General features: G+C 60.5%; 99 protein-coding genes and 2 pseudogenes (1 of these 101 only partly in view). 41 read left to right on the top strand and 60 right to left on the bottom strand.

The features are described 5' to 3' along the window. Nucleotides 1-196: 196 nt before the first annotated feature. Together ACZ0A4_RS27120 and ACZ0A4_RS27125 are read right to left on the bottom strand one after the other, a co-directional pair. Nucleotides 197-829 (bottom strand): TetR family transcriptional regulator, encoded by a 633-nt coding sequence (locus ACZ0A4_RS27120; protein WP_077570695.1) that lies wholly within the window; start codon nucleotides 827-829, stop codon nucleotides 197-199. Between the two features lie 155 nt (nucleotides 830-984). Further along, nucleotides 985-1,452, bottom strand: coding sequence for a hypothetical protein (locus tag ACZ0A4_RS27125; RefSeq protein WP_463577004.1), 468 nt, complete (start codon nucleotides 1,450-1,452; stop codon nucleotides 985-987). 383 nt (nucleotides 1,453-1,835) lie between these two features. Here ACZ0A4_RS27125 and ACZ0A4_RS27130 point away from each other — a divergent pair, with 383 nt between their 5' ends. After that, nucleotides 1,836-3,911, top strand: a complete 2,076-nt coding sequence (locus ACZ0A4_RS27130; RefSeq protein ID WP_463577005.1) for an AsmA family protein — start codon at nucleotides 1,836-1,838, stop codon at nucleotides 3,909-3,911. Between the two features lie 117 nt (nucleotides 3,912-4,028). Here the strand turns inward: ACZ0A4_RS27130 and ACZ0A4_RS27135 are convergent, their stop codons facing one another. Together ACZ0A4_RS27135 and ACZ0A4_RS27140 are read right to left on the bottom strand one after the other, a co-directional pair. Beyond that, nucleotides 4,029-4,562 (bottom strand): ferritin-like domain-containing protein, encoded by a 534-nt coding sequence (locus tag ACZ0A4_RS27135; protein ID WP_122606555.1) that lies wholly within the window; start codon nucleotides 4,560-4,562, stop codon nucleotides 4,029-4,031. Nucleotides 4,563-4,660: 98 nt separating this feature from the next. Then, nucleotides 4,661-5,608, bottom strand: a complete 948-nt coding sequence (locus tag ACZ0A4_RS27140) for a LysR substrate-binding domain-containing protein (RefSeq protein WP_463577007.1) — start codon at nucleotides 5,606-5,608, stop codon at nucleotides 4,661-4,663. A 108-nt stretch (nucleotides 5,609-5,716) separates the two neighbouring features. On the opposite strand from ACZ0A4_RS27140, the gene ACZ0A4_RS27145 reads away from it, so the two are divergent. The 3 genes from ACZ0A4_RS27145 (at nucleotide 5,717) to ACZ0A4_RS27155 (ending at nucleotide 7,631) form a co-directional block, all read left to right on the top strand. Beyond that, nucleotides 5,717-6,355, top strand: coding sequence for an FMN-dependent NADH-azoreductase (locus ACZ0A4_RS27145; protein ID WP_463577008.1), 639 nt, complete (start codon nucleotides 5,717-5,719; stop codon nucleotides 6,353-6,355). Then, nucleotides 6,356-6,661 (top strand): DMT family transporter, encoded by a 306-nt coding sequence (locus ACZ0A4_RS27150; protein WP_093430208.1) that lies wholly within the window; start codon nucleotides 6,356-6,358, stop codon nucleotides 6,659-6,661. It begins immediately after the preceding gene. 91 nt (nucleotides 6,662-6,752) lie between these two features. Then, nucleotides 6,753-7,631 (top strand): alpha/beta fold hydrolase, encoded by an 879-nt coding sequence (locus ACZ0A4_RS27155; RefSeq protein WP_463577009.1) that lies wholly within the window; start codon nucleotides 6,753-6,755, stop codon nucleotides 7,629-7,631. Nucleotides 7,632-7,751: 120 nt separating this feature from the next. Here the strand turns inward: ACZ0A4_RS27155 and ACZ0A4_RS27160 are convergent, their stop codons facing one another. After that, nucleotides 7,752-8,639 (bottom strand): DMT family transporter, encoded by an 888-nt coding sequence (locus ACZ0A4_RS27160; RefSeq protein WP_463577011.1) that lies wholly within the window; start codon nucleotides 8,637-8,639, stop codon nucleotides 7,752-7,754. A gap of 96 nt (nucleotides 8,640-8,735) precedes the next feature. Between ACZ0A4_RS27160 and ACZ0A4_RS27165 the strand changes: the two genes are divergently transcribed. The 3 genes from ACZ0A4_RS27165 (at nucleotide 8,736) to ACZ0A4_RS27175 (ending at nucleotide 11,220) form a co-directional block, all read left to right on the top strand. Continuing rightward, entirely contained in the window at nucleotides 8,736-9,530 is a 795-nt protein-coding gene (locus ACZ0A4_RS27165; protein WP_463577013.1) for an AraC family transcriptional regulator, read from the top strand. Between the two features lie 63 nt (nucleotides 9,531-9,593). Then, nucleotides 9,594-9,899, top strand: coding sequence for a PsiF family protein (locus ACZ0A4_RS27170; RefSeq protein ID WP_064388692.1), 306 nt, complete (start codon nucleotides 9,594-9,596; stop codon nucleotides 9,897-9,899). Between the two features lie 307 nt (nucleotides 9,900-10,206). Then, complete coding sequence (locus ACZ0A4_RS27175; protein WP_016984798.1) at nucleotides 10,207-11,220, top strand: AI-2E family transporter; 1,014 nt, start codon at nucleotides 10,207-10,209, stop codon at nucleotides 11,218-11,220. A gap of 132 nt (nucleotides 11,221-11,352) precedes the next feature. Here ACZ0A4_RS27175 and ACZ0A4_RS27180 read toward each other — a convergent pair whose 3' ends face one another. After that, on the bottom strand, nucleotides 11,353-12,627 hold the full coding sequence (locus ACZ0A4_RS27180) for an Hsp70 family protein (protein WP_158830431.1): 1,275 nt from the start codon (nucleotides 12,625-12,627) through the stop codon (nucleotides 11,353-11,355). Nucleotides 12,628-12,918: 291 nt separating this feature from the next. Here ACZ0A4_RS27180 and ACZ0A4_RS27185 point away from each other — a divergent pair, with 291 nt between their 5' ends. Beyond that, nucleotides 12,919-13,869 (top strand): DnaJ C-terminal domain-containing protein, encoded by a 951-nt coding sequence (locus ACZ0A4_RS27185; protein ID WP_236431967.1) that lies wholly within the window; start codon nucleotides 12,919-12,921, stop codon nucleotides 13,867-13,869. Nucleotides 13,870-13,892: 23 nt separating this feature from the next. Further along, complete coding sequence (locus ACZ0A4_RS27190) at nucleotides 13,893-14,198, top strand: chaperone modulator CbpM (protein WP_016984795.1); 306 nt, start codon at nucleotides 13,893-13,895, stop codon at nucleotides 14,196-14,198. A 180-nt stretch (nucleotides 14,199-14,378) separates the two neighbouring features. On the opposite strand, the gene ureC is transcribed toward ACZ0A4_RS27190, so the two are convergent. The 20 genes from ureC to cbiE all read right to left on the bottom strand — a co-directional run bounded on the left by ureC (nucleotide 14,379) and on the right by cbiE (nucleotide 34,006). Beyond that, entirely contained in the window at nucleotides 14,379-16,079 is a 1,701-nt protein-coding gene (ureC, locus tag ACZ0A4_RS27195) for an urease subunit alpha (protein ID WP_463577016.1), read from the bottom strand. A gap of 139 nt (nucleotides 16,080-16,218) precedes the next feature. Then, nucleotides 16,219-16,524 (bottom strand): urease subunit beta, encoded by a 306-nt coding sequence (locus ACZ0A4_RS27200; protein WP_127925651.1) that lies wholly within the window; start codon nucleotides 16,522-16,524, stop codon nucleotides 16,219-16,221. Next, nucleotides 16,524-17,057, bottom strand: a complete 534-nt coding sequence (locus ACZ0A4_RS27205) for a GNAT family N-acetyltransferase (RefSeq protein WP_463577018.1) — start codon at nucleotides 17,055-17,057, stop codon at nucleotides 16,524-16,526. The genes ACZ0A4_RS27200 and ACZ0A4_RS27205 overlap by 1 nt, the downstream gene beginning before the upstream one ends. Nucleotides 17,058-17,062: 5 nt before the next feature. After that, nucleotides 17,063-17,596, bottom strand: a complete 534-nt coding sequence (locus tag ACZ0A4_RS27210) for a GNAT family N-acetyltransferase (RefSeq protein WP_463577020.1) — start codon at nucleotides 17,594-17,596, stop codon at nucleotides 17,063-17,065. Between the two features lie 9 nt (nucleotides 17,597-17,605). Continuing rightward, a complete protein-coding gene (ureA, locus tag ACZ0A4_RS27215) occupies nucleotides 17,606-17,908 on the bottom strand; it encodes an urease subunit gamma (RefSeq protein WP_016984788.1) in 303 nt (100 codons plus the stop codon). A 223-nt stretch (nucleotides 17,909-18,131) separates the two neighbouring features. After that, a complete protein-coding gene (locus ACZ0A4_RS27220) occupies nucleotides 18,132-18,971 on the bottom strand; it encodes an urease accessory protein UreD (protein WP_463577022.1) in 840 nt (279 codons plus the stop codon). 43 nt (nucleotides 18,972-19,014) lie between these two features. After that, nucleotides 19,015-19,713 (bottom strand): urea ABC transporter ATP-binding subunit UrtE, encoded by a 699-nt coding sequence (urtE, locus tag ACZ0A4_RS27225; RefSeq protein WP_077570731.1) that lies wholly within the window; start codon nucleotides 19,711-19,713, stop codon nucleotides 19,015-19,017. Nucleotides 19,714-19,855: 142 nt separating this feature from the next. After that, nucleotides 19,856-20,725, bottom strand: a complete 870-nt coding sequence (gene urtD, locus ACZ0A4_RS27230; protein ID WP_463577024.1) for an urea ABC transporter ATP-binding protein UrtD — start codon at nucleotides 20,723-20,725, stop codon at nucleotides 19,856-19,858. Then, nucleotides 20,722-21,801 carry an urea ABC transporter permease subunit UrtC gene (urtC, locus tag ACZ0A4_RS27235; RefSeq protein WP_463577026.1) on the bottom strand — a complete coding sequence of 360 codons (1,080 nt, stop codon included), beginning with the start codon at nucleotides 21,799-21,801 and terminating at the stop codon, nucleotides 20,722-20,724. Before urtC ends, urtD begins: the two co-directional genes overlap by 4 nt. Next, a complete protein-coding gene (gene urtB / locus ACZ0A4_RS27240; RefSeq protein ID WP_463577028.1) occupies nucleotides 21,801-23,303 on the bottom strand; it encodes an urea ABC transporter permease subunit UrtB in 1,503 nt (500 codons plus the stop codon). The genes urtC and urtB overlap by 1 nt, the downstream gene beginning before the upstream one ends. Nucleotides 23,304-23,639: 336 nt before the next feature. Continuing rightward, nucleotides 23,640-24,905 carry an urea ABC transporter substrate-binding protein gene (gene urtA, locus ACZ0A4_RS27245; RefSeq protein WP_463577030.1) on the bottom strand — a complete coding sequence of 422 codons (1,266 nt, stop codon included), beginning with the start codon at nucleotides 24,903-24,905 and terminating at the stop codon, nucleotides 23,640-23,642. A 254-nt stretch (nucleotides 24,906-25,159) separates the two neighbouring features. Beyond that, a complete protein-coding gene (locus ACZ0A4_RS27250) occupies nucleotides 25,160-26,533 on the bottom strand; it encodes a PepSY-associated TM helix domain-containing protein (RefSeq protein ID WP_463577032.1) in 1,374 nt (457 codons plus the stop codon). A gap of 146 nt (nucleotides 26,534-26,679) precedes the next feature. Continuing rightward, nucleotides 26,680-28,800 (bottom strand): TonB-dependent copper receptor, encoded by a 2,121-nt coding sequence (locus ACZ0A4_RS27255; protein ID WP_463577034.1) that lies wholly within the window; start codon nucleotides 28,798-28,800, stop codon nucleotides 26,680-26,682. An 84-nt stretch (nucleotides 28,801-28,884) separates the two neighbouring features. Next, nucleotides 28,885-29,331, bottom strand: a complete 447-nt coding sequence (locus ACZ0A4_RS27260; protein WP_463577035.1) for a DUF2946 domain-containing protein — start codon at nucleotides 29,329-29,331, stop codon at nucleotides 28,885-28,887. A 21-nt stretch (nucleotides 29,332-29,352) separates the two neighbouring features. Continuing rightward, nucleotides 29,353-29,832 (bottom strand): copper chaperone PCu(A)C, encoded by a 480-nt coding sequence (locus ACZ0A4_RS27265; protein ID WP_463577037.1) that lies wholly within the window; start codon nucleotides 29,830-29,832, stop codon nucleotides 29,353-29,355. A gap of 48 nt (nucleotides 29,833-29,880) precedes the next feature. Further along, complete coding sequence (locus tag ACZ0A4_RS27270) at nucleotides 29,881-30,279, bottom strand: DUF2946 domain-containing protein (RefSeq protein ID WP_430947230.1); 399 nt, start codon at nucleotides 30,277-30,279, stop codon at nucleotides 29,881-29,883. A 47-nt stretch (nucleotides 30,280-30,326) separates the two neighbouring features. Then, nucleotides 30,327-30,638, bottom strand: a complete 312-nt coding sequence (locus ACZ0A4_RS27275; RefSeq protein ID WP_463577039.1) for a hypothetical protein — start codon at nucleotides 30,636-30,638, stop codon at nucleotides 30,327-30,329. Nucleotides 30,639-30,979: 341 nt separating this feature from the next. Next, nucleotides 30,980-31,708 (bottom strand): cobalt-precorrin-6A reductase, encoded by a 729-nt coding sequence (locus tag ACZ0A4_RS27280; RefSeq protein WP_463577041.1) that lies wholly within the window; start codon nucleotides 31,706-31,708, stop codon nucleotides 30,980-30,982. After that, nucleotides 31,705-32,802, bottom strand: a complete 1,098-nt coding sequence (locus ACZ0A4_RS27285) for a cobalt-precorrin-5B (C(1))-methyltransferase (RefSeq protein WP_463577043.1) — start codon at nucleotides 32,800-32,802, stop codon at nucleotides 31,705-31,707. The genes ACZ0A4_RS27280 and ACZ0A4_RS27285 overlap by 4 nt, the downstream gene beginning before the upstream one ends. Then, a complete protein-coding gene (cbiE, locus tag ACZ0A4_RS27290; protein WP_463577044.1) occupies nucleotides 32,795-34,006 on the bottom strand; it encodes a precorrin-6y C5,15-methyltransferase (decarboxylating) subunit CbiE in 1,212 nt (403 codons plus the stop codon). Before cbiE ends, ACZ0A4_RS27285 begins: the two co-directional genes overlap by 8 nt. 228 nt (nucleotides 34,007-34,234) lie before the next feature. On the opposite strand from cbiE, the gene ACZ0A4_RS27295 reads away from it, so the two are divergent. The 8 genes from ACZ0A4_RS27295 (at nucleotide 34,235) to ACZ0A4_RS27330 (ending at nucleotide 48,516) form a co-directional block, all read left to right on the top strand. Continuing rightward, nucleotides 34,235-34,900 (top strand): hypothetical protein, encoded by a 666-nt coding sequence (locus ACZ0A4_RS27295; protein ID WP_463577045.1) that lies wholly within the window; start codon nucleotides 34,235-34,237, stop codon nucleotides 34,898-34,900. 129 nt (nucleotides 34,901-35,029) lie between these two features. Next, nucleotides 35,030-35,848: a hypothetical protein gene (locus ACZ0A4_RS27300; RefSeq protein ID WP_463577047.1), complete on the top strand. Its 819-nt coding sequence runs from the start codon at nucleotides 35,030-35,032 to the stop codon at nucleotides 35,846-35,848. Nucleotides 35,849-35,898: 50 nt separating this feature from the next. Next, nucleotides 35,899-36,555, top strand: a complete 657-nt coding sequence (locus tag ACZ0A4_RS27305) for a hypothetical protein (RefSeq protein ID WP_463577049.1) — start codon at nucleotides 35,899-35,901, stop codon at nucleotides 36,553-36,555. Between the two features lie 162 nt (nucleotides 36,556-36,717). Further along, on the top strand, nucleotides 36,718-38,013 hold the full coding sequence (cobG, locus tag ACZ0A4_RS27310) for a precorrin-3B synthase (RefSeq protein ID WP_463577051.1): 1,296 nt from the start codon (nucleotides 36,718-36,720) through the stop codon (nucleotides 38,011-38,013). Continuing rightward, on the top strand, nucleotides 38,006-38,632 hold the full coding sequence (locus tag ACZ0A4_RS27315; protein WP_115985456.1) for a precorrin-8X methylmutase: 627 nt from the start codon (nucleotides 38,006-38,008) through the stop codon (nucleotides 38,630-38,632). The genes cobG and ACZ0A4_RS27315 overlap by 8 nt, the downstream gene beginning before the upstream one ends. Next, nucleotides 38,629-39,363, top strand: a complete 735-nt coding sequence (locus ACZ0A4_RS27320; protein WP_370872600.1) for a precorrin-2 C(20)-methyltransferase — start codon at nucleotides 38,629-38,631, stop codon at nucleotides 39,361-39,363. Before ACZ0A4_RS27315 ends, ACZ0A4_RS27320 begins: the two co-directional genes overlap by 4 nt. Next, nucleotides 39,363-41,063, top strand: a complete 1,701-nt coding sequence (gene cobJ, locus ACZ0A4_RS27325) for a precorrin-3B C(17)-methyltransferase (protein ID WP_463577052.1) — start codon at nucleotides 39,363-39,365, stop codon at nucleotides 41,061-41,063. Before ACZ0A4_RS27320 ends, cobJ begins: the two co-directional genes overlap by 1 nt. Nucleotides 41,064-41,652: 589 nt before the next feature. Beyond that, nucleotides 41,653-48,516, top strand: a complete 6,864-nt coding sequence (locus ACZ0A4_RS27330) for a TcdA/TcdB pore-forming domain-containing protein (RefSeq protein WP_463577053.1) — start codon at nucleotides 41,653-41,655, stop codon at nucleotides 48,514-48,516. 82 nt (nucleotides 48,517-48,598) lie between these two features. On the opposite strand, the gene ACZ0A4_RS27335 is transcribed toward ACZ0A4_RS27330, so the two are convergent. From ACZ0A4_RS27335 to gcbA, 13 genes are all read right to left on the bottom strand, one after another. Beyond that, complete coding sequence (locus ACZ0A4_RS27335; protein WP_463577055.1) at nucleotides 48,599-49,195, bottom strand: MarC family protein; 597 nt, start codon at nucleotides 49,193-49,195, stop codon at nucleotides 48,599-48,601. Between the two features lie 64 nt (nucleotides 49,196-49,259). Continuing rightward, nucleotides 49,260-52,037, bottom strand: coding sequence for a hybrid sensor histidine kinase/response regulator (locus ACZ0A4_RS27340; RefSeq protein WP_463577056.1), 2,778 nt, complete (start codon nucleotides 52,035-52,037; stop codon nucleotides 49,260-49,262). Between the two features lie 99 nt (nucleotides 52,038-52,136). Continuing rightward, complete coding sequence (gene purD, locus ACZ0A4_RS27345) at nucleotides 52,137-53,432, bottom strand: phosphoribosylamine--glycine ligase (protein ID WP_122599660.1); 1,296 nt, start codon at nucleotides 53,430-53,432, stop codon at nucleotides 52,137-52,139. Nucleotides 53,433-53,481: 49 nt separating this feature from the next. Continuing rightward, nucleotides 53,482-55,089: a bifunctional phosphoribosylaminoimidazolecarboxamide formyltransferase/IMP cyclohydrolase gene (gene purH / locus ACZ0A4_RS27350; RefSeq protein WP_463577057.1), complete on the bottom strand. Its 1,608-nt coding sequence runs from the start codon at nucleotides 55,087-55,089 to the stop codon at nucleotides 53,482-53,484. Between the two features lie 83 nt (nucleotides 55,090-55,172). Next, nucleotides 55,173-55,493, bottom strand: coding sequence for a DNA-binding transcriptional regulator Fis (gene fis / locus ACZ0A4_RS27355; protein WP_002555375.1), 321 nt, complete (start codon nucleotides 55,491-55,493; stop codon nucleotides 55,173-55,175). Beyond that, nucleotides 55,490-56,500 carry a tRNA dihydrouridine synthase DusB gene (dusB, locus tag ACZ0A4_RS27360; protein ID WP_129388513.1) on the bottom strand — a complete coding sequence of 337 codons (1,011 nt, stop codon included), beginning with the start codon at nucleotides 56,498-56,500 and terminating at the stop codon, nucleotides 55,490-55,492. Before dusB ends, fis begins: the two co-directional genes overlap by 4 nt. A gap of 185 nt (nucleotides 56,501-56,685) precedes the next feature. Continuing rightward, a complete protein-coding gene (locus ACZ0A4_RS27365) occupies nucleotides 56,686-57,966 on the bottom strand; it encodes a DUF3426 domain-containing protein (RefSeq protein WP_463577059.1) in 1,281 nt (426 codons plus the stop codon). 30 nt (nucleotides 57,967-57,996) lie between these two features. After that, nucleotides 57,997-58,875, bottom strand: coding sequence for a 50S ribosomal protein L11 methyltransferase (gene prmA / locus ACZ0A4_RS27370; RefSeq protein ID WP_463577060.1), 879 nt, complete (start codon nucleotides 58,873-58,875; stop codon nucleotides 57,997-57,999). Nucleotides 58,876-59,157: 282 nt separating this feature from the next. After that, nucleotides 59,158-60,516 carry an acetyl-CoA carboxylase biotin carboxylase subunit gene (accC, locus tag ACZ0A4_RS27375; RefSeq protein ID WP_102899385.1) on the bottom strand — a complete coding sequence of 453 codons (1,359 nt, stop codon included), beginning with the start codon at nucleotides 60,514-60,516 and terminating at the stop codon, nucleotides 59,158-59,160. Between the two features lie 17 nt (nucleotides 60,517-60,533). Continuing rightward, nucleotides 60,534-60,992: an acetyl-CoA carboxylase biotin carboxyl carrier protein gene (accB, locus tag ACZ0A4_RS27380; protein WP_141125794.1), complete on the bottom strand. Its 459-nt coding sequence runs from the start codon at nucleotides 60,990-60,992 to the stop codon at nucleotides 60,534-60,536. A gap of 48 nt (nucleotides 60,993-61,040) precedes the next feature. Further along, nucleotides 61,041-61,493 (bottom strand): type II 3-dehydroquinate dehydratase, encoded by a 453-nt coding sequence (gene aroQ / locus ACZ0A4_RS27385; protein ID WP_007914604.1) that lies wholly within the window; start codon nucleotides 61,491-61,493, stop codon nucleotides 61,041-61,043. A 240-nt stretch (nucleotides 61,494-61,733) separates the two neighbouring features. Then, complete coding sequence (locus ACZ0A4_RS27390; RefSeq protein ID WP_463577061.1) at nucleotides 61,734-63,680, bottom strand: methyl-accepting chemotaxis protein; 1,947 nt, start codon at nucleotides 63,678-63,680, stop codon at nucleotides 61,734-61,736. 51 nt (nucleotides 63,681-63,731) lie between these two features. Next, nucleotides 63,732-65,402 carry a diguanylate cyclase GcbA gene (gcbA, locus tag ACZ0A4_RS27395; RefSeq protein WP_463577063.1) on the bottom strand — a complete coding sequence of 557 codons (1,671 nt, stop codon included), beginning with the start codon at nucleotides 65,400-65,402 and terminating at the stop codon, nucleotides 63,732-63,734. 433 nt (nucleotides 65,403-65,835) lie between these two features. On the opposite strand from gcbA, the gene ACZ0A4_RS27400 reads away from it, so the two are divergent. The 7 genes from ACZ0A4_RS27400 to ACZ0A4_RS27430 all read left to right on the top strand — a co-directional run bounded on the left by ACZ0A4_RS27400 (nucleotide 65,836) and on the right by ACZ0A4_RS27430 (nucleotide 73,406). Further along, complete coding sequence (locus ACZ0A4_RS27400; RefSeq protein WP_141125796.1) at nucleotides 65,836-66,903, top strand: DUF2333 family protein; 1,068 nt, start codon at nucleotides 65,836-65,838, stop codon at nucleotides 66,901-66,903. A gap of 3 nt (nucleotides 66,904-66,906) precedes the next feature. After that, entirely contained in the window at nucleotides 66,907-67,464 is a 558-nt protein-coding gene (locus tag ACZ0A4_RS27405) for an NUDIX hydrolase (RefSeq protein WP_463577065.1), read from the top strand. 188 nt (nucleotides 67,465-67,652) lie between these two features. Continuing rightward, on the top strand, nucleotides 67,653-68,024 hold the full coding sequence (locus ACZ0A4_RS27410; protein WP_007914613.1) for a translation initiation factor Sui1: 372 nt from the start codon (nucleotides 67,653-67,655) through the stop codon (nucleotides 68,022-68,024). A 219-nt stretch (nucleotides 68,025-68,243) separates the two neighbouring features. After that, complete coding sequence (gene speA, locus ACZ0A4_RS27415; protein ID WP_034151560.1) at nucleotides 68,244-70,157, top strand: arginine decarboxylase; 1,914 nt, start codon at nucleotides 68,244-68,246, stop codon at nucleotides 70,155-70,157. Nucleotides 70,158-70,390: 233 nt separating this feature from the next. Next, a complete protein-coding gene (locus ACZ0A4_RS27420; RefSeq protein WP_463577066.1) occupies nucleotides 70,391-71,722 on the top strand; it encodes a type VI secretion system Vgr family protein in 1,332 nt (443 codons plus the stop codon). Then, a complete protein-coding gene (locus ACZ0A4_RS27425) occupies nucleotides 71,719-72,513 on the top strand; it encodes a DUF4123 domain-containing protein (protein ID WP_463577067.1) in 795 nt (264 codons plus the stop codon). The genes ACZ0A4_RS27420 and ACZ0A4_RS27425 overlap by 4 nt, the downstream gene beginning before the upstream one ends. 17 nt (nucleotides 72,514-72,530) lie before the next feature. After that, on the top strand, nucleotides 72,531-73,406 hold the full coding sequence (locus ACZ0A4_RS27430) for an alpha/beta hydrolase (protein ID WP_463577069.1): 876 nt from the start codon (nucleotides 72,531-72,533) through the stop codon (nucleotides 73,404-73,406). On the opposite strand, the gene ACZ0A4_RS27435 is transcribed toward ACZ0A4_RS27430, so the two are convergent. Together ACZ0A4_RS27435 and ACZ0A4_RS27440 are read right to left on the bottom strand one after the other, a co-directional pair. Further along, complete coding sequence (locus tag ACZ0A4_RS27435; RefSeq protein WP_463577070.1) at nucleotides 73,400-74,749, bottom strand: MATE family efflux transporter; 1,350 nt, start codon at nucleotides 74,747-74,749, stop codon at nucleotides 73,400-73,402. The genes ACZ0A4_RS27430 and ACZ0A4_RS27435 overlap by 7 nt on opposite strands. Before the next feature lie 201 nt (nucleotides 74,750-74,950). Then, complete coding sequence (locus ACZ0A4_RS27440) at nucleotides 74,951-75,244, bottom strand: hypothetical protein (RefSeq protein ID WP_007914623.1); 294 nt, start codon at nucleotides 75,242-75,244, stop codon at nucleotides 74,951-74,953. A 245-nt stretch (nucleotides 75,245-75,489) separates the two neighbouring features. Here ACZ0A4_RS27440 and ACZ0A4_RS27445 point away from each other — a divergent pair, with 245 nt between their 5' ends. The 5 genes from ACZ0A4_RS27445 (at nucleotide 75,490) to ACZ0A4_RS27465 (ending at nucleotide 80,007) form a co-directional block, all read left to right on the top strand. Next, nucleotides 75,490-75,792 (top strand): MazG-like family protein, encoded by a 303-nt coding sequence (locus ACZ0A4_RS27445; RefSeq protein ID WP_463577072.1) that lies wholly within the window; start codon nucleotides 75,490-75,492, stop codon nucleotides 75,790-75,792. After that, nucleotides 75,792-76,541 carry a methyltransferase gene (locus ACZ0A4_RS27450; protein WP_064117277.1) on the top strand — a complete coding sequence of 250 codons (750 nt, stop codon included), beginning with the start codon at nucleotides 75,792-75,794 and terminating at the stop codon, nucleotides 76,539-76,541. The genes ACZ0A4_RS27445 and ACZ0A4_RS27450 overlap by 1 nt, the downstream gene beginning before the upstream one ends. Before the next feature lie 12 nt (nucleotides 76,542-76,553). Then, on the top strand, nucleotides 76,554-77,168 hold the full coding sequence (locus ACZ0A4_RS27455; RefSeq protein WP_141125803.1) for a DUF4136 domain-containing protein: 615 nt from the start codon (nucleotides 76,554-76,556) through the stop codon (nucleotides 77,166-77,168). 54 nt (nucleotides 77,169-77,222) lie between these two features. Then, entirely contained in the window at nucleotides 77,223-77,780 is a 558-nt protein-coding gene (locus ACZ0A4_RS27460) for a DUF4136 domain-containing protein (RefSeq protein WP_463577074.1), read from the top strand. Between the two features lie 238 nt (nucleotides 77,781-78,018). Next, a complete protein-coding gene (locus tag ACZ0A4_RS27465) occupies nucleotides 78,019-80,007 on the top strand; it encodes a pilus assembly protein TadG-related protein (protein ID WP_463577076.1) in 1,989 nt (662 codons plus the stop codon). Here ACZ0A4_RS27465 and ACZ0A4_RS27470 read toward each other — a convergent pair. Both ACZ0A4_RS27470 and ACZ0A4_RS27475 read right to left on the bottom strand, forming a co-directional pair. After that, entirely contained in the window at nucleotides 80,004-82,757 is a 2,754-nt protein-coding gene (locus ACZ0A4_RS27470) for a PAS domain-containing sensor histidine kinase (protein ID WP_463577078.1), read from the bottom strand. The two genes, ACZ0A4_RS27465 and ACZ0A4_RS27470, sit on opposite strands and share 4 nt — an antisense overlap. Next, nucleotides 82,754-83,197, bottom strand: a complete 444-nt coding sequence (locus tag ACZ0A4_RS27475; protein ID WP_463577079.1) for a TadE/TadG family type IV pilus assembly protein — start codon at nucleotides 83,195-83,197, stop codon at nucleotides 82,754-82,756. Before ACZ0A4_RS27475 ends, ACZ0A4_RS27470 begins: the two co-directional genes overlap by 4 nt. Nucleotides 83,198-83,272: 75 nt before the next feature. On the opposite strand from ACZ0A4_RS27475, the gene ACZ0A4_RS27480 reads away from it, so the two are divergent. The 3 genes from ACZ0A4_RS27480 (at nucleotide 83,273) to ACZ0A4_RS27490 (ending at nucleotide 86,393) form a co-directional block, all read left to right on the top strand. Further along, nucleotides 83,273-83,743, top strand: coding sequence for an A24 family peptidase (locus ACZ0A4_RS27480; protein ID WP_463577080.1), 471 nt, complete (start codon nucleotides 83,273-83,275; stop codon nucleotides 83,741-83,743). 126 nt (nucleotides 83,744-83,869) lie between these two features. Continuing rightward, nucleotides 83,870-84,658, top strand: a complete 789-nt coding sequence (locus ACZ0A4_RS27485; RefSeq protein ID WP_463577082.1) for a response regulator transcription factor — start codon at nucleotides 83,870-83,872, stop codon at nucleotides 84,656-84,658. 1,372 nt (nucleotides 84,659-86,030) lie between these two features. After that, entirely contained in the window at nucleotides 86,031-86,393 is a 363-nt protein-coding gene (locus tag ACZ0A4_RS27490; protein WP_463577084.1) for a DUF6124 family protein, read from the top strand. A gap of 118 nt (nucleotides 86,394-86,511) precedes the next feature. Here the strand turns inward: ACZ0A4_RS27490 and ACZ0A4_RS27495 are convergent, their stop codons facing one another. The 8 genes from ACZ0A4_RS27495 to cpaB are packed head-to-tail and all read right to left on the bottom strand — an operon-like array spanning nucleotide 86,512 to nucleotide 93,960. Continuing rightward, a complete protein-coding gene (locus ACZ0A4_RS27495; protein WP_463577086.1) occupies nucleotides 86,512-86,784 on the bottom strand; it encodes a DUF3613 domain-containing protein in 273 nt (90 codons plus the stop codon). A 10-nt stretch (nucleotides 86,785-86,794) separates the two neighbouring features. Then, a complete protein-coding gene (locus ACZ0A4_RS27500) occupies nucleotides 86,795-87,517 on the bottom strand; it encodes a hypothetical protein (protein WP_463577088.1) in 723 nt (240 codons plus the stop codon). Nucleotides 87,518-87,539: 22 nt separating this feature from the next. Then, nucleotides 87,540-88,424: a type II secretion system F family protein gene (locus ACZ0A4_RS27505; protein WP_463577090.1), complete on the bottom strand. Its 885-nt coding sequence runs from the start codon at nucleotides 88,422-88,424 to the stop codon at nucleotides 87,540-87,542. Nucleotide 88,425: 1 nt separating this feature from the next. Next, nucleotides 88,426-89,310, bottom strand: a complete 885-nt coding sequence (locus ACZ0A4_RS27510) for a type II secretion system F family protein (protein ID WP_463577092.1) — start codon at nucleotides 89,308-89,310, stop codon at nucleotides 88,426-88,428. An 18-nt stretch (nucleotides 89,311-89,328) separates the two neighbouring features. Next, nucleotides 89,329-90,597 carry a CpaF family protein gene (locus ACZ0A4_RS27515; RefSeq protein ID WP_463577094.1) on the bottom strand — a complete coding sequence of 423 codons (1,269 nt, stop codon included), beginning with the start codon at nucleotides 90,595-90,597 and terminating at the stop codon, nucleotides 89,329-89,331. Beyond that, nucleotides 90,594-91,784, bottom strand: coding sequence for a pilus assembly protein (locus ACZ0A4_RS27520; protein ID WP_463577095.1), 1,191 nt, complete (start codon nucleotides 91,782-91,784; stop codon nucleotides 90,594-90,596). Before ACZ0A4_RS27520 ends, ACZ0A4_RS27515 begins: the two co-directional genes overlap by 4 nt. Next, complete coding sequence (locus ACZ0A4_RS27525; protein ID WP_463577097.1) at nucleotides 91,781-92,998, bottom strand: type II and III secretion system protein family protein; 1,218 nt, start codon at nucleotides 92,996-92,998, stop codon at nucleotides 91,781-91,783. Before ACZ0A4_RS27525 ends, ACZ0A4_RS27520 begins: the two co-directional genes overlap by 4 nt. A 20-nt stretch (nucleotides 92,999-93,018) precedes the next feature. Next, complete coding sequence (gene cpaB / locus ACZ0A4_RS27530) at nucleotides 93,019-93,960, bottom strand: Flp pilus assembly protein CpaB (protein ID WP_463577098.1); 942 nt, start codon at nucleotides 93,958-93,960, stop codon at nucleotides 93,019-93,021. A 331-nt stretch (nucleotides 93,961-94,291) separates the two neighbouring features. On the opposite strand from cpaB, the gene ACZ0A4_RS27535 reads away from it, so the two are divergent. From ACZ0A4_RS27535 to ACZ0A4_RS27545, 3 genes are all read left to right on the top strand, one after another. Further along, a complete protein-coding gene (locus ACZ0A4_RS27535) occupies nucleotides 94,292-94,501 on the top strand; it encodes a Flp family type IVb pilin (protein ID WP_108227240.1) in 210 nt (69 codons plus the stop codon). A gap of 18 nt (nucleotides 94,502-94,519) precedes the next feature. Continuing rightward, nucleotides 94,520-94,735 (top strand): Flp family type IVb pilin, encoded by a 216-nt coding sequence (locus tag ACZ0A4_RS27540; RefSeq protein ID WP_123596029.1) that lies wholly within the window; start codon nucleotides 94,520-94,522, stop codon nucleotides 94,733-94,735. Between the two features lie 72 nt (nucleotides 94,736-94,807). Further along, on the top strand, nucleotides 94,808-95,215 hold the full coding sequence (locus tag ACZ0A4_RS27545) for a response regulator (protein ID WP_093430277.1): 408 nt from the start codon (nucleotides 94,808-94,810) through the stop codon (nucleotides 95,213-95,215). Nucleotides 95,216-95,823: 608 nt separating this feature from the next. Here the strand turns inward: ACZ0A4_RS27545 and ACZ0A4_RS27550 are convergent. The 4 genes from ACZ0A4_RS27550 to ACZ0A4_RS27565 form a co-directional block, all read right to left on the bottom strand. After that, on the bottom strand, nucleotides 95,824-97,494 hold the full coding sequence (locus ACZ0A4_RS27550) for a ShlB/FhaC/HecB family hemolysin secretion/activation protein (RefSeq protein WP_463577102.1): 1,671 nt from the start codon (nucleotides 97,492-97,494) through the stop codon (nucleotides 95,824-95,826). A 134-nt stretch (nucleotides 97,495-97,628) separates the two neighbouring features. Then, nucleotides 97,629-99,173: a collagen-like triple helix repeat-containing protein gene (locus ACZ0A4_RS27555; protein WP_463577103.1), complete on the bottom strand. Its 1,545-nt coding sequence runs from the start codon at nucleotides 99,171-99,173 to the stop codon at nucleotides 97,629-97,631. 298 nt (nucleotides 99,174-99,471) lie between these two features. After that, nucleotides 99,472-100,326, bottom strand: a complete 855-nt coding sequence (locus ACZ0A4_RS27560) for a MaoC family dehydratase (protein ID WP_463577104.1) — start codon at nucleotides 100,324-100,326, stop codon at nucleotides 99,472-99,474. A gap of 2 nt (nucleotides 100,327-100,328) precedes the next feature. Next, nucleotides 100,329-101,681, bottom strand: a complete 1,353-nt coding sequence (locus ACZ0A4_RS27565) for a 3-oxoacyl-ACP reductase (protein ID WP_463577106.1) — start codon at nucleotides 101,679-101,681, stop codon at nucleotides 100,329-100,331. Nucleotides 101,682-101,934: 253 nt separating this feature from the next. On the opposite strand from ACZ0A4_RS27565, the gene ACZ0A4_RS27570 reads away from it, so the two are divergent. Beyond that, nucleotides 101,935-103,212, top strand: coding sequence for an acetyl-CoA C-acetyltransferase (locus ACZ0A4_RS27570; protein ID WP_463577107.1), 1,278 nt, complete (start codon nucleotides 101,935-101,937; stop codon nucleotides 103,210-103,212). A 259-nt stretch (nucleotides 103,213-103,471) separates the two neighbouring features. Here the strand turns inward: ACZ0A4_RS27570 and ACZ0A4_RS27575 are convergent, their stop codons facing one another. Further along, nucleotides 103,472-104,239: a methyl-accepting chemotaxis protein gene (locus ACZ0A4_RS27575; protein WP_416221716.1), complete on the bottom strand. Its 768-nt coding sequence runs from the start codon at nucleotides 104,237-104,239 to the stop codon at nucleotides 103,472-103,474. Nucleotides 104,240-104,329: 90 nt separating this feature from the next. After that, nucleotides 104,330-105,418 (bottom strand): annotated as a pseudogene (locus ACZ0A4_RS27580) (cache domain-containing protein); the annotation flags it as partial. Between the two features lie 447 nt (nucleotides 105,419-105,865). Between ACZ0A4_RS27580 and ACZ0A4_RS27585 the strand changes: the two are divergent. Then, nucleotides 105,866-106,762, top strand: coding sequence for a PA4780 family RIO1-like protein kinase (locus tag ACZ0A4_RS27585; protein WP_007914672.1), 897 nt, complete (start codon nucleotides 105,866-105,868; stop codon nucleotides 106,760-106,762). A 334-nt stretch (nucleotides 106,763-107,096) separates the two neighbouring features. After that, nucleotides 107,097-108,305 (top strand): MFS transporter, encoded by a 1,209-nt coding sequence (locus tag ACZ0A4_RS27590; RefSeq protein WP_463577108.1) that lies wholly within the window; start codon nucleotides 107,097-107,099, stop codon nucleotides 108,303-108,305. Here the strand turns inward: ACZ0A4_RS27590 and cueR are convergent. Together cueR and ACZ0A4_RS27600 are read right to left on the bottom strand one after the other, a co-directional pair. After that, a complete protein-coding gene (gene cueR / locus ACZ0A4_RS27595; RefSeq protein WP_025111722.1) occupies nucleotides 108,259-108,672 on the bottom strand; it encodes a Cu(I)-responsive transcriptional regulator in 414 nt (137 codons plus the stop codon). The genes ACZ0A4_RS27590 and cueR overlap by 47 nt on opposite strands. Further along, entirely contained in the window at nucleotides 108,669-111,062 is a 2,394-nt protein-coding gene (locus tag ACZ0A4_RS27600) for a heavy metal translocating P-type ATPase (protein ID WP_463577110.1), read from the bottom strand. The genes cueR and ACZ0A4_RS27600 overlap by 4 nt, the downstream gene beginning before the upstream one ends. A gap of 93 nt (nucleotides 111,063-111,155) precedes the next feature. Here ACZ0A4_RS27600 and ACZ0A4_RS27605 point away from each other — a divergent pair. After that, nucleotides 111,156-111,248: pseudogene (locus ACZ0A4_RS27605) on the top strand (metal ABC transporter ATP-binding protein); the annotation flags it as partial. Between the two features lie 9 nt (nucleotides 111,249-111,257). On the opposite strand, the gene ACZ0A4_RS27610 reads toward ACZ0A4_RS27605, so the two are convergent. Next, entirely contained in the window at nucleotides 111,258-111,641 is a 384-nt protein-coding gene (locus ACZ0A4_RS27610) for a hypothetical protein (protein ID WP_122606389.1), read from the bottom strand. Nucleotides 111,642-111,788: 147 nt separating this feature from the next. On the opposite strand from ACZ0A4_RS27610, the gene ACZ0A4_RS27615 reads away from it, so the two are divergent. Together ACZ0A4_RS27615 and ACZ0A4_RS27620 are read left to right on the top strand one after the other, a co-directional pair. After that, nucleotides 111,789-111,986: a cation transporter gene (locus tag ACZ0A4_RS27615; RefSeq protein WP_463577112.1), complete on the top strand. Its 198-nt coding sequence runs from the start codon at nucleotides 111,789-111,791 to the stop codon at nucleotides 111,984-111,986. Between the two features lie 89 nt (nucleotides 111,987-112,075). Further along, nucleotides 112,076-113,122, top strand: the 5' portion of a protein-coding gene (locus ACZ0A4_RS27620; protein WP_463577113.1) for a multidrug effflux MFS transporter. The gene runs 156 nt beyond the window's last position; 1,047 of the gene's 1,203 nt are visible here — the first part of the coding sequence; its start codon is at nucleotides 112,076-112,078; the stop codon falls past the right edge of the window.

The following is a 113,122-nucleotide window of genomic DNA, read 5'->3' on the forward strand; positions in this document are numbered from 1 at the left end:
GTTGCGGGAATATGGAAGGTTTTGGTGCGTGAAGATTTTTTTATGCACCAAATGGAGGCCGATGCGCCGAACCAAGTGTGGGAGCGAGCTTGCTCGCGAATGCAGAGGGTCAGAGATATAGATGTTGACTGACACGACGCCTTCGCGAGCAAGCTCGCTCCCACAGGGAATCTGGTGTGCCAGTCATAAAAGGTAGTTACTCGGTACTGCCTAGCCCTTGCCAGTGCTTGAGGCCGATAAAGATGAAGCGCAGTTGCTGGGTGATCTTCGCCTGTGGCGTCAGATGTTCCGGCAAGGCTTCGGCGGGCGGGTCGATGATGTCGGGGAGGGTGGCAAACACCGATTTGACGATCAGATCTGCCATCACGCTCAGGCCCTCGGCGTCCAGATGCTGAAGCTTGGGCATCATCGTCAAGTCAGCCGCGAGGTCGGAACTGATGTTCTCGCGCAACCGGCCGATTGCCTGACGCACCGGCAGCGAACCGCCGTATTGCTCACGGGCAAGAAACAGGAATTGCGAGCGATTGGCGCTGACCACGTCGAGGAAGATCCGCACCGAAGCATCGATGATGCCGCCCATGACGAATTCGTTGTGCCGTACCAAGCGGATGGTCTCGCGGAAGGTCTGGCCGACTTCGCTGACCAGTACCAGGCCCAGCTCATCCATATCGGCAAAATGCCGGTAGAAACCGGTGGGCACGATCCCGGCGGTTTTGGTCACTTCGCGCAGGCTCAGGCTGCCGAATCCTCGGCCGCTTTCCATAAGGTGGCGGGCAGCGTCCATCAAGGCGTTGCGGGTCTGTTGTTTCTGTTCGGCGCGGGGCAGCATCGCAGGGTGTGTTCTTTGGCAGGACAAGCGCCGCACTCTAGCAAATCGGCTTTGTCGGCGTCGAACGGGAGGGCATGCAGCGAAAGATTTTATCGAGCCGGAAAAGTCAAAAGCCCAATCCGGTGATTGGGCTTTTTTTCGAGGCCGCCATGGGCTTAGCTCAAGGCGCTGTTGCGTTCGATTACACGGTCACCACCACCTTCGGCAAGGGTTTGGCCTTGTGGAGTGCGGTCGCCGCCATCAGAAGCCAGGGTTTGGCCTTGTGGAGTGCGGTCGCCGCCATCAGAAGCCAGGGTTTGACCTTGTGGAGTGCGGTCGCCGCCATCGGAAGCCAGGGTTTGGCCTTGTGGGGTGCGGTCGCCGCCATCAGATGCCAGGGTCTGACCTTGTGGAGTCTTGTCGTAGCCGTCTTGCACCAGACCTTTCTCTTCCAGACGATCACGGCCGCCTTCAGCCAGGGTCTGGCCTTGTGGCGTGCGGTCGCCACCATCAGCGGCTACGGTTTGGCTGAATACCGAGTGGCTGGATTTCACTTGCGGGGTAGCCTGATCGGCAGCGGGCAGGGCGAAAGCAGTGCTGGCTAGCATCGACAGGGTAAGGCTGAGCAGTAATTGGCGTTTCATGATGGGTTGCTCCTTGGGAGGGCGATAAAGTGGGTACGAGGGCAATGCTACTCTCGATAAGTCGATATAAAAGTTCATAAACGCAATGGTAATAATCAACAGAATTGATTGTTCTGTCGGGAGGCTCTAGATAGGGCCTTTCAGAGCAACGGTTTTGCACCGAGGTGGGTATTTCCGACCCACTCGCGCCTCGCAAAAGTGCGGGCGCGGTAACACTGTTCGACTGATCGGTCAGATTCGCGCGACTTTTTGCGCGGTAATCGACCTTTCGATTAAACCTGCGGCGGGTTTGCCAGTCGTAGATTTCATGAGGGCCGCTTTGGCCCGTCGTTTCAGCCGTACGCCGCAGTCTTTGCGTGCGGTCGTGATCAGGAGCTTTGTGCATGACGCGCACTGGAAAAATCTTCAGCTGGACTTTCGCCATCCTCGTGCTGCTACTGGCCGTGCTGGTATTGATCATCGTGTTCTTCGACTGGAACCGGATCAAACCGCCGCTCAACGCCAAAGTCTCGGAAGAACTGCACCGACCGTTTGCCATCAATGGCAACCTCGCGGTGATCTGGCAGCGCGAGCCGGACGAGGGCGGCTGGCGTGCGTGGGTGCCGTGGCCGCACGTGGTCGCCGAGGACTTGAGCCTGGGCAACCCGGACTGGTCGAAGAAAGCGCAGATGGTCACGCTCAAGCGCGTCGAGTTGCGTATTTCTCCATTGGCGCTGCTGGCACAACGGGTGGTGATTCCACGCATCGACCTGACCGAACCGAATGCCGAGTTGCAGCGCCTGGCCGACGGCCGCGCCAACTGGACGTTCAAGTTCGATCCGAAAGACCCGAATGCAGAGCCCTCGAACTGGGTGGTCGACATCGGTGCCATCGGTTTCGACAAGGGCCATGTCACCCTCGACGATCAAACGCTCAAGACCAATCTTGATGTGCTGATCGACCCACTGGGCAAGCCGATTCCCTACAGCGACATCGTTGGCGCCAAAGCCGCAAAATCCGCACAGGACAAGGGCGGCGCACCGCAGGATTATGCGTTTGCCTTGAAGGTCAAAGGCCAATACCACGGCCAGAACCTCACCGGCCAAGGCAAGATCGGCGGCCTGCTCGCCTTGCAGGACGCGAGCAAGCCCTTTCCGTTGCAAGCCCAGGCGAAGATCGGCGACACCAGCATCGAACTGGCCGGCACGCTGACCGATCCGCTGAATCTCGGCGCTCTCGATCTGCGCCTGAAACTGGCCGGCGCCAGCCTCGGCAATCTTTATCCGCTGACTGGGGTGACTCTGCCGGACACGCCGCCGTATGCCACCGACGGCCATTTGATCGCCAAGCTGCATGACGCGGTCGGGGCGAAATTCACTTATGAGCAGTTCAACGGCAAAATCGGCAGCAGTGATATTCATGGCGACCTGACTTACGTCGCCAGCCAGCCACGGCCGAAACTCAGTGGCGCATTGCTCTCCAATCAACTGCTGTTCGCCGACCTTGCGCCACTGATCGGCGCCGATTCCAATGACAAGCAAAAGGCCCGCGGCGGCGAGAGCAAGCAACCGGCCGATAAAGTCCTGCCGGTGGAGGAGTTCAAGACCGATCGCTGGCGCGCGATGGACGCCGACGTCGAGTTCACCGGCAAGCGCATCGTTCACAGCGAGAAACTGCCGTTCAACGACCTCTATACCCACCTGAAACTCAACGACGGCGAGCTCAGCCTTGAGCCGCTGCGCTTCGGCGTGGCGGGCGGCAATCTTGATGCACAGATCCGCCTCAACGGCCGCACCGAGCCGCTCGAAGGCCGGGCGAAACTGACCGCCCGTGGCTTCAAGCTCAAAGAGTTGTTCCCGACCTTTGAACCGATGAAAACCAGTTTCGGTGAGCTCAACGGCGACGCCGATATCAGCGGTCGCGGCAACTCGGTGGCCAAGCTGCTCGGCGGGGCCAACGGCAAATTGAAGATGTTGATCAACGACGGCGCGATCAGTCGTGAGTTGATGGAGCTGGCCGGGCTCAACGTCGGTAACTACGTGGTCGGCAAGATCTTTGGCGACAAGGAAGTGAAGATCAATTGCGCAGCGGCGGATTTCGACATCAAGACCGGTCTGGCCACCACGCAGTTGTTTGTCTTCGATACCGAGAACGCGATCATTTATATCGACGGCACGGCGAACATGGCCACCGAGCAGCTCGACCTGACGGTGACACCGGAATCCAAGGGCTGGCGTTTGATTTCTCTGCGTTCACCGCTGTATGTGCGGGGCAAGTTCATCAAGCCGGATGCCGGCGTGAAGGCCGTGCCGCTGATGTTGCGCGGGGCGGGGATGGTTGCGCTGGGCGTGATCGCCGCGCCGGCGGCGGGGCTGTTGGCGCTGGTGGCGCCGAGTGGTGGTGAGCCGAATCAGTGTGCGCCGTTGCTGGAGCAAATGAAGGCGGGCAAGGCGCCGGTCACCGTTAAACCGACTAAATAGTCGGTGCCCGTAAGGGCCCTTTCGCGAGCAAGCTCGCTCCCCCACGGGACCGCATTCCTTCAGATGGATGCGGTCGAGTGTGGGAGCGAGCTTGCTCGCGAAGGCGGTTTAGAAAGTTTACAGGTCGTTCAGGATGTCAGCCATGTCATCGGCATGCTCTTCTTCCTGCGCCAGAATATCTTCGAAGATACGCCGCGTAGTCGGGTCTTTCTCGCCGATGTACTGAATGATCTCGCGATAGCTGTCGATGGCGATGCGCTCGGCAACGAGGTCTTCGTAGACCATCTCTTTGAGGGTGTTACCGGCCACGTATTGCGCGTGGGACATTTTCGACAGCATGTCGGGGTTGAACTCCGGCTCGCCGCCCAATTGCACAATGCGCTCGGCCAGGCGGTCAGCGTGCTGGGCTTCCTGGGTGGCGTGTTCGAGAAACTCTTCGGCGGCCACATGGGCTTTTACGCCATTGGCCATGAAGTAGTGACGCTTGTAGCGCAAGACGCAGACCAGTTCAGTGGCCAGCGATTCATTGAGCAAGCGCAGTACCTCTTCACGGTCGGCGCTGTAGCCCTCGGTGACGGCGCCGTTTTCGACGTGTTGGCGCGCACGATCGCGCAAGGTTTGAACATCTGACAGATGCAGGTCGTCGCTCATTTCGATCTCCTGGAGGCTAATCCGATGGGCGCCACGTTCTACAGACGCGGTCGCTACCTAAGCTGTGAGTCATGAGCGTTGCAAAAAGTTTTATCGGTTTACGCAACCCCTGTAGGAGCTGCCGAAGGCTGCGCTTTTGGCGCCAGCCCGGACAAAACTGCTTCCTCGCGCAACCAGGCAAAAAACGCCCGCACCGGCGGATGCCGCTCCCGCCCCGGAACACACAACGCGCTGTACCCGGCACCATCGACTTGGACCTGGCCCATGAACGGCAGCAGCAAACCACTGGCGACGCTTTCCGAGACCAGAATATTGCTCGCCAGCACCAGCCCTTGCCCGGCGATCGCCGCTTGCAGGGCGTAATGCTCTTCATCGTATTCGCGGACTGCCGGTTGCAGGTTCAGCCAGTTTGCGCTGGCCTTCGCGCACCACGCTTCCCAGCCATGGGCATACAGTTTCGAGTTGTGCCAACGCACGCTGATCAACGTCGGCGTGCGCCGAGCGGCCAGCGCCACTTGCTCGGGCGAGCCGTACACGCCGAAAGATTCATCGAACAGGCACAAACCGTAGAGGTTCGGGTAATCGTCGAGGCTGTAACGCAACACCAGATCGACGCTGGCGTCCTGATGCAGATCGATGACTTCGCAGTGGGTGTCGAGGCGCACGTTGATGTTCGGATGCTGCGCATAAAAGCGGCCGAGACGCGGCACCAGCCACAGCGCGGCAAACGCGGCGGTGGTCGATAGCGTCAGCGTGCTGGCGTTGCGCTGCGGGCGCAGGGTGTCGACGCTTTGCGCCACTTCCAGCAGCGCGCCATGCAGGCTGCGAAACAGGCGTTCGCCACCCTCGGTCAGGCGCACCTGACGGGGCAGGCGTTCGAACAGCGCAACGCCGAGCCAGTCTTCCAGCGAACGAATCTGGTGCGAAATCGCCGTCGGCGTGACCGACAGTTCTTCGGCGGCAGCCTTGAAGCTGAGCAGTCGTGATGCCGATTCAAAGGCGCGCAGGGCGGTGAGTGGCAGCGAGGCAAACATTGAAATCTCCATGGATGAAATCAATTCATCCAGACTGACTTTTGCTCATTTGAGGCTTTGGCGTGGCGCCTGCAATCTGCAGCGACACAGCAATCAAAGTCTAGTCTCAAGGAGTTTAAGATGAGCAAAATTCTTGCGATCCATGCCAGCCCACGTGGCGACCGTTCGCACTCGCGGCGGCTGGCGGAAAGTTTTCTCAGCGCCTGGCAGGTGCGTCATCCACAAGCGCAGGTGACTCGACGTGAAGTCGGTCGTGCGCCGATTCCGCCGGTCAACGAAGCCTTTGTCGCCGCCGCTTTTTATCCACAGCCTGAAGCACGCCCACTGTCGATGCAGGCCGATCTGGCCCTGAGCGATCAATTGGTCGGCGAGTTGTTCGATCACGAGCTGCTGCTGATTTCCACGCCGATGTACAACTTCAACGTGCCCAGCGGCCTCAAGGCCTGGGTCGATCAGATCGTGCGGCTGGGTCTGACCTTCGATCACACGCTGGACAATGGCGTCGCCCAATACACCCCGCTGTTGCAGGGCAAAAAGGCGCTGATCGTCACCAGTCGCGGCGGCTTCGGCTTCGGCCCGGGTGGCGAGCTGGAAGCCTTGAACCACGCCGATCCATGGCTGCGCACGGCGCTGGGTTTTATCGGCATCAACGACGTCACCGTGGTTGCGGCTGAGGGTGAAGAATCCGCCGAACGCACCTTCGCGGTGTCGGTGGCCGAGGCGGAGCAGCGTTTGTTCACCCTCGCCCGGGAGTTCTAGGTGGCCTGGCTGTTCCTGCTGATCGCCGCCGGGTTTGAAGTGACCTTCGCCATGGGCATGAAGTACGCCGAGGGCTTCACCCGGCTCTGGCCGTCGTTGATTACGGTGATTGCGGCGATTGGCGGCATCTACTTTCTCACGCTGGCGATGCGCGAGTTGCCAGTGAGCATTGCCTACCCGATCTGGACGGCGATTGGCTCACTGGGCACGGTGTTTCTCGGTTTCGCCTTGCTGGGCGAGAGCCTGACTCTGGTCAAACTGCTTTCGGTAGGGCTGATTGTGGCGGGGGTGGTGGGCCTGAAGTAGGCTGGTGGTTGAGTTGTCATCATCAGGGAGGATGCTTGGCGGGCGTTTTGCACGCCTTGCATCCACTCACCGACCACAAGGATGTTTGCCCATGTCGACGCGTTATCCACTGGTGCTGGTGCCCGGCATGCTCGGGTTTATCCGGCTGATCCTCTATCCGTATTGGTACGGCATCATCAAGGCATTGCGCCGGGGTGGTGCGAAGGTGATTGCGGTGCAGGTGTCTCCGCTCCATTCGACGGAGGTGCGTGGCGAGCAGTTGCTCTCGCGCATTGATGAAATTTTGCGTGAGACCGGGGCGCAAAAGGTCAACCTGTTCGGCCACAGTCAGGGCTCGCTGACGGCTCGCTATGCGGCGGCGAAACGGCCGGATCTGGTGGCTTCAGTGACGTCGGTGGCCGGACCGAATCATGGCTCGGAACTGGCTGATTACCTGGCAAAACATTACCCGGCGAACAGTGCCAAAGGGCGGATCCTTGAGGCGTTGTTGCGTTTTGTCGGTTGGCTGATGGCGTTACTGGAGACCGGTTATCACGGGCCGAAACTGCCGGTGGATATTCACGCCTCGCACCAATCGCTGACGACTGAGGGTGTGGCGCTGTTCAACCAGCGTTATCCACAGGGCCTGCCGGAAACGTGGGGCGGGCACGGGCCGGAAGAAGTTAACGGCGTGCGCTACTACTCGTGGTCGGGGACGTTGCAGCCGGGCAAGACCGACCGTGGCGGTAATCTGTTTGACGGGACCAATCGCAGTTGTCGCTTGTTCGCGAAAACCTTTGTGCGTGAGCCGGGGCAGTGCGACGGGATGGTCGGGCGCTACAGCTCGCATCTGGGCACGGTGATTGGTGATGACTATCCGCTGGATCACTTCGACATTGTTAACCAGTCGCTGGGGCTGGTCGGCAAGGGCGCGGATCCGGTGCGGCTGTTTGTCGAGCATGCGGCGCGGCTTGAGGCTGCCGGGGTTTAACCGTCAGACCGCGTTATCGTTCATCGCTGGCAAGCCAGCCCCCACAGGGTTGGGATCGAACACAAATCTTGTGAACGCCCAAATCACTGTGGGAGCTGGCTTGCCAGCGATGGGGCCCTATCAGGCAACGCTGATCCGGCGGCCCAACACGGTGGTCCAGCGCTCGGAAAGAATTACCCCGCCCAAGGTCAACAATCCGCCGACCAAGTGATACATCGCCAACTGCTCCTTCAACACCACCGCCGCAATCAGCGCGGTAATCAACGGCAACAAGTTGAAGAACAACGTCGTCCGGCTCGGCCCCAGGCGTTGCACCGCCTGCATCCACGCCAACGGCGCAACCATCGACGCCAGCAAGCACGCATACAACACCAGCGGAATGTTCTGCAGGGTCAAACCGGTTTTCGGCGACGCCGCATACAGCGGAAACAACACGACAATCGCCACCAGCACCTGCAAATACAGCAACACCAGCGGCGGCAAGCGCAGCTGCCATTTCTTCAGCAGAGTGCTGTAAATCGCGTAAGCCAGCGTCGCGATCAACATCATCGCATCGCCCATGTTCAGGCCGTGCTGCAACAACGCGCCAAGGCTGCCCGACGACACCACTACCAGCACGCCAGCAAACGACAGCACAGCGCCGACCAGCGCACCGGCGGTCAGACGTTGACCGAGGCTGATGATTGCCATGGCCAGCGACATCAACGGCATCAGCGACAAAATGATGCCCATATTGGTCGCGGTGGTCAGGGTCGCCGCGAAGTAAGCGAGGCTCTGATACACCGCCATGCCGAGCACGCCGAGGACGAAAATCTTGCCGAGGTTCGGGCGAATCTGCGGCCAGTGCGCGATCACCGCTTTGAGCATGAATGGCGTGAACAACAACCCGGCGAGTAGCCAGCGATAGAAACCGATCTCGGCGGGGAAAATTGCCCCGACCGCGAGTTTGTTTATCACGGTATTGCCGGCCCAGATAAAAATCGCCAGCAGCGGAAACGCGTATTGCATGAGTTGAAACCAGTACGTTGATGAGCGGCAATTATCCCTTGTCTGGATGCAGGCCTATACTTCGAACCGGACAACCTGCCTCTGAAACCGGACAGCATGAACAGCAAACACATCGATCTGCTGGAATTCAGCGAACTGCCATCGGCGGTGTACTTCCGCTATGCCGACTTCAACGCCCATGAATTCGCCGCGCCGCACCGCCATCCGTGGGGCACTCTGGAATACGCGGCCCATGGTGTGTTGCACATGGACGTCGACGGCAACCGCTTTATGTCGCCGCCGCAGTACGCGGTGTGGGTGCCGCCGCAGGTCGAGCACAGTTTCTACAGCCATCAACCGGTCAACTATCGTGCGGTGTGCCTTGACCCCAAGGTCTGCGCCGAACTGCCGACACGCGCCTGTACTCTGGCGATCAGCGACATCCTCAAGGCGATTCTCAAGGACTTCGCCGCCCGCGACGTGAAGATTCCCGAGCTCGATGCCGATCAGCGCCTGGCCCAGGTGTTGGTCGATCAATTGCAACAGGCGCCGGTGCATGAGTGTTATCTGCCCTACGCCAGTAGTCCGGGATTGCTGGCAATCCTCGAAACCTTGCAGGCCGAGCCGGGCAACAATCAGCCGCTGGCGCATTGGGCACTGCAAGTGCATGTCAGCGAACGCACGCTGGCGCGGCAATTTGTTCGTGAGCTGGGGATGAGTTTTGGCGAGTGGCGTCAGCGCTTGCGTTACCTCGCTGCGATCGAGGCGCTGGAAACTTCGCGCAGTGTGCAGGAAATTGCCTTCGACCTCGGTTACAGCAGCGGCTCGGCATTTATCGCCATGTTCGCCCGTCAGGCCGGTTGCACGCCGGAGCAGTATCGCCGTAGCCATCTCGAAGGCAGGAAGGTGTAACAAGATTTGGCTACACTCCAGCAGAGGCCGCCCCCATCGGTGCGGCGACAAGGAGAAAACTCCATGAAGATGTTGCGTGTGCCGTTGTTGATGATTGGTTTGCTCCTGTGTTCACAAGGTTTCGCCGCCACGGCGCAACAGAACAAAATGACCACCTGCAATGCCGATGCGACCGCCAAGAGTCTGAAAGGCGATGAGCGCAAAACCTTCATGAGCACCTGCCTCAAGGCAGCGCCGGCGGCCAACGATGCCAAGGCCCTGACCCCGCAGCAGCAGAAAATGACCACCTGCAACGCCGATGCGAAAACCAAGGCGCTGACCGGCGATGCGCGCAAGGCGTTCATGAGTGATTGCCTGAAGAAAAAATAACTTGATTCGGTGGGGTAACTGGTCGACGCGTCCGCTTGAGATTTGCCCTCACCCTAACCCTCTCCCAGAGGGAGAGGGGACTGACCGCGTCGTTTTCAGATATTCATCGACCTGAACTATCTGGCCGATTCTGAATTCAATACAGCACTGGCAGGGTCGCCGGATTTCTTCGCCATTCCTCGATCGGTTCCCTCTCCCTCTGGGAGAGGGCTAGGGTGAGGGGGGTTGAAGCACCGCATATTTCTAGTGCTCACCCCGGAACGCTGGCAGACTGCCAATCCTTTTACGCCGTTCGTTTTGAGGCTGTATGCCAACGTTTTCTGAGCGTCATGTAGTGTTCTGGGTCAGTTGCATCATCATTTTCGGCGGTTTGCTGCTGGTGCTGCCGCTGCGCTTGTTGCCCAGTCTGTTGGCCGGTTTGTTGGTCTATGAACTGGTCAACATGCTCACCCCGCAACTGCAACGGCTGATCGAAGGCCGTCGCGCACGCTGGCTGGCGGTGGCTTTGCTCGGCACGCTAGTGGTAAGTGTGTTGGCGCTGATCTTCGCCGGCGCTATCAGTTTTCTTCTGCACGAAGCGGAAAATCCCGGCGCTTCCCTCGACAAATTCATGGGCGTGGTTGATCGCGCACGCGGGCAATTGCCGCCGTTCATCGACGCCTATCTGCCGGCCAGTGCTGCCGAGTTTCGTGTGGCGATTGGCGAGTGGATGAGCAAACACCTGTCCGACCTGCAACTGGTCGGCAAGGACGCCGCGCACATGTTCGTGACGTTGCTGATTGGCATGGTGCTCGGCGCAATCATCGCCTTGCAGCGCATCCCCGACGTTACTAAACGCAAACCGCTGGCCGCCGCGCTGTTCGACCGTTTGCACCTGTTGGTGCAGGCGTTCCGCAACATCGTCTTTGCGCAGATCAAGATTTCCCTGCTCAATACCTTCTTCACCGGGATCTTCCTCGCGGTGATCCTGCCGATGTTCGGCATCAAACTGCCGCTGACCAAAACCCTGATCGTACTGACCTTCCTGCTCGGCCTGCTGCCGGTGATCGGCAATCTGATGTCGAACACCCTGATCACCATCGTCGGCCTGTCACTGTCGATCTGGGTGGCATTGGCGGCGCTGGGTTATCTGATCTTTATCCACAAGCTCGAGTACTTCCTCAACGCGCGGATTGTCGGCGGGCAGATCAGTGCCAAGTCGTGGGAGTTGCTGCTGGCGATGCTGGTGTTCGAGGCCGCGTTCGGCCTGCCGGGGGTGGTGGCGGGGCCGATTTATTATGCGTACCTGAAGAGTGAGTTGAAGCTGGGCGGGATGGTTTGATCCGATAACTGTATTGCCTTAGCTGACGCCATCGCTGGCAAGCCAGCTCCCACAGGATTGATACCGCTTTCGAAAGCGGCGCAGAACCTGTGGGAGCTGGCTTGCCAGCGATGGGCGCAACGCGGTCTTGGATCAGTTCATGGCGCCATAGCGTTTCATGGCTTCAATCGCCAAACCGCTACCAATGCTGCCGAAGATATTCCCTTCAACATGCCGTGCATTCGGCAGCATCGCCGAGACGCTGTTGCGCAGCGCCGGAATCCCGCTCGAACCACCGGTGAAGAACACGGTATCGACCTGATCCACTGCGACACCGGCATCGTTCAACAGCTGCGTAACACTGCCGCGCACGCGCTCCAGCAGCGCATCGATTGCCGATTCAAACAGCGCCCGGCTCAGTTCCACACTCAAACCGGCTTCGATTCGATCCAGCGGCACATGGCGGCTGTCGGTGTGGGTCAGCTGGATCTTGGTTTCTTCGACTTCCATCGCCAGCCAGTGCCCGGCGCGCTGTTCGATCAACTTGAACAAGCGATCGATGCCGCCGGTGTCTTCGATGTCGTAGCGCATGCTGCCCAGCGCCAGGCTGGATTTCTGCGAGTACACCGAGTTGATGGTGTGCCAGGTCGCGAGGTTCATGTGGTGGCTGGTCGGCATGTAGGCGCCGCTCTTCATGCGGCTGCCGTAACCGAACAGCGGCATCAAGCCTTGCAGGCTCAATTGCTTGTCGAAGTCGGTCCCGCCGATGTGCACACCGCCAGTGGCGAGGATGTCGTCGTGACGGTTGTCGTAACCACGACGCTCCGGCGACAGGCGCACCAGCGAGAAGTCGGACGTACCACCGCCGATGTCGACGATCAGTACCAGCTCTTCTTTCTCGATGGTCGACTCGTAGTCGAAGGCTGCCGCAATCGGTTCGTACTGGAACGAGACCTCTTTGAAGCCGATCTTCTTCGCCACATCGACCAGGGTGTCTTCAGCTTCCTGGTCCGCCAGCGGATCGTCATCGACAAAGAACACCGGGCGACCGAGCACCACTTGCTCGAATTCCCGACCAGCGGCGGTTTCCGCACGGCTCTTCAACTGGCCGATGAACAGACCGAGCAAGTCCTTGAACGGCATTGCGGTGCCGAGAACGCTGGTGTCGTGCTTGATCAGCTTGGAACCGAGCAGGCTTTTCAGCGAGCGCATCAGCCGGCCTTCATAGCCTTCCAGGTACTCGTGCAGCGCCAGACGACCGTAAACCGGGCGGCGTTCCTCGATGTTGAAGAAGACCACCGACGGCAGAGTGATCTTGTCGTCTTCCAGCGCGATCATCGTTTCCATGCCGGGGCGCAGCCAGCCGACGGTGGAGTTGGACGTGCCGAAGTCGATGCCGCAGGCACGGGCTGGAGAGGCGTCTTTCATGTCTTTCGGTTCCGGTCAAAAAAACGGCCGCGCAGTGTATGTCAGTGCGCGCCAGAATCGAAGGCCGGTCATCTGCTATTTCACGACTAAACTGGTTGAAAATCGCAGCTTCGCCCCAAACTTGCTGGCATGGGCCGGCAGAACCACCGGCGGTCGCAAGAACCGTCGTCCACTGCCGATAAACTTCTGCTGCGCCACCCGGTCACAACCTTGAGATCGGTCAACCTGGCACGCGCGAATCAGCGCATGCTGGCATCGGCGCGAAATCGATAACGGATGGTGATTCCTTCAATGGACTTCAAAGACTATTACAAGATACTCGGCGTGGAGCCGACAGCAGACGACAAGGCAATCAAGGCTGCCTATCGCAAGCTGGCGCGCAAATACCACCCCGATGTCAGCAAGGAAAAGGACGCCGAGGCCAAATTCAAAGACGCCTCGGAAGCCTATGAAGCGCTGAAAAGCGCCGACAAACGCGCCGAATACGACGAGCTGCGCCGCTATGGCCAGCACGGTCAGCCGTTCCAGGGGCCACCGGGCTGGCAGAGCCGTGGCGGCTTTGGTGGCGGCGGTGGCGACACCGGCGACTTTTCGGACTTCTTCAGTTCGATCTTCGGCAATCGCGGTCCCGGTTTCGGTGGCGGCGATGGTCGCCAACAACGCAGTGCAGGGCGCCGAGGGCAAGACGTGGAAATGGAACTGCCGATCTTCCTCGAGGAGACGCTGTCGAACGAATCGAAGAAGGTCACCTTCCAGGTGCCGCAATACAACGCCAACGGCCAGCACGTCAGCAACACCAGCAAAAGCCTGAACGTGAAGATTCCGGCGGGCGTGACCGACGGCGAGCGTATCCGCCTCAAAGGCCAGGGCGCACCGGGCGTTGGTGGCGGGGCGAATGGTGATCTGTACCTGACCATTCGTTTTGCGCCGCACCCGAAATTCGATGTCGAAGGCGAAAACCTGATCATCACCCTGCCACTGGCGCCGTGGGAACTGGCGCTGGGTGCCGAAGTGGCGGTGCCGACCCTGACTGGCAAGATCAACCTCAAGGTCCCGGCCGGCAGCCAGAACGGCCAGCGCATGCGCGCCAAAGGCCATGGCCTGAAAAACAAGGCCGGCGAGCGCGGTTACCTGTTTGTGCAACTTAAAGCGGTGATGCCGAAAGCGGCCGACGACGAGGTCAAGGCGCTGTGGCAGGAACTGGCAAAGAAAGCCGCGTTCAACCCGCGAGAGAACTTCTGAATCCGACGACGGAGTAGCCCATCATGAGCAGCCCCCTGATCGTTCAACTGGACCTGGCAGAATTCTGTGAGGCGGCCGATTTGTCGGACGTCTACGTGATCGAAATCGTCGAGCACGGCATCCTCGAACCTCAGGGCGCGCAGCCCCGGGAATGGCGGTTCACCGACTACGAATTGGCCCTGGCCAAGCGTGCGGCGAAGTTGCGCCGGGATCTGGAGCTGGAGTGGGAAGGGGTTGCGCTGGCGCTGGATCTGCTGGAAGAAGTGCGCGAGTTGCGTGCCGAAAACCGCATGTTGCGGCAGCGGTTAGGGCGGTTGGTGGTGGAGTAGTCGGTCAGAGGTTTTCCGGTTGGCTGATCGGGCCTCCGCGAGCAGGCTCGCTCCCACATTGGATTGCATTTCAACTGAAGGAATGCGGGAAAAATGTGGGAGCGAGCTTGCTCGCGAAGAACGATAACGCGGAGTTTCTGACTCAACACTGAAAAGGCCCCGAAGGGCCTTTTTTTGTGGTCAGAACAGAAAGTACCGCTGCGCCATCGGCAACGTTTCCGCCGGTTCACACCACAGCAGCACGCCATCAGCCTTGACCTGATACGTCTGCGGATCGACATCGATGTCCGGCAGATAGTCGTTGTGGATCAGGTCGGTTTTCTGCACGTCACGGCAACCTTTGACCACGGCGATTTTCTTCTTCAACCCCAACGCTTCCGGCAATCCGGCTTCCTGCGCCGCCTGGCTGATAAAGGTCAGGCTGGTAGCGTGCAGCGAGCCGCCGTAGCTGGCAAACATCGGGCGGTAATGCACCGGTTGCGGGGTCGGAATCGAGGCGTTGGCATCGCCCATCAGGCTGGCGGCAATCGCGCCGCCCTTGAGAATCAGCGTCGGTTTCACGCCAAAGAACGCCGGGCGCCATAGCACCAGATCCGCCCACTTGCCGACCTCGATCGAACCGACTTCATGGCTGATGCCATGGGTGATCGCCGGGTTGATGGTGTATTTGGCAATGTAGCGTTTGGCACGGAAGTTGTCGTTGCCTGCGCCGTCCAGGGGCAGCGGGCCGCGCTGCTTTTTCATTTTGTCGGCGGTCTGCCAGGTGCGCGTGATGACTTCACCGACACGGCCCATGGCCTGACTGTCGGAGCTGATCATCGAGAACGCGCCGAGGTCGTGGAGAATGTCTTCGGCGGCAATCGTTTCGCGGCGGATACGGCTTTCGGCAAACGCGACGTCTTCGGCAATGCTCGGATCGAGGTGGTGGCAGACCATCAGCATGTCGAGGTGTTCGTCGATGGTGTTGCGGGTGAACGGCCGGGTCGGGTTGGTCGAACTCGGCAGCACATTGGGGAAGCCGCAGGCCTTGATGATGTCCGGCGCGTGACCGCCGCCGGCACCTTCGGTGTGATAGGTGTGGATGGTGCGGCCCTTGAACGCGCCCAACGTGGTTTCGACGAAACCCGATTCGTTGAGGGTGTCGGTGTGGATCGCCACCTGCACGTCGTATTGGTCGGCGACGCTCAGGCAGTTGTCGATGCTCGCTGGCGTGGTGCCCCAGTCCTCGTGCAACTTGAGGCCGATGGCGCCGGCCTTGACCTGCTCGATCAGCGGCTCCGGCAGGCTGGCGTTGCCTTTGCCGGTGAGGCCGATGTTCATCGGGAACGCATCGGCGGCCTGAAGCATGCGCGCCAGGTGCCACGGACCGGAGGTGCACGTCGTGGCGTTGGTGCCGGTGGCCGGGCCGGTGCCGCCGCCGATCATCGTGGTGACGCCGCTCATCAGCGCCTCTTCGATCTGCTGCGGGCAGATGAAGTGGATGTGCGTGTCGATGCCGCCAGCGGTGAGGATCATGCCTTCGCCGGCGATCACTTCAGTGCCGGCGCCGATGGCGATGGTCACGTTGGGCTGCACGTCGGGGTTGCCGGCCTTGCCGATCGCGGCGATGCGCCCGTCCTTGAGGCCGACGTCGGCCTTGACGATGCCCCAGTGGTCGATGATCAGCGCGTTGGTGATCAGTGTGTCGACGACCTCGGCGGCCAGCAGCTGGCTTTGGCCCTGGCCGTCGCGGATGACTTTGCCGCCGCCGAATTTCACTTCTTCGCCGTAGGTGGTGAAGTCTTTTTCCACTTCGATCCACAGCTCGGTGTCGGCCAGGCGCACCTTGTCGCCGACGGTGGGGCCGAACATGTCGGCGTAGGCTTGACGGGAGATCTTCATTCGTTCGCCTTGAGATTCAATTGGTTTTGAGATCGCTCGCATTACTCGCTTTCGCGAGCAGGCTCGCTCCCACATTTGATCGCGTTCTCATGTGGGAGCGAGCCTGCTCGCGAAGGGGCCAGTGCGGACACCGCGTTAGTTACAGGTCGCCCATGATCCGTCCGGCAAACCCGAACACCCGCCGATGCCCGGCGTAATCGACCAGCTCGACTTCGCGGCTCTGCCCCGGCTCAAAGCGCACGGCGGTGCCGGCCGGAATATTCAGGCGCATGCCACGGCTTGCGGCGCGATCAAAGGTCAGCGCGTCGTTGGTTTCAAAAAAGTGATAGTGCGACCCCACCTGAATCGGCCGGTCGCCGCTGTTGGCGACTTTCAGGCTGAGGGTGCGGCGGCCGACGTTGAGTTCGATGTCACCGGGCTGGATCTGGTACTCGCCAGGAATCATCACTGGGCTCCTTGCAGAATCTTGTAATAGAGGGCGGTCGCCCGGTATGTGCCGTGTGGGTCGCAGGCGTAATCGGGGATCTGGCCCGCGCGGGTGTAACCCAACGCCTTGTAGAAATCCTCGGCGGGCGAGCCGGCCTCGGTGTCGAGGTAGAGCATGCCGCGCTTGTGTTTGGGCGCTTCGAGTTCCAGCGCACTCATCAGTTGCTGGCCGAGGCCGCGACGCCGCGCGTGTTCGCGCACCAGCAGTTTCTGCACTTCGGCGCGGTTGAGGCCGTTGGCCTTCTGGCACAGACCCAACTGAACACTGGCCAGCACCTGCTCGTCCTTGACCACCACCCAGAGCAGCACGCTGCCCTTGTTGACGCTGTCCTGCACCTCATCGAAATAAGCGCGCGCCTGCGCGGCATCGAGATCGGCCATGAAGCCGACGCTGGCGCCGTACCCCACCGCATCGAGCAGCAGATCGATCAGACCCTGACGGTAATGCGCAAAACTTTCAGCATTGACGCGGCGCAGCTGGGCGGCGTTCATCGGTGTCACTCCTTGATGGTGTCAGGCGGCTCCGCGCCAGGATTGAGGGTCAGTTGCATAAAGGTCAGATCGAGCCAGCGGCCGAACTTGGTGCCGACTTGCGGCATCTGCCCGGTGCTGATGAAACCGGCTCGCTCGTGCAAGCGAATCGAAGCGGCGTTGCCACTTTCGATGGCGGCGACCATCACGTGCTTGCCGCAGGTCTTCGCCCGTTCGATCAGTGCGGTCATCAGTTGCGGGCCGAGGCCGTTGCCACGCTGGTCGCTGCGCACATACACCGAGTGCTCGACGGTGTGGCGAAAGCCATCGAACGGCCGCCAGTCACCGAACGAAGCGTAGCCGAGCACGCTGTTGTCGGCGTCGACGATTACCAGAATCGGATAGGCCTGAGCCTGACGCGCGCTGAACCACGCCTGACGGTTGCCGAGGTCGACGGCTTGTTCATTCCAGATCGCCGTGGTGTTGAGCACGGCATCGTTGTAGATGTCGCGGATCGCCGGCAGATCGGCGTGGACGGCATCGCGAATGGTGTAAGTCATGGCGCGGCCTCAGACGATCGGTTGGTGAACGGTGACCAGTTTGGTGCCGTCGGGGAACGTCGCTTCGACCTGGATCTCCGGGATCATTTCCGCGATGCCTTCCATCACTTGTTCGCGGCTGAGCAGGGTGGTGCCGAAGTGCATCAGCTCAGCCACGGTCTGGCCGTCACGCGCGCCTTCGAGCAGGGCTGCGGAGATGTAGGCCATGGCTTCCGGGTAATTGAGTTTCACACCGCGTGCCAACCGCCGCTCGGCGACGAGGCCGGCGGTGAAGATCAGCAGCTTGTCTTTTTCGCGTGGGGTCAGGTCCATTGTGGGGTTCCGTCAGGGTAGATTTGTGAGGTTCTTGCGGGCGCGGGGTGCCAGTCGGAGCAGCCCCTCACCCTAGCCCTCTCCCGAGGGAGAGGGGACTGATCTCGGTTGTTTTCAATGGCCGGTTCAGTCAGCAGTGTTCTTTCAGGCAGTTGAATTCATTTCAGGCAACTCGGTCAGGCTCCCTCTCCCTCCGGGAGAGGGCGGGGGGTGAGGGTCGCTTTCAGGTGCTCCATATTCTGGGAGATACCGCCTCGCGACCGAGCAGCGCCGGTCTGAGCAAGCGCCATAAATCGATGAGCCAAGCGCGGGCTAGCAACGCTTCAGACGACAGACAACGGGCTACCAAAAAGCCGGGCAGTTGCGTCAAATCCCCGCGCACTTCGTGGCCGAGCGAGCGGCAACGTTCGAGCAACTCAGCGTCAATTTCACCGGTCACCAACAACGTCGCAAACACCGGATGGCCATCCAGCCCGATCGGCGAATCGAGCAAGCCATCACCGCCGACAATGCGCTGGCGTTCATGCCAGAGCAAACGGCCGTCGCGACGAATATCCAGGTGCGCCTGAAAGTGCCCACGGTCGAAACGCTCACCACTCGCCGGGCGACCCAGCGCCACCACATCCCAGTAGAACAGCCGCGCATCACCCTGCAGATCGATCGAAGTCGTGAGTTCGGCTTGGGCGGCGCTGTAGACGATGGTTTCCTGTGGCAGCCATTCCAGGGTCGCCCCGGCCGCCACCTGCAAGTCGAGTTTCTGGTAGGCCGGGCCACCAGCGCGATACCACTTGGCCGCGCCGGGGCTGGTGATCTGCGCCCAGGCGCCAGGTTCGACGCGGGCGCTGATGTCCAGCCGATCACCGCCGGCAATCCCGCCCGGCGGGTGGACGATGATGTGCTGGCAGACCTCGGGGCCTTCGGCGTACAGATGCTTTTGTACGCGCAGCGGGCCGAGGTGCCGGCGCATGACCGGGCGCGTGCAGTCGCCGAAACGGGCGTAAGCGAGTTCCAGCTCGGCATGCCAGCTCGGGGTAAACAAGACAGGTACAACAGTCGAATTCATGATTTGTAATTATCGTTAGGACGCTACAGATTAGTTCGTTGTACTAGATCGTTACCAGCCCGCGCACACCCTCGGCCTCCATATTTTCACCGCGACCCTGCTGGACGATCTCGCCCCGGGACATCACCAGATACTGATCGGCCAGTTCCGCCGCGAAATCGTAGAACTGCTCGACCAGCAAAATCGCCATGTCACCGCGCGCCGCAAGTTGCTTGATCACCGCGCCGATTTCCTTGATCACCGAGGGTTGGATGCCTTCGGTGGGCTCATCGAGGATCAGTAACCGTGGACGACTGGCCAATGCGCGACCAATTGCCAATTGCTGTTGCTGACCGCCGGAGAGGTCACCGCCGCGACGCTGCTTCATTTGTAGCAGCACCGGGAACAATTCGTAGATGAAACTTGGGACTTCTTTGGCTTCACTGCCGGGGAAGCGCGAAAGGCCCATCAACAGATTTTCTTCAACGGTCAGGCGTCCGAAGATCTCCCGGCCCTGTGGCACGTAGGCGATGCCGGCGTGAACGCGCTGGTGCGGCTTGAACGTGGTGATCGGTTTGCCCTCCCAATTCACCGCGCCTTCTTTGGCCGGCAGCAGGCCCATCAGGCACTTGAGCAGGGTGGTCTTGCCGACGCCGTTACGGCCGAGCAGGCAGGTGACTTCGCCGACCTTCACGTCGAACGAGAGACCGCGCAGGATGTGACTACCGCCGTAGTACTGGTGCAGCTTGTCGACTTGCAGCATGTTCAAATTCCTTCTGTTGCACACAGAACCCTGTGGGAGCTGGCTTGCCAGCGATAGCGGTGGATCAGTCGGCATTAATGCTGGATGTGCCGGCCTCATCGCTGGCAAGCCAGCTCCCACAGTTTTGATGAGTGTTTGCAGTTCAGCGGCCGAGGTAAACCTCGATCACGCGCTCGTTTTCCTGCACTTGCTCAAGCGAGCCTTCCGCCAAAACGCTGCCCTGATGCAGCACGGTTACATGATCAGCAATCGAGCCGACGAAGCCCATGTCATGCTCCACCACCATCAGCGAATGCTTGCCTGCCAGCGACTTGAACAGTTCGGCAGTGAACTCGGTTTCCGCATCGGTCATCCCCGCCACCGGCTCATCGAGCAGCAACAGTTGCGGGTCCTGCATCAGCAACATGCCGATCTCGAGAAACTGCTTCTGCCCGTGGGACAACAACCCGGCCTGACGATTGACCGAGGTGGTCAGGCGAATCGTCTCCAGCACTTCGCTGATCCGGTCTTTCTGTTCGCCACTCAATCGCGCATGCAAACTGGCCCACACTGACTTGTCGGTTTTCTGCGCCAATTCAAGGTTTTCAAACACGCTCAGCGCTTCGAACACCGTCGGTTTCTGGAACTTGCGACCGATGCCGGCCTGGGCGATTTGCACTTCGCTCATCTGCGTCAGATCCAGCGTTTCACCGAACCAGGCCTTGCCGTGACTCGGGCGAGTCTTGCCGGTGATCACGTCCATCAGCGTGGTTTTACCCGCGCCGTTAGGGCCGATGATGCAGCGCAATTCGCCGACGCCGATGTACAGGTTGAGATTGTTCAGTGCACGGAAGCCGTCGAAGCTGACGCTGATGTCTTCCAGGGTGAGGATCGTGCCGTGACGGGTGTCGAGGCCCGGGCCGACGCGCTGGCCGAGGCCGATCGAGTCGCGGCTGGTGCCGGCGTCCTTGTTCGGTTCCACGGGAAAAAAGGCCGGTTCCAACATGAATTCAGCGCTCGCCGTGACTCTCATTGTTCACCTCGTTTCTTCAGCAGACCGATCACGCCTTTGGGCAAGTACAGCGTCACGACGATGAACAGCGCGCCGAGGAAGAACAGCCAGTATTCCGGGAACGCCACGGTGAACCAGCTCTTCATGCCATTGACCACACCGGCACCGAGCAACGGACCGATCAAGGTACCGCGACCGCCGAGGGCCACCCACACCGCCGCTTCAATCGAGTTGGTCGGCGACATTTCGCTCGGGTTGATGATGCCGACTTGCGGCACATACAACGCTCCGGCCAGACCACACAACACCGCACTCAAGACCCACACGAACAGCTTGAAACCGCGCGGGTCGTAGCCGCAGAACATCAAGCGGTTTTCCGCATCGCGCAACGCGGTCAACACGCGGCCGAACTTGCTCTGCGCCAGGCGCCAGCCGATAAACAGGCTCGCCACCAGCAATAACACCGTGGCCAGAAACAGCACCGCGCGCGTCCCCGGTTCAGTGATACCGAAACCGAGGATCGTGCGGAAATTGGTGAAGCCGTTGTTGCCGCCAAACCCGGTCTCGTTGCGGAAAAACAGGAGCATGCCGGCGAAGGTCAGGGCTTGGGTCATGATCGAGAAATACACGCCTTTGATCCGCGAACGGAAGGCGAAGAACCCGAACACCAGCGCCAGCGACCCCGGCGCCAACACCACCAGACACATCGCCCAGACGAAGCTGCTGGTACCGGTCCAGTACCACGGCAATTCGCTCCATGACAGGAAGGTCATGAACGCCGGCAAGCCATCGCCGGCAGCCTGACGCATCAGGTACATGCCCATCGCATAACCGCCGAGGGCGAAGAACAATCCGTGGCCCAGCGACAGCAAACCGGCGTAACCCCAGACCAGATCCAGCGCCAGGGCGACGATGGCATAGCAGAGGATTTTGCCGACCAGGGTCAGCGTGTACGCCGAGACCGACAGTGCATTTTCCGCCGGCAACAGTGACAGCAGCGGTAGGGCGATCAGCAGGGCGAGGATCACCGCACCGACGGCGATCGTAACTTTCGGGCCGGCCTTTTGTGTGGCCGTGACTAACAGAGGCTGGTTCATCAGTCGATCACCCGTCCTTTCAGTGCGAAGAGGCCTTGCGGACGTTTCTGGATAAACAGAATGATCAGCGCGAGGATCAGGATCTTGCCGAGCACCGCACCGATCTGCGGTTCGAGAATCTTGTTGGCGATGCCGAGGCCGAATGCCGCGAGCACGCTACCGGCGAGTTGCCCGACGCCGCCGAGCACCACGACAAGGAACGAGTCGATGATGTAGCTCTGGCCAAGATCCGGGCCGACGTTGCCGATCTGGCTCAGCGCGACACCGCCGAGGCCGGCGATGCCCGAGCCGAGGCCGAAGGCGAGCATGTCCACGCGCCCGGTCGGCACGCCGCAGCAGGCGGCCATGTTGCGATTCTGGGTGACGGCGCGGACGTTGAGGCCCAAGCGCGTTTTATTCAGCAGCAACCAGGTCAGTACGACGACGAACAGTGCGAACGCGATGATGACGATGCGGTTGTACGGCAAGACCAGATTCGGCAGCACTTGAATGCCGCCGGACAGCCATGCCGGATTGGCGACTTCGACGTTCTGCGCGCCGAACAACAAACGTACAAGCTGAATCAGCATCAGACTGATGCCCCACGTCGCGAGCAGTGTTTCCAGCGGTCGGCCGTAGAGGTGACGAATCACCGTGCGCTCCAGCGCCATGCCGATCGCCGCCGTGACGAAGAACGCCACCGGCAGCGCGATCAACGGGTAGAACTCAATCGCTTGCGGTGCGTAGCGCTGGAACATCAACTGCACCACATACGTCGAGTAGGCACCGAGCATCAGCATCTCGCCGTGGGCCATGTTGATCACGCCGAGCAGGCCGAACGTGATGGCCAGACCGAGCGCTGCCAACAGCAGAATCGAACCGAGGGACATGCCGCTGAAGGCCTGGCCGAGGATCTCGCCGATCAGCAGTTTGCGTTTGACCTGGGCGAGGCTGGTTTCGGCCGCCGTGCGTACGCCGGCATCGTTCTCGACGCCGGGTTCGAGCAAGCCTTCGAGGCGGGTACGGGCGAGTGGATCGCCGGTTTCGCCGAGCAGGCGTACTGCGGCAAGACGCACCGTCGGGTCAGTGTCGACCAGTTGCAGATTGGCCAGCGCCAGGCTCAGCGCGGCGTGGACGCTTTCGTCTTTTTCGCCAGCCAGTTGCTGGTCGAGGAATTTCAGCTGCGCGGGTTTCGCGCTTTTCTGCAATTGCTGCGCGGCAGTCAGACGGATTTTGGCGTCGGCGGCGAGCAATTGGTGGCTGGCCATGGCGGTGTCGATCAGACCCCGCAGGCGATTGTTCAGGCGCAGGGTTTTCGGTTGGCCGTCGATGGTCAGCTCGCCTTGTTGCAGGGCGTTGAGCAATTCGATACGGGCCGGGTCGGGCTGCGCAGCCCAGGTTTCGAGGAGTTTGGCCTGTTGCACGGGATTGGCCGCGACGAAGTCTTCGGCGTCGCCGGCGTGGGCCAGCATTGGCAGCAAGAGTGCGATGGCTATGAGCAAGCGGTGTATGGCAGTGGGCATTAGTGGTGTCCTGTTCAACCGCCCCCTCACCCTAACCCTCTCCCGGAGGGAGAGGGGACTGACCGAGGTGTCTGGACGATGTGCTGCGACCTGCGAATTCGAGCCGAACTCAGGCTTTGAAAAGCATGAAGATCAGCTCCCTTTCCCCCCTCTCCCTCTTGAAATTGAGGGGACTGACCGAGGTGTTTGGGCGATGTGCTGCGACCAACGAATTCGAGCCGAACTCAGGCTTTGAAGAGCATGAAGATCTGCTCCCTTTCCCCCTCTCCCTGAGGGAGAGGGAGAGGGCTGGGGTGAGGGGGAAATCTCAAGCCCGCCTCAATGACTGAATCCGCCTCAGTTGCTCTTCACCGCATAATCCGGCTTCTTGTCGTTGCCCTGAATGAACGGGCTCCACGGTTGCGCGCGGATTGGCCCCTCGGTCTGCCACACCACGTTGAACTGACCATCGGCCTGAATCTCGCCGATCATCACAGGTTTGTGCAGGTGGTGGTTGGTCTTGTCCATGGTCAACGTGTAACCCGACGGCGCCGCAAACGTCTGCCCGGCCAGCGCTTCACGCACTTTGTCGACATCGGTGGATTTGGCTTTCTCAACCGCCTGCGCCCACATGTGGATACCGACGTAAGTGGCCTCCATCGGGTCGTTGGTCACGGCTTTGTCCGCGCCCGGCAGGTTGTGTTTCTTCGCGTAGGCTTTCCAGTCGGCGACGAATTTCTTGTTCTGCGGGTTCTCTACCGACTCGAAGTAGTTCCACGCCGCGAGGTTGCCCACCAGCGGTTTGGTGTCGATGCCGCGCAGTTCTTCTTCGCCGACCGAGAACGCTACTACCGGCACGTCGGTCGCCTTCAGACCCTGGTTGGCCAGCTCTTTGTAGAACGGCACGTTGGAGTCGCCGTTGACCGTCGAGATGACCGCAGTCTTGCCGCCGGCCGAGAATTTTTTGATGTTGGCGACGATGGTTTGATAGTCGCTATGACCGAACGGCGTGTAGACCTCTTCGATGTCCTTGTCGGCCACGCCTTTGGAATGGAGGAACGAACGCAGAATCTTGTTGGTGGTGCGCGGGTAGACGTAGTCGGTGCCGAGCAGGAAGTAGCGCTTGGCGTTGCCGCCTTCTTCACTCATCAAATATTCAACGGCGGGGATCGCTTGCTGATTAGGCGCGGCGCCGGTGTAGAAGACGTTCGGCGACATCTCTTCGCCTTCGTATTGCACCGGGTAGAACAGCAGGCCATTTAGCTCTTCGAACACCGGCAACACCGATTTACGCGACACCGAAGTCCAGCAGCCGAACACCACGGCGACCTTGTCCTGAGTCAGCAACTGCCGGCCTTTTTCGGCGAACAGCGGCCAGTTCGACGCTGGATCCACCACCACCGGCTCAAGCATCTTGCCGTTCACACCACCCTTGGCGTTGATCTCGTCGATGGTCATCAGCGCCATGTCTTTGAGCGACGTTTCGGAGATCGCCATGGTGCCGGACAACGAATGCAGAATCCCGACCTTGATGGTCTCGGCGGCCTGGACAGTCCAGGTCATGCCCATCGCGGCAATGGATGCCGTGAGTGTGAAAGCCTTGATCAAACTGCGACGCTTCATTGTGCGATCTCCATGAACGTTTGAAGTTTTTTTGGTTGGCAGATGCGGACGACTGAAGGGTGTTTTGCAAGGGCTGTGCCCGGTCGGGTTTTGGCAAGAAAATGTCGTGTTAGAGCGGTTGGTTGCGTAGCGCATGCACCACGAAGGAACGCCTATGGCGCATTGGTGCAGGCCGCCGCGCCAGATTGGGGCGCAAAAAAATCCCGTGTGGGGCGGCCCACACGGGATTGGTTTTGAAGAAGAGCGGGGCGGTATCAGGTCGAGGCCGATTCGGTTTGTCCACCCAGTCGCGCCAGCAGCAATCGATCCAGCAACCACACCACCACCAGCGAAGCGCCTACCAGCGGAAACACCACCGCCAGCGCCAGCATGATCACCACGCCGGTTTTCCATTTCGGCAGGTCATGGCGCAGCGGCGGCACGCCGACTTTGCCCTGTGGCCGGCGCTTCCACCAGATCACCACGCCGCTGACGGCGCTGAGCAGAATCATCAGGCAGATCAGCAGTACGACGATCTGGTTGAAGGTGCCGAACATCTTGCCCTCGTGGAGCATCACGCCGATCTCAGTGGCGCGGGCGACCGTGCCGTACTGCTCGAAACGCACATCGGCGAGGACTTTGCCGGTGTACTGATCGACATGCAGAGTGGCATCGTTGCGCGGGTCATCGGCGAACACGGCGATGGTGAACACGCCGGTAGCGGTGGTCGGCAGGGTGATGCTGTAACCGGGTTCGACCTTGCGCTGGGTGGCGATGTTCTGCACGTCTTGCAGGCTGATGGCGGGCGCTGCGGGGCCAGCGTTGGTGGCGCCGTGGTTCATGTGTTCGGCGTGGTCGCCGGACATCGGCATCGGCGTGTTTTCCATCGCCCACGGCACGGTCTGGCGCGTGGCGGTGTTGAGGCTGCGCGCCTCGACGTCGGAGGTCGGCACGTTGTCCCACATCGCCGCCGGGAACACGTTCCACACCTGGGCGTATTGCTTGCCCCAGAACCCGGTCCAGGTCATGCCGCTGAGCAACATCACCAGCAACAGGGTCGCGCCCCAGAACCCGGTGACCGCGTGCAGATCACGCCACAACACGCGACCGCGACTGTTCAGGCGCGGCCACAAAATGCCCGCAGCCTGACCGCGCGGCCACCACAGGAACAGGCCGGACACCACCAGCACCACGCCCCAACCGGCGGCCATTTCGATGAGCCGATCACCAACGGTGCCGATCATCAATTCGCCATGAATTGCCCGGGCGATGGCTTGCAGATTTTGCTTGGCATCCTGTTCGCCAAGGATGTCGCCGTGGTACGGATCGATGAATACGTTGAGTTCGTGACCTGCGTTCTTGACGACAAACTGCGCGCTGCGTTCGGCGTTGACCGGCGGCAGGTATTGGGTGACCTGGCCTTGTGGATAGGCGCTTTTTACTCGTTGCAGCAGGTCATCGGCCGAGACGGTGTGATGGCCGGCGGGGACGTTGAGCAGGCTGCTGTACATCAGCGAATCGAGCTGCGGTTTGAACAGATAAATGATGCCGGTCAGGGCCAGCATCACCATGAACGGGGCGACGAACAGGCCGGCGTAAAAATGCCAACGCCAGGCCAGGTTGTAGAAATTCGGTTTGGGCTGTTTCATCACGTGTGCTCCGCTTGGCTTGGATCTTCTAGTTGTTCTGCGACCCTGTGGGAGCGAGCCTGCTCGCGAAGGCGTCGTATCAGACGACATCAATGTTGAATGTGCCGTCCCCTTCGCGAGCAAGCTCGCTCCCACATGGGTGGGTGTTAGAAACTCATGTCCACCTTGGTCCAGAGCGTGCGCCCCGGTTCATTGACCGCTTGCGGGTCATTGGCGGGGTAGCCGAACCCGGCGTTGCCCGCCAGGTTCAGGTGTTCGGCGTAAGCCTTGCCGAACAGGTTGTCGACGCCGCTGCTGACCTTCCAGTGCTTGTTGATCCGATAGGCACCGTTGAGTGAGAACACGCCGAAGCCCGAACTCTTGTCGTAATCCTTGCCGACCACGTTGCCTTTGTTCTGGTCGATACGGTTTTGCGCGGCAACCACCCTCCACAGTGCGCCAGCGCTCCAGTTGTCTTCGGTATAGGTCAGACCGAAGCGTGCATCCATTGGCGGCATTTGCGGCAGGGCCGAACCGTCGCTGCTGTTCTTGCCCCAGGCGTAGGCCAGGGTCGCATCGGCTTTCCAGTGGTCGGTAAGTCTGTACGCGGCACCGAGTTCACCGCCCATGATCCGCGCGTCGATGTTCTCGGCGCGCGAGGTGCTCATGCCCATCATTCCCGGGGTGTAGTCGAAGAGGATGTAATCGCGCACCACGCCGATATAGCCCGAGGCCCAGGCTTCGAGGTCGGCGCTCTTGTAGTTCACGCCAAAGTCGAACTGGGTAGTCTTTTCCGGTTTGATCGAATCGAACGCATTGACCGATCCGGCCGGGCCGGACTTGGGCGAAAACAGCTCCCAATAATCCGGAAAGCGCTGTGCATGACCGAGGCCTGCATAGAGCGTGGTCGGACTGTCGGCGAGATCATGCTCGTAGCGGATGAACCCGCTAGGCAGGGTGTCGGCGCGGGTGTCGTCGGCGGTCGGGTTCGGGCGGGACATCATTCCCGAACCGGTGGTTTGCCGGTAATCCTTGGCCGAAGCACGGTCGACGCGGGCACCGCTGATCAGCCGGTCACGGTCGGCGGCGTACCAGGTCATTTCGCTGAATACGCCGTAGTTATGGAAATCAGCGTCCTTGGTGTACGGCTGATCCTTGTAGGTATCGATGCCCATGCCGCTGCGCTGGCGGTGCTCGTTGGTCTGCGCGTCGAGGCCAGTGATCAACTGGATATCAGCCCAGCGCCACGTCGCTTTGATCCGTGCGCCGAGGGTGCGACGGTCGACGTTGGACGCCATGGGCCCGGCCATCATCCCGGTGCCGGACGGCGTGCGCAGGGTGTAGTTGTCCATCACGTGGTCGGCGTAGTTGTAGTAGACCTGCGCTTCGAGTTTCTCCAGCACGTCAGTGATGTTGGATTTCTCGAAACGCAGGCCGAGGCTTTCACGCAGGAACTGCGAGCCGTCCATGCCGCGTCCGGCGTAGCGCGCTTCGCCATCGCCCTTGCCGGCGGTGAGTTCGATCAAGGTGTCGGCGTCCGGGGTCCAACCGATCGCGATGTCACCGTTCCACTTGTCGTAGCGCGAGGCGACGATGTCGTTGTTGCCGTCACGGTAATCGTCGGAATGCGCAGTGTTGCCGATCACCCGCACGTAGCCCAACGGCCCGCCGGCAGCGGCGTCGACGACCTTGTCGAAGCGTCCGTGAGAGCCGGCGAGAATGCTCGCGTTCACACGGGTGCCGAGTTCGCCGAAGCTCTCCGGTTCACGATCGAACAGCACCGTACCCGCCGACGCGCCCGGGCCATACAGCACGGTTTGCGGGCCTTTGATCACGGTGAGTTTGTCGTAGGTTTCCGGCGAGATGTACGAAGTCGGCGCGTCCATTCGGCCGGGGCAGGCGCCGAGCATCATACTGCCATTGGTGAGGATGTTCAGGCGTGAGCCGAACATGCCGCGCAGCACCGGATCACCGTTGGTGCCGCCATTGCGTACTAGCGCAAAACCCGGAATGGTCTTCAGATAATCGCCACCGTCGCTGGCCGGCACCGGTTGGCGCGGGTCTTTTGGATTGGTGACGATGGTCAGCGGCGAGCTCGGCGCAATTGCGGTGATCACCGTCGGGCTCAGTTCTTCCTGGTGACTGGCGTGATCATCGGCCAGCACCAGCGGGGACAGCAGGACGCCGCAAAGGACGGCGGTAGCGTGCCTGAAGCGAATCCGCGATTCGTTCAAAGCGAAGGACGCCGGGGCACAGCCCGAGCGTGGAACAGCAGCAAACCTGGACATGACAATTTCCATCAAACAGTCGTAAACGACACGGCCGGCAGCCTGAAGCTGTCTTCTCAACCGTGTGCAATCAAAGGTGCGTGTTTACGCTGCGATGGGCGGGGCGCGACTGCGGGCTCCGGGGAAGAAGGGTTGCCGGGCGTGGCCCAGGCGCGGGGAGGGCGGGGTGAAGGTGTTCAGCGGCAGGATATTGAAGGCAACGAAATCGCCACCGCCGGTCAGCGCCGGGCAATTGAACAGCAGGCTGCAGTAGCCGCACTTTTCCCAGAGCACGTGGTGCGAGGATTGTGGCGGGCAGTGTTCAGCGGAAGGCTTGGCGTCATGGCCCGAGTGATCCATGCCGGGCATGTCCATCGACATGTCCATGCTCATCGGCATGGAAGTCGAGGCGTGTTGATCCATCGGCATCGACTGAGAAATCAGTGGGCCGATGAAAATCATCAACATGGCGAACAGGGCGATCCAGCTGCCGCCGGTCAGGTATTGAGTCTGACGGCGTTGCCGGGAGGGCCTGGCGCTCAGCGGGCGCATGGGCGGAGTCTGCCGGAAGGCTTACTGGGCGTGCGCGTGGGCCTGCGTGGTTTCCGGTGGCTTCTTCTGCACCGAGACTTCGACGGTGACGTCACCGGCCTTCTCGAAATGCATCGTCAGCGGGAAGCGTTTGCCGTCGCTGAGCAGGCTGCGATCAGTCGGGTTGAGCAGCATCACGTGATAGGCCATCGGCGCAAACGTCACGTTGCCGCCGGCCGGAATGGCCACGCTTGGCACTTGTTGCATCTTCATCAGATCGCCCTGCATCACGTGCTCGTGCAGTTGCGCTTCAGGAGCAATCGGCGAGTCGACGCTGAGCAGGCGGTCGTCAGTCTTGCCTGCGTTGTGAATGATGAAGTAGGCGGCGATCGTTGGCGCATTCGGCGGCAACTCTTGCGACCACGGATGAGCGATTTCCAGCTCGCCCGCCTTGTATTCGTGAGCATGGGCAAAGCACGCCGGCAACAGCAGCGCAGCGACGATGATGAGTTTGTTCAACATGGCAGTTCTCCAGAACGATTTGAAACGCAGGTCAATTGCGCGAACAAATCAAACCAGAGGGGAGGCGCGGGGATTGAGGCTTGGCCATTGCTGGCGCGGAGTAGGTGTTTGCAGTGAGGCGGGCGCGACGCTGCGATTGCTTTCGTAGCGGGCGAAATACAGCTGCGGCGAATGCCCTGGCAGCGCCACCAAGGGCGCCGAGCCTGAGCAACACCAGCAATGCTGCATGTTCGAATGTGTATCGTTGGCCGGGGCTTTTTGATCGGTGGTGCCGATGTTGATCGCCACCATCTTCGTCCCGCTGCCGGTGCAGAAACTGCTCCAGAGCAACTGTTCGGCCGGTGAACTGGCCGCCTGCGCCATCGCCCCGGTCATCGGCATGGCGAGCATGTTGAACAGCACTGCAAAGCAGGCGATCCAGGCAATTGCTAGCCGGTGTCGGTTCATGGGACAGATCCATTGGGTGGGCGATCAGGCGCGGCTATTTAGCCTGATCAGGGCCGATAAGTAAAAAAGCGTCGTGCGGTTTGGTGTCGCAGCGCTTCCTGCAAGAGCTTGAGAAGCCTGCGCCCCAGCTCGATTTCGCCGTTATAAATGAGTGTAGCGGCTTCGATTCGCATTGCCTGGGCGAAATTCGAGTCGCTTTCTATTCGTGCACGAATGGTCTGCTTGACGTCTCGAAGTGCTACCCGGTTGAGCTGCCCATCACCCGAGTCTTCGATTTCACAGCCCTTGATGTATTCGCTAAGATCGACAGGTGTTTTTAGGTAATCCTTGACGTCGAAACGGGAGAATTTATCTGACATTGAATGTGTACGCCCTTGGAATCAAAGACGTTGAGCGTAGAGGTGGACACTGACTGCCGATAGTCAGCGATTCGCTAAGTTGTTGTGGGCAGTGTCCGGCGCGTTTGTAGGATTAAAGTCAGATATCCGGCCGAGCCCGTGACATTGTGGGAGCGAGCCTGCTCGCGAAAGCGGTGGGTCAGGCAATGATGTGCGGACTTTGCCGACGTCTTCGCGAGCAGGCTCGCTCCCACACTGGTCGGTGGCGAACACGTAGTCTGTGTACGTCGCGAACCTTGTGGAAGCGGCGGTGCGACGATTCGACTTGCTCGCGAAGGCGTCCGTGAGAACTGCGCTTGTTTTTAGATAAGGTTAAGGGGCGCAAGGGCCATGAGGATTGCGTCGACCGAGGCAAACTCCCGATCAACCCCCGGCAACCCCGGGCGCTTCAACACCAGCACCGGAACCCCACGCTCGCGCGCCACTTCCAGCTTTGGCTCGGTGGCGGTGCTGCCGCTGTTCTTGCTGATCAGCACATCGATCTGCCGTCGCTCGAACAGCGCACGCTCATCCTCCAGCAGAAACGGCCCACGGGCGCCGATCACTTCGCAGCGTTCGTTGCCGGGATAAACGTCGAGGGCGCGCAGGGTCCAGAACTGCTCGGAGGGGATTTCGTCGAGGTGTTGCAGCGGTTCGCGGCCAAGGGTGAACAAGGGGCGATGGAAGGGTTTGAGGGCAGTGATCAGCTCGGCCCAGTCACCAACTTCGCGCCAATCATCACCCGGCTGCGGCTGCCACGCCGGACGGCGCAATGCCCAGCAGGGTATGCCGGACAGTCGCGCGGCGGTCGCGACGTTCTGGCTGATCTGTGCGGCATAGGGATGCGTGGCGTCGAGCAGCAGATCGATGCCTTCGTCATGAATGAATTGCGCCAGACCTTCGGCACCGCCATAACCACCGACGCGCACCTGACAGCTCAGATCGGTCGGCACCCGGCCAACACCGGCGAGGCTATAGATATGCTGCGGCCCCAGCGTGCGAGCAATCGCCAGCGCTTCCGTCACGCCGCCGAGCAGCAAAATCCGTTTCATGCAAAACCTCCGGCATGCCCGACAATCCCACCTTGACGATCAATCGCAAACACCTCGACCTGCACCTGCGCGGGCACCACGCTGCGGGCGAAATTCAACGCATGTCGACAGACTTCATCGCCGAGGGCGATCCCCGCCGCACTGGACATGGCCAGCGCCTGCTGACTGGTATTGGCTTCACGAATGCCTTGCTGCAACGCCTCATCCGCGCCAATCGCCGCCGCCCACTCCGCCAGTTGCGGCAAATCAATACTGGAATGCCGCGAATGCAAATCCATGTGCCCGGCCGCCAGTTTGCTGATCTTGCCGAAACCGCCGCACAGGCTGAGTTTATCCACAGGTACTTTGCGCAAATGCTTGAGCACCGCGCCGACGAAGTCGCCCATTTCGATCAGGGCGATTTCCGGCAGGTTATAGACCCGGCGCATGGTGTCTTCGCTGGCGTTGCCGGTACAGGCAGCGATGTGCAGGTAGCCGTTGGTTTTCGCCACATCGATGCCCTGATGAATCGAGGCGATATAGGCCGCGCAAGAGAACGGCCGGACGATGCCGCTGGTGCCGAGGATCGATAATCCACCGAGGATGCCCAGTCGCGGATTCATGGTTTTCAGCGCCAGCGCTTCGCCGCCCTCGACGTTGACGGTGACGTCGAAGCCGCCGCCGTAACCGGTCTCGGCAGCGAGCAGCGTCAGGTGGTCGCTGATCATTTTGCGCGGCACCGGGTTGATCGCCGGTTCGCCGACACCCAGCACCAGCCCCGGCCGAGTCACGGTGCCCACGCCGGAACCGGCATTGAAGCGAATTCCCGGTTCGGCCATTAGCCGTACCCGCGAATAGAGCAGCGCACCGTGGGTCACGTCGGGATCGTCGCCAGCATCCTTGATCGTTCCGGCCTCGGCGCCGTCATCGGTCAGGCGACAGAATTCCAGGCGCATCTGCACTTGTTTGCCTTTGGGCAACACGATCTGCACCGCATCGGCCGACAGCCCGCCGAGCAGCAGGCGTGCGGCGGCGAGGCTGGTGGCGGTGGCGCAGCTGCCGGTGGTCAGGCCGCTACGCAAGGGCGCGGGTTGTTCGGCGGTTTCGTCACGCATCGAGGGGTTTGACCAGATCGAGCAAAGTGATTGGCAGCGCCTGCCGCCAGGTATCGAACTCGCCAAGTGGCTGCGCGTGGGCGACATGGATGCGCGTCAGTTCGCCGCCGAAGCGCTCGCGCCAGTTCATCAGGGCCACTTCGCTTTGCAGGGTCACCGCGTTGGCGACCAGACGGCCACCGGGCTTCAGGTGTTCCCAACAGGTTTCGAAGACGCCCTCTCGGGTCACGCCGCCGCCGATGAAAATCGCGTCCGGGCGTTCCAGTCCGTCCAGCGCCTGCGGCGCCTTGCCGCAAATCAATTGCAGGCCGGGCACGCCCAAGGCATCGCGGTTGTGCTCGATCAATTGCTGACGGCCATCATCGGCCTCGATGGCCAAGGCGCGGCAACTCGGGTGCGCGCGCATCCACTCGATACCGATCGAACCGCAGCCGGCGCCGACATCCCAAAGCAATTGACCGGGGGTCGGGGCGAGGCGGGCGAGGGTGATGGCGCGCACATCGCGTTTGGTCAGTTGGCCGTCATGCTGGAAGGCCGAGTCGGGCAGCCCGGCCAAACGTGACAGGCGCGGAGCCTGTGCGTCGGCCAGGCATTCGATGGCGATGACATTGAGGTCTGCTATCGGCGCGTCGTCCCAAGCGTCGGCGCTGCTGTCGATGCGCCGCTCGGCGTCACCGCCCAGATGCTCGAGAACACTCATGCGACTCGAACCGAAACCGCGCTCGCGCAGCAACGTCGCGACTGCCGCCGGACTCTGACCGTCGTTGCTCAACAGCAACAGCCGCACGCCACTGAACAATTGCGCATTGAGCGCCGCCAGTGGCCGGGCCACCAGCGACAGCGTCACCACGTCCTGCAACGGCCAGCCAAGACGCGCGGCGGCCAGCGAACAGGACGACGGTGCCGGCAGGATCAGCATTTCCTCGCTCGGCACCTGGCGGGCAAGGCTGGCACCGACGCCGAAGAACATCGGGTCACCGCTGGCCAGCACACACACTGCTTCGCCACGTTGCTCCAGCACCGGCGCGAGAGAAAACGGGCTCGGCCACAACTGCCGCTCACCGCGAATACACACCGGCAGCAAATCCAGTTGACGCTGGCCACCGACGATCCGCGAGGCGCCCATCAGGGCACGCCGGGCGTTTTTGCCCAGGCCTTTAAAGCCATCCTCAGTTACGCCTACAACTGTTAGCCAAGGGGTCATGCCGTTCCTCGATTACGCGCTTGTCTTTGCGGATCAACATGATAACGCGACGCCAGTGAACTGACTGCAATAACTTTCATAGAGTGACGGAAATGAAATGTCCATATTGTTTTTTTCAAGGTTGTCAGTGGGTTGTTAGTTTGTTGTGGTTTGGCCATTTCGGAGAATGGCATGACACTTCTGGTGTGCAGTTATAAATATAATGAAAGTAATCGAATGAGGTGTTTCATGGTGGAAGTTTACAGTGGGTCGGGCTTGTTGCCTGATGAAGGCTGCTCGGCAGTGATGGGAAGTAATCTCCTGTCGTTCTTTTCTGACGTGACGAAGGAGGACAAGCGATTTATAAAAAATAGCATGCGTTGGGCTGAATGCGAGGCTGATCTTCGCTTCAATAGAAGGCGAGAATCTGCTGCCTGGTTTGAACATTACTCAGGCGTCATGTGGTCTGTTGGTTGGAGTCTGGACCACGCCCCTGTGATCGTTTCAGACAGAAATTTTTCCGGTGACATTCTGCAAGTGTGGGAAAAGTCTTTGTCTATGCAACTAAGTCGGGAAAAGCTCAAGAGAATGAAAGAAACCTTTCAATCGCTTGAGCTTGATTTGAACGGCACCGATGTGTTCACCAGCAGCACGCAAAAAACGGGGGATTTTCGCTTCTCTCCCGCTGGTTATAATCTTCATAAGGAGCTGGAGATCGTTATCAGCAATGTACGTCTGTTAAGTTCTGAATGGGTGTCCACCTATTTGTTCTGGAAAATAAAACACGAAGGTTCGCAGCTGGATATTCAGTCCAGGCGCTTTGTCATCACGCCGGGGCAGATCAATAAATACCGCGAGCAGTTAAATCTGGCTGTAATCGAAAGACGGTTGAGAGAAGTCGAGTTGGCGAGATAGTCTTGAAGTGTTCTTGTTTGAAGGGTTGTTTGAAATTTATTGAATAATGTCCGAGTTGAATATTTTGTTGGTAGTGGATAATTTGCTCTGGTGCCATGAGGGCGCATTAATAATTGAAGGAGTATTATTGTGAATGATGTAAATGAAAAAGTGATGTCCGCTGCTGAGCGTATTGCCGCGATTGAAGAGTGCAATGCATTTATTGGCGCGCAACCCATTTTGAGATCGCGAGCTGCCCGTGTCGGTGTTGAATTGCCTATCGATAAGGATGAGTTGAACGCAGCTATTATGGGAGCGGGTATTGCCGGCTTTGATGCGAGTATGTCCAAGCGTAGTAAGCGAATTGTCAAAAACTCTTATATGTACGCCGACCTTGCAGCGTTATTTAAATTCCCCGCGGCTAGCCAAAAAGAGCAGCGTTACGACGAGTTCCTGCGGCTGATGAAACTGGCGGGTTGGTTTCCTTTCAGCAGCCCCTATAACCGTTATGAAGCCGGGTCGGCGAAAGTGACAATGGACAATATCGCTTTGTCGCTTATTCATAGTGCCGTGGGCGCTGCTGTCGGCCAAGGCCAGGCGGCATTGAAAGTGCTTTCGACGGTGGCGGACTCGACCATGGAAGCGCTGAAGAAAGAACCGGAAGCACTGGTGCTTTTTGAGAAGAACTCTAAAAAAGCCGAAGGTGGAAACTTCTGCCTGACAAGTTCCAAAGAGGATGCAGATGGCGCGATCACGATGGCGGTGGCTGCTGTGCAGTATTTTGCCAAAGCTCAGCAGACCAAGGTGTTGTTTGTAGAGTGGGTACCTACCGACGTGCAGATTTACAATGCTGCCGCCACGATGGAGATTGAAGAGGAAGACTATCTGATTGCAGAGCCACTGATCGTGAAGGCACTGACCGCGCAGCGCGAAAAAGCACTCACCATGGAGTTTGGCAAAAGCGCCTGAACTTGATTAAAGCCAGAGGTCTGAACCTCTGGCTTTTTAGGGAGTTGCAAATGAGTCGAGATCCGAGTTGTTCAGCTTTCGTATGTGGCTGCGCGTTGGTGCTGGTGGCCGACGATTTATCGAGTCAGGAGCGTCAGGATGCACTGGATGCGCTGCTTTATTCGCAAACGGCCGCGTCCCGTAAAGTGTTGGAGCTTTCTGCAGTGGAGTCGTGGGCGCATGCCAATAAGATGGCGATGAGAGTGGCGGGTGCGGTGCTGGCAGATGATCGAGAGATCAACGTTCCCTTGTCAGCGTCAGGGGCATTTACATTGTTGGAAATAGTGCAGGAAATAAACAATTCCTCGGAGCCTCCAATAAAAATCCCCGGTGGGCACTGGATGTCAGCTTTGAAACTGGAGGAAACGTCGCCGACCCTTGACGTACTTCAGAAGCATGTCGTTCATGAAGGCAGATGGATAAGATTCATGTTCGCTGTTTTTTCTCCAGGAATCACCATTACTACGGTTGTTATCTCTTTTGAATGCTCCGAGATTATGGGTACGAATATTTTTCAACACCGTTTCAGCGCGGACGAAGTAGTGGGTAACATTTCCGTCTCTACCAGCACGGCCCTTATGGATGGCGATGACTATGATTTCTCCCGGGCAACGGTGATCTCCTTGCTCGGTGAGCGGCGTCACGAGCAAATCATCGCCTTGACTTGAAAGCCGTCACACCTGCGGCGGTAGAGGAATGAGGTTTGTCCGCCGGAAAGCATTCCGACGGGCAGACTTTTCATGCCAGCGGACAAAGCAGGCATAATACCGCGCCTTCGCCCGCGAAGCGCCTTTCCCACGCAGCCGGTCAGCCCCTTGAACGAACGCCCGATGTCCACCGCTTTACGTCCCTCGGCCTGTCCGGGGTTGCTGCGTATCGTCCAGGCACTGGATGGTGGTATCTGTCGGATCAAGCTCAATGGCGGGTCGATCAGTGCCGATCAGGCTGATGCAGTGGCCGATGCAGCCGAACAGTTCGGCGGGGCTATCGAAGCGACCAACCGCGCCAATCTGCAGATTCGTGGGATCGGCCCGCAGTCTGTTGCGCTGATTGACCGCTTGCTCGCCGCCGGTCTCGGCCCGCGCACGGCGGCCGCTGACGATGTGCGCAACCTGATGCTCAGCCCCGCTGCCGGGATTGATCGGCAGATGCACTTCGACACCCGGCCCCTCGCCGAACAGATCCTCGACACGCTGCAAAGCCATCCCCGTTTCCACGAGCTGAGCGCCAAGTCCGCCGTGCAACTGGATGGCGGCGAAGCGCTGGCGATGCTTGAGCACCCCCATGACCTGTGGTTGTCAGCATTCGAGCGTGAGGGTGAAGTGTTACTGGCGTTCGGTCTGGCCGGCTGCCCGACGGATCGCGCGATCGGCGCGGTGTCGCTGGAACACGGCCATGCACTGGTGGTTGCGGTGCTGGAATTGTTTCTTGAGTCGGCGCGTCCCGAGCAGACGCGCATGCGCCATTTGCTCGACGAATTGCCGATACCAGCGTTTCTCGAACAACTGAGCGCGCGACTGCCGATCAATACGATCGGCCAATGGCAGCGCACAGCCGTTGCGGACGATCTGCACATCGGCGTTCATCCACAGAATACGGCGGGTCAGGTGTACATCGGTGCGGTGCCGGCGCTGGGCCGTCTCGATCCGGCGATGCTGCGCGGGGCGGCGCGACTGGCCCGCCAGTTCGGCAATGGCAGCTTGCGTTTCACACCTTGGCAAAGCCTGCTGCTGCCGGATGTCAAAGCAAGCGATGCGGCTCAAGTGATCGAGGGACTTGAACAACTGAACCTGTTGACCCGCGCTGCCGAACCCCTGGCACGCCTGATCGCCTGCACCGGCTCCAATGGCTGCGGCAAAGGCCTGGCCGACACCAAGCAGGACGCGCGTCATCTGGCGACGTTGCTGCCCTCGGCCCTCAACGTCCACCTCAGCGGCTGCACGCGCTCTTGCGCCGCTGCCCACTGTGCCCCGGTGACGTTGCTGGCCGTCAGTCCCGGTCATTACGACCTCTATTTTCGCGATGCAACGCTGCCGGGTTTCGGCGCGCTGCACGCACGCAACCTTACTATTGAAGCGGCCGCGACCCTGCTCGCCGCCCGCTCTCGGAGCCCCATTGATGCTTGATTACATCCGCGATGGTCAGGAGATTTATCGCAACTCCTTCGCGATCATTCGCAGCGAAGCCAATCTGGCGCGCATCCCGGCCGATCTGGAGAAACTCGCGGTGCGGGTGATCCACGCCTGCGGCATGGTCGAAGCCGTCGACGGTCTGCAGTTCTCCGAGGGTGCGGGCAAGGCCGGGCGCGATGCGCTGGCGGCCGGTGCGCCGATCCTCTGTGACGCGCGGATGGTCTCCGAAGGCGTGACCCGTGCACGCCTGCCGGCCAACAATGAAGTGATCTGCACACTGCGCGACGACAGCGTGCCGGAACTGGCCCGCGAGTTGGGCAACACCCGTTCTGCTGCCGCGCTGGAGCTGTGGCGTCCGCATCTGGAAGGCAGCGTCGTGGTAATCGGCAACGCGCCGACCGCACTGTTCTATCTGCTGGAAATGCTTGATGCCGGCGCCCCGAAACCGGCGTTGATTCTTGGTTTTCCGGTCGGCTTCGTCGGCGCTGCCGAATCGAAGGCCGCACTGGCCGCCGACAGCCGTGGCGTACCGTTCGTGATCATGCAGGGTCGCCTCGGTGGCAGCGCCATGGCCGCCGCCGCCGTTAACGCCCTCGCCACGGAGATCGAATGATGCAGGCCAAAGGACGTTTGATTGGCCTGGGCGTCGGCCCGGGGGATCCGGAATTGATTACCGTCAAAGCCCTGCGCCTGCTGCGCGAGTCGCCGGTGGTGGCGTACTTCGTCGCCAAGGGCAAAAAGGGCAATGCGTTCGGCATCATCGAGGCGCACCTGCAAGAGGCACAGAACCTGTTGCCGCTGGTCTACCCGGTGACCACCGAAGCGCTGCCGGCGCCGCTCTCCTACGAGCAAGTCATCAGCGATTTCTACGATGAGGCCGCCGAGACGGTGGCCGCGCATCTGGATGCCGGTCGCGATGTCGCGGTGATCTGTGAAGGTGATCCGTTCTTCTACGGTTCCTACATGTACCTGCACGATCGCCTCGCCACCCGCTATGAAGCCCAAGTGGTGCCGGGCGTCTGCTCGATGCTCGGTGGCGCTTCGGTGCTGGGCGCGCCGCTGGTGTATCGCAATCAGAGCCTGTCGGTGCTCTCCGGCGTGTTGCCCCATGAAGAATTGAAACGCCGACTGGCCGACGCCGACGCGGCGGTGATCATGAAGCTGGGGCGCAACTTCCCGAAAGTGCGTCAGGTGCTTGAAGAACTCGGTCTGGCCGAGCGCGCGCTGTACGTCGAGCGTGCGACCATGGCCAATCAGAAGATCGTGCCGATGGATCAGGTCGAGCCGATGTCGTCGCCGTACTTCTCGCTGATCATCGTGCCAGGCGAACGGTGGCAAGGCTGATGACTCAATCCACCCCCGCCATCGTCATTCTTGGTCAGGGCAGCCTGGCCACCGCGCGGCGCATTCAGCAGGTCTATCCAGCAGCGCAGATCCACGGCCTCGCCGGGCGCGTCGAAGGCGCCGATTGCACCTATCAGGAATTCGGCGCGACCCTGCGCGCGCTGTATCAGCAGGACACGCCGATCATTGCCCTGTGCGCCGCTGGCATCGTCATCCGCACGCTGGCGCCGCTGTTGCTGGAAAAGGGCGCCGAACCGGCAGTGCTCGCCGTGGCCGAAGACGGCAGCGCCGTAGTGCCATTGTTGGGCGGCCTCGGCGGGGTGAATGTCATGGCGCGAGAGATTGCTGCCGGGCTGCACGTCGCCGCGGCGATCACCACCAGCGGCGAGTTGCGTTTTGGTACGTGCTTGCTCAATCCGCCGAGTGGTTACGCACTGGGCGATCTGGAGCTGGGCAAGCGTTTTGTCTCCGATCTGTTGGCTGGCCACAGTGTGCGCATCGAAGGCGCGGCGCCGTGGCTGGATCAGGCGCAGTTGCCGGAAGATCCGCAGGCACAGCGTTCGATTCATGTCGGCAGTGCCGCGCGCGAAGCGAGTGCCAGTGAGTTACTGATCTATCCACGCAGCGTGGCGGTGGCAGTGAGTGCCGAAACGGCGGACTTGGCGGATGCCGTTCGCAGCGCATTGCAGCAGGCGAAAATTGCCGTGCATTCGCTGGCCTGTCTGCTGGCCAGCGAGACACAAATGGCTTCGCCGCTTTTGCGTGAAGCGGCGCTTGAACTGGGTGTGCCGCTGCGCTTTGTCGCGGCACAAAGCAACCTCGAAACCCTGGCGCATGCCGCAGTGCCAGCGGCAACCGTCCTGATTGGCCACGGCATGGCAATCGCGGTCGCCGAGCAGCCTTTGGAGGTTTGCAGCATTGGCCGGCCACGCGGTCGTCTCGCCGTGATCGGCCTCGGCCCCGGCGCTGCCGAGCTGATGGTGCCGGCGGTAAAAGCCGAACTGGCTCGCGCTACCGATGTGCTCGGTTACGAAACATACGTGCGCATGGCCGGGCCGTTTCGCGACGATCAAGTGCAGCACTGCACCGACAACCGCGAAGAAATGCAACGCGCCCGTCATGCCTTCAGGCTGGCTGCCAAGGGGCGCTCGGTGATCGTTGTGTCCTCGGGCGATCCGGGTGTGTTCGCCATGGCTGCCGCAGTGCTCGAAGCGTTGCACGAGTCGGCCGATCCGGCGTGGCACAGCGTCGATCTGGAAATCCTTCCGGGCGTTTCCGCTTCGCTGGCCACCGCCGCGCAAGCCGGCGCACCGCTGGGCCATGACTTCTGCGTGATGTCGCTGTCGGACAACCTGAAGCCCTGGTCGATCATCGAAAAGCGTCTGGATCTGGCCGCTGAAGCGGATCTGGCCTTGGCGTTCTACAACCCCATCTCCCGCGCGCGGCCATGGCAATTGGGCCGGGCGCTGGAGATTGTCGCGCAGCATCGCACGCCGCAAACACCGGTGGTGTTGGGCCGCGACATCGGTCGGCCCGGCCAGACTCTGCGCACTACGACACTGGGCGCGTTGACCCCGGAGCAAGTGGACATGCGCACCATGGTGCTGATTGGTTCGTCCACCACCTGCACATTTGCGCGTGCCAGCGGCGGTGATTGGGTTTACACGCCGCGCTGGTACGGCGAAAAGCCGCTTTCCTGAGTGCCGAGCCGAGGCAAGTTGTAAATAAGTTGCCTCGGTGTGACATCAAGTCGAACTTCGTTACCGGACGATTAAGTTTAAATTACAGCGGTACATCCGTTGGGAGCGCCGCTTCGTTTGTTTATCGAACGACGGGTCATGCGTCTGTTTGTTACCGAATCATGCGCGGAAGCAACGCGTCTGTTGTTTGATGTTTCTTGGGAAATTATTTGAGTTTTGTGCTTTTTGAAGTTCCCCCGCGGGCAGACTAACTTCGTTGAGGATTCTCTCAACGAATAAAGGATTAAGTCTGATGGGTATCATGGAGCAATATGTTGACGAGTTTAATTTTATTTCGGTCGATGAATACTCCGCGTTAAAGCGTGCATTCAAGGTGTTTTCCGCTTCTGCCGAATATGCAATGTTGGTGGCGCTTTACGAACAGGCCGGCCAAGCCACGAGCCTCGCTGAAAAGCTGCAGGTTGTAGCGCTCTTTCTGGAAAATTTTGAACGCTTGGCAAAGCGTAACTCAGCGCCCGCAATAGCGTTGGTCGATACCGTCGAAGAACAATTGCGCGATTACACAGCCCGTTTGGCAGGCACTGTAAACATGCTCAGTGAGGTGCCCGGTCCGATACCCGCAATCATGCACTTTGTCTGGGTGGGCGGCAGTGAGGTTGGCAATATCCAGCGCGATTACATGAATATCTGGCGTCAGGTGCTGGCTGCCGAGAATTACCAGTTCAATCTCTGGTACGACAGCGATGCGTTACTGGCTTTCGAAATGAATCGGGTTATATCCGACAGCGCCAGAGTTGCTGCGATGGAGTCTGGCGGGGACACCGTGACCAACCCCGATGAACTTGCAAAGATGATCGAAGATCGTGCGCGTGTATTGAAGCGCGAAATGTTCGAGTACCTGCAACAACCGCAATGGCAAGGGAACGCTGATCAGGCCCGGATCGACCTGATGGTGCGCGCTTACGGCAAAGAACGCACGACGCTGGAAGCCTTTCGTCAACGCTGCTTGCAAAGCCATCAGCAAATGGCCGGCAGCGACTTGCAGTTGCGTGATGTTCGGCGGGAGTTCGCCGGGCACTTTCTAGAGGATGTCTATCAACGCGAAGTATCAATGCGCGGTAACTTTGCGGCGGCAAGTGACGTTGTTCGCTTGCAGGCCGAATATGCCGAAGGCGGGCGTTACAGTGACATGGATTACTTGCCGCCGCTGGCTGACAGACTGGGCGGTGTCGACATCAGTGGGTTCAGTGACGAGCAACGGCTAGGGGTTTTGCAGCTTTTGCTCAATCATGATGAAACGTTGATGCCCGGTCGCGATCGTCTGCGCTACACCGATCACACGGATGCATTGCCTGCCGCACATCGCGAGGCCCTGCTGGTCTTTGCCCGCAGCAAGCCCGGCGTCGAGCATATATTTGTCGCACCGCCTGAAGTCCACAGCCCGCAGCATGGCCTGCGTATGGGCGCGCAATTCAGCCGGGAGATGAACGCTTATCTGCTCGCACAACCGCAAAGCGAGATGACGCTCGCGGTCATGCAATTGATCCGCTTCAACTATGACTGCCTCCAGGCGGTTGAACAGTCGGCCATCGCTTCGTCGGTAGACTGGTCACAGACTGAACGATTGCTCGATGTCATAGAAAACGTCATGAACGAGAAAATCGAGCAGGGGCAGCTGACGCGTACGCTGCAGGATTTTCTGGGTAAGTTGAGCGAGGCCATTTTAAGTTACTACCGTGACGGCATTCGCGTCGGAGCGCGCGGCACCATTGCGCTTACCGGGCCCGGAGCGGCGGTTACCGGGTTGAAAAACTATGTCGAGACTCACCTCCTGCCGGACAACGAGATTACGGTTCAGGAGCGCTTGCGACTGGCCGAGGGTTACAACGTGCAGACCGAGGAGGAAGCGATCTCCGGTTGGACCGTCAATGATGATGCCGAGCAATGGCTGGCCAAAGAGCAGGAAAAGTGGAAAACCGGCAAACTCATATCACGCTACACCGGGCAACTGGCGGTTCTGCTTCAGCCGCAACAGACGCTGACGTTCAAACAAGGCTGGCCCGTAGTCGGCGGTAAAGCGGTGCTGCTGACGTCGGTCCTGCAACAACTGATGGATGATCTGGGTGAGCCCTTTGTGCGAGCCATGAGGGACAAGCTCAGCGGTGACATCACCTTCACCAAGCACTTTTCCATCGGCTTCGATAATCGTCAGTTGATCCTTGCGCAACCTGTGCGTGAACTGCCCGTTTCCCATGGCGCCGAATCCTCAAGCAACCTCAACGAACTGCTCAGCCGCATTGCCCATGATTCCCTGCCGCTGGAACAACTCAGCCCGTTAGTGCGCGTCATGCTGGGGGGCATTTTCGGGGCGACAAGTCTGGACGACGCGAGCTTTGCCAGCGTCTGGCAAACCGTGCGCGACCTCGCTGTCGACACTGACGGCGACGGTACTTTCGCGCGTTATGATGCGGTTGAAAAAGCCCTGCGTCAGCGGCAGTCGCCCGCCTTCGAGGCCGCGCTGGTGGGTGGACAGGTGCATGGCCTCCTGACGGCCCGCGAACTCAAGGTTCAGGCACTGTTTGAAGCACTGACCTTGCGCCAATGGGGCGAGCGTATCGGACAGATCACGCGCACGGCGCAAGGTGAATACCGTTCGCGAATTCTTCAGCGCAGTGCGCAGGTGCGCGAGATGTTCGTCGAGGCCGGCGCGACCTCGGCCCGGCAACTGTCGCAGGATTTACTGATGCACACGAGCAGTGATCCGGGACGTCGGTGTTATCCGCTGGCGTTGCTGATGGGCGCAGCGGTGGCTGCCGGCGAGTCGGCCGAACGGACATTGGTAGGGCATGTCGCCACGGCCAACGTCAACCATCAGGAACCGAGTTCGCAGGCTTTGCTCAGTGCGTTGAATGAACTGCGGGCCTTGCCCACCAGTGCTATTGGTGACTCCCGCGGCTTGCAGAGTCTGGGCTCGGTCATCCAGACACTTGAGGCGAAAAGTGCGGCTACCGTCCTGTTGCTCGACACCGGCGATCACGCCTTGCTGGTGGCGAAAGTGCAGACAGCAGGCCAATTCGTCTATCGATTCTACGACCCGAACTTTGCCATTTATGCGTTCGCCGAAGGTGCGCAGGTGAAACTAGGCATTGAGCGTTATCTGAGCGCAGGCGACAGTGCCCTGGCCAGGCTCTACGGTCTGGGCGAGATGGCCGGGGCGCGATTCAACGTGATCGAGTTGAACACCCAGGCGATGGCGGCCCGCGAGCTTTCGACGGGTTTGCGTCTGGACAGTTTTTTGCGCATTCCTTCAAATGATTCACGCCGTGTCCCGGTCTGGGCAAAACAGGCCGTGGCGCGCCAGCGTTCGCTCGGCGAAAACGCGCGGATGGGGGCCAGCCTGGCACAGGTGGATGCGCGCTATTGGGCGCAGGCGTTTGATCAGGCCACGGAGCAGTTGCGCAGTGAACATTCACTCGGGCGGGAATATTTGCCTTTGCTGGAAACGCTCAAACCGCAGGCGGACGGCGGTTTTTCGCTGACGTTGGTCGATGCACAGAATCCGCATCAAGTGCGAACAGCGACCACGGCCGACCCGCGCTTCACTCAGCTCAAGCAGCATTTGCATCAGAGGATGAAGGCAGGCAAACCGAGTGCTCCGCCCGAGGCGGATGGAGGCAGCCGCTTGAGTTTCGCCTTTGCGATCCAGACGCTGATCAGTGAAATGCGTCATCGTGAATACCAGGCCGGTGATCAGTTGCCAGCCTTGTCGATTGCGTTGCAGGTTCAGGTTTACGTCAGCTATGCGCAGTTGGGTTTTGGTGTACTCAGCGATACCGCGCAGATGATCAACCTGGTGCGGCAAGTGGTGGCCAGTGAACAGGCGCTGCGCTTGCGCCAGTCGTCGTTGTCCGCCGGTGTGCTCGGTCGCGCGGCAACTGGCGTTGGTTTTGCGTTTTCGCTGGTCAACATCGGCTTCGACATTCACAACCTGTCACTGGCGCAAAATCACGAGCAGCGCTCGCGGTTCTCCACGTCTCTGGCGTTCAACGCAGTGGCGTTGGGACTGGATGTTGTGGCATTGGCGGCAGGCGGAACGGTTGGCGCCGCGGCGGCTTTTCTGTCTGTGCCGCTGCTCGGTATCGGCATCGGTGCCACGGCCATCGGCAGCAATCTTGGGCAGATTGCCGACAAGGCAACAGCGGTCGGCAATCATTTGCGAGCCATCCACAACGCCTACAAACCGGGCGCTTTCACTGTCAAAGACGGGGTGTTGCAGTTCCCGCTGGAAGCCGTCATCACCCATCTGGATTTGCAGGATCGGCGGGTGCGCTTTGACAGTCAGCGCTTTTATCCGTGGGGCGGCGGCGCACTCGAATTGCCGCAATACAACGATGATCCGCAGCAGATACACCGTTCCCTCAATATCCGGCACGCTTTCGGTCTACCCGAGAGCATAGCCCTGAATATCCAAGGGACTGCCGCACTGCATACCGTGGTGTTGCCTTGCACGCCGGTTTGTTATTACGGCTACGAATATCAACTGGGAGGTGCGGGCTATGTGTATGAGCCACTGCCGGGAGAGCAAGTTGGACCGCGCCACACCAGTGAAATGCCTGAGCCACACTGGTACTCGTTTTTCAATCCGTTCACGGTGCTGGGCGATACGCTGACGACTCATCTGGATAAGCGCATCCACACACGCTATCCGCAATTGCGCAACAGTGAGGCGGACAAGCTGGAATACGACGAGCAGGGTAAACGGCGCTTTTATCTGCACAGTACGCCGTCGCTCAAGCACATCCTGTACAAACTGCATCCGGTCTACAAACCGACAACGATCAGCGTGGTGCTGGACGAGCAGGTGCGCCAACTGGCGGTGCCGACCTTGCCGATGGAGTGCCAGCAAAAGCTGTCCTACGAAATCAGCGCCACGTCAGAACGCTGCCAGCTTCGTCTGACGCCGGGACTGAACACCGTGAAATTCAATGGAGCGACCCAATGGCTGGTGCATGCCCCTTGGGCCAGCATCAAGCAGGTCTGCTTTGATGACGTTCCCATGTTGGATGACGGCGCCCCGCAGACATACCTGGCGGGGCGTCAACTAACGGTCGACGGTATCGTGCTGTCGGCATTCGAGGGGCTGATCGAACTGGCCGGGGGAGAGTTGTTTCAACTGGACTGGCAGCGTCAGGCGCTGCGCCTGGTTTCCATCACTCTCGACGATGATAAAACCATTGCGCGTGATGTCCTTGTCCGTCTCCGCCAGCGAGACCATGAGGGGCGCCTGGGCACTGGTTACGTCACGCTTCACCGGTTCAAGGTTCCGTTCAATCCGGCCAGCAACGCTGTGCGCACAACGGCCTTTTACGACGTCGCTCAAAAACGCCTGTTATACGCGCGCGATCTGCCGCGCAAGGTCAACGACGGCCTGATGCTGGGCGCCGCCAACGCTGCCCATGCATGGTTTTATCATCCCGAGCATGCCACGGTCTGGCGTGTCGATGTGATCACCGGCCTGGTCGTGCATCGTTATCGGTTACTGAGCGTGGAACCCGGTACGAAAATCAGCGCTTTCGCACAACTGGCGGATGGCACTCTGCGAGTTTCGCAGCAGTTGGTTGAGCAAGCACCCATGAACGTGCGCACGACACTGGAATTCCATCTGACCGACCGCGAAGTGACCCTGACGGACATCCACATGTGGTCGCCCGGTCTGGAAAACTCTTTCCTCAAGCCCGAGGAGGGCACGAGAATCGGGTTTTTCCGCCATCGCCAGAAACAACGTCGTCCCTACGCAGACGAGACACCCGGCATGGCTTCGCCCATCAGCACGTGGACCTACGCGCCATACATTCACGCCCGTGCCTGGTCCTTCGATCAGCTGCTTGAGCGGGCATGGGTTGCCGCGCATCACGACAGGTACTTCCGGGCGGGCGCCGACAGTGACGCGGACTGGGTGTTGCTGATGCCTCGAGCCTCTGATCCCGCCGCTGCGCTGCTGTTTTACAGCCGGCAAACTCAAATGCTCAGTCATGGCATCGAGCTGCGTGACGACGTGGTGTGGCACAAGGCGCTTGCGAAGGGTGTGATCGATGTTACGCGCGTTGGCGAAAGCTTCCTGGCCATCCAGGACGACGGGCGACTCTTCGAAATCGACCTCGGCGCCACGGACGACAATTGGCTGTCCGAGCTTGATAGAGATGTGCTGAAGTTTGTCGGCCTCGGCCAGCGTTGGCTGCAACAAAATCCCGATTGGCTGACGGCATTATCGGCGCTTGCCAAGGAATACAGCCGCGCCGCGTTTGCCATCATCGGCCTGCGTGCCCAAGTGGGTCAGACGTTTCTGCCCGTATGGTGTATTGACGAAAAGCTTGTGCTGATGGACTCCATGGGTAACCACGAGCTGACGTTGCTGGGGCTGACGCCCGACCGGCAGGCCGTTTGGCTGTTTGATGTTTCTTCCGGGCAGCTGTGGCGCCAGACGCTCGTGGCCCTCGAACAGATGCGCACGGCGTTCGGCAACGGCAGCGTGTTGCTGCATCGCCAAGCGTTGCCGCAGGCCGAGCGAGTCTGGGCGTCGTGGGCGTTTTGCGAAGTGCTGCCGCATGGCGACGGGCTGCTCGGGCGTACCCGCGAAGGTGTGACGCTGCAACTGCAGGATCAGCAACCGGCGCGAATTGTCGGCATGGAAAACCGCTGGTCATACGTCCCTGACCAGACGCCTGCGCAATTGCAGGAGCGTTTAAAACAGTGGCTGGACGGGCAAGACCATGCCGCGTTTCTCCCCGTCGAAAATACCGGCAATCGTTACCAATACTACGTGCCGAAGCTTGATCGACTATTCGAGGTGTCTGCTCGGAACGATGCAAAATGGCCGACGTTCCTCGGTACGCGTGATGCGGCCAATCCGCTGCTGTTCGACCCGACTGACCCATTGATCTTCAGCGCCGGAACGGTCGATGGCGTCTGGTTGCCGGGTAGCTACGCCCACCGTGACGAGGAGGTCATGGTGCTGGAAGTGAGTGATGACCTCACCGAGGTGCAGCCATTGCTTCCTGACAATATCGAAAGGTTGATTCTGACCTTTGGTTCGCACACAGAGGGTTATCGGATATCGGCCGCAACCTGGCAGCGTCTGGATTGCATCGTTGTTGATGTACGGCGCCCTTCCGGGGAGCAGGAGACGGAACCTGGCTTGCTGGTGCTGGATATGCCTGAGTGTGGGCATTGGCTGATGTCGCGGGTCGAAGGCCACCTGGTACTCGCCGACCCGGACAATGGCCACAGTCTGATCGTCCGCGGGAGTGAGGAGCAGGGTTCATGCGAACTGGCTGTCAAAATCGCTGGCTCTGAGTACGTGTTCGCATTCGAACAATGGTTGAAGGCCTTTGCGAGCGTGCAGGGCAATGAGGTAATCGCCAGTCTGGTCGTGGTGGCTGAGCGTTTGCCCTGACCGGTGAATTCAACTGAAAGCAAAACGCCGCGAACGTTGTCGTTCACGGCGTTTTAATTTGACCGGCGCTCGGGGGCCGGCCTCAGGGCACCAAATAGCCTTTGATCCCGGTAAAAATGATCTGCGCCGCCAGGGCGCAGACAAACAGTCCCATCAAACGACTGACGATCTGCAAACCCTGATCACCCAGAATCCGCTCGATACGATTGGACAGGTACAGCACCACGCCCACGGTGAAGCTGGCGAGCGTGATACTGATGATCGCGGTGAGCTTGTCGTCCCAGTGCGGCTGGCTGACGCCCATCACCAGCAAGGCGCCGATGGTGCCCGGGCCAACGGTCAGCGGAATGGTCAGCGGCACAATGGTGACGTCCTGCTGCACGTTGTCGGCCTGCACTGCCGGTTTGCCCTGCGCCATGCCCAGCGCCGAAATGAACAGCACGCTGCCGGCGCCGATGCGGAATGCATCCACAGTGATGCCGAACACATCGAAAATCACTCGCCCGAACAGATACAACAAGACGCTGGAGACCAGCGTGGCCACCGCAACTTTCCAGGCCAGGCGCCGTTGCTCCTTGCGCGAATAACCGCGGGTCAGGCTGATAAAGCAAGAGAGCACGAAGAACGGGCTGTAGAGCACCAGCATCTTCAGGTAAACGCTGAATAACACATGGAGCATGGTGCAAGCTCACTGGCGAGGGAAGTCGTGGGGGAGTCTATCAGGCGCTACGGGGTCTGTCGGCTCAGGAGGTGGGCGTTGCGGCGCGACTCTGCTGATCACGCTGGGCAACCCAGTGCTCGATCAGCTCGCGCAATTGCGACAACTCGACGGGCTTGGACATGTGCCCATCCATCCCGGCCTGACGCGCGCGTTCCTTGTGTTCGGCGAGAATATGCGCCGTCAATGCCACGATCGGTGTGCGGATGCGTTGGTTGCTGACTTCCCAGGCGCGCAATTGCTGGGTTGCTGAGAAGCCATCAAGGATCGGCATTTCGCAGTCCATCAACACCAGGTCGTAACGCTGGGCTTTCATCGCCTGCAGCGCTTCTTCGCCGTTGGCAGCAGTGTCCGGTTGCAGGTTGAGCTTGCCGAGCATGCCGCGAATCACTTTGGTCGAAATCGTGTTGTCTTCGGCGACGAGGATGCGGAAGTCGCTGGGTACTTTGGCGGCCGTGGCGGCGGTGACCACTTGCGGCTGGAACACCACCTGACCTTTGTTGCGCTGGTTGAGTTCGTCGGCGAGGGTGGTCTTGAGGGTGTAGCCGGCCACCGGTTTGGCGAGGATGCGTTTGATCCCCGAATTGCGCGCGATGATCTTGCTCGGCGCATTACTGATGCCAGTGAGCATGATCAGCAGGATGTCGTGGTTCAGGCTTGGGTCTTCCTTGATCTTGGCCGCGAGCTGCATGCCGGTCATGCCCGGCATGTTCTGATCGAGCAGCACCACATCAAAGTAATCTCGCAGGTGCGCTTTGGTTCGCAGCAAGGCCAATGCTTCTTTGCCGGAAGGCACGGCGCTGACATTCAACCCCCACGCACTGCATTGCTGGACCAGCACTTTGCGGCAGGTGTCATTGTCGTCGACCACCAGCACCCGCGCGCCTTGCAGCGGGCTGTCAAGATCGGAGGTCGGGTGTTCGAGGCGATCCGGATCCAGCGGCAAGGTCAGCCACAGCGTGCTGCCTTGAGTGGCGCCGCTCTTGATGCCGAATTCGCCCTGCATCAAACGAATCAGTTGCCGCGCGATCACCAGCCCCAGATTGCCACCCAGGCGATTGGCCGACAGGAAGTGTTTGCTGTGCAGTTCGGCGTGCATCAGCGCGTCGCGTTCTTCCTGCTCCATTGGCGCGCCACTGTCCTGCACGGCGATGCGCAGGCGTGGTTTGCTGCTGCGTTCGTCGAGCGCGACGACAATCAGCACTTCGCCTTCATCGGTTTTCTTCAGGGCGTTTTCCAGCAGGCTCAGCAGGGTCTGGCGCAGGCGTGTCGGGTCGCCGCTGATTACTCGCGGCACTTGCGGCTGGATAAAGCTGATCAGCTCGACGTTCTGTTGTTCGGCCTTGGCGCGGTAGATGCTCAAACAGTCATCGATCAGGGCATTGAGATCGAACTGCACATCGTCCAGTTCGATCTGCCCGGATTCGAGCTTGGAGATGTCGAGAATCTCGTTGATCAGCGTTAGCAGTTCGTTGCCCGCGCTATGGATGGTCTGCACGTAGTCGCGTTGCTTGACCGACAGCGGCGTACCCAGCAGCAGTTCGGTCATGCCCAGCACACCGTTCATCGGCGTGCGGATTTCGTGGCTGATCTTGGCGAGGAACTCGGCTTTGGCGTTGATCTCGGCATTGCTTGCGGCGAGGTCGCGGCTGACGCTGAAACGGCTTTCGGTGATGCTGCGCTGACGCTCGCCGAGGGCGATGCTCATCAACAGGCCGCTGATGCAGATGAACGCCATCAGGGTCATGATCAGGCCTTGCGGCGACACCAGTGTCAGCCCCAACAGGGCAGGCAGAATGATCAATGTACCGATGTTGAACACGACCATGGCGGCGACGAACAGGCGCGCCGGACGGTAGCCCTTCTGCCAGTGGTAGAACGCGACGAACAACATGCTCAGGCCGGCGAGCGCTACCAGTGCATAGGTAATGATGTTCAGCGGCAGAGTGTTGACGAACAACAGCAACAGGCTGCAGGTCACGATAAACAGGATGTCGCCGATCAACAGCTTGTTTAGCGGGTGCGGGCCGAGCGGAGCGAAGAAGCGATAGGCGAACATCAATCCGGCCGGAGCGGTCAGCAGCAACGCCAGATAGGCGCCCGGCGTCTGCACCGCATGCCAGTTCGGCAGCCACGGGCCGGCGAGATTGAGCAGCAGCAACAGACTCAGCCCCAGCAAGCCTTCACAGACCGCCAGCCACAAACTGCTGCGCGAGCGGGAGTAGGCGTAGCGCACCAGGTTGTGCAACAACAGCATGCCGAGGCAGCCGAACAACAAGCCGAAGACCAGCGTCTGATTGTGGTTAGCCGCGCTCATCACCGCCGATTGCAGAGTGACATGCGGGCGCAACTGATGGTCGGAAACCAGACGCAGATAGACGTCGAGAGGTTTGTCGCTCTGCGGCAGTGGCAGCATGAAGTCGCTGCTCGGCAACGGTCGTTCGGCCTGCGGCTGATCGGTGCCGGTGTTGCGTTGCTCGACCAGCTTGTCGCCGTCGAGTACGTAGAGATTGAGCTGGGACAGATCGGGGGCGAAGATGCGCAGCACTTGTTCGTGTTTGCCGGGCGCCAGCCTGAATCGCAGCCACAAGGCGCCATCGGGCTCGGACGCGGTGAGGCGGTCAAGGTCGATGGGGCTGAATTGATTGGTGTAACGAGTGGAGCGGATGTCGCTCAGTTGCAGATTGCCCTGATCATCAAGCAATACCGACCAGCCACTGCCTTGCGCGGCCTGGGCCGGGAGCATGCAGAGCAAGGTCAGCAACGTGACGGTGAAGCTTATGGCAATCCTGAGCCAGCGCACGGCGAAATCCCTTCGTAGGTTGATGCCAGAATATAACGATGCGCGGCGGCGGAACAGCCCGGCGAGGAACGGTATCCCTCGCCGGACTTGAGGTACAGCTTATTCCTGGGTTTCGCCACGCTCACGGGCAATGGCGCGGTAGCCAATGTCCTTGCGGTAGAAGCAGCCTTCCCAGTCGATTGCTGCCGCGAGCTTGTAGGCTTGCTGCTGCGCTTCACCGACGCTTGCGCCCATTGCGGTGGCGCACAGTACGCGACCGCCGGCGGTGACGACGTTGCCGTCCTTCAATGCGGTACCGGCGTGGAAGACTTTGCCTTCCAGGCTGGCGGCTGCATCCAGACCGTTGATCGCCGCGCCCTTGGCGTAGTCGCCCGGGTAGCCGCCAGCAGCCAGCACAATGCCGACGCTCGGGCGTGGATCCCACTGCGCTTCAACCTTGTCCAGCGCTTGCGCCAATGCGGCTTCAACCAGCAGCACCAGGCTCGACTGCAGACGCAGCATTACCGGTTGGGTTTCCGGATCGCCGAAGCGGCAGTTGAACTCGATAACCTTCGGATTGCCAGCCTTGTCGATCATCAGACCGGCATAGAGGAAACCGGTGTAGACGTTGCCTTCCTCAGCCATGCCACGCACGGTCGGCCAGATCACCAGATCCATCACGCGCTTGTGCACGTCGGCGGTAACCACCGGGGCAGGGGAGTAAGCCCCCATGCCGCCTGTGTTCGGGCCGCTGTCGCCGTCGCCAACACGTTTGTGGTCCTGGCTGGTGGCCATCGGCAGCACATTCTTGCCGTCGACCATGACGATGAACGAAGCTTCTTCGCCGTCGAGGAATTCTTCGATGACCACGCGCGAACCGGCGTCACCGAAAGCGTTGCCCGCGAGCATGTCACGCACGGCGTCTTCGGCTTCGGCCAGGGTCATGGCGACGATCACGCCTTTACCGGCGGCCAGGCCATCGGCCTTGATCACGATCGGTGCGCCTTTTTCACGCAGATAAGCCAGTGCCGGCTCGATCTCGGTGAAGTTCTGGTAGTCGGCCGTCGGGATCTTGTGGCGTGCGAGGAAATCCTTGGTGAAGGCTTTCGAACCTTCCAGCTGCGCAGCACCGGCGGTCGGGCCGAAGCAGTCCAGACCACGGGAGCGGAACAGGTCGACGACTCCAGCTACCAGCGGTACTTCCGGGCCGACGATGGTCAGGGAAACGTTTTTCTCGGCGAAGTCGGCCAGTTGCTCAAGGGCCAGCACGTCGATGGCGACGTTCTCGCACTTGGCTTCAATGGCGGTGCCAGCGTTGCCCGGTGCAACGAAAACCTTTTGCACGCGCGGATCCTGAGCCACTTTCCAGGCCAGGGCGTGTTCACGGCCACCGCTGCCAATGATCAAAACATTCATTTCAAAAACCTCGGATGACGCTAATTCTGTGGGTACGATCAAGCAATAATCAGTGACGGAAGTGACGCATGCCGGTGAATACCATAGCGATGCCGGCCTCGTCAGCAGCAGCAATCACTTCAGCATCACGCATCGAGCCGCCCGGCTGGATCACCGCAGTGATACCGACCTTGGCTGCGTTATCCAGGCCGTCGCGGAACGGGAAGAACGCGTCCGATGCCATCACCGAACCGGCAACTTGCAGGCCGGCATGCTCAGCCTTGATCGCGGCGATACGCGCCGAGTTTACGCGGCTCATCTGGCCAGCGCCGACACCGATGGTCTGACGGTTCTTGGCGTAGACGATAGCGTTGGACTTAACGTACTTGGCGACTTTCCAGGCGAAGATCAGGTCGTGGATTTCCTGTTCGGTCGGGGCGCGCTTGGTTACGACTTTCAGGTCATCGGCGCTGATCATGCCGATGTCGCGGCTCTGTACCAGCAGGCCGCCGTTGACGCGCTTGTAGTCCCACGCTGCAGCGCGGTCAGCCGACCACTCGCCGCAGGCCAGCAGGCGCACGTTGGCTTTGGCCGCAACAATCGCACGAGCTTCTTCGCTGACGCTTGGGGCGATGATCACTTCGACGAACTGACGTTCGACGATCGCTTTGGCGGTCTCGGCATCCAGTTCACGGTTGAAGGCGATGATCCCGCCGAACGCCGACTCGGTGTCGGTGGCGTAGGCCAGTTCGTAGGCCTGACGAATGCCGCCTTCAGCGTCCGGGCTGACTGCCACGCCGCACGGGTTGGCGTGCTTGACGATCACGCAGGCTGGTTTGACGAAGCTCTTCACGCATTCCAGCGCAGCGTCGGTGTCGGCCACGTTGTTGTACGAGAGTTCTTTGCCTTGCAGTTGGGTCGCGGTGGCGATGCCGACTTCGGCAGGCTTGGCTTCCACGTAGAACGCCGCGCTCTGGTGCGGGTTCTCGCCGTAGCGCATTTCCTGCGCTTTGATGAACTGGCTGTTGAAGGTGCGCGGGAATTCGCTGCGGCCGGAGGTCGACAGGGTTTCAGCCGCCTGATTCACGGTGCCCATGTAGTTGGCGATCATGCCGTCGTAGGCCGCGGTGTGTTCGAAGGCTTTCAGCATCAGGTCGAAACGCTGAGCGTAGGTCAGGCCGCCGGCCTTGAGGCCTTCCAGCACGCTGGCGTAATCGCTGGCATTCACCACGATCGCTACGTCTTTATGGTTTTTCGCTGCCGAACGGACCATGGTCGGGCCGCCGATGTCGATGTTTTCGATAGCGGTCGGCAGGTCGCAGCCTGGCTTGTTGATGGTGGCTTCGAACGGGTAGAGGTTAACGGCAACCAGATCGATCGGCTTGATGCCGTGCTCGCTCATGATTGCGTCGTCGATACCACGACGACCGAGGATGCCGCCGTGGATTTTCGGGTGCAGGGTTTTCACCCGACCGTCCATCATCTCGGCGAAACCGGTGTAATCCGCGACTTCCACTGCAGCAACACCGTTGTCGCGCAGCAGCTTGAACGTCCCGCCGGTGGAGAGGATCTCGACGCCCAGAGCTTCAAGCTCCTTGGCGAATTCGAGGATCCCGGTCTTGTCGGAAACGCTGATCAAGGCGCGGCGGATCGGCAGGCGGGTAGTCTGGTCGGTCATCTCAATTTCCATCAAAAGCAAAGGAAGTCAGCAAAAAAGGCGACCGTTTTTTACGCGGGCGCCTTTCTGGTTTGATTGAATGCTTACAGCAGATCGTACTGCTTGAGTTTCTTGCGCAGCGTGCCGCGGTTAAGTCCCAGCAGCTCACTGGCCTTGGTCTGGTTGCCCTTGACGTAGTTCATCACGCTTTCGAGCAGGGGAGCCTCGACTTCGGAGAGCACCAGGTTGTACACATCCGTGACGGACGCGCCCTCAAGGTGGGCGAAATAATTGTGCAGCGCCTTCTCGACACTCCCGCGAAGGGTCTGACCTTCTTCGCTCGGGGTATTGAGGTGCTGTTTCAAATTCACGTTGTCGCTCACGGGTGTTGTTCCACTCACTAAAGTCTCGGTCATCATCGTCATGCGGCCACCCCTTCTTCGTCCCCTGTCAGGCTCTTGTAACGTTCGGCGAAGAACTCCCGAACGTTGGCGCATTGTGTTTCCGTACCATCCAAACGATTGAAGTGGGCGCGAAATTCCCTGGCGCCCGGCAAGGTTGCGAGATACCAGCCCACATGCTTGCGCGCAATGCGCACGCCCATCACGTCCCCATAGAAAGCGTGAAGTGCGGCCAGATGCTCCAGCAGAATGTGTTCCACCTCGACCAGCTCCGGCGCCGGCAATTTCTCACCGGTGCGCAGGAAGTGTTCGATCTCGCGAAAAATCCATGGCTGCCCTTGGGCAGCGCGGCCTATCAACAGGCCATCGGCACCGGTTGCGTCGAGGACGTAACGGGCCTTTTCCGGCGAATCGATATCGCCATTGGCAAACACCGGGATCGACACGGCCTGCTTGATCGCAGCAATCGTGTCGTACTCGGCTTCACCCTTGTACAGATCGGCGCGAGTGCGGCCATGCACTGCCAGCGCGGTGATCCCGGCCTGCTCGGCGATCTTCGCCACGGTCAGACCGTTCTTGTTGTCGCGATCCCAACCGGTGCGGATCTTCAGGGTGACCGGCACATCAACCGCAGCCACGACGGCCTGCAGGATCTCGGTCACCAGTGCTTCGTCCTTCAACAACGCGGAACCGGCGGCCTTGTTGCAGACCTTCTTTGCCGGGCAACCCATGTTGATATCAATAATCTGTGCGCCCAGTTCGACGTTGGCCCGGGCTGCATCCGCCAGCATCTGTGCATCACCACCGGCAATCTGCACCGAGCGTGGCTCGGGATCGCCTTCGTGGATCATGCGCATGCGCGACTTGCGGGTGTTCCACAGGCTCATGTCACTGGTGACCATTTCCGAGACTACAAGCCCTGCGCCCAAACGCTTGCACAGCTGACGAAAGGGCTGATCGGTGACGCCCGCCATCGGGGCGAGAATCAAGCCGTTCTGCAATGTGTATGGGCCGATGCGTACCGCCGACATAGGACTTCCCTGAGGTGGGGCCGGATCATGAGAGTTCGAAAAAGGGTTGGCATGATACCCGCTCTCGATGACTGGATAAAGGCTGAATTGAACAAAATCTGAACAGTTATTCTGTTATCGCCACCGGTTTGGTTGTGGGTAGCAAAGTCAGAAAACCGCCGTCAATTCGAAAGCGACACAAGGATTCACTCGGGCGAGTGGAAACTCAGGCTGTAATTCACCGCTTTGGGGCCTGGATCGAGAATATCCAGCGCGATGTGGATCGGCGTCTGCGGCGGCATTTCCGCCAGACCTTCGAGGTCCCCTCTCAGGTATTCGCCGGGTTTGAAGCGACGACTGGCGATCAGGTGGCCGTTTAGGTCGGCAAAGCGCAGTTCCAGTAATGGAAACGGCTGAGAGAACGTCGCACGGTTGTAAATGATCGCATCGACCACCAGCGCGCCGTTGAACTCCGGATGGCTGCGCACCACCAGATTGCTGCTCTTGATTCGGGCGATATCGACTTTGGACGGCACCGTGCAGCCGATCTGCGGGCAGATTTGCTGGAACCACGGGCGATATTGATCCTGTCGGGCCAGCTCATCGAAGTGATAAGAGATGTACTGGGCAGCCAGTCCTCCCGCCGCCAGCAGCACCAACAGCAGCCAGAGCATGCGTCGGCCCCACGGTGAGCGGCGTTTCTGCCAGTCCAGTTGCAACGGGTCGTCGGTCAGGTCTTGCAGGACTTCGGCGCGTACGCCGGGTTCTGCGCGCTCGCGTTTTTTGCGCAGCGGTTCGATCGATGGTAAGTCAGCATCGACTTCGTCGCTGGCCGACACGCGTTCGCGGCGAGCATTGGGGTCGATCGGGTCGTGCAGGCGCAGATGCGGAATCGCCGGCTCGTCATCCAGATCCACCGGTTCCAGTGACAGCGAGGGCTCGGTGCGTTCACGGGTGAGCGGCTCAATGTCGTCGACTTGTGGCTCGTCGTCCGGCTCAGGGATCCGTTCATCGGCGGGTTCGCTGAAGAGGCTGCCAGGCCACGCGGCATCATCGGGCTCGGGGCTGTCGCGACGGGCACTCAGGGACTCTTCGCGCGGGCGGCCAAGTTCGGTAGCGGGCTGGATTTCCCGTTGTTCGAGACGAGCCAGTTCTTCGTCCAGGTCGAGGCTGTCGAGATCAAGCGCCGAGGCGCTCCATTGTTTCTGGCTGGTGGCACGCGGTGCCGCAGGTTCAATGGCGGGTGACTCGACAACAGGCGGCGCGGCACTGTTCGGCGACGCCTCGACCGGCAGCTCGGCGAGCGGTGGTGCAACCGGTGTCACCGCGTCCTTGCCGGCATGTTGTTCCAGCAGCTGCTTGGCGGCGTTGAACACTTGCAGGCAGGAGCCGCAGCGAACCACCCCGCGGGCCACGCTCAATTGAGCATGGCTGACACGGAAACTGGTTTGGCAATGCGGGCACTGGGTGACGAAGCTGTCGGTCATGCGGCGATCCGGATTATGCAGGCGGTCATATTAACGCCGACGGCCGGTGATGCGCACCCAGCCATCGCGATTGGCGATCGGGTCGAGATCAAAGTCCTGCGCATAAGCGGCAGCGACTTCATCACCTTGTTCGGCGAGGATACCTGACAGCGCCAGACGTCCACCGGACTTGACCAGCCCGCAGAGTTGCGGCGCCAGCGAAACCAGCGGGCCGGCGAGAATGTTGGCGACCAGCACGTCGGCTTGAACTTGCGGCAGATCTTCCGGCAAGTACAGCGGGAACAGCTCATCGGCAATGTTGTTGCGCCCGGCGTTGTCGCGCGAAGCTTCCAGCGCCTGCACGTCGATGTCGGTGCCAACCGCTTCTTTCGCGCCGAGCAGCAGGGCGGCGATCGCCAGAATCCCCGAGCCGCAACCGAAGTCGAGCACGTTGCTGTCTTTCAGGTCCTGACCGTCGAGCCATTCCAGGCACAGCGCGGTGGTCGGGTGCGTGCCGGTGCCGAAGGCCAGGCCCGGATCGAGCAGCAAGTTGACCGCATCAGGTTCCGGCGCGGCGTGCCAGCTCGGCACGATCCACAGGCGCTGGCCGAAACGCATCGGCTCAAACCCGTCCATCCAGCTGCGTTCCCAGTCCTGATCTTCGATGACTTCGCTGTGATGCTCAGGCAGCGGGCTGCCGGTCAGCAGTTCCAGATGGGCCAGAACCGGTGCCGGTTCGGTGCCGCCTTCGAACAGCGCCAACAGGTGGGTGTGTGCCCACAGCGGTGTGGTATTGAGTTCCGGCTCGAAGATCGGCTGATCTTCGGCGTCCATGAATGTCACCGAAACGGCGCCCACTTCAAGGAAAGCGTCTTCGTAGGTTTCGGCTTGTTCCGGGCTGATGGCGAGACGTACTTGCAGCCAAGGCATGGCGGGCACCTTTGAAAAATATTGATTGCAGCCTAGCGGCCGGCGAGAAGCGCGCAAGTTTACGCGAGCGCGCGCGGTTTGTGGGAGGAGCATTTGTAGCGCAGATGTTGTGTGGCTTGAAACCTGTGGGAGCGAGCCTGCTCGCGAATGCGGTGGATCAGCAATGAAGATGGAGACTGTTACGGCCTCTTCGCGAGCAGGCTCGCTCCCACAAGGGATTTGTGAAGCCTGCACAAACAACAAAGCCGCCCGAGGGCGGCTTTGTCTGGTGCGGGCTGAAGCTTAGTGCTTCTCGCCAGCCAGCTTGTGCTCAAGGTAGTGAATGTTCACACCACCCTTGCAGAAGCCTTCGTCACGAACCAGATCACGGTGCAGCGGGATGTTGGTCTTGATCCCGTCAACCACGATTTCGTCCAGGGCATTGCGCATGCGAGCCATGGCTTCGTCGCGGGTCGCGCCGTAAGTGATCAGCTTGCCGATCAGCGAGTCGTAGTTCGGTGGAACCGCATAACCGCTGTACAGGTGCGAATCGACGCGAACGCCGTTGCCGCCTGGGGCGTGGAAATGCTTGACCGTGCCCGGGCTCGGCATGAAGGTTTTCGGGTCTTCAGCGTTGATCCGGCATTCCAGCGAGTGACCGCGGATTACCACGTCATCCTGAGTGAACGACAACTTGTTGCCAGCGGCGATGCTGAGCATCTCCTTGACGATGTCGATACCGGTGACCATTTCCGAAACCGGGTGCTCCACCTGAACACGGGTGTTCATTTCGATGAAGTAGAAACGACCGTTCTCGTAGAGGAACTCGAAAGTACCGGCGCCACGGTAGCCGATGTCGATGCACGCCTTGACGCAGCGAGCCAGTACTTCCTCGCGAGCCTTCTCGTCGATGCCCGGTGCCGGCGCTTCTTCGAGGACTTTCTGGTGACGACGTTGCAGCGAGCAATCGCGGTCGCCCAGATGGATCGCGTGACCCTGACCGTCGGAAAGAACCTGCACTTCCACGTGACGCGGGTTGGTCAGGAATTTTTCCAGATAGACCATCGGGTTGCCGAACGCCGCGCCAGCTTCGGTGCGGGTCAGTTTGGCGAAGGCGATCAGGTCTTCTTCCTTGTGCACGACGCGCATGCCGCGACCACCACCGCCGCCAGCGGCTTTGATGATCACCGGGTAGCCGACTTCGCGACCGATGCGCAGCGCCGTTTCTTCGTCTTCCGGCAATGGGCCGTCAGAACCTGGAACGGTCGGTACGCCTGCTTCGATCATCGCGTGCTTGGCCGAGACCTTGTCACCCATCAGGCGAATGGTGTCGGCTTTCGGGCCGATGAAGGCGAAGCCGGAGTTCTCGACCTGCTCGGCAAAATCGGCGTTTTCCGCGAGGAAACCGTAGCCTGGGTGAATGGCGGTAGCGCCAGTCACTTCAGCAGCCGCGATGATGGCCGGGATGTGCAGGTAGGACTGAGCGGCAGACGCCGGGCCGATGCAGACGGATTCGTCTGCCAGACCCAGGTGCATCAGCTCTTTGTCGGCCTTGGAGTAAACGGCGACGGTCTTGATGCCCATCTCTTTGCAGGCACGCAGAATCCGCAGGGCGATCTCACCGCGGTTAGCGATCAGAACTTTTTCCAACTTCGCAGTCATCAAAGGCTCTCCGCAGTTCAAACGATGGTGAACAGCGGTTGGTCGTACTCAACCGGCTGGCCGTCTTCGACGAGGATGGACTCGATCACACCGCTGGTTTCAGCTTCGATGTGGTTCATCATCTTCATGGCTTCGACGATGCACAGAGTGTCGCCTTTCTTCACGGTCTGGCCGACTTCAACGAAGGCTGGCGAGGCTGGCGAAGATTTACGGTAGAAGGTGCCGACCATCGGCGAACGGGCAACAGTGCCGTTCAGCGCTGGAGCAGCAGCGGCCGCCGGGGCTGCAGCAGCAACCGGAGCAGCAACAGGCGCAGCGGCCGGTGCTTGCATCGGAGCCGGTGCGTAGTACTGCTGAGCTGGGGTCTTGCTGTGACGGCTGATGCGTACGGACTCTTCGCCTTCCTTGATCTCGAGCTCGTCGATGCCGGACTCTTCCAGCAATTCGATCAGTTTCTTAACTTTACGGATATCCATGAATCATCAACTCCCAAGGGTCGGTCAGGGGCGCTTAACGCTTGTAGTTCAAGTCGTTGCCTGTGTTTCAAGCTGTTCTAGTGCAGCCTCCAGGGCCAGTCGGTAACCGCTGGCGCCAAGGCCGCAGATCACTCCCACCGCTACGTCGGAGAAGTAAGAGTGATGGCGGAAAGGTTCGCGTTTGTGCACGTTGGACAAATGCACTTCGATGAATGGGATGCTCACTCCCAGCAACGCGTCACGTAATGCGACACTTGTATGCGTAAAAGCCGCCGGATTGATCAGAATGAAATCGACGCCTTCGCCGCGCGCGGCGTGGATGCGGTCGATCAATTCGTACTCGGCATTGCTTTGCAGATACAGCAGATGATGGCCGGCTTCACGGGCGCGGCGCTCCAGATCCTGATTGATCTGCGCCAGGGTCGTTGAACCGTAAGTACCGGGTTCGCGGGTGCCGAGCAGGTTCAGGTTGGGGCCGTGCAGCACCAGTAGGGTTGCCATCTGCGTTGTCCTTGTTATGGGTGAGCAAAGCTCAGAACCCGGCGACTATGCCGCAAAGACTTTGTGACTGTCCAGTTCTATGCAATAGCCAGCACGATGGCCGATGTTTGCGCGAAATATGTGACCGAGTGATGTGATCCGGTCACTTGTGGTGTCTGGACTGACGCCTTCGCGAGCAAGCTCGCTCCCACTGGGTATGCATTCCAACGTAGGAGTGAGCCTGCTCGCGATAGCGGTCTATCAAACGCGAAAGGCTTGTACGGCCGTATGCAATTGCCCGCCCAATACCAGCAGATTCTCACCCTGTTCGCGCCCACGACCGATACGCACCAGATTATCCCCACCCAATTGATGAATCCGCTCGCTGTGATCGCGAATCTCGCTGACCGCGCCACTCTGCTGCGCAGTGACATCGGCAATGCGGATCGCCGTGTCGGAAATGGTCTGGATCGCACCGACAATTTTATCCAGCGCACCGTCCGCCGCTTGCGCCTGATTGGCTGTGGCTTCGGCATGTTCAACCTGTGCGCGCATGCCTTCGACCGATTGCCGCGCCGCCGTTTGCAGGCCAGCGATCAGCGTCTGAATCTCGGCTGTCGCGCCTGCGGTGCGTTGTGCCAGTGAGCGCACTTCCTCGGCCACTACGGCAAAACCACGACCCATTTCCCCGGCGCGTGCCGCTTCAATTGCCGCGTTCAGTGCCAGCAGGTTGGTCTGGTCGGCAATCGAGCGAATCACCGTCAACACGCCGCCGATGGTCGCCGACTCTTCAGCCAGATGCTCGATCATTTGTGCGTTGCCCTGAACCTCACCAACCAGCGCATGCAGTCCGGTCAGGCTCTGGCCGATAACGGTTTGACCATGCTCGACGGCCAGTCCGGCATGACGGCTGGCATCGGCGGCCTGCTGCGCATCGCCTGCCACTTGCTGAATGGTCGCTTCCAGTTCACCGAGAGAGTCGCGGATCAGCGCAGTATCGCCGGCCTGAAGTTCGGCGCCGCTGTGCAGGTCGTTACTGAGTTCGGCAAGGGTACGACTACTGCCCGCGACTTGCTCGGCATTGCCGCGAATCGTCCCGACCAGATCGACCAGGTACGCGCGCAAGCGATTGAGCGAGGCTTCAATGTCGTGCAGTTCACGGTTGGTCTTGCCCAGTTGAATATCGCGGCTGAAATCGCCTTCGGCCCAGGTCGACAATGCCGGAGCGAGATTGGTCAGCGTACTGGCCAGCCGCCGTTGCAAGGTGTCGATTAGCAAACCAATCAGCAGAATCAGGCCGATCATCACGCCTTGCATCAGGCGCACTTCGCCTTGAATTTGCCCGTGCTGGGCGCGTACGACCGGCTCAAGTCCGGCGATGGCCTGCTGTACGGCGGCGATTTTCTGGTGCGTCGCCGTGCTGAGGTCGGCGCGTTTCTGGATCTGCTCACTAGTGCGCGCCAACTCTGCCGGGTAGCGGCTGAGGAGGCTGTTGAGTTCACGTTTGGGGCCGACACCGGCGTCTTCGGCAACAGTTTTCTCAGTGTTTTCGATACCCATCATCGCGGCGAAATCGTCGCTGCCCGATTCGTTGCTGGAGACGACGCCGAGCAAGGGCAGGGCATCAATCGCCTGCGCCTGAGTACGGATATTGCTGACTTCACGCTCAACGTCGGCCGCCAGTTCGCTGCGACCGCTGCTGACCAGTTTGTCCCGTGCCAGCGACAGTTTGCCCAAGTGCTGCGAGGCAACCAGCAGCGGCGTCATATAAGCCGCGTTACCGTTGGCATAAGTGCTGAGTTGCTCAAGGCTGGCGCTCAATTCGCGCTCGGCCTGCAACAGCAAGGCCTGCGGATCTCCGGCCAGTTTGCCGGCCGCGAGCAGGTCGGTTTTGCTGAACTCATCCAGGCCCGACAGGCTCGGGCGCAGCGTTTCAGCCAGCGCCGGCGGCAACTCATCGAGTTCTTTGCGCAGGCTATCGATGGCCTGACTGGCGCTGCTCAGGCGCAGGGCATCACCGCTGCCGAGGTAGTCCTCAACGTTGCGCGCGACCTCGTTCTGAAATTGCTGCGACAGGCCAAGATAACGCTCCATCAACAGGTACGGGCGTTCGAGGGCTTTTTGCGACCACCACAGCGTCGCGCCGAGTGCGAGGCACACGGCGACCAGCAGCAGCGTATTGAGATTGGTGAGCAACTTCAGGCGCATGACGGCTACCAACGGCAGAAATGGTAAGCGCCTGAATTTATTGCGGTTCTGTTACAGGGTTATGACCGATTCAGTGGAATCCGATGAAAAAGTGGCACTTTGCTTTGAGTCGCGCGCAGTCTGCACGCGATTGCGCCCGGCACCCTTGGCGCGGTACAGCGCTTCGTCGGCCTGACTGGCCATCATCAGGCTGTCGCAGTCGTCGTGCATTTCCACCACGCCGGCACTGAAGGTGCACCACAAATCCTGCGGCTGCGCCGGGTAATGAATTTCGGCGAAGCGCTGGCGAATTTCATCGAGCACTTTGTGCGCCGCTTCTATATCGGTGTCGGGCATGACGATGGCGAACTCTTCACCGCCGTAGCGGCCGATGAAGTCGGTTTTGCGTAAACGCTGTTTGAGAAACAACGCCAGGCTTTTGATCACCCGGTCGCCCATTGGGTGGCCGTGGCTGTCGTTGACCCGTTTGAAGTGGTCGATGTCGAGCATGGCAAAGCTCAGCGGCTTGTTCTCGCGGCGGGCGCGGAACGAGCAGTCTTCGAGCAATTGCAGAATATGTGTGTGGTTATACAAACCGGTGAGGCTGTCGCGGACCATGCGCGCTTTCAGGTTGCGCGCACGGGCGGCGCGGTTGCGCACGGTAGTGATCAGGTGGCGCGGCTTGATCGGTTTGGTCAGGAAGTCATCGCCGCCTTCGCTCATGGCGTCGAGCTGCTTGTCCAGATCGTCTTCGGCCGACAGATAGATGATCGGCACACTGACATAGCGGTCGTTGTGGCGAATCACTTTGGCCAGTTCGGTACCGGTGCAGGCCGGCATGTACATGTCGAGGATGATCAGATCCGGCTGGAAGTCCGCCAGTTCGGCCATCGCCTGAATCGGTTCGATCAAGGTGCGCGTGACGATGCCGGCGCTGTTGAGCAGGCGTTCAGTGTGCAAGGCCTGCGCACGCGAGTCGTCGATGATCAACACTTTATAAGGCTCGTACTGGGCGACACAGGTGAGGACTTCGATCTTCTCCAGCAGGCTCGACGCTTCGAGAGTGCCGGTGAGGAATTCCTGGCCACCGGCACGCACGGCGGCGAGACGAGTAGGCGTGTCGGTTTCGTGCAGGCTGAAAAACAGCAGCGGCAGCGGTTCTTCCAGGCCGACTTGGGCTTCGGCGGCGAGTTTCAGGCCGATGCCGGCACCACTGAAATCCACGTCCATGACGATGGCGGCCGGTAAGCGCTCGACCATCGAGGAGCGAAACGCCGAAACACTGTCCAGCGCCTGCGCGCTCAAGCCGAAAAACTCCAGTTGCTTGGCCAGTCGCTCGGCGCGGTCGTGGTCCTGCAGCATCACGTAGATCGGTTTGCGCAGCGGCGGCAGGAAGGTCTGGTCGAGTTGATCGCCATGGCGCAGGCCGGTGCGCGACAAGCGTTGCATCAAGCGATTGAGGTCAGTGATCAGGCCGCTGCTGAGGCGGCCGCGATTGGCGTCCACTGCTTCCAGCGACTGGCTGATGTGGCGCGCGAGCTGAGTGTGTTCCGGCTGTTCGAAGCGCTCGGCAAAACGTAGCAGGCGCAGGTTGGCCTCGCTCAGTTCGGCGAGGTCGACAGTGGACCACTCACTGCGTTGCAGGCGTTGCCATATCTCAAGAATCTGACGTGCCTGATGAATTACCCGCTGGGCAAAGTGGTGCTTGAGACGCTCACGGCTGGGGTCTTCTGGCTCGGTCATATCCTGACTACTAGTTAGGCTGCATGCTGAGATCGACTGGTGGCTCTATGCTAGCACCTCTTTTCCCTTACACGAGTGTCGTACGTCAATAATCTGCAGTGCGTCACCATTCAGTTTATGACCGGGCGGTTTTATTTTTGACCTTGGCGTCGCTCAAGTCCCCTTAAGTCGGGCTTTTCGCCGGAAAACAAGCTGCGCGAGATGAAAGGGTGTTGCGCTTCGATCTGCGCATTGGATGAACTGGCGGAGGGTTTTTACCGCTCTGGCTTCCGTTTGGCTGAGATGCGCGTATCGGGGATTCCCCTAGTGATCGTCGAAGCGTCATTCGCCCACATGATTTGCGGCTTATCGTTACGCGCGGGTGCCCGGCTCTGGCACGTTGTTGTATGGTTGTGGTCGAACCGTTGAACCCAAGATTTGAAAGGATATCGCCATGCTGGACTGGAAAAACCGCGCGGGCAGCGCGCCTGAACGAGCCGCCGAGCCGAAGTCGGCCGCCCGCAGCTATGTGGGCGGGCTGCTGTTCAGCCGTGCGCTGGCCACGCTGATCGGCATTTATCTGTTGGTGACCATTGGCCTGGGCTGGTACTGGAGCCAGGAGCCGGCGCTGTTTCCGGTCGCACAAAATGCCCAGGTGGCGGCCGAGAAAGAAGGCAAGCAGATGGTGATCGGCTACACCACTGTCGAAACCCTGAAGACCGTCGCCGGCACCTTGCTCAACAAGCCGGGCGGCTATATTTCCAACGACCGCTTCCCGCCAGGCCTGTGGATGGACAACACGCCGAGCTGGGAATACGGCGTGCTGGTACAGGTGCGTGACCTGACCCGCGCTCTGCGCAAAGACTTTGCCCGTTCGCAATCGCAGTCGGCGGAAGACGCCGATCTGGCCAAGGCCGAACCGCGCTTCAACTTCGACAACAAGAGCTGGATCCTGCCGTCGAGTGAGTCGGAGTACCAGGAAGGCATCAACTCCCTGAGCCGCTATCAGGCGCGTCTGTCCGATCCGACCCAGAAAAACGCGCTGTTCTATGCCCGCGCCGACAACCTGAATAACTGGCTGGGCGATGTCGGCACCCGTCTCGGCTCGCTGTCGCAACGTCTGTCGGCCAGTGTCGGTCGGGTCAAACTCAACACCGCGCTGAAAACCGAAGTGCCGGCCATCGGCGAAGTGCCGCAGGTTGACGAAGAGGTCGTCGAGACCCCGTGGATGCAGATCGACAACGTGTTCTACGAAGCACGCGGTCAGGCTTGGGCGCTGTCGCACCTGCTGCGCGCCATTGAAGTCGATTTCGCCGATGTGCTGGCGAAGAAAAACGCCACGGTCAGCGTGCGTCAGATCATCCGTGAACTGGAAGCCTCGCAGGAACCGGTCTGGAGTCCTATGATTCTTAACGGGAGCGGCTTCGGCGTGCTGGCCAACCACTCGCTGGTCATGGCCAACTATATTTCCCGTGCCAACGCTGCTGTGATCGATTTGCGTCAACTGCTCAATCAGGGCTGATTCATGAGCCAGAACGCCAAAGAGGCGGCCCATCGCGCCGCCTCCGATGCCGAACAGATCGCCTGGGTCGACGAGCAGGACAACCTGCTCGGCGCTCTGGTGCGCGCCGATCTACGCGAGCGCGGGCTGATCGGTCGTGGCACGTACATCATGTTGTTCAATTCCGCCGGCGACCTTTGTGTACATCGGCGCACGTTGAGCAAGGCGATTTATCCCGGTTACTGGGATGTCGCGGCAGGCGGCATGGTGCAGGCGGACGAGACTTACGCCGAGTCGGCGGCCCGAGAGCTGGAAGAGGAGTTGGGTGTCAGCGGCGTAGAGCTGACGGCCCATGACCATTTCTACTTCGAGGACACCGGCAATCGTCTTTGGTGTTCGGCGTTTTCCGCTGTATGGGACGGTCCGCTCAGACTGCAGCCTGAAGAAGTCCTCGAAGCACGCTTTATTCCGGTCGGGCAGGTCATGCTGGAAATCGAGCAGAAGCCTTATTGTCCGGACTCTCTGGCCGCGTTGAAGCGCTATCTGAAGGCGCAGCAAAGCGACGTCGCAAAGAACACATAAATTGGCGCCGATTGGCACTTAGCAATCGGGATTTTTGCCGTTACACTGCGCGACCTTTTCAAGCTGCACCGTCCTGCTTTTATTGAAGCATCCGGTGCAGTAGCGCTGCCCCTGCCTGAGTGGGGCTTCGCGGTCGCTGACCTTGCCCAAGGTTGCGATCAGTCTTTGTCCTCCGAAGAGGATTGCCGGTGGCCAAAAAAGCCGCATCCTTCGCCGCCTTGGGTGGCCTGGTATTTTCCACCGACGCAGGTCGTCATTGCCCGGAATGCAGCAAGCCGGTGGACGCCTGTATCTGCAAACAAACCGTGATCCCGGCCGGCGATGGCATTGCCCGCGTGCGTCGCGAGAGCAAGGGCCGTGGCGGCAAGACGGTGACCACCATCACTGGCGTGCCACTGGCCGAAGACGCGCTCAAAGAGTTGGCGACAACGTTGAAGAAACGTTGCGGCACCGGCGGGGCGTTGAAAGACGGCATCATCGAAATCCAGGGCGATCATGTCGAGCTACTCTTGGCTGAGCTGATCAAACACGGTTTCAAAGCGAAGAAATCCGGCGGCTAGCAGCCTCTGTGAAATCCATCTACGGCTTGATCCGGCGCTGAAACATTGCAGATCCGGCGTCGTCTCCATGGTTTTCACAGAGCCTGTTCATGACCGGTTTCTAAACTCCACGCAGTCAGTGCGGTCTACCGCCGCGCTGACGAACCGTCATTTTCATACTTTAGACTGCGCCGGCCTGCGATCAGGCGACGCACTATGACTTCTTTATAGGGGACTTCGATGTCCGTACGACGCACACGCAAAGACGATGGCAGCCAATGGACAGTTGCGGACAGCCGCAGTGTTTACGGGATTCGCCATTGGGGGGCCGGGTATTTCGCGATCAATGACGCCGGTCGCGTCGAAGTTCGTCCGAACGGCCCGAGCAGCTCGCCTATCGACCTGTTCGAGCAAGTCGACCAACTGCGCAAAAGCGGTTTGTCCTTGCCGTTGCTGGTTCGTTTTCCCGACATCCTGCAAGACCGTGTCCGTCAGTTGACCGGCGCCTTCGATGCGAACATCGAACGTCTGGAATACCAGAGCAAGTACACCGCGCTGTACCCGATCAAGGTTAACCAGCAAGAAGCGGTGATCGAGAACATCATCGCCACCCAGGACGTTTCCATCGGTCTGGAAGCCGGCTCCAAGCCTGAACTGCTGGCCGTGCTGGCACTGGCGCCGAAGGGCGGCACCATCGTCTGCAATGGTTACAAGGACCGCGAGTTCATCCGTCTGGCGCTGATGGGCCAGAAGCTCGGCCACAATGTGTTCATCGTGATCGAGAAAGAATCCGAAGTTGGCCTGGTGATCGAAGAAGCCGCCTCGCTGAAGGTCAAGCCACAGGTTGGCCTGCGCGTGCGTCTGTCGTCGCTGGCGTCGTCGAAGTGGGCCGACACCGGTGGCGAGAAATCCAAGTTCGGTCTGTCGGCGGCACAACTGCTATCGGTGGTCGAGCGTTTCCGCGCGGCCGGTCTGGATCAGGGCATTCGCCTGTTGCACTTCCACATGGGTTCGCAGATCGCCAACCTGGCCGACTACCAGCACGGCTTCAAGGAAGCGATCCGTTACTACGGAGAGCTGCGCAACCTGGGTCTGCCGGTCGATCACATCGACGTCGGCGGCGGTCTGGGCGTCGACTACGACGGCACGCACTCGCGCAACGCCAGCTCGATCAACTACGACATGGATGATTACGCCGGCGTCGTGGTCGGCATGCTCAAGGAATTCTGCGACGCGCAGGCCTTGCCGCACCCGCACATCTTCTCTGAAAGCGGCCGCTCGCTGACCGCGCACCACGCGATGCTGGTGGTGCAGGTCACCGACGTCGAGAAGCACAACGACGAAATTCCGCAGATCGAAAACAAGGAGTCGTTGCCGGAAACCGTGCAGTGGCTGGTTGACCTGCTCGGCCCGACCGACATCGAAATGGTCACCGAAACCTACTGGCGCGCCACTCACTACATGAGCGATGTGGCTGCGCAGTACGCCGACGGCAAACTGACCCTGGCTGAAAAAGCCCTGGCCGAGCAGTGCTACTTCGCCGTGTGCCGTCGCCTGCACAACTCACTCAAAGCGCGTCAGCGTTCGCACCGTCAGGTGCTCGACGAGCTCAATGACAAGCTGGCCGACAAGTACATCTGCAACTTCTCGGTGTTCCAGAGCCTGCCGGATACCTGGGCGATCGACCAGGTGCTGCCGATCATCCCGCTGCACCGTCTCGACGAAGAGCCGCTGCGTCGTGCGGTGCTGCAGGATCTGACCTGCGACTCCGACGGCAAGATCAACCAGTATGTCGACGAGCAGAGCATCGAAACCAGCCTGCCGGTACACGGTTTGAATGAAGGCGAAGACTACTTGCTGGGCGTGTTCCTCGTTGGCGCCTATCAGGAAATCCTCGGTGACATGCACAACCTGTTCGGTGACACCGACTCGGTGAACATCTACCAGAACGCCGATGGCAGCGTGTACCACGCTGGCATCGAGACCCACGACACCATCGAAGACATGCTGCGTTACGTGCACTTGTCGCCGGAAGAACTGATGACTCACTACCGCGACAAGTGCGCCAGTGCCCGCATCAGTGCCAGCGAGCGCACGCAATTTCTCGATGCCTTGCGTCTGGGCCTGACCCGCTCCTCCTACCTGTCTTCCTGAGGTCAGGTCGCGATCTCGCCGGGTTGTGTGAATTTTTCCTGTAGGTGGTGGAAAATTCGCATGACTCGGTGGGATATCTCCCAATATCTTTGCGAAAGGCTTGGCATTCCCGGCCAGAAAAGTCATCCGGTCTGCTTTTCGCGTAGGTCATTTCCTAAGTTGTACTTCAGCTCTCTACTCGGCCATGGCTCTCGGCGAGAATCCCCGGCCGCCCCTCCTGTAGAGATCCGCCCATGTTCGAACCAGTCAACGAGTCGTCGTTTCGTCTCGATGTAGCGGGCCTGTCCGACCCCTTCGAAGTCCTGGCCTTTACCGGTAGCGAAGCCCTCAGCGAATCTTTTGCGTTCGAGATCGATGTGCTGATCGACGATCCGCACTTGGATCTCGCCGGCCTGCTGTACCGTTCGGCATTCCTGTGTTTCGGGCCGTCGGGGGAGGGTGTGCACGGGCAATTGCAGAGCCTTGTCCAGCATGAGCATGGACAAGGTTTGCGGTTGAGCCGGATCCGTCTGGGGCCGAAACTCGATTGCCTGGCGCTGCGCTTCAGCCAGCGAATCTTCAGTGGCCGTTCGGTGCCGCAGATCATCGAACAGGTGCTCAGGGAGCACGGGATCGTAGGTGCCCAGCGCCGCTTCGAGTTACGCGGGGAGTACGCGCCCCGGACGTTCTGCACTCAATACCGCGAGTCCGATCTGCAACTGCTCCAGCGCTTGTGCGCGCAGGCGCGGATTCACTATTACTTTGAGCACGACCGTGACCGGCACTGTCTGGTTTTTGCCGATGATCCGACGCAGTTGCCCTTGGCCGGTGCCGCGCGGTATCAGCGTGAGGACGATGGGCATAACGCTTCGTGCACCTTGCACCAATGGCAGTTGCAAGAGACCGTGCAGGCCAGCTCATCGAGCCTGCACCAGGCCGAAGGTCAAAGTGAGCTGGCGGCGTTGCGCAGCGGTCATTGGCTGCGATTGGCCGGTCATCCTTTCGCCGAATGCAATCGCCCATGGTTGCTCACACGCATAGAACATCGCGCCGATCCCTCCCTCGAACGCCCCTATGCCAATCGCTTGTACGGGGCGCTGCAGGTGCCGTGTGCATCAGCCACAGCGCCATCGCGCATGCACAGCCTGCAACGGGCCTGGGTGGTGGCAGTGGACGAACCGCAGCCTGATTGCCTGCGACCGGTGGCGGTGCAATTCGATTGGCTCTATCAAGGCGAAGGCGCCGCGCCGAGTCACTGCTGGCTACCGCTCGCGCCGTCCCTGGCGCAAACGCCCATGGCGGCACTGAGCGATGGCGTCGAGGTGGTGGTGAGTTTCTTCGAAGGCGATCCGGATCAGCCGATGATCAGCGGGGTGCTGCACCCGCCATTTGCCGTCACCGACACCGACGATGCCCCGCCACTGCCCGACAGTCTGGTGAGTGAAGGTCTGCAGCAACTACTGGCGTCCGGTGAGCCGTTGCTGCTGTTGTGCCTGATCCCCGGCGGCGGCAGTTTCAGCCACTGTCTGGAGCCAGTGTGCAGTTGTCGACTGGTCACCGCCCTTGAACAGAGCGGCGCAACATGAGTGGCGCGGCGCTTGAGCCCATGGCGCAGTGGCTATTGCTTGATGGCCCGGATGCACCGCAAGCCTTGCGGGTACTGCGCCAGGCCTTTGTCGACGTGCGGTGCTTCAAGCTGTTTGATGGCACCGAGTTTGAGCCGGTCAGCGAGCATGGTCCGCGGTTGATCGAGTTGCGCGATTGCCCGGCGCTAGCAGCGCTGTGTCAGAGCGATCCGAACACATGGCGCGGGCTGTTGCTGGGCAGTGAAGCCACAGCACAACAACTGCTGAGGCACTTGCAGCGCATGCTCACGGTGTCGTTCGGCTTGAGTCATCGGGCCTTGCTCAGCTATTACAACCGGCAGACCGCGAGCTATTTCTTCGACGCCTGTGATGCCTCTGAACTGAGCCGCTGGCTCGGGCCGATCCGTCAGTTGCGCTGGTTCGGCGGCACCTGGGCCGACCGCGCGATTGGCAGTCAGGGCTGGCAACAATTGCGCAACCCCGGGCTTGCCGTCGAACCGCTGAGCATCGAAGAAAGCCTGACCCGGCGCCAGCGCGAACGGCTGCAGACCTGCCTGCTGGAGCAACACATCTGGCGCTGGTGCCAATCGCTGGGAACCGATTACGCGACGATGTCCTCCCATGTTCAACAAGGCCTGGCGTTGGGATTCAGCGATCGTACCGTGCTCGATGGCTGGTTATGGCTACGCTTGCTGCATCCGCGTGCCGTGCTGGTGCCACCGCCGGTGGGTCTGACTCAACAACAGCGGCTTGACCATGTGCGGCGCCAGTGGCACGGCGATCAGTCCTGAAGCGAGGTTCGGCGCGTATGGCAGGTTTATTCCGGCAAGGGTTCGGCGCAATGTTCGGCAGTGTATTGCTGCTGGTGCTGAGCGGTTGTTCGCCGGTCCAGTTGCTCAATGCGCTGACCCCGGACAGCACGTACGACAAAACCGCGGGCATTGCGTATGGCGACGACCCTCGGCAGAAGCTCGATGTGTATGTGCCGCATCAACCGATGCCGGGTGCGCCAGTGGTGGTGTTTTTCTATGGCGGCAGCTGGAACAGCGGTTCGCGCCTCGACTACAGCTTTATCGGTGAGGCGCTGGCGTCGCGGGGGATAGTCACGGTCGTGGCGGATTACCGCTTGTATCCGCAGGTGCGTTATCCACTGTTTTTGCAGGACGGCGCGCGGGCGGTAGCGTGGACCAAAACGCATATTCGCGAGTTTTCCGGCAACCCGCAGCGCTTGTATGTGATGGGGCACAGCTCCGGCGGATATAACGCGGCGATGCTCGCGCTGGATGGCGAATGGCTTGCGGCGGTGGACATGTCGCCCAGAGATTTGCAGGGCTGGATCGGTCTGGCCGGGCCTTATGATTTTCTGCCGATCAAGAACCCTGAGGTGCGCCCGGTGTTCTTCTGGCCGGACTCACCGCCACAATCGCAGCCGATCAATCATGTCAGTCACGGCGCACCACCCGCGCTGCTGATTGCGGCAAGCAAAGATGATCTGGTCAACCCGACCCGCAACACCGGCGGCCTTGCGAGCAAGCTGCGCGCGGCCGGCGTGCCGGTGCAGGACCTGTATTACTCGCGTCCCAGTCACATAACCTTGGTCGCCAGTCTGTCACGACCGTTGCGGCAACTGGCGCCGGTGCTCGATCAGGTGGTCGGGTTTATCGCCCACACTCCATCTCAGTGAACGCCGCCACTGAACCAGCCATCGCTGCGCTTGAGCCACCAGGCTTGCGCACCAAGGGTGAGGCTGCGCAACACCATGAACAGCAGAAAAGTTATCCACAGGCCGTGATTGCCCAGACCTTGCAATGCCCAGGCGAACGGCATTAACAGCGCCACGGTGATCAGCATGCCGTTGCGCATTTCCCGCGCGCGGGTGGCGCCGATGAACAGGCCGTCGAGCAGGTAGCTCCAGACCGCAATCAGCGGCAGCACGGCGAGGTAGGGCAGGTAGGCGAACGCCGTGTCGCGCACGCTCTGGATGTCGGTCTGCATCTCGATGAACAGGTGCCCGGCGAGCAGAAACAGTGTGGCAAAGCCGAGGCTGGCGATCAGTGACCAGCCGCCGGCCACTACCAGCGAACGTCGCAGAGCCAGACGATCACGGGCGCCGATGGCGTGTCCGCACAGGGCCTCGACGGCATGGGCCAGGCCGTCCAGCGCATGTGCGGTCAGCAGCAAGCCATTGAGCAGCAGCGCGTTGGCGGCCACCGTCGAATCGCCCAGCCGCGCGCCTTGCACGGTGATCAGGAAAAACACCGATTGCAATGCCAGGCTGCGAATGAAGATATCGCGGTTGACCGCCAGCAACGGGCGCCAGCTCTGCCAGATCTTCAGCGCCGCCCAGACAATGTGCCCCGGATACGCCCGCAACGCATTGCGAGTCAGTAGCAGGCCGAGCAGGGCGCCGCTCCATTCGGCAATCACCGAGGCCCGCGCCGAACCGACCACGCCCCAGTCCAGGCCGATGACGAACCACAGATTGAGGGCGATGTTGATCAGGTTGGTGGTCAGCAGAATCGCCAGCGGCGCCCGGGCGTTCTGCGTGCCGAGAAACCAACCGACCAGCGCATAACTGGCCAGCGCCGCCGGCAGGCCGAACAGGCGGGTGTGGAAAAAATCCCGGGTGAGCTGATCCAGCTCCGCCGACGGTTGCATGAAGTGCAGTGCAACTCCGCTCAGCGGCACACCCAAAGTGCCAAGCACCAGCGCCAGCCCCATCGCCAACAGCAAACCCTGCAACAGAATCTGCCGCAACGCTGCACCGTCGCTGCGCCCGGCGGCCTGCGCGGCAAATCCGGTGGTGCCCATGCGCAGAAAACCCATGGCCCAGGCGAGAAAGGTGTAAAGGCTGGCACCGACCGCCACCGCACCTAATTGATGGGCGTGGGGCAAATGGCCGATCACGGTGCTGTCGACCAGCGCCACCAGCGGCACAGAAATATTGGAAAGAATCATGGGCGCGGCGAGTGCCCAGACCTTGCGGTGCGTCGGGCGGTCGCGCCAGTCGGCGATCAGAGTGGACATGCGGGCTCCTTGGGGGGCGGCATTGTAGCGGTAGAAGCCACCCTCACCCCAGTACTCTCCCAGAGGGAGAGGGGGCCGATCTCTGGCGTTTTCAAAACCTGAGTTCGACTCGGTATCGCAAGTCGGCGTATTTCTGCAGAACAACCCGGTCAGTCCCCTCGCCCTCCGGGAGAGGGTTAGGGTGAGGGGCTCTTATAAGGCCTAATGAATAATCCAGCTAAGCAACCACAACCCCAGCAGCAACCAGATAATCCCGGCAATGATCGACGCATTCATGAACGCCCGAATCGCCGACCACAACAGCATCAGCCCGACGATCAGCGCGATGATGCTGATGATCGAGGTGTCCATCCCCAGTGTCTTGGCCAACCCGTCGACAAAGTTGCCGCCGGCATTGCTCAGAATGTTGAACAGGCCGCTGAGGCCGTCGACGATAAAGCGGATGACCGAGCCGAGCGCCTGGCCGAGCCATTCGAAAAAGCTTTCTACCTGCATGTGTGCATCCTGATGAAAGAGCTGAGCCTTGGGCCACAACGCGGGTGGCCGAGTTCCCTGCATGATAGAAGGTTTGCATCAATCCTGTGTGGGAGCGAGCCTGCTCGCGAATACGGTGGATCAGATAACTGATGGGGTGAAGGACACACCGCTTTCGCGAGCAGGCTCGCTCCCACAATAGAACATCTGCGCTGCTTGCCTTTGGTGGGTATCCCCCCGAAGCTATACGCCTTCAGGAGAGCCCGATGAACCTTGTTGAACTGACCGAACGCCTGCACGCCATCCGCGACCGCAATGACTGGCGGCAATTTCACAGCCCGAAAAACCTCGCCATGGCCGCCAGTGTCGAGATGTCCGAGCTGGTGGAAATCTTCCAGTGGCTGACTGAAGACCAGTCGCGCCACTTGCCCGCAGACAAACTCGCCCACGCCGGGCAGGAAGTCGGCGATGTCGTGCTGTACCTGTTGCTGCTGTGCAGCGAGTTGGGGCTGGACATGAATGAAGTGGTGCGCGCCAAGCTCGCCGACAGCGAACGGCGGTTCAGCTGATGAGCGACCGGCATTTCGATCAGTTGGCGACGCGTTTCGCCGAAAAAATCTACGGTGGCGCCAAAGGCGCGATCCGCCTGGCGGTGTTGCAGGCTGACCTGGCCGAAGCGCTGCCGGATCGCCCGTTGCGGGTGCTCGACATTGGCGGCGGCCTCGGTCATATGTCGCTGTGGCTGGCCGAGCGCGGCCACGACGTGACCTTCACCGAACCGGCCGCGCCGATGCTCGAAGGCGCGCGCCAGCGTTTCGCTGAAGCCGGGCAAACCGCGACGTTCATTCAGGCACCGTGGCAGGAACTGCTCGGGCAACTCACCGAACCGTACGATCTGGTGATCTGCCACGCGGTGCTTGAATGGCTCGCCGAACCCCACGCGATCCTGCCGGTATTGCATCAACTGACCAAACCCGGAGGCTGGCTGTCGCTGGCGTTCTACAACCGCGACGCGCTGATCTACCGCAACTTGCTCAAGGGCCATTTCAAGAAAATGCGCAAGAACGTCATGGCCGGCGAAAAGCAGAGCCTGACGCCGCAGCAACCCCTCGATCCCCGGGAATTGGCGACGCAACTCGACGGCTTGTGGCAGGTCGAAACCCAGAGCGGGATCCGCGTTTTCCACGACTACATGCCGGTGGAATTTCAGGCTCGCGCCGAACTTGTGGATTTGCTCGAGATGGAGCTCGCACACCGTCGTCACCCAAGCTTCGCCGGGCTTGGGCGTTACTTGCACTGGATCTGTCGGCCGATCTGATCGGAGCGCGAAATGAAAGCTCAATCCGGGTTACTGCTGATGTGTCTGGGGTTGGCTGCTTGCCAGAGCAGCAACCCCTACGTGGCCCAATCGCGGCCCTTGCCGCCGGCGCCGCCACAGGCCGCCACCACTTTCGACCGGAGCGCATACCCGGCGCCGCCGCGTGATTATGGACGCTATCGCAGTTGGGCCTGGCTCAACGGGCAACTGCCGCCAGGCACGGCGTGGGCAGATTCGGCGCAGGTGGCCGAAGCGGTGAGCAATGCGCTGGATCAGCGCGGCCTGCGCCCGTTACATGACCAACGCCCGGCCGACCTGCTGGTCAGCGCCAGTCTGCGTCTGGAAACCCGCTTGCGTCAGGTCCAGGACGACTACGGTTATTACGGCGGCGGATACGGCGGCTATGATCGTTATGGACGCGGTTACGGCATGTACAACACGGTGCCGATCGTGCGCACGTATTCCGAGCAGGTCGTGGTGGTGCAGGTCAATCTGTTTGATGCCGGCACTGGGCAACCTGTGTGGAGCGCCAGTGCCGAAACCGCGAACAAGGGCAGCGAAATCGATCGCACCGATTCGATCCGCGAGGCTGTGGAAAAGGCCATGTCGGCGTATCCTCCCAGTTAGCTTCCTGCCCATCAGAAGCTGCCGCAGGTTCATGTCTTCAACCGGAGAAAAATCATGTTCCGCCGTCTCGCTCTACTGGCCATGGCCGCGTTGCTCAGCGCTTGCGCCGCCAACCAGGTCAATCATGACTTCGATGCCAGCCGCGACTTTGCAGCCTATCGCAGCTGGAGCTGGAAAGACCCCGCCCTGCAATATCGCCCCGATGATCCGCGAATCAAAAGCGACCTGACCGAGCAACGCATCCGCCAGGCCGTCGCCGATCAACTTGACCAGCGCGGTTTGCGTCCAGCTGCGGCGGGCGGCAAGGGTGACTTGAGTGTGCAGACTTACCTGATCGTCGAGGATCGTCAGCAGCAAGTGACGACCAACTACGGCGGCGGCTGGGGCGGCCCGTGGAACGGCTACTGGGGCGCGCCGATGTACAACGAAACGCGCAACATCACCTACAAGGTCGCGACCATCCAGATCGACCTGCTCGACGGCAAGGACGGCAAACTGGTGTGGCGCGGCAGCGATGAGCAGATGCTCGCCAGCAGGCCGAATCCGGAGGATCGCAGCAATGCCATTCGTGAGACGGTCGGGCGGATTCTGGCCAACTATCCACCGCGTTGAATCCGTTAAAAAAGTGGGAGCTGTTGAGCTTCCATTTTTTTGTTCCACCCTGAATTCTAATGTGGGAGCGAGCCTGCTCGCGAAAGCAGGGCGTCATTCAACTGTTATTTATCTGACATGACGCCTTCGCGAGCAGGCTCGCTCCCACAGGGATGATTGTCTGTTCGAAATGGCGCGTTGCCATTAGGCGCGTCTACACTCAGTTACACCAATGGAGCTAGCGGCAAAGGAGTGCGCCATGTCGCCTCGTTCGCGATTCAACGGCCCGGCTCGCCAGCGCGGGGCGATTGGCTTGATGGCGGCGGCCACCCTCAGTCTGGCGGTGGTGATGCTGCTGTTGGTGGTCGACACCGGCCGCCTGTACATGGAACAGCGCAAATTGCAGCGCGTGGTCGACAACGCCGCCCTCGAAGCCGTCAGCCGTGGCGGTAATTGCCTGCCGGGCCTGAGCGCCGCCAGTTATGCCGGGCAAAGCGCCGTGCGCAATGGCTACATCGTTGATGCCAGCAACACCCTCGCCACCACATGCGGCACCTTGGTGACGGCCGCCACCGGCCTGCGCACATTCACGGTGGATGCCATGCAAGCGGCGGCGGTCAAAGTCGTCGCCAGTCGCACCGTGACCACCAGTATTGCCGGCGGCGTGCAGGCCTTGTTCAGCGGCACACCGGTCAGTCTCAATACCACGCTCAATGCCTCGGCGGTGGCTGCCAAACCGCAGCCGACGGTGGCGCAACTGAATATTCGCAGCACCCTGGCCAGCATTGATACGGCCCAGTCGAACATCCTCGACCCGCTGTTTTCCGGGCTGCTCGGCGGCAACGTCAACCTCACGGCGCTGGGCTGGGATGGTCTGCTGAACACCGACATCAACTTGCTTAAATACCTTGATCAACTGGCGATCAATCTCAACGTCGCGGCGGGCAATTACACACAGTTACTCAATACCCAAGCCACCGTCACGCAACTGATTCAGGCTGCGGCGACCGTGGTGCAACTCAATGGTGCGACCGCTCAGGTGATCACTGCGCTGGGCCAATTGCAGGTGGCCGCGATCAATGCCGCGCCGGTCAAACTGGGTGACATCCTGCAATTGCAGACCGGCACTACGTCGGCAGGATTAGACGCCAATCTGCAACTGCTGCAGCTGGTTCAGGGCGTGGTGCAACTGGCCAACAGCAAGAGTGCGGTGGCGGCGACGTTGCCGATCAATGTGCTGGGGCTGGCGAATGTCACGGTGCGGGTGAAAGTGATCGAGCCACCGCAGTTCTCTGCGATTGGCGATCCGGCGCGGGCCAAGGCCAACCCGACCGGGCCGGACCGGATTTATGTGCGTACGGCGCAGATCCGCACGCTGGTTTCAGTGAATCTGCCGGTATTGTCCGGCGTGACGGGGCTGACGAATGCTGTGTTGGGATTGGTCGGCGCACTGACCCCGACGCTTAACGCGCTGCTCAGTCTGAACCTGGCGGCAACACTCAATTCAGTGCTTTGCCTGCTCGGTGCCGGGTGTGAGCAACTGGCCCCGAGGCTGTTGCCTTCGCCGCAAATCGATATCAGCCTTGATGCCGGCGGTGCGAAAAGCTATGTCACCGATTACAGCTGCCCGACGGGTAACACGGGCAGCAAAAGCCTTACGGCACACACCATCACATCCATCGCCGACCTCAAGCTGGGCAAGATCGACCCCACCAACGCTTTTTCTTCAGCAGCCGAGCCTACCGTCGCGCCATTGGCGTTGATCGATTTGGGCATCGAGACTTGTTACGGACTGTTCGGCTGTAATGCCAATTCCCATGTGCAATTCGGTGCGGGCGGCATTGCGATAAAACTCGACACCAGCGTCGCGCAAAACTCACAAGACCTGGTGTTCTCCAGCAGCACACCGTTCGCCACCCCGGCCAACCTCAAACTGCCGCCGAGCATCTTGCCGGCAGCGCCAGCCAACAACATCGTCGGCAGCCTGTCGAACACCCTCGCGGGGATCAATCTGATCGTCTACAAACCGCAGGGCAGCAATCCGTTGGGCTCCGTTGTCACCGGCGTCGCTTCGTTGATCAGCGATGTCACCAGCAAATTGCTGCCGGTGGTGACCAACCTGATCAGCCCGTTGCTCGATCCGCTGCTGAACAACCTGCTCAAAGGTCTGGGTATCAACCTGATGGATGTCGACGTCGGCGCCAACATGACCTGCGGCCAGACCGGTAAGGCCTATCTGGTGATCTAGGCATCAGGGGCAATCGGCAATTCGATGCAGAACCGCGCGCCCTCCACCGAGTTGCGCACGCTCAACCGGCCGCTCATGTTGTCGATGATGCCGTAGCTCACCGACAACCCCAGCCCGGTGCCGACGCCGATCGGTTTGGTGGTGAAAAACGGCTCGAAGATCCGCTCCAGCAAACGAGGGTCGATACCGCCACCGTTGTCCTCGACCCACAGCCGCACGTACTGTTCATCACGTTCGGCATAGATCGAAATCCACGGTTTGAAGGATGAATCCTTCTCGCGTTTGCCCAGCAACGCATCGCGCGCGTTGACCATCAGGTTGATCAGCACCTGCTCAATCTGATCAACGTAGCCACGCACCTGAACCTCAAACCCGGTCTCACTGATGCGCAAGTCCACGCCTTTGCCGCGCATGCCTTCGGCCAGCAGCGACAGGGTGCCTTCGATGGCCGAGGCCGGGTTGAACAATTGCTGCTCGATCTCCGAACGCCGGCCGAATACGCGCATGTGGTCGACGACTTTCGCCGCGCGCTGCACCTGTGCATCGATGCGATTGAGCTTGTCGGTGAGGTAGTCAATCTGCACATCGCCGTTGCCCAGACGCTTGAGCACGTTGACGATGGCCATGCGCATCACGTTCAGCGGCTGATTGATTTCATGGGCGAGGCCGGTGGCCATTTCGCCAAGGGTGGCCATTTTCGCGCTTTGTGTGAGCTGTTGCTGCGAGCGGCGCACCTCGGTGTTGTCGCGGCCCACCGCTTGCACTTCGATCAATTGACCGTGTTCATCAAACACGCCGCGATCGGACCAGACCCACCAGGCGTGTTCGCGGCCGGGCAGTTGCAGGCTGATTTCTGCGGTACTTACCGGGTGCTCCGCCGTCAGTGATCCGAGACGCTGGACGAATGCGGCGCGTTGTTCCTCGGACATCCAACTGCCCAGATCGACCCCCGGCAGTTCCTCCGGCGTGCATTCCAGATACGTCGCCAGCGGCCGATTGCCGAATGTCAGAATCAGGTCTGGACGATAACGACAGATCATCGCCGGTGAGTCCTCCACCAGAATCCGGTAGCGCTCTTCACTCTTTTTCACCTGCTCGGCCGCCAGGGTCGCTTCGGTGACGTCCAGCCACAAACCGACGGCTTCTACCGGCAGACCGAGGTCATTGCGCAGCAGTTTGGCTTCATCAAGCAGCCAGTGATATTCACCATGCCGGTCGCGCAGCCGATAACGCGCGCGCACTGAACCCTCGCGCAACAGCTGGCGGCTGCGGGCGAAATACAGGTCACGATCGTCAGGGTGGATCATGTCGATCAGTGCACTGTTGCCACAGTCCTCAAGACTCCAGCCCAGCAGCGGTTGCAGGCTGGCACTGAAGAACGCCGGGATCAGCGCGCCTTCGTGATACCGCTGGACGTAAATCACCGCCGGTGAACTGGCGATCAGGTTGTCGAGCCGCGCATGTGCGGCGGCGGCCCGTTGTTGCTGGTTCTGGATGTCGCTGATATCGAGCATGAAGCCGACCAGCCGCCGCTGCTCAGCGTTGCCAATCACTTGGCCCTGCACGCGATACCACGTGGGCGCCTGCGCGGGATCGCCACCGTGCAGGCGTACCGAGAGCGTCAGGGCCTCACCGTGTTGCTGCAAGGCCTGCAGACGGCTGCGCAGCTCTTCGCGGTCGGCGGGATGGATTTGCGCCAGCCAGTTTTCCAGCGGTAATCCGCCAGGGTTCACGCTCAGGGCCGCCGCCAACGCAGGCGCCAGTTGAATGTGCTTGTCACCGGCAAGGATCTCCCACCAACCGGTGCCCAGCAGGGTTTGCAGCGACTCGATACGTTCCAGTTGCAGGTGATGTTGCTGTTCGCGCAGGCGCCCCAGCAATGGTCCGGCCAGTGCGCCGACCAGCGTCATCCAGTCGCGCTCGGTCAGGTACGGCGCGGCGCTGTCCACGGGATAAAACCCGAACAGCAGCCAGGCCACCACACCGCGTTCATCGCTGTACGGCACCGCGAAACCTTCGGCACTGCCGAACAAAGCCTGCACCCGCGAATGTTCATCGAGGCCATGGTGTGCGCCGATGCGTTGCGGCACGGCGCCGTTGAGGCTGTCCAGCGGCGTGCCCAGGCGCTGGCCGTCATGCCACAGGATCGGTGCATCGTGGGCGCGATACTGCTGATAAATCTGCCACCCTTGTTCCTCATCATCCAGCAGGGCCAGCGCCAGACAAGGGATGTGCCAGCGCTGGGCAATCACTTGCAATTGCTCGCTGGCGATCACCGGCAAACGCATCTGGCTGCACGCGCGTAACTGTTCGCTGATTTGCCCGGCAATCAATTGGCAGGCATCACGCTGGCGCGATTGTTGGCGTTCCAACAACAAGTCGGCGATGTCGATCAGCTGCATCAGCCAGCCCTCGCCCTGCGGCTGCACCCAGCCGCGCAGGTGCACGGTTTGCTCGCCCAGACCGAAGAAGTCGAGGTCCAGCAAGAGCCCCTGCCACTCCCTCGGGCGACCTTCGATGGTCAACATGCTGTGGGGCAGCAGATAGGTGCTGAGTGGCAAGGGTTGATCTTGAGGTTTGAACGGCGCCAGCAGATGCCGCAGCGGCCCGGCCATTTGCAGCACGCCACCGTCATCGTTCAGGTACAGGTGCAAGCCTGTCGCGGGGGAGCCGAGTGGGTCGGGCAATTCGTGGGTGGCGGGCGGTGTGCGTTTGAGCAGGCGCCCGAACAGTTTGTCCCCCGACGTCAAAATTGCAGACTCGACGAGGCGGTCAGGTAAGGGGGCAGATTGGGCACCGTGCCGATACCCGGCAGCACCAGAAACGGCATGACCTGATTGAGTTTGCTGACTGGGTAATTCACTTGCACCGTCAGCAGGCCGGAGGCGCTGTACTGGACACTGGTGTCAACGCCGACCACCAGATTGAATATCGGCCGGATCCAGGACAATTGCTGGGTCAGCGTGGCATTCGCGGTGTTGATCACCACCGTTGAGTAGTTGGGCGTGTTGGGATCGACCGCGACACTGCGGCGAACCGCCTCGGACGTGGCCTGGTTGAACGATTGCATCATCACCAAGGGCAGGCTGTAACTGACCAGGCCGTAAAACACGGCGAAAAAAATGATGAACACCAAGGCGAACTCGATCGCCACCGCACCTTTTTGCGACTTCCGAAAGCCGGTTTTCATGAGTGCGTCTACCCTGACTGTCACTGCGTAGTATCAGCATAGAATCATTCCGCAAAAATGGACGGTTTTTACCCGATGTACAGTTTTGTCCTCTTGATCTGGCTGGGGCTGTGCGCGGCGCAAGACGCCCGCCAGCGGCGCATTGCCAATGGATTGACCCTCGGTGTAGCGGCGTTGGCGTTGATCTATCTGCTGTGGACTGGCAGCACCTGGCTGGGCGCTGACGCAGGGCAGGGCGGTTGGGCCTGCCTGATCGCACTGGTGCTGACCCTGCCGGGGTTTTTCATGGGCCGGATGGGGGCCGGCGATGTGAAATTAATGACAGCTCTTGGCCTTGCGACGGACGGTCTGTTCATTCTGGGCGTGTTTATTGGTGCGGGGGTCGCCAGCCTGATCTGGCTGCTGCTGGCGCCAAGAGTCTGGCTCCATATGAGTCAAGGGCTTAGAGAACGCCTGCGATATCTGGCCCCTGACCTGTCAAAAAAGCTGCCATTTGCGCCGTTCGTGCTGATCGGGTCGGTGCTCGCGCTGCTTTGGATCCATTAGTCGCCAAGCGCCATTAGTTCTATGTACATAGTCGGAAAGTGCGTCTACTTTCAAAGGAACTGGTTATACAGCCAAAGGCTGGCAGTACAGGAATGGTCAGCTTTGGCCTGGGACATGGAGTAGCACGTGAACAAGCTTACGTCTGCGGTAAAAGTCCTCGTGGTCGACGATCAGCCATTGATTGTGGAGGAGCTGTGCGAGTTTCTTGAAAGTAACGGGTATCGCTGTGTGCCCTGCGAATCCAGTCTGCAGGCGATTGAGCGTTTCAGTGAGGACGCGGAAATCGGTCTGGTGCTGAGTGATCTGCACATGCCGGACATGGATGGCATTCAGTTGATTCAGGCGTTGCAGCGGCTGTCCGGCAAGCATCGGGCGTTCGAGGCGATCATGCTCACTGGGCGTGCCGACAAGCAGGATGTGATCAAGGCGTTGCGTGCCGGGATTGCCGATTATTATCAGAAACCGATTGATATGGACGAGTTGCTCGAAGGGGTGCGGCGACAGGAGGTGGCGTTGCAGGAGCGGCAGAAGAATCTGCAACTGGGGCATTTGAATCAGAAGTTGCAGTATTTGTCTGAATCGATCGATGACCTTTATCAGGATCTGGACAAGGTGCGGCGCAGTCCGTCGGCGGTGGTTCGCGATGTGTTGGGTGGTGAGCCTGTCGAGGCCGAGGCGCAGGAGATGCCGGCGATTTTCAATCAGTTGTCGCCGCGGCAATTGGATGTGGCGCGGTTGGTGGGCAAGGGGCAGACCAATTATCAGATTGCCTGTGAGTTGGGGATTACCGAGAACACTGTGAAGCTTTATGTTTCGCAGGTGTTGCGGTTGACGCATATGCATAATCGGACGCAGTTGGCTTTGGCTCTGTCGCCGAGTGCTTCTGCTTCTCGGCAGCGGGTTACGGCGCATTGACTTGGCGGCCTGTGGGCCGACCATGTTGTGGGTGGTTTGGGTGAATATCCGTTTTTGCGGGTGTTGCCGCTGGCGGTTCCGCTCTTACAGCGGGTCACTTTTTCAGACGCCAAAAAGTAACCAAAAGGCTGGGCCCCGGCGTTCGGCCCCTCGCTGGGGCTCGGGGTTCCTTCGCTCCGGGATCGATCCGGGGGCATCGCTTCCGGTTTGCTTCGCTGCACCTCCTTTCGATGTGTTCGACTTCGTCGAACGGCGCTGCGCGCCTACCCCCCGGATCAATCCCTGCGCTCAGCCTGCCGAAGGGGCCAGCAGATCAAAAGCTGCAGCCGAGCTAACGCTCATCCTGTTGAGTGGTTAGGAGCGGGTGAGGGGCTTTTGATCTGTTTCAGAATCTGAATTCGACTCGGTATTTCATGTCGGCGTAGCTCTCCCAGACAACGCGGTCAGTCCCCTCTCCCTCCGGGAGAGGGCTAGCGTGAGGGGCTTTTGATCTGTTTCAGAATCTGAATTCGACTCGGTATTTCATGTCGGCGTAGCTCTCCCAGACAACGCGGTCAGTCCCCTCTCCCTCCGGGAGAGGGCTAGCGTGAGGGGCTTTTGATCTGTTTCAGAATCTGAATTCGACTCGGTATTTCCCGTCGGCGTAGCTCTCCCAGACAACGCGGTCAGTCCCCTCTCCCTCCGGGAGAGGGCTAGCGTGAGGGGCTTTTGATCTGTTTCAGAATCTGAATTCGACTCGGTATTTCATGTCGGCGTAGCTCTCCCAGACAACGCGGTCAGTCCCCTCTCCCTCCGGGAGAGGGCTAGCGTGAGGGGCTTTTGATCTGTTTCAGAATCTGAATTCGACTCGGTATTTCATGTCGGCGTAGCTCTCCCAGACAACGCGGTCAGTCCCCTCTCCCTCCGGGAGAGGGCTAGCGTGAGGGGCTTTTGATCTGTTTCAGAATCTGAATTCGACTCGGTATTTCCCGTCGGCGTAGCTCTCCCAGACAACGCGGTCAGTCCCCTCTCCCTCCGGGAGAGGGCTAGGGTGAGGGTTGCCTTTTGGCTGTTTAAATTTGTCGCAGATAACCGGAACCTTCCCACACGGTTTTCAGGTTGTCCGTCGGACGTGCGCTCTCTAGTCTCTGGCTGTCGCTGAACACTCAGCGATCGGGTGTGAGAACCCGGCAATTTATGGTCATCCAGTTTCTGTGCACGCATAATCGCCGCTAGCTTGTCTGCTGTCTGCAATGTGTCATGGCGGCTGTGTGCGGGCAGACTTCGGTCTGGCCGGGTGTCCATAACCGGTATTCTCACCCCGCATACAGCTGCCACCTATTGCCCCGTGAGAATGGCAGTGGGTGGCGGCAAAGACTTTGGAGTTGTTTCAATGGACAAACTGATCCCCGACCCACCCACCGAACCCACCACCCCGCTCGAAGAAGCCATCCGCGTCGACAACCTCGCCAAAAACCGAGAAGCCATCAAGCGCGCTCTGGACTTCTATCTCTGCCCCGAACCCGCAAAACCCCGCCAGCCCAGCACGATGTTTCTCATCCATCCGAAAATCGATAGCGAAAGCCTGCTTGCTCACGCCTGCGAATCCCTGGCTTCGGCCAATACGCTGGCGGGTAACTTTGCCGATCAACTGGGGCGGCCCGAGCGCAATACCGCGCTGGCGATTCAGCAGATCATCATGCTCGCCGAACTGGCAGTAAACCGGGCACTGGATCGGGTGGATCCGCAGACCTGAACCGGCTGAAACACCGCGTCATCGTTCTTCGCCAGCAGGCTGGCTCCCACAGGTGCAATGCATTTCAAAAGGTGGGAGCGAGCCTGCTCGCGAAAGCGCCCGCAAGGTCACCACATCACTAATTCCTGGTCTCGATCTTCCCACCCGCATCCGGATCATAAAAATCCGGAATCTCATATTTGTACTTCTTCAGCCAGCGCTGCATCGCCAGATCCCGTTCGGTCGCAGTTGCCGCTTGTGGCTTGGGCGAGGCGGCTTTGTTGCGGCTTTGCAGGACCAGCCAGCCTTCGGTTTCCTGTTGTTGCGCCGAGGCGGGGCCGGCGTCGATGGCAGCGGCGCTGAGGGGCAGGCTGAGCAGGGTCAGGTAGCACAGGCCTTTGAAGGGATGCATGGCTGTCTCCTTATTTGAGCGATGACGGCAACGGGTCAGCGACGGCGGCCACTTGATTGCTGGTGGCCGGTTTGGCTTTGACCGGGGCTTTGAGTTTTTCTGCGCGCTCCTGGGCTTCGGTGAATTGTTCCGGAGTCAGTTTCGCGCGGCTGACGATTTCGGCGGCTTGTGGCCAATCGTTCTGGTACAGCAGCAGGGTGACCATGTTCAGGGTTGCCAGTTGGTTGTTCTGCTTGAGTTCGATGGCGGTGAGGAACTCGAAACGGGCGTCGTTCAGGCGCAGTTGGTTGAGGTAGACCACGCCGAGGTCGTTGCGGATTTTTTCGTCGGTGGGGGCGAGGCGGGCGGCGCGTTGCAGGTGAGCCTGGGCCTGGCCGTTGTCGCCGCGGGCGGCATAGAGTTGGCCGAGGCCGTGTTCGGCTTCGGCGGTCAGGCAGCCACCGAGCAGGCCGCGGTACAACGGTTCGGCTTCGCTGCGGCCGAGCAGGCGGTAGACCTTGGCTTTACGCAAGCGCACTTCGCTGATGTTGTCCGGCAGGCTTTGCAGGTTGGCCAGGCTGGCGTGCAGTTTGCCATCGCTGGCCAGGTCGTCCGCGAGGTTCAGGGCCAGTTCCTGCTCCTGAGTCATTTTGCTGCAACTGCTCGGCGACAGCAGCGCTGTCCACGGTGCCTGGCCGTCGGTGGCGCAACCACCGAGCAGCAACAGACTTGCCATGACTATCAGTACTTTCATCAAACGCTCTCCATGAGCAAGGTCAGTTTGCGAATGCCCGGGCTATCGCGGTGAAGCCCGGGCCGGCGAGGACGATCAGCAGTGCCGGAAACAGAAACAGCATCATCACCACCGACATCTTCGCCGACATTTTCGAAATGTATTCCTGCAAGCGGGTCAGGCGCCGGTCGTCCAGCAGTTGCTTGAGCGCCAGCAGCGATTTCATCGCGCCGCCGCCCTGTTGAATCAGTTGCTGGAGGATCACACAGGTGTCGCTGAACTCGTCGACGGCGAGCATCACCGCGGCTTTGTTCAACTCCTGGCCGAGCTCCAGGCCGCTGTCGACACGGGTCAGGATCAGGCGCAATTCGCTGGTCAGTTCCGGCAACAATTTTTGCGCTTCAGTACTGAGTACGCGCAGGGCTTGTTCGACGGCCATGCCGGATTCGAAAAGGATGCGCAGCAGTGGAATGAACGTCGACACCTCCACGGCGATGGTTTTCTGCCGCCGCGTCGCTGCGTAAGCCAGCAGACGCTTGGGCAGCAGATAGCCGCCACCGGTGGCGAGCATCGGCACGATCCAGCGGTTGTCAGCCTGCGGGAAAAACACCTCCTGCAGAAAAATCGCCAAACCCAACGTCAGCAACGGCGTGCCGATCTGGCAGGCGGCGTACAGCGCCCGTTCGCTGGAGCGGCGCCAGCCGATGCGGTTGAGCAGGGTCTGGGTTTCGCTGTCGATGCTCACCGAGCGTTGCCCGAACTTACTGCCGCCCAGTGCGCGTAGCCAACTGCCGAAGCGGTTTTCACGCACCAGATGCCCTTGCAAGCGCTGATTGACCTGACGCACCCGACGCCGTTCGGTCAGCAAGTGATTGACCACCAGCAGCAGGGCGCCGAGCAGCAGCATGAGAGCGGCGAGGTAGACCATGTCAGACGCTCCGTAACATGCGCCACAGCGCGAGGCTTCCGAACACTTGCAACACGGCGGCGCTGATCAGCATGTGCTGCCCGCTCGCGTCGTTCCACATCCCGAGCATGTAGCCGGGGTTGGTCAGCATGAAGTAACTCACCAGCAGCAACGGCAACGAACCGAGTACCCAGGCGGTCATGCGCGTTTCGCCGGTCAGCGCGCGCAGTTGCCGCGCACCCTGGTCGCGTTCGCGGATCAGTTTGATCAGGTTCTCCAGCAGCTCGCTGGCGTTGCCGCCGTAGCGGTGGTTGACCTTGAGGCCGAGGGCGAACATGCGCAGTTCGTCCTGTTCATACAGCTCGGCGAAATCGCTGACCGCGTCGGGCAGGTTCACCCCCAGTTGCACGTTGCGCTGGACCCGGCCCATGGCTTTTTTCAACGGATCTTCGCTGGCTTCAATGCCGCCCATGACCGCGTCGCTCAGGGTGCGCCCGGACTTCAGGCTACGCACGGTGTGATCGAGCAACTGCGGCAGTTGCTCGATCATGCGCTTGATCCGGCGCTGGTAAAGGAAGGCGATGTACAGCCGCAACGTCAGTGGCGGTAAGAAGATCATCAGCAGCAGGCCGACCCAGTCGGCGAGAAAATAACCCAGCGACATCGCCAGCGCCCACAGGCTCAGCCACAGGCCGAAACGCTCGGTCGGGCGGCCCAGTCCGGCACGCAGGAACATGCGTTCAAGTCCGACCCACACAGGTTTTTCAGGCGCCAGTTGCGGTTGTCCGGCGGCGAGTCGGTTGAGGACTTTTTCCGTGGCAGTCTTGCGCAAACCTTGCAGGAACAGGCGAATCGACAGCCCGAGCAACATCAGGCAGATAACGATGAGAATGATCGGTCCCAGCATGCTCGGTGCTCCTTGCCGTCAGCCCAGATGCGTCTCGTGGCGCAGCTTGTCGCCGGCCGGATTGACGGCTTCGCGCAGGAAGCCGAAGCCCGTGCGGCGGTCGAGGCGGAACAGGGTGTTGGTGACGTAGACATCTTCGCGAATACCGACCACTTCCACCACCTCACTGACGCAGCGGCGCCCGTCAGGCATGCGCGTCAACTGGATGATCACGTCGAGGGCGGCGCAGATCATCTGGCGCAGCGTGCGTTCGGCGATGGAACGGCCCGTCAGGCCGACCAGTGTTTCCAGGCGCAGCAGGGCATCCTGCGCATTGTTGGCGTGCACGGTGCTCATCGAACCGTCGTGACCGGTGTTCATCGCGGTGAGGACGTCGACCACTTCGACGCCGCGAATCTCGCCGAGGATGATCCGGTCGGGGCGCATCCGCAGGGCGTTACGGATCAGGTCGCTGGCCTTCACTTCACCGTGGCCTTCGGCATTCGGCGGGCGGGTTTCCAGGCGCACCACGTGCGGGTGACCGAGCTGCAATTCGGCGACATCTTCGATGGTCACCAGACGTTCATGCGGGTTGATCAACTGGCTGAGAATATTCAGCAGCGTGGTTTTGCCGGTGCCCGTGCCGCCACTGATCAGGATGTTGCAGCGCTTGCCGACCGCATCCTGAAAAAACTCGAAGATCGACAGGTCGATGGTTTGCATCGCCATCAGGTCGCTGCTTTTGAGCATGTCCTTGCGAAATTTACGGATCGACAGGCATGGGCCATCGAGGGCAATCGGCGGAATGATCGCGTTGACCCGGCTGCCATCCGGCAGGCGCGCATCGACCATCGGCGAAGATTCGTCGAGGCGCCGGCCGAGTGGCGCGAGGATACGCTGCATCACGCGTTCGACGTGATGCGCGTCGATAAACCGCAGGTCACTCTGGTGCAGCACACCGTCGCGTTCGATGAACACCCGGTGCGGGCCGTTGACCAGAATTTCGGTCACCGACTGATCGCGCAGCAACACTTCCAGCGGGCCGAAACCGGTGAGTTCGTCGACGATCTCTTCGGCCAGCCGCTCCATTTCGTAGCGAGAAATTGCCAAGTGCAAACGTGCGATGTACTCGGCGACTTTGTCGGTGACAAATTGCGCGAGTTGCTGGCGTGAACCTTCCAGCAGGTTTTTACCGGACTCTTCGAGGGCATCAATGATGTAGCGATGCAGGACCAGTTTCAGGCCTTCGTGATCGCTGTTGCCGACGCCACTGCGGGGTGTCGCGCCGAAGAGTTTTTCTGCGCTCATGAGGTGCCTCGCAAACGGTCGAACCAGGTCACTTTGGGCTTGGCCAGGCCTTCGGAACGTTTGGCCAGACGTTCGCCGAGGGCGCGCAGGCTCTGGGTGAGTTTTTCTCGCGGGGCCAGTTCGAACAGGCTTATGCCCTGATTTTTGGCGTTGAGGCGCACTTCTGGAGTGAGGGCCAGCGTGGCGATCACTTCCAGGTTGAAGGTCTTGCCGAGGGTTTCCGAATTGGGCGCGACGTTGCTCAGGTAGCGGTCGATCAGCAGGCGTCCGTGGTCGAGCTTCATGCCTTTTTCCCGCCACAGATTGAGCACGGCGAGGTTGCGTCGGCAGTTCAGTACGTTCTGGTCGGTGTACCAGAGCAACTTGTCGCAGTGGCTGACAAAGGTGCGCAATGCTTCGCTATCGGTCTGTCCGGTGAGGTTCACGACGATGTGCTGGAAGTGCTGGCGCAAGGCGCTGAGCAACATGTACAGCTCGGCGGCGCTGGTGTTTTCCAGCGGCTCGTCGTTGCTGGCGTAGGCGAGAATCCGCAGGCCGGCTTCGGCACTGGTGAAGGCGCTGTCGATCAGCGTGGCGTCGAGCCTTCGCAAGTGGCGCAAGGCATCGCCGAAGTGAAACGAACTCTCAAGCCCGAGCAGGGCGAGGCTGTCACCGCGCGGCAAACCGAGATCAAGCAACAAGGTCTGCTGACCGCTCTTTTGCACCACCAAGGCCATGTGATTGGCCAGCAGTGCGCCGTCGGAACTGCTCTGCACGCCATACATCACCGTGAGGCCACCCAGTTGCGTGTTCGGTGCCACGGGCGGCAGGCGTTTGCTCAAGCGCCGCACCAGCCCGGCGACTTCACTGGAACGCGAACCGTAGGCGACAAAATCCCGGGCGCCGGCGCGCATGGCATTGAGCACCAGCTGATTGTCCATGCCGTCACCAAGGGCCACGATCGCCAGCATCGGTTTGGCCTCCAGCGCGCCTTCGATCAACGCGCTTTGGGCGACCACGTGCTCGCGATCAAGGCCGACGAACACAAGATTGGCAAAGGTCACGTCCACCAGCGCGAGCAGTTCGTCGAGGCTGCCGCCACCGGCGCTGACCACCTGGCCCAACGGTGCGAGCGCGCCTTGCAGCCACTCCAGATCGGTGCTGTTGCGGGTGATGGCGAGAAAGGTCTGGCTCAGGCTCTGGCTCATTGCGATAACCCGCTGCGCTTGTCGAAGTTGCCGTTTTCAAGGAAGAACATGCGGTAGAAATTCGGATCGTAATTGCGCAGTTTTTCGCCCGGTAGCGACGGCAGCTGCGCATCGGCGGCCAGTGGCTGGACCAGATGCGGGGTGACGATCATCAACAGTTCGCGTTCTTCGCGCTTGATCTGCGAGCCTTTGAAAAAGGCGCCGAGCACCGGGATGTCGCCGAGGCCGGGAAACTTGTTCACTTGCGAACTGTTGGTGGTGCTGATCAAGCCGCTGATGACGAAGCTTTCGCCATCGCCCAGCGACACGCTGGTGTCGGTGCGGCGGATGGTCAGGGCGGGCACGGTGGTGCCGGCGATCTGCACCGCGTTGCTGAAGTCCAGCTCACTGACTTCCGGAGCGACCTTCAAGGCGATGCGATCGCGGCCGATGATGGTCGGTGTCAGGGTCAGGCGGATACCGAATTCCTTGTATTCGATCGAGACGCTGTCGCTGCCGGAACTGGGCACCGGAATCGGAATTTCTCCGCCGGCCAGAAAGCTTGCGCTCTGCCCGTTCAGTGCCACCAGACTTGGCCGCGCGAGGGTATAGGCGAAGCCGCTGGTCTCCAGCGCATTGATGATCGCCATGGTCTTGCCGCCGACCCACGAGAAGTTGAACAGCGAGTTGTCCACCGGCAGGCGGGGCTGCGGCACACCATCAATCGGTGGCAGGGTGCCGGGCGAACCAAACAGAAAGTTGCCGCGCGTGCCGATCAGTGAGGCGGTGGCTTCCTTGAGTTTGGTGCGGCTGACTTCGACGAAACGGATGTCGGTCTGCACTTGCGACGGCAGGCTCGGGTCATCCGAGGGTAGGGTGCCGGTCATGGCGGCAGTGGCGGCGCCTTGAACAAAGACCATGCTTTGGCGCGGCTCGCTTGAACACGACGTCCAGACCATCAGGCTGGTGGCCCCGGGCGCCACACCGGTGAGCAAAAAGGACGAACTGCCGTTGGCGTGCACGTCGGCAATTTTCGGATCGCCAATCGCCAGACGGGTGATCGCCACCGGCGACTGCACGTCTTGTTGGAAGCCTTCGCCGATTTCGATCACCGGCGGCATGCGCCCCAGTGCCGAACAATTGCCGAGTGCTGCCAATGCGGCGTCCATCGACAGTCCCATCAGTAGCAGGGCGCGCAGCATGGATTTGAATGTCGGCCTGAAACGACTCTGCATGCCCTTGGATCCTTGCGCAGTCATGGGTTTTGTTGGGTGATCTGATTGCCGCGAATGATTTCCACGGCAGGCCTCGGGGCTGCGCCGGAACCACCGCCAGTAGGCGCTTTCGGTCCGGCACCCAAGGCCAGTTGGGTGAACTGGAAGAGTTGGCTGTTGGCGGTGTTCAGATGTGCCGGCGCCTGAGTTTCGCCGGCCCAGTATTTGGCCAGACGTTGTTCGTCGCTGCTGCGTACGGCCAGACGCAAGGTGCCGACTTGCGTTGCCAGCATCAGTCGGCTGAGCAGTTGTTCCGGCACCGCCAGCACCACGGTGCGCGCGGCGATGCGGCGTTGATCCTGTTTGAGTTTTTCCTCGGTGCTCAGGGCCGGCGAGGCCGGTTGGCCGTCGTTGGTCAGTCCATATTGATCGCCAACCCCGAGCACGCGCATGGCCGGGACGACGATCTGCGCCGACTGTTCGAGATTGCTGGTGTCCTGGCGCAGATACAGCAGCACATCGACGTAATCGCCGGGGATCAGTTGTCCGGCCGCGCCGATCACTTCGTCGACGGCCACGGTGAGGGCGCGTTCATCACTGTGAATCATGCGTGCCAGTGAGCCGCCGGCAGTGAAGCTTTCATCGTTCAGCCAAGTGCCGGCGCTGAGGTGCCGCCAGGGCGTGCGGCCGACGGCCTGATCGACGTTGCTCAAGCTGCCGGCCGGTGCGCTGCGCAGTTTTTCCACCGCGACATCGGCTGCCGTCAGCGCGGTGAACGGCGGTACATCGTGCAGCAACACCACCACCGGTTGGCGAGTCTGGTCTTCGGCGATCGCGACAGTTTTTTCAACGGTGACGGCTGTGGCAACCGGGGCTTCGACGACGGGTGCCGGCTGACGGCTGAGGACCAGGCCCCAATAGCCGACAAATATGGCTCCCAGTAAAAGTACGGCTGCAAGGCCCATGGTGACGCGACTGTTCATGACGGCTCTCCCTTTCCTGCTGCACTACCCACCGCACTTGCTTACGAGAGAAGTTCCCAATCCGGCAGCTATGAACATGCAACTATTTCGCTATTTCCACGCTAGCTGATCCGAGCCAAAACGCCATTAGTGACAGGAAAATAACCCACTAAAGTATGAGTCTTGGCCAATTAACAGCAGCAATCGGCAACTTCGCGATGTGATTAATCCTTTGTGATTAATCCGTTCTTACAGTTGTTGGGTGGGGCTTTGTTGACAATGCTCAAATGGCACGGTGGAACCTTGCCGCTGTAATGCGACATCGGCGCCAGAGGCGCGAAGGAGTGGATGTATGTTCCAGATGATTGTTGATTATTTGATGGCCCGAGTCCGTCTGTTGTGCAGAAACGAGGAGGCTGCTTCGGCTATTGAGTACGCGATCGTGGTGGCGATGGTGGCTGTGGTGGTTGTGGCATTCGTCACCCCGCTGGGTAATCGGGTGCTGTTTTACTTCAACAACATCCTGACCGGACTGGGCGGCACTGCCGTGACCCGGCCTTGACCACTGAGGAGAACTGCGATGCTCTTTGAGTACCTGATGATTCGTGCCCGCAGTTTCCTGGCCAACGAAGACGCAGCATCGGCCATCGAGTATGCGATTGTGGTAGCGATGGTAGCGGTGGTCGTCATCGTGTTCGTCACGCCGGTGGGTGGCCGTGTGCTGGTCATGTTCAATAACCTGCTGGTAGCGCTGGGCGGAACGGCCGTGTCGACCACGCCTGCACCGTCGCCCTGAGCTGAACGAAGCTCAATGCCCGGCGAATGTCGGGCTACACTCGGGTTCACTTTCAGTTTTCAGGGATTGCCCATGACTGCTTCCTCGCTGCCGCGCCAACAGTTGCTTCTGGTTGACGATGAAGAGGACGCGTTGCTGGAGCTGGCGGAGTTGCTGGAGGGTGAGGGGTTTGTCTGTCATACGGCGACGTCGGTGAAGCTGGCGTTGCATCATCTGACGCGCCATCCCGATATTGCGTTGGTGATTACTGATTTGCGTATGCCGGAGGAGTCCGGGATGTCGTTGATCAAGCGCTTGCGTGAACATACCTCTCGGCAGCATTTGCCGGTGATTGTGATGTCGGGGCATGCGGATATGGAGGATGTCAGTGATTTGTTGCGGTTGCAGGTGGTGGACCTGTTTCGCAAGCCGATTTATTACGTCAGGTTGTTGGAGACTCTGGATAATCTGTTTCCCAAGCCTAAGGTTCAGGTTGGCTGAGGTTGAACTCGGCGGCCTTTGGGCCGACCGTGCTTTGGGGTGTTTTTGGTGAATATCCGTTTTTTTGGGTGTTGCGGCTGGCGGTTTCGCCCTTACGGCGAGGCACTTTTTCCAGACGCCGAAAAAGTACCCAAAAAGGCTTGCTCCTACGTGCGGCCCACTCGCTAAAGCTCGGGGTTCCTTCGCTCCGGGATCGATCCGGGCGCAGCGCCTACGGTTTGCTTCGCTGCACCTCCTCTCGCTGTGTTTGGCTGCGCCAAACGGTCGCTGCGCTCCCACCCCCGGATCAACCCCTCCGCTCAGCCTTCCGACGTCGCCCGTGGATCAAGATCAAGAGCTGCAGCCGAGCTAACGCTCATCCTGTTGAGTGGTGAGAAGCGACGCGGTGCGAGGTGGGCTAACCGACCCATTTCTCTCTGTATGCACCAGTTCAATTGTGGGAGCGAGCTTGTTCGCGAAGGCGGCCTGACAGCCGACCCATTTCTCTCTGGATGCACCTAATTCAACTGTGGGAGCTAGCCTGCTAGCGAAGGCGGCCTGCAAGCCGACCCATTTCTGCCGGTTGTACATTCCACCCGCCGTTGCCGAAGCCTCCTTGGCGTTTCAGCTTACAACTGATAACTGAAACTGATGCTGTACCGGGGCTTGCGATTGAAGGTGTCCAGCGCTTCATCCGACATCGCCTTCGCCGCCTCCAGCGCGATGTTGTAGTACTTGGCATCGCCAAAGCGCAGCCCTATTGCCGCCGATGACAGATTGTTGGCCCGCACCGGCAATTCGTTGAACCAACTGCGCGAGCGATCGAGCACGACATACGGTTGCAGGATGCGCACCCAGTTGCCGTCGCGGTTGAAGCTGTAGTTGACCTCGTACGCCACACCCCAGCCCTTGTCGCCGGACGCTTGATCGTCGGGATAGCCGCGACCGAAATTCTGCCCGCCGAAAACCGCGCGTTCGCTGTCGGGCAGGGTGTCGTCACTCCAGTACAGCGCGGCGGACAGCACGCCTTGCCAGTTGTCGAAGAACTTGTCGCTCTGTACGCCAGACAGCCGCACCCGAAAGAAGTCCAGGTCGATGGCGTCGTTGTTGGTTTTCGCGCCCATGCTGTCGAGGCCTTGGTACACGCCGCCGCTGAGGATTCGGAGTTGCCGGGCGTCGGCCTTGCGCCAGTCGCTCTCGAAGGCGAGGGCGCGGATGTCGGTGCGTTCTTCAACACTCAGCGGGAAGCCGATCACGTTGTAGCGGGTCTTGTCGTTGACCGCGTAAAGCCTTGATCCGGCGGTCAGCAGTTCGTTGGAGGCGGCAATCAGCGGCAGCGTGATGCCGATGGAGTAGCGATCGTTTTCGCGGTGCGGTTTGAGTTGCAGGCCATTGTCGAGCAGCACATTGGTGCCGGGGTCGGCGCGGTAGCGTGAAGCCGACAAGGCCAGTTGCGCGCCCTCGTCATTGACGAACTGGTTGTAGTCGAGGCGGTAGTAATGTTCGTGATCGTCACCAGGTGGAAACAGGCCACTGAGCGTCAGTTGCTCACCCATCGATGTTTGCGAGTTGCTGCTGACGCCGAGCAAGGCCTGGGTGCCGTTGCGGTTGTCTTCGGTGGTGCTTAGCGTGCTGGTAAAGGGTTTGCGACTGGCCTGGGCGACCAGCGTTGTCGCGCCGTCGGTGGTACCGGGCGGTGGTACCTGGGCCTGGATCGTCACGCCGGGAATACGCGTCATCAGGGTGGTGTAGCGCTCGAAGGTCTTGCGGGTCAGCGGCCGTTCGGCCTGGATTTTCGCCGCCAGTTTGTCGAGCAGGTTTTTGACCCGGCCAACATCGCCCTGGATCTGGACGTCGCGTACGTAGCCTTCCACCAGTACCACGCGCGCTACGCCGTCATTGAAATTTTGCTGCGGCAAGAACGCGTAGGACAGCAGATAACCGTCCTGCTGATAGCGCCGGGTGATGCTGCGGGTGGCTTCGATCAGCTCGGCGAGGTTGCTTTGGCGGCCGATCAGGGGCTTGTAGATTTCAGCGAGTTCGTTGAGCGGGTAGAGGGTTCCGCCTTCGATCTGCACGGTTTGCAGATTGATTTTGGTGTCCATCAACAGGGGCTGCGCGGCGGCTGCACCGGCGTCCGGCACTTGCACCGGTGTGGCACTCGGTCGATAGGCGTCCGCCGGCAAGTTCGGCACCGGCAGGTTGCGGATGGTTTCATTGCTGTTGAGAAAGCTCGGCAGGGTGTCGGCGAGGGCGGCGGAACTGAGACTGAGGAACAGCAGGGATGCCATTACGCGCATAGGACACTCCATGGTCAGATCACAGCGCAGGGCTGATTTCTCCTAAGAAAAAAGGCGGAAGATTCGTGGGAATCTTCCGCCCTCAACCAAGCGTAGGCGCTGTAGGTGAGGCCGTCGAATCGGCCAGGTGCAATTTAGCGTTTGTTGCCTCCCAGGGTGCCAGTCAGACCACCGAGTACACCGCCCAGACCGCCTCCGGTAGTGCCCCCGCTGGCACCGCCGTTGACCAGTCCACCGACGGCGGCGACAGTACCGCCGACGTTGCTGACCAGACCACCGACTGCTGTGGTGACCGGGTTGTTGGTGGCGGCAATCGCGCCACCAATATTGCTGACAGCGCCGCCGACCTGACCGGTTAGACCTGCGACAGGCGAGCCGAGACCGGTGGCGCCGCCGACTTGCTGAGTCAAGTTGGTGACACCACTGGTGACCGGATTCAGAGCGTTGCCCAACACGCCGCCAGCGGTGGCCAGTGGTGAAGTCGTTGCGGTGATCGGTGAACCCGAGCCGCCGAGTACGGTGTTGAGCGAAGCGACGGTGTTGCCCAAGCCAACAGCAGTGACACCGCCGGCACTGACCACGCCATTGGTATTACCGGCATTCAAGCCTGCGCCGACGTTGACCACTGCGCCGCCCACCGTTTGCAGCAGGCCAGTTCCACCGAGGCCGCCGCCCACGCCGCCAGTGCCTGAACCTGTGCCGTTGGACACCAGACCGCCAGCCTTGCCGACCGCTGTGCCGGTATTGCTCAAGGCGCCACCGAGCGTATTCGTCACGGCATTGCCGTTACCGGCATCGGTGACCTTGTCACCCAGGCCATCGACGGCGCCACCGACTTTCGCCACCACGCCTTTGAGCGGGTCGCCCAGGCCGGTTGCATCGCCGATTTTGTCTGTTGTGCTTTCGACCATGGCGATTACAGGCACCAGGCTACCGCCGAGTTTATTGGTCAATTGACTGGTCGGGCCGCTGGTCAGCGTGGTGTCGAGGGTATTACCGAGCATGGTGACTTTCTCACCGACACCATCGAGCAGCGGCGCGACTTTGGTGACGACTCCGCCGACCACCGGCACGCTGCTCGTGGCGGTTGCCAGTTTGCCGCTGAGGTCGGAGACGCCATTGCCGACATCCGTGACCACGCCGCCGACGGAGGCCACGGTGGTGGTCAGGCCATTAGGGTCGGTGGCCAGTTTGCCGACGCCGTTGCCAATGCCATCACCCAGGGTAGTGACGACATTGCCGGCGGTTCTGGCCGCACTCTGTACCACGCCACCGACCACCGGAACGCTGCTCAGGGAGTCGCCGATCTGGCCGACGCCATCGCCAACACCGGCCACGGTGGTGCCGACATCCTGCACCAGCGTGGTGGTCACCAACGGCGTAGGGTTTGGATTGGTCGGGTTGGTCGGATCCGTTGGATTTGTCGGGTTGGTCGGATCGGTGCCACCGGTTCCGCCAGTACCGCCCGTGCCTCCGGTCCCGCCAGTGCCTGCGGTATCACCAGTGCCACCCGTGCCGCCAGTACCCGATGTACCGCCAGTGCCAGCGGTGCCGTCCGCCGACGAACTGCCGGAGCTACTGTGATGGCCGCCACCGCCGCTGCTGCAGCCGGCGAGGCCAAGGGAGAAAATCAATGCCAGAGCGATTGCTGATTTGCACCACACGTCTTGAGTTTTCATGATCGAGATTCCTTGCACCTGTCACAACGTACGTTGTATTCGATGGCTCGCCGGTCTGTTGCCGGTGATGCCTTCGCCCGTTGTGCTCAATCTCAGTCCAGGAGCAGGTTTCAGACCATTCTCAAGTTGGTATTAACGCCTTATATACAAGGCGAAACTCAGTGCCTAAGAACTAATACCCAGGTGATAGCCACGCAAAAAAAGGCCTTGATAATCAAGGCCCGGGGTTTTTCGGCGGAGGAGGAGAGGGCGGGAAAAACTTAAGTGATATACACACAATTAACGGTGTTCCGGGTGCTCAGGCAATCGGTTGCCACTGCCCGACCATGTGTTCCAGCTCTTGTGCACCGACCAGGCGCAACTCACCACTGGCCCCCACGGCGCTCGCCAGCAGCGTCACTTCACTGGGCAGGCGCACCGGTTTGCGAAAGTGCACGGCGATTTCGAAGTTGGCCTTGGGCAAATGATCGCTCAGCGCCGCGAGTGTTCGTGCCTTGTTCCACAGACCATGGGCGATGGCTGTTGGAAAGCCGAACAGCCTTGCACTCGCCGCGCTCAAGTGGATCGGGTTGTAGTCTCCGGACACTTTGGCGTATTGCCGACCGATATCGGCCGGGGCTTTCCAGCGCGCCACTTCCGCCTGCAATTGTGAGGGCTCCCAGGTTTGCTCGACAGCCTCGCCCTCAAGCTTCACGCCCCGACAGAGCATCTGGCTTTCGGCTTCCCACAACGGCCCGAGTTGGTCATCCAGCGTGGTCAGCAGATCGAACGTCGCACCTTTGGGATGCGCTTGCAGATTCATCACGCGCACGCTCACCTGTGCCCGACCGATCCCGCCCATCGGTCGCAACACGCGAATGCGATTGCTCAGATGGATCAACCCCAACAGAGGAAACGGAAACTCCCTGGCGGTGAGCAATTGCATCTGCAAGGCGAAGGCGAGGATGTGCGGATACGTCGGTGGCAGCAGGCCGTCATCGACGAATCCGCACACCTTGCGATAAGCCGCCAGACGCTTGCCATCGACATCGACCCAACAGCGCAAGCCGCCGTCAGGCAAGTGTGTGCAGGTGATTTTGCGACGAGTCGCCGCCCGTGCGTACAGCCTGGGCAGACTCGGTTCACGATCCAGCGTGTGCCATTCGATGCTCATGCCTAAGCCCCCAGAACACTTTGTCCACAGACCCGCAGCGCTTGCCCGGTAAATGCGCCGGTGCCTGGTTGCGCCAGCCACGCGACCGCTTCGGCGACGTCTTGCGGCAAGCCGCCCTGACCGAGCGAACTCATGCGCCGCCCGGCCTCGCGCAGGCCGAACGGAATGTGTGCGGTCATCTGCGTTTCGATAAAACCAGGCGCGACGGCGTTGATGCTGATGCCGCGTGCCAGCAGCGTGGGCGCCCAGGCCTGCGCCAGACCGATCAGCCCGGCCTTGCTCGCGGCGTAGTTGGTTTGCCCACGGTTGCCGGCGATGCCACTGATCGAAGCCAGCAGAATCACCCGCGCGTCATCGTGCAGCGTGCCGCTGTCGAGCAGGGCTTTGGTCAGCACTTGCGGGGCATTGAGGTTGACCGCCAGCACAGCGTCCCAGAATTCCGGGGTCATATTGGCCAGGGTTTTGTCGCGGGTAATACCGGCGTTGTGCACCAGAATATCGAGGCCGTCAGGCAGGTGTTCGACCAGTTGCGCGGCGGCGTCTTCGGCGCAGATATCGAGGGTAATCGCACGACCGCCGAGGCGCGCGGCGAGGGCTTCCAGATCGGTTTTGGCTGGGGGAACATCGAGCAGGATCACGTCGGCGCCATCACGGGCCAGCGTTTCGGCAATGGACGCACCGATGCCGCGTGCAGCACCGGTGACCAGCGCCTTGCGCCCGGCCAGTGGCCGCGTCCAGTCAGTCACTGGCGTCGCACAAGCTGTCAGGCGAATGACTTGTCCGGACACGAACGCGCTTTTCGGCGAGAGGAAAAACCGCAGCGGACCTTCCAGTTGATCTTCCGCACCGTCGCCGACGTAGATCAGTTGCAGCGTGCCGCCGCTGCGCAGCTCTTTGGCCAGCGAACGGGAAAACCCTTCCAGCGCTCGCTGCGCACTCGCGGCAAACGGGTCAGTCAGGGTTTCCGGCGCACGACCAAGAATTACCAGATGGGCGCTGTGCTCAAGATTCTTCATCAACGGCTGGAAGAATTCGCGCAGCTGTTTGAGCTGGTCGGTGTGCAGTAATTCACTGGCGTCGAATACCACAGCTTTGAGTTTCGGGCCGTGGCCGGGAATCCATTCGGTGGCGGTCGCCGGTTGCTCGCCGTAGCGGTAGATACTCTCGGTCAAACGGTTGGCGAAAGCGTTGACGCGCTCCGCCAGCGGCCCGCCGCCGATCAGGAGTGCACCTTCAACCGGTCGCAGGCGCCCGGCCTGCCAGCGTTCCAGTCGCACCGGCGACGGCAGGCCCAGCGCCCCGACCAGACGATGGCCGATGGACGAATTGGCGAAGTCGATATAGCGGTCAGACATGGAACGCTCTCCAGAAGTTGGGGTTCAAAGTGTGGACTGTCGATGGCAATCAATCGTTCGATCCAAGCAATAAGGCCTACGCTAGACACTGAGGTTTAGCAGGTCTTGCAGATATGCGCGGACCCTGTGGGAGCGAGCTTGCTCGCGAAGGCGTCGTATCAGTCAGAAAAATGGGTGAATGTGCCGCGCTCCTCGCGAGCAAGCTCGTTCCCACAGGGATTGTTTCAACCCGAAATTTTCTAAGGAGTCATTCATGAGTCAGCTGCGCCGCGTCGCGATCATTGGCGGTAACCGTATCCCCTTCGCCCGCTCCAACGGGCCGTACGCCACGGCCAGCAATCAGGCGATGCTCACCGCCGCCCTCGAAGGCCTGATCGAACGCTACAACCTGCACGGCCTGCGCATTGGCGAAGTGGTGGCAGGCGCGGTGCTGAAATTGTCACGAGATATGAACCTGACCCGTGAATGCGTGCTCGGCTCGCGCCTGTCACCAGCGACGCCCGCCTACGACATTCAGCAAGCCTGCGGCACTGGCCTGGAAGCGGCGATCCTGGTGGCGAACAAGATCGCCCTCGGCCAGATCGACTGCGGCATCGCCGGCGGTGTCGACACCACCTCGGACGCGCCGATCAGTGTCAGCGAGGGCCTGCGCAAAATTCTCCTGCAAGCCAACCGCGCCAAAACCACCGGCGACAAGCTGAAAACCTTTCTGCAACTGCGGCCGCAACACCTGATCCCGGAATTTCCGCGCAACGGCGAACCGCGCACGGGCCTGTCGATGGGCCAGCACTGTGAGCTGATGGCGCAGACTTGGCACATCCCGCGTGAAGAGCAGGATCAGCTGGCTCTCGAAAGTCACCACAAGCTGGCTGCGTCCTACAGCGAAGGCTGGCACAACGACTTGATGACGCCGTTCCTTGGTCTGACTCGCGACAACAATTTGCGCCCGGACCTGACCCTGGAAAAACTCGCGACGCTGAAACCGGCGTTCGAAAAAAGCGCCAGAGGCACGCTGACGGCGGGCAATTCCACGCCGCTGACCGATGGCGCGTCGGTGGTATTGCTCGGCAGTGAAGAGTGGGCGAAAGAGCGCGGCTTGCCGATCCTGGCTTATCTGCGCGATGGCGAGGCGGCGGCGGTAGATTTCGTCAACGGAACGGAAGGCCTGTTGATGGCGCCGGTGTATGCCGTGCCACGGCTGCTGGCGCGTAATGGCATGACCCTGCAGGATTTTGACTACTACGAAATTCATGAAGCGTTTGCGGCGCAGGTGCTATGCACACTGAAGGCCTGGGAGGATCCCGAATACTGCAAAACCCGTCTGGGCCTTGACGCGCCGCTGGGCTCTATCGATCGCAGTCGACTCAATGTGAAGGGCAGTTCGCTGGCGGCCGGGCATCCGTTTGCGGCGACCGGTGGGCGCATCGTCGCGAACCTGGCGAAATTGCTGGACGCGGCGGGCAAGGGCCGGGGGCTGATCTCGATTTGCGCGGCGGGTGGGCAGGGCGTCACTGCCATTATCGAACGCTGACGCTTGAAGAGCCCCTCACCCTAGCCCTCTCCCGGAGGGAGAGGGGACTGATTGGGGGATGCTTCAGAGTTACACCGACCTGAGAGAGTTGTGCTGAATCCGGAATCGAACTGATTTGGAGAATTCTGCCAAGCCATATTCGACACGGTATTTCAGGTCGATGTATAACGCCAGACACCTCGGTCAGCCCCCTCTCCCTTCGGGAGAGGGCTGGGCGGGCGGCGTTCCGATGAGGGTGGCTGTTGAGGTCGCAACAATCTCAGGTACGAAACCGTCTGACCAACCCATCCAGCTCATTCGACAATCCCGCCAGACTCTGCGAATCCAGACGCGCCGAGTTGGCCAGTTCCGCCACCAACTGCGCATCCCCGTGAATCTGGCTGATGTGCCGATTGATGTCCTCAGCCACTTGATGCTGTTCTTCAGCGGCGGTGGCGATCTGCGTGTTCATGTCACGGATCACGTCCACCGACTCGCGGATCTGCCCGAAACTCTCGCGCGCCTCGCCGATGCGCGTCACCGACTGCTGCGACACCTGCAGGCTGGCGTGCATCTGCTGCGTGACCTGGCTGGTGCGCTTGGCCAGATTGCCGAGCAAACCGTCGATTTCCGCCGTTGAATCCGCCGTGCGTTTGGCCAGGGCGCGCACCTCATCGGCGACCACGGCAAAACCGCGGCCCTGCTCACCGGCGCGCGCTGCTTCGATGGCGGCGTTGAGCGCCAGCAGGTTGGTCTGCTCGGCGATGGAACGAATGGTGCCGAGGATCGACTGGATATCATTGCTGTCGCGCTCCAGTTGCTGCATCGACTGCGCCGATTGCTCCAGCTCCTGGCTTAATTGGTCGACGCTGTTTACCGCCGCATCAATCTGCTGCTGACCTTGACGGGCCTGACGCTGGCCGCTGTCGGCCGAGTCCGCCGCTTGACTGCACGAGCGCGCGACTTCGTTGGCGGTGGCGACCATTTCGTGGAACGCGGTCGAGACCATGTCGACGGCTTCGCGCTGACGCCCGGCCGCTTCGGCCATGTCGCTCGAGACTCGGGTCGAGCTCTGCGAGGTCGCGAGGATTTTCCCGGCGGCGCCGCCGATGTGCTGGATCAGGTTGCGAATCGCGGTGAGGAACTGATTGAACCAGTTAGCCAGTTGCGCGGTTTCATCGTTGCCACGGATGTCGAGGTTTTTGGTCAGGTCGCCTTCGCCCTGCGCGATGCCTTCCAGACCACTGGCAACGCTGCGGATCGGGCGTACGATCAGGCTGGCAAAACTGGCGCCGACCACGGCGAACAGCACGGCCAGCACGGCGGCGATGATCGCGATCAGCCAGGTCAGTTGCGTGGCGGCGCTCATTACATCGCTCTGCTTGATCAGGCCGACGAAGGTCCAGCCCAATTGCTCCGACGGCCAGACGTTGGCCATATAGCGCTCACCGTTAAGCTCGACCTCCACCAGACCTTTGCCGGCCTTGGCCAGTTGTGCATAGCCTTCACCGAGGCTGTCCAGCGGCTTGAAGTTGTGTTCCGGCTGCTTCGGATCGACCAGCACCGTGCCGCTGTTTTCCAGAAGCATCAGGTAGCCGGTTTCGCCCAGTTTGATCTGCTTGACGATCTCGGTGAGCTGCTTGAGCGTCACGTCAATGCTGACCACGCCGCCATTGCTGCCGAGTTTGTTGTCGATGGTGCGCACGGTGCTGACGTAGGTTGCATCGTCCTGCGCCCAGTAATAAGCGGCGGTACGGAACGGCTTGCCCGGTTTGGCCTGGGCGGCCTTGTACCACGGCCGCTGACGCGGGTCGTAGTTGTTGAGTTTGGGGTCGTCCGGCCACGACACATATCCGCCGGCAGCGGTGCCGACGATGGCGTAGGCGTAAGCCGGGTGGGCGTTGCCCAGATCCTGGAGAAACGCGAAGACCTTTTTGTCCATCTCGCCCTGCGGGATGGATTCGGCGTTGCCGCTCATGTAAGTCTTGAGGCTGTCGTCGGTGTTTTTGATCAGCGGTTGCGACGCCAGGTAATCGACGTTCTGGCTGATGCCGTCAAAAAACAGCTGCATGGCATTGCTGACCTGACGGATCTCGCGGCCGCTGCTGTCGACAAAGCTGTCCCGGGCATCGCTGCGCAAGTTCATCACCACCAGGGTCGCGACCAGCACCACCGGCAAGCAGGCGATGATTGCAAACGCCCACGTCAATTTCTGTTTGATGTTCATCCGCGCTCCAGATTTTCTTGTAGGCCCACGCAGTGCAGATGACTTGTGGTTTATTGGCAGCCGAAAACGTTGTGAATCACCCGTTTCCCTGAGTACGGCATCGCTGATTGTTTTTGAACGATTGTCGGACAAATCCCTCTGTCATTGAGGGCTTCGGCTGCAAAACAGGGAAATTGAGGCGACTTTGCGAAAATCTTCCGAAGGGTTATCAGCCGGATGTCAGATTCTGTCGCAAATGCCCTTGAAGACATGTACCAACAAGTACAACGGCCTCGGCTATGATTCCCCACGGTCGATGCGCGAGCGCAGAGTTGGCCCTGTTCAATCCGGCACAGTGTGTGCATTCTCAACGTTCACAGGTCGGCAACCCTTCCCCGTGATGCGAGGATTGCCGTATAACGAGTGACATTCGCGTGTTTGGTAATAAAGGACCCACAATAAAAGCTGATGAAGACTCCAAAACGCATTGAACCCCTGATCGAGGACGGTCTGGTCGACGAAGTGCTGCGCCCACTGATGAGTGGTAAAGAAGCAGCTGTTTATGTGGTGCGCTGCGGCAATCAGTTACGTTGCGCAAAGGTCTACAAGGAGGCGAACAAACGCAGTTTCCGCCAGGCGGCCGAGTATCAGGAAGGCCGCAAGGTGCGCAACAGCCGACAGGCTCGCGCAATGGCAAAAGGCTCCAAGTTCGGTCGCAAAGAGACCGAAGATGCCTGGCAGAACGCCGAAGTGGCGGCACTGTTCCGTCTGGCCGGTGCCGGGGTGCGCGTGCCCAAGCCGTACGACTTCCTTGATGGCGTGCTGCTGATGGAACTGGTCGCCGACGAATTCGGCGACGCTGCGCCGCGTCTGAACGACGTGGTGCTGGAGCCGGATCAGGCGCGCGAGTATCACGCGTTCCTGATTTCGCAGATCGTGCTGATGTTGTGTACCGGTCTGGTGCACGGTGACCTCTCGGAGTTCAACGTGCTGCTGACGCCGACCGGCCCGGTCATCATCGACCTGCCGCAGGCCGTCGATGCTGCCGGCAACAACCACGCGTTCAGCATGCTGGAGCGCGATGTCGGCAACATGGCTTCGTACTTCGGTCGCTTTGCGCCGGAATTGAAACTGACCAAGTACGCGAAGGAAATGTGGGCGCTGTACGAAGCCGGCACCTTGCACCCGAACAGTGTGCTGACCGGTGAGTTCGATGATCCGGAAGACCTGGCCGATGTTGGCGGGGTGTTGCGCGAGATCGAAGCGGCGCGCCTCGACGAGGAACGCAAGCAGGCGATCCGCGCGGCGGACGACGAGCCGAAAGGCAAGTCCGACGAACCACCGCCACCACCGTGGATGCAGTGATTGCTTGACGAGAAACCCGGCTTCGGCCGGGTTTTTTGTTTGAATCAGAAGCCCCCAAAGCCCTTACCCCAGCCCACTCCCGGAGGGAGAGGGGGCTGACCGAGGTGAACTGCGTTATACATCGACCTGAAATACCGAGTCGATTATGGATCGGATGAGGTCAGCATTTGGACTTGTCTGGATTCGGTAAAGAAATTTCAGGTCGGCGTATCTCCCCAGCATCCCCCAATCAGTCCCCTCTCCCCCCGGGAGAGGGTTAGGGTGAGGGCCTCTTTCGGATCCCCGCAAATTCAAGTCTACTGTCCACCGCTCCAACCACACTCAAGGACTGAATGTGACCACCCGCCGCAACACCCACCTGATCGTCACCGCTCGACTGATCTCCGATTTCGGCGCCTTCCTCAACATGGTCGCGCTGGCCACCTACGTCTACCTGCTGAGCAACAGCGCCATGAGTGTCGGAATCTTTCTCGCCAGTCGCGTCGGCGGGGGGATCTTTGCCAGTCTGATCGGCACCGCGTTTTACCGTCGATGCAGCGGACGCGCACCGCTGATCGCGTTCGATCTGCTGCGCGCCAGCGTGCTCGGTTTGCTGTTGATCGTGCCCGTCAGCCAGCAAGCCATGCTGTTGCCGGTGATTGCCTTCGGTCTGGGCCTGGGCAATTCGATGTTTGCCATCGGCCTCAACAGCCAGTTGCCGCGTCTGATCCCCGCTGATCAATTGCTCAAGGCCAACGCCTGGATCACCTCGGCGTCATCCGCCGCAATGGTCGGTGGCAGCCTGGTTTCAGGTTTGCTGGTCGCGGGTTTTGGCTTTGAAACGGTGTTTGCCCTGAATGCGCTGACCTATCTGCTGGCTGCGTTGTTGATTGTGCCGCTGCGATTCGCGCCAGCCACAGTCAACGAAGCACCCGAACGCGGCGAATGGACCGCACTCAAGCAAGGCCTGCGCTCTGCACCGGTGATTGCCGCGATGCTCGCGGTGACCATGGCCGACACCTTGGGTAGCGCCGCACACAACGTCGGCTTCCCGATCATCTCCAAACTGCTCACGCCGGAATCGGCGAGCACCACGTTGGGTCTGATGCTCGCGGTGTGGGCCAGCGGCAAACTGCTGGGTGCGCGAATCGCCAGCCGTCTCGAAGGCTCGGACAACATTCATCTGGAGCGACGGTTTTTCTTCGGCGTGGCGCTGATGTCCTGCGGCTTTATCCTGATGTTCCAGCAACACAGCCTCTACGGTCTGCTGCTGTTTTCCTTGCCGGCGGGGCTCGGTGACGGTTTTTCCGAAGTCGGGCTGATGTCGCGTCTGCAACGCGAACCCGAGCAGTTGCGTCTGCCGATTTTCAGCGTCCTGACCTTGCTACAAATGACCGGATTCGGCATCGGCATGCTGATCGCCGCGCCGTTCTACGCGTGGTGGACGCCGGGGGCCGTGGTCATGCTGTTCCACGGCATTCCCCTCGGCACATTGCTCACGGTGAAGCTGTTGGCGCTCAAGCGCGGGCGGGTTGCGCGCAGCAGCCCGAGGCCAGTTCCTTGAGGATCGGGCAGTCGGGGCGGTGGTCGCCGTTGCAGTGCTCGACGAGGTCTTGCAGGGTGTCGCGCAACTCGCCGAGTTCGCGGATCTTCTGATTCAACTCGTCGATGTGCTGGCGCGCCAAGGCCTTTACATCGGCGCTGGCCCGTTGGCGATCCTGCCAGAGGGTCAGCAGTTTGCCGACCTCTTCCAGCGAAAAGCCCAGGTCCCGCGAGCGCTTGATAAATGCCAGCGTGTGCAGGTCATCGTCACCGTAGACCCGATAACCGCTGTCGGTGCGATGGGCTGCTTTGAGCAGGCCGATCGACTCGTAATAGCGGATCATTTTCGCGCTCAGGCCACTATGTCTGGCTGCTTGACCGATGTTCATCGGTGCTCCTCCAGGTCCTTGGGTTTCCAGGTTTTCAACAGTAGCGCATTGCTCACCACACTGACGCTCGACAGCGCCATGGCCGCACCGGCCAGCACCGGATTGAGGAAGCCGAACGCCGCCAGCGGAATGCCGATCAGGTTGTAGACGAAGGCCCAGAACAGGTTCTGACGGATCTTTGCATAAGTCTTGCGGCTGATTTCCAGCGCCGCTGGCACCAGCCGTGGATCGCCGCGCATCAAGGTGATGCCCGCCGCGTGCATGGCCACGTCGGTGCCGCCGCCCATGGCGATGCCGATGTCGGCAGCGGCGAGGGCCGGAGCGTCGTTGATGCCGTCGCCGACCATGGCGACTACACCGGTTTTTTTCAGCTCGGTGACGGTCGCGGCTTTGTCGGCTGGCAGCACTTCGGCGTGGACATTGCTGATGCCCAAGGCTTCGGCGACGACTTTGGCACTGCCGCGATTGTCGCCGGTGAGCAGATGGCTGTGGATATCCCGGGCGGCGAGTTGTTGCACGGCTTCCAGTGCGCCGGGTTTCAAGGTGTCACCGAAGGCGAACAAACCGAGTACTTTCGGTTCAGGACTTTGTTCGATTAACCACGACAGGGTGCGGCCCTCGGCCTCCCATGCCTGGGCAGATTCGCTGAGGTTGCCCGCGCTCAAAGCACTTTCTTCGAGCATCCGCCGATTGCCCAGCGCCAGACGTCGACCATCGAGACTGCCGGCGATGCCACGACCGGTCAGCGACTGGCTGTCGCTGACATCGGGCACCGTCAGGCCGCGCTCGGCGGCTGCATCCAGCACTGCTTTGGCCAACGGGTGTTCGCTGCCGCGCTGCAGTGCGCCGGCCAATCTCAGCAGGTGGTTTTCATCACCATCGACCGCACTGAAATGGGCGATGCGCGGCGTGCCGGAAGTCAGCGTGCCGGTCTTGTCGAACACCACACTGCTGACTTCATGGGCGCGCTCCAGTGCTTCGGCGTCCTTGATCAAAATGCCGTGGCGCGCCGCTACGCCGGTGCCGGCCATTATCGCCGTCGGCGTCGCAAGACCCAATGCACATGGGCAAGCGATGACCAGAACAGCAACCGCATTGATCAGCGCCGTTTCGATTGACGCGCCGTAGAGCCACCAGCCGATCAGTGTCACCACGGCAATCAATAACACCGTCGGCACGAAGATCTGGCTGACTTTATCCACCAGTTTCTGGATCGGTGCCTTGGCGGCCTGAGCGTCCTCGACCAGACGAATGATCCGCGCGAGTACGGTTTCCGCACCGAGCGCCTGAGTGCGCACCAGCAAGCGCCCTTCAACATTGATCGCGCCGCCGGTGACTTTGTCGCCCGGCTGTTTCGGTACCGGCAGACTTTCACCACTGATCAACGCTTCATCGGCATGACTCTGGCCTTCGATGACTTCGCCATCGACCGGGAAGCGTTCGCCGGGTTTGACCAGAACCAGGTCGTTCAGGCGCAACGCGCTGATGGCGACATCCTGCTCGCGTCCGTCGGTCACTTGAATCGCCCGCTCTGGACGCAACGCTTCCAGCGCGCGTATGGCGCTGGCAGTCTGGCGTTTGGCGCGGCTCTCCAGGTATTTGCCAAGCAGCACCAAAGCGATAACCACTGCCGACGCTTCGAAATACAGGTGCGGCATGCGCCCGGCAGCGGTGGCCCATTCGTAAAGGCTCAAACCATAACCGGCACTGGTGCCGAGAGCGACCAGCAAGTCCATGTTGCCAGCGCCGGCGCGCACGGCTTTCCACGCGGCGACGTAGAAGCGTGCACCGAAAATGAATTGCACCGGCGTGGCGAGGGCAAATTGTGCCCAGGCCGGGAGCATCCAGTGAATGCCAAACGGTTGTAGCAACATCGGCGCCACCAGGGGCAGGGCGAGAGCGATCGCGCAGATCAGCGCCCAGCGCTCATGTTTCAGCTTCTGTTGCTGGTTATCGGTTTGCGGGTGTTCGGCTTGCCAGACGCTGGCCGAATATCCGGCCTTGGTGACGGCGTCGAGAAGGGTTTGGGGAACAACATGGTCGAGTAATTCGAGGTGGGCGCGTTCGTTGGAGAGATTGACGCTGACGCTTTTCACCCCGGGGACTTTATTCAGGGCACGCTCGACGCGACCGACGCACGAGGCGCAAGTCATGCCTTCGATATTCAATTCGATTGTCTGCTGCGGCACGCTGTAACCGGCGCGCTCAACCGCCGCCATCAAGGCCGGCAGGCTGTCACCCGGCGCCTGCACGCGGGCCTGCTCGGTGGCAAGATTGACGCTGACAGCACTGGCGCCGCTGACTTTGCTCAACGCTCGCTCGACACGGCCAGCGCAACTGGCGCAGGTCATGCCGGCAATCGGCAGATCGAACATGATGGAATCGGACATCGGTCTTACTCCCTGTAGTAGATGCCTACAAGGATCAACCTTGCCATGCGGGCAAGGTCAAGCGCCATTATTTGACGCGCCGCAAAACCAACTGTGGGAGCGAGCCTGCTCGCGAAAGCGACGGGTCAGTCAACATCATCGCTGAATGACACACCGTATTCGCGAGCAGGCTCGTTCCCACAGGTCTGGATTTGCTTAATAGCCGAGATCGGCGCGCTTGAGGTACATGCCTTCCTGCGTCATCGCTATCCGGTACTTCTGCACATCGCCCGCTTGCAGTTTTATTTCCTGCGAGCCCGGTGCGAGCAAGCCTGGATTGCAACCCGGTACTTGCCCCGGCAGCAGTTTCAAACGCAGCGATACAGTGCCCGGTGGCAGGTTGAAAGACGTGCTCTGTTCCTGAAACAGGCGCGCCGAAAGCTGATCCTGGATATACACACCGATTTCGCAGGAGGTTGCCACTTCAAGGCGCTCGCGGGAAATGATCAGAACGCCGTAATCCTCTCCGGCAGCTTGCACTTGAGGAACGGCGGCAAAGAGGCTGAGAAAGCCAAACAGGCTGAAAGCTGACCAGCGCATGGCTGAATCTCCTGAATCGAGTCATTGATGTACACAGCTTGGCCGAGCGCGGCGCCGATTGCCAGCCCGGCAGTTTATTCAAGAACTTGACCTTGCCATCGTGGCAAGCTCGAAACTGCCGGCAACCTCACTCAAAGGAGTCATTCCATGCAAGTGTTCAATGTTCAAGGCATGTCCTGTGGTCACTGCGTTAAAGCCATCACCAATGCCGTGCAGGCCAAGGACCCGGCGGCCAGTGTGCGTGTCGACCTGGCCGCGAAAGAGGTCGGCGTCGAAAGTGCGCTGAGCGCCGAGCAGGTGATTGAGGTCATCAGTGAAGAAGGCTACGCAGTGAAACCCGTCTGAAGTTTTATAGTTAGCGAGCTATCGGAATGTTCAAGGCGTCCGGGCGCGGCTAGACTGTCGGGCTGCCGACTTGCCAACCTGGATGCCTGATGAACTTCCGTACCATTCTGATTCTCGGTGCCTTGACCGCCTTCGGGCCCTTGGCGATCGACTTCTATTTACCTGCATTTCCCTCGATGGCGCTGGCGTTCGGCACCGACGAGAAACACGTGCAGATGACGCTGGCGGCGTATTTCGCCGGCTTGTCCATCGGCCAACTGGCCTATGGCCCAGTGGCGGATCGTTTTGGCCGACGTATTCCGTTACTTGTGGGCCTTACGCTGTTCACCCTGGCATCCCTGGCCTGCGCTTATGCGCCAAACCTCGAATGGCTTATCGCTGCGCGTTTCGTCCAGGCATTGGGCGGCTGTGCGGGGATGGTGATTTCGCGGGCCGTGGTCAGTGACAAATGCGACGCGGTGGGCTCGGCGAAAGTCTTTTCGCAATTGATGCTGGTGATGGGCCTGGCGCCGATTCTGGCGCCGATGCTCGGCGGTCTGCTGGTCAATACCACAGGCTGGCAGTCGATCTTCCTGGTGCTGACCGGGTTCAGTGCGCTGGCCGGATTGGCCGTGGCGCTGGGGCTGCCGGAAAGTATGCCCGCGCACATGCCGCGCCAGCCGTTGTCCGGCGCACTGCGCCAGTACGGGCGCTTGCTCAAGGATCGGGTTTACCTCGGTCATGCCCTGACCGGCGGCATCGCCATCGCCGGGATGTTTGCTTACATCGCCGGCTCGCCGTTCATTTTCATCAAACTGTATGGAGTGCCGGCCGAACATTTCGGCTGGCTGTTCGGCACCAACGCGGCGGGTTTCATTCTGGTGGCGCAGGTCAATGCGCGGCTGTTGGCCAAACGTGGCCCGGCCTTCCTGTTGTCGCGGGCGGTGTGGGTGTATTTCGCTGCCGGGCTGACGCTGCTCGCGGTCAGCGCAATGCACACCGAATCCTTGTGGCCGCTGCTGATTCCACTGTTCATCTGCGTATCGAGCCTGGGTTGCATCAGCCCCAACGCCGCCGCTTGCGCGATGAACGGGCAGGGCGCACGGGCCGGCAGTGCTTCGGCGCTGCTCGGCTGCATGCAATTCAGTGTCGCCGCC

The organism is Pseudomonas sp. AC172 (assembly GCF_979258595.1).

What these genes read in the sequence shown, in the direction of transcription:
- ACZ0A4_RS27275 (WP_463577039.1), bottom strand. Translation starts at nt 30,638, where the DNA reads ATGTCAGATAAATTCTCCCGTTTCGACGTCAAGGATTACCTAAAAACA.
- ACZ0A4_RS27320 (WP_370872600.1), top strand. Translation starts at nt 38,629, where the DNA reads ATGATGCAGGCCAAAGGACGTTTGATTGGCCTGGGCGTCGGCCCGGGG.
- aroQ (WP_007914604.1), bottom strand. Translation starts at nt 61,493, where the DNA reads ATGGCAACCCTACTGGTGCTGCACGGCCCCAACCTGAACCTGCTCGGC.
- ACZ0A4_RS27555 (WP_463577103.1), bottom strand. Translation starts at nt 99,173, where the DNA reads ATGAAAACTCAAGACGTGTGGTGCAAATCAGCAATCGCTCTGGCATTG.
- ACZ0A4_RS27535 (WP_108227240.1), top strand. Translation starts at nt 94,292, where the DNA reads ATGTTCCAGATGATTGTTGATTATTTGATGGCCCGAGTCCGTCTGTTG.
- ACZ0A4_RS27200 (WP_127925651.1), bottom strand. Translation starts at nt 16,524, where the DNA reads ATGATTCCTGGCGAGTACCAGATCCAGCCCGGTGACATCGAACTCAAC.
- ACZ0A4_RS27460 (WP_463577074.1), top strand. Translation starts at nt 77,223, where the DNA reads ATGTTCCGCCGTCTCGCTCTACTGGCCATGGCCGCGTTGCTCAGCGCT.
- ACZ0A4_RS27190 (WP_016984795.1), top strand. Translation starts at nt 13,893, where the DNA reads ATGAGCAGCCCCCTGATCGTTCAACTGGACCTGGCAGAATTCTGTGAG.
- ACZ0A4_RS27435 (WP_463577070.1), bottom strand. Translation starts at nt 74,749, where the DNA reads ATGTCCACTCTGATCGCCGACTGGCGCGACCGCCCGACGCACCGCAAG.
- ACZ0A4_RS27615 (WP_463577112.1), top strand. Translation starts at nt 111,789, where the DNA reads ATGCAAGTGTTCAATGTTCAAGGCATGTCCTGTGGTCACTGCGTTAAA.
- ACZ0A4_RS27455 (WP_141125803.1), top strand. Translation starts at nt 76,554, where the DNA reads ATGAAAGCTCAATCCGGGTTACTGCTGATGTGTCTGGGGTTGGCTGCT.
- ACZ0A4_RS27540 (WP_123596029.1), top strand. Translation starts at nt 94,520, where the DNA reads ATGCTCTTTGAGTACCTGATGATTCGTGCCCGCAGTTTCCTGGCCAAC.
- ACZ0A4_RS27270 (WP_430947230.1), bottom strand. Translation starts at nt 30,279, where the DNA reads ATGAACCGACACCGGCTAGCAATTGCCTGGATCGCCTGCTTTGCAGTG.
- ACZ0A4_RS27490 (WP_463577084.1), top strand. Translation starts at nt 86,031, where the DNA reads ATGGACAAACTGATCCCCGACCCACCCACCGAACCCACCACCCCGCTC.
- ACZ0A4_RS27335 (WP_463577055.1), bottom strand. Translation starts at nt 49,195, where the DNA reads ATGCTCCATGTGTTATTCAGCGTTTACCTGAAGATGCTGGTGCTCTAC.
- gcbA (WP_463577063.1), bottom strand. Translation starts at nt 65,402, where the DNA reads ATGACCGAGCCAGAAGACCCCAGCCGTGAGCGTCTCAAGCACCACTTT.
- ACZ0A4_RS27570 (WP_463577107.1), top strand. Translation starts at nt 101,935, where the DNA reads ATGAGTCAGCTGCGCCGCGTCGCGATCATTGGCGGTAACCGTATCCCC.
- ACZ0A4_RS27170 (WP_064388692.1), top strand. Translation starts at nt 9,594, where the DNA reads ATGAAGATGTTGCGTGTGCCGTTGTTGATGATTGGTTTGCTCCTGTGT.
- ACZ0A4_RS27465 (WP_463577076.1), top strand. Translation starts at nt 78,019, where the DNA reads ATGTCGCCTCGTTCGCGATTCAACGGCCCGGCTCGCCAGCGCGGGGCG.
- ACZ0A4_RS27545 (WP_093430277.1), top strand. Translation starts at nt 94,808, where the DNA reads ATGACTGCTTCCTCGCTGCCGCGCCAACAGTTGCTTCTGGTTGACGAT.
- purD (WP_122599660.1), bottom strand. Translation starts at nt 53,432, where the DNA reads ATGAATGTTTTGATCATTGGCAGCGGTGGCCGTGAACACGCCCTGGCC.
- ACZ0A4_RS27405 (WP_463577065.1), top strand. Translation starts at nt 66,907, where the DNA reads ATGAGCCAGAACGCCAAAGAGGCGGCCCATCGCGCCGCCTCCGATGCC.
- ACZ0A4_RS27515 (WP_463577094.1), bottom strand. Translation starts at nt 90,597, where the DNA reads ATGAGCGCAGAAAAACTCTTCGGCGCGACACCCCGCAGTGGCGTCGGC.
- ACZ0A4_RS27520 (WP_463577095.1), bottom strand. Translation starts at nt 91,784, where the DNA reads ATGAGCCAGAGCCTGAGCCAGACCTTTCTCGCCATCACCCGCAACAGC.
- ACZ0A4_RS27450 (WP_064117277.1), top strand. Translation starts at nt 75,792, where the DNA reads ATGAGCGACCGGCATTTCGATCAGTTGGCGACGCGTTTCGCCGAAAAA.
- ACZ0A4_RS27495 (WP_463577086.1), bottom strand. Translation starts at nt 86,784, where the DNA reads ATGCATCCCTTCAAAGGCCTGTGCTACCTGACCCTGCTCAGCCTGCCC.
- ACZ0A4_RS27430 (WP_463577069.1), top strand. Translation starts at nt 72,531, where the DNA reads ATGGCAGGTTTATTCCGGCAAGGGTTCGGCGCAATGTTCGGCAGTGTA.
- ACZ0A4_RS27480 (WP_463577080.1), top strand. Translation starts at nt 83,273, where the DNA reads ATGTACAGTTTTGTCCTCTTGATCTGGCTGGGGCTGTGCGCGGCGCAA.
- cobJ (WP_463577052.1), top strand. Translation starts at nt 39,363, where the DNA reads ATGACTCAATCCACCCCCGCCATCGTCATTCTTGGTCAGGGCAGCCTG.
- fis (WP_002555375.1), bottom strand. Translation starts at nt 55,493, where the DNA reads ATGACGATGATGACCGAGACTTTAGTGAGTGGAACAACACCCGTGAGC.
- ACZ0A4_RS27525 (WP_463577097.1), bottom strand. Translation starts at nt 92,998, where the DNA reads ATGCAGAGTCGTTTCAGGCCGACATTCAAATCCATGCTGCGCGCCCTG.
- ACZ0A4_RS27510 (WP_463577092.1), bottom strand. Translation starts at nt 89,310, where the DNA reads ATGCTGGGACCGATCATTCTCATCGTTATCTGCCTGATGTTGCTCGGG.
- urtD (WP_463577024.1), bottom strand. Translation starts at nt 20,725, where the DNA reads ATGAGAGTCACGGCGAGCGCTGAATTCATGTTGGAACCGGCCTTTTTT.
- ACZ0A4_RS27280 (WP_463577041.1), bottom strand. Translation starts at nt 31,708, where the DNA reads ATGAAACGGATTTTGCTGCTCGGCGGCGTGACGGAAGCGCTGGCGATT.
- ACZ0A4_RS27575 (WP_416221716.1), bottom strand. Translation starts at nt 104,239, where the DNA reads ATGGCCGAAGCGGCCGGGCGTCAGCGCGAAGCCGTCGACATGGTCTCG.
- cobG (WP_463577051.1), top strand. Translation starts at nt 36,718, where the DNA reads ATGTCCACCGCTTTACGTCCCTCGGCCTGTCCGGGGTTGCTGCGTATC.
- ACZ0A4_RS27180 (WP_158830431.1), bottom strand. Translation starts at nt 12,627, where the DNA reads ATGAAAGACGCCTCTCCAGCCCGTGCCTGCGGCATCGACTTCGGCACG.
- ACZ0A4_RS27295 (WP_463577045.1), top strand. Translation starts at nt 34,235, where the DNA reads ATGGTGGAAGTTTACAGTGGGTCGGGCTTGTTGCCTGATGAAGGCTGC.
- ACZ0A4_RS27440 (WP_007914623.1), bottom strand. Translation starts at nt 75,244, where the DNA reads ATGCAGGTAGAAAGCTTTTTCGAATGGCTCGGCCAGGCGCTCGGCTCG.
- accC (WP_102899385.1), bottom strand. Translation starts at nt 60,516, where the DNA reads ATGACTGCGAAGTTGGAAAAAGTTCTGATCGCTAACCGCGGTGAGATC.
- ACZ0A4_RS27175 (WP_016984798.1), top strand. Translation starts at nt 10,207, where the DNA reads ATGCCAACGTTTTCTGAGCGTCATGTAGTGTTCTGGGTCAGTTGCATC.
- ACZ0A4_RS27585 (WP_007914672.1), top strand. Translation starts at nt 105,866, where the DNA reads ATGAAGACTCCAAAACGCATTGAACCCCTGATCGAGGACGGTCTGGTC.
- ACZ0A4_RS27155 (WP_463577009.1), top strand. Translation starts at nt 6,753, where the DNA reads ATGTCGACGCGTTATCCACTGGTGCTGGTGCCCGGCATGCTCGGGTTT.
- ACZ0A4_RS27220 (WP_463577022.1), bottom strand. Translation starts at nt 18,971, where the DNA reads ATGAATTCGACTGTTGTACCTGTCTTGTTTACCCCGAGCTGGCATGCC.
- accB (WP_141125794.1), bottom strand. Translation starts at nt 60,992, where the DNA reads ATGGATATCCGTAAAGTTAAGAAACTGATCGAATTGCTGGAAGAGTCC.
- cpaB (WP_463577098.1), bottom strand. Translation starts at nt 93,960, where the DNA reads ATGAACAGTCGCGTCACCATGGGCCTTGCAGCCGTACTTTTACTGGGA.
- ACZ0A4_RS27330 (WP_463577053.1), top strand. Translation starts at nt 41,653, where the DNA reads ATGCTCAGTGAGGTGCCCGGTCCGATACCCGCAATCATGCACTTTGTC.
- ACZ0A4_RS27210 (WP_463577020.1), bottom strand. Translation starts at nt 17,596, where the DNA reads ATGACTTACACCATTCGCGATGCCGTCCACGCCGATCTGCCGGCGATC.
- ACZ0A4_RS27500 (WP_463577088.1), bottom strand. Translation starts at nt 87,517, where the DNA reads ATGAAAGTACTGATAGTCATGGCAAGTCTGTTGCTGCTCGGTGGTTGC.
- ACZ0A4_RS27265 (WP_463577037.1), bottom strand. Translation starts at nt 29,832, where the DNA reads ATGTTGAACAAACTCATCATCGTCGCTGCGCTGCTGTTGCCGGCGTGC.
- urtB (WP_463577028.1), bottom strand. Translation starts at nt 23,303, where the DNA reads ATGCCCACTGCCATACACCGCTTGCTCATAGCCATCGCACTCTTGCTG.
- urtC (WP_463577026.1), bottom strand. Translation starts at nt 21,801, where the DNA reads ATGAACCAGCCTCTGTTAGTCACGGCCACACAAAAGGCCGGCCCGAAA.
- cueR (WP_025111722.1), bottom strand. Translation starts at nt 108,672, where the DNA reads ATGAACATCGGTCAAGCAGCCAGACATAGTGGCCTGAGCGCGAAAATG.
- ACZ0A4_RS27315 (WP_115985456.1), top strand. Translation starts at nt 38,006, where the DNA reads ATGCTTGATTACATCCGCGATGGTCAGGAGATTTATCGCAACTCCTTC.
- prmA (WP_463577060.1), bottom strand. Translation starts at nt 58,875, where the DNA reads ATGCCTTGGCTGCAAGTACGTCTCGCCATCAGCCCGGAACAAGCCGAA.
- ACZ0A4_RS27550 (WP_463577102.1), bottom strand. Translation starts at nt 97,494, where the DNA reads ATGCGCGTAATGGCATCCCTGCTGTTCCTCAGTCTCAGTTCCGCCGCC.
- ACZ0A4_RS27165 (WP_463577013.1), top strand. Translation starts at nt 8,736, where the DNA reads ATGAACAGCAAACACATCGATCTGCTGGAATTCAGCGAACTGCCATCG.
- ACZ0A4_RS27420 (WP_463577066.1), top strand. Translation starts at nt 70,391, where the DNA reads ATGTTCGAACCAGTCAACGAGTCGTCGTTTCGTCTCGATGTAGCGGGC.
- cbiE (WP_463577044.1), bottom strand. Translation starts at nt 34,006, where the DNA reads ATGACCCCTTGGCTAACAGTTGTAGGCGTAACTGAGGATGGCTTTAAA.
- ACZ0A4_RS27260 (WP_463577035.1), bottom strand. Translation starts at nt 29,331, where the DNA reads ATGCGCCCGCTGAGCGCCAGGCCCTCCCGGCAACGCCGTCAGACTCAA.
- purH (WP_463577057.1), bottom strand. Translation starts at nt 55,089, where the DNA reads ATGACCGACCAGACTACCCGCCTGCCGATCCGCCGCGCCTTGATCAGC.
- ACZ0A4_RS27365 (WP_463577059.1), bottom strand. Translation starts at nt 57,966, where the DNA reads ATGACCGACAGCTTCGTCACCCAGTGCCCGCATTGCCAAACCAGTTTC.
- ACZ0A4_RS27140 (WP_463577007.1), bottom strand. Translation starts at nt 5,608, where the DNA reads ATGGAGATTTCAATGTTTGCCTCGCTGCCACTCACCGCCCTGCGCGCC.
- ACZ0A4_RS27445 (WP_463577072.1), top strand. Translation starts at nt 75,490, where the DNA reads ATGAACCTTGTTGAACTGACCGAACGCCTGCACGCCATCCGCGACCGC.
- ACZ0A4_RS27600 (WP_463577110.1), bottom strand. Translation starts at nt 111,062, where the DNA reads ATGTCCGATTCCATCATGTTCGATCTGCCGATTGCCGGCATGACCTGC.
- ACZ0A4_RS27475 (WP_463577079.1), bottom strand. Translation starts at nt 83,197, where the DNA reads ATGAAAACCGGCTTTCGGAAGTCGCAAAAAGGTGCGGTGGCGATCGAG.
- ACZ0A4_RS27160 (WP_463577011.1), bottom strand. Translation starts at nt 8,639, where the DNA reads ATGCAATACGCGTTTCCGCTGCTGGCGATTTTTATCTGGGCCGGCAAT.
- speA (WP_034151560.1), top strand. Translation starts at nt 68,244, where the DNA reads ATGTCCGTACGACGCACACGCAAAGACGATGGCAGCCAATGGACAGTT.
- ACZ0A4_RS27610 (WP_122606389.1), bottom strand. Translation starts at nt 111,641, where the DNA reads ATGCGCTGGTCAGCTTTCAGCCTGTTTGGCTTTCTCAGCCTCTTTGCC.
- ACZ0A4_RS27305 (WP_463577049.1), top strand. Translation starts at nt 35,899, where the DNA reads ATGAGTCGAGATCCGAGTTGTTCAGCTTTCGTATGTGGCTGCGCGTTG.
- ACZ0A4_RS27250 (WP_463577032.1), bottom strand. Translation starts at nt 26,533, where the DNA reads ATGAAACAGCCCAAACCGAATTTCTACAACCTGGCCTGGCGTTGGCAT.
- ACZ0A4_RS27565 (WP_463577106.1), bottom strand. Translation starts at nt 101,681, where the DNA reads ATGTCTGACCGCTATATCGACTTCGCCAATTCGTCCATCGGCCATCGT.
- ACZ0A4_RS27560 (WP_463577104.1), bottom strand. Translation starts at nt 100,326, where the DNA reads ATGAGCATCGAATGGCACACGCTGGATCGTGAACCGAGTCTGCCCAGG.
- urtA (WP_463577030.1), bottom strand. Translation starts at nt 24,905, where the DNA reads ATGAAGCGTCGCAGTTTGATCAAGGCTTTCACACTCACGGCATCCATT.
- ACZ0A4_RS27125 (WP_463577004.1), bottom strand. Translation starts at nt 1,452, where the DNA reads ATGAAACGCCAATTACTGCTCAGCCTTACCCTGTCGATGCTAGCCAGC.
- ACZ0A4_RS27205 (WP_463577018.1), bottom strand. Translation starts at nt 17,057, where the DNA reads ATGAACGCCGCCCAGCTGCGCCGCGTCAATGCTGAAAGTTTTGCGCAT.
- ACZ0A4_RS27120 (WP_077570695.1), bottom strand. Translation starts at nt 829, where the DNA reads ATGCTGCCCCGCGCCGAACAGAAACAACAGACCCGCAACGCCTTGATG.
- ACZ0A4_RS27130 (WP_463577005.1), top strand. Translation starts at nt 1,836, where the DNA reads ATGACGCGCACTGGAAAAATCTTCAGCTGGACTTTCGCCATCCTCGTG.
- ACZ0A4_RS27400 (WP_141125796.1), top strand. Translation starts at nt 65,836, where the DNA reads ATGCTGGACTGGAAAAACCGCGCGGGCAGCGCGCCTGAACGAGCCGCC.
- ACZ0A4_RS27255 (WP_463577034.1), bottom strand. Translation starts at nt 28,800, where the DNA reads ATGTCCAGGTTTGCTGCTGTTCCACGCTCGGGCTGTGCCCCGGCGTCC.
- ureC (WP_463577016.1), bottom strand. Translation starts at nt 16,079, where the DNA reads ATGAAGATCTCCCGTCAAGCCTACGCCGACATGTTCGGCCCCACCGTC.
- ACZ0A4_RS27425 (WP_463577067.1), top strand. Translation starts at nt 71,719, where the DNA reads ATGAGTGGCGCGGCGCTTGAGCCCATGGCGCAGTGGCTATTGCTTGAT.
- ACZ0A4_RS27145 (WP_463577008.1), top strand. Translation starts at nt 5,717, where the DNA reads ATGAGCAAAATTCTTGCGATCCATGCCAGCCCACGTGGCGACCGTTCG.
- ACZ0A4_RS27505 (WP_463577090.1), bottom strand. Translation starts at nt 88,424, where the DNA reads ATGGTCTACCTCGCCGCTCTCATGCTGCTGCTCGGCGCCCTGCTGCTG.
- ureA (WP_016984788.1), bottom strand. Translation starts at nt 17,908, where the DNA reads ATGGACCTGACCCCACGCGAAAAAGACAAGCTGCTGATCTTCACCGCC.
- dusB (WP_129388513.1), bottom strand. Translation starts at nt 56,500, where the DNA reads ATGTCGGCGGTACGCATCGGCCCATACACATTGCAGAACGGCTTGATT.
- ACZ0A4_RS27390 (WP_463577061.1), bottom strand. Translation starts at nt 63,680, where the DNA reads ATGCGCCTGAAGTTGCTCACCAATCTCAATACGCTGCTGCTGGTCGCC.
- urtE (WP_077570731.1), bottom strand. Translation starts at nt 19,713, where the DNA reads ATGCTGCAAGTCGACAAGCTGCACCAGTACTACGGCGGTAGTCACATC.
- ACZ0A4_RS27185 (WP_236431967.1), top strand. Translation starts at nt 12,919, where the DNA reads ATGGACTTCAAAGACTATTACAAGATACTCGGCGTGGAGCCGACAGCA.
- ACZ0A4_RS27135 (WP_122606555.1), bottom strand. Translation starts at nt 4,562, where the DNA reads ATGAGCGACGACCTGCATCTGTCAGATGTTCAAACCTTGCGCGATCGT.
- ACZ0A4_RS27285 (WP_463577043.1), bottom strand. Translation starts at nt 32,802, where the DNA reads ATGCGTGACGAAACCGCCGAACAACCCGCGCCCTTGCGTAGCGGCCTG.